The sequence below is a fragment of the Aromatoleum bremense genome (assembly GCF_017894365.1).
Lineage (GTDB): Bacteria > Pseudomonadota > Gammaproteobacteria > Burkholderiales > Rhodocyclaceae > Aromatoleum > Aromatoleum bremense.
The window spans coordinates 2,954,376-3,066,574 of record NZ_CP059467.1; the positions used below are offsets into that span (position 1 = coordinate 2,954,376).

A 112,199-nucleotide genomic window follows, 5' to 3' on the forward strand; every position below is an offset into this window, starting at 1 on the left:
GACGAGGAATACGTGCCCGCGCGAGACCTTGCGATCGACGACCCGGCATACGTAAAGGCCGGCTTCGCCGACGAGATAGCGGCCGAGTTCGATCACCAGCGCGGCGCCGGGCAGACCGGTTGCCGCGGCGGCTGCGATCTCGGCGAGGTTTGCGCCGATCGGCGCGAGATCGAGGCGCGTCTCTCCAGGGAAATACGGAATGCCGAAGCCGCCGCCAAGATTCAGCACGCGGATCGGAGCCGGGGCGGAATCGGCCAGGCGCAGCGCGAGCTCGAAGCTCTTCTGTTGCGCCTCGACGATCGCTTCGGCGCGAAGATTCTGCGAACCGGCGAACAGATGGAAGCCCTCGAACGCGAGGCCCAGGCTGCCGATTTCCGCGAGCAGCGCCGGTACCTCTTCGGCGTCGACACCGAACGGCTTCGGTCCGCCACCCATCTTCATGCCCGAACTCTTCAGTTCGAAATCCGGATTGACACGCACGGCCACCCGCGCCGGCCAGCCGAGTCGCGCCGAGATCCCGGCGAGCGCGCGCGCCTCGCGGAAGGATTCGACGTTCAGCAGCACGCCGGCGGCAACCGCCTGGGTGAGTTCCTCGTCGCGCTTGCCGGGCCCGGCGAAGCTGATCCCGGCGGGCGCACAGCCGGCGTCGAGCGCGGTCCGCAGCTCGCCCGCCGATGCGACGTCGAGTCCGTCGACCAATCCGGCCATGTGCCCGACCAGCGCCGGCATCGGATTGGCCTTCACCGCGTAGTGCAACTGGATCGCCGCCGGCAGCGCCTGCCGCAGTTCGGTGACGCGGGCGGACAGCAGTGCGCGGTCGTAGGCATAGAACGGGGTCTGCCCGACGCGTGCCGCGAGCCGCACGAGCGGTACGCCGCCGACCAGGATCTCCCCATCGGTCGCCGCGAACTGGGACATCGGCGCGTGCACCGGAACTGGTCTGGCAAGGGCGGTCATGCGAGGCTCTCCCGGCTACCCTCAAATTCGGCCGCGAGCAACTTTCGGTCGATCTTGCCGTTCGGGTTGCGTGGCAGCGCGCCGTCGCGCGCTTCGATCCGTGTCGGCACCATGTAGGCCGGCATGCGCCGGCGGCATTCGGCGAGCAGCGCAGCAGTGTCGAGCGTGGTGCCGGGCGCCGGTGTCGTGACGACGCATATCGTCTGGCCGAGCGTCGGGTGGGGCAGGCCGAAGGCGGTGCATTCGCCAACCATCGCCGTCGAATAAAGGATCTCCTCGACTTCGGTCGGGCTGACGCGGTAGCCAGAGGTCTTGATCATTTCGTCGCGCCGGCCGATGAAGTACAGGAAACCTTCTTCGTCACGGCGCACGGTGTCGCCGGAGAACACCGCGATTTCAGGCATCACCAGTCCGGACTCGCGACCGGCGATGCCCGCGGGTAGCGGTTTGTAGCGCTCGGCAGTCCTCTCCGGATCGTTCCAATAGCCTAGCGCGACGAGTGCGCCGCGCTGCACGAGTTCGCCGGGTTCGTTCGGTGCGCATTCGCTGCCGTCTTCCCTCAGCACGAGCACTTCGGCGTTCGGGATCGCCTTGCCGATCGAGTCGGGGCGGCGGTCGACCTCCTCGGGCGTGAGGTAGGTCGCGCGGAACGCCTCGGTCAGGCCGTACATCAGGAAGGGGCGGGCGCGCGGCAGCTTTGCCCGCAGCGTCTTCAGCGCTTCGAGCGGCATGCGCCCACCGGTGTTCGCGATGTAGCGCAGATGCTCGCCGACCGTCTCCGGCCAGTCGAGCGCGGCAAGCTGGATCCACAACGGCGGCACCGCGGTCAGGCCGGTGACGCGTTCGCGCACCACCGCGTTCAGCACGTCGCGCGGCAGCAGGTAGTTGATCAGCACCGCGCGGGCGCCGGCATGAAAGGCGGTCGTGAGCTGCGAAAACCCCGCATCGAACGACAACGGCAACGCCGCGAGCAGGCTGTCGCCGGCGTGGTTGTCGAGGTACCGGGCGACGCTGCGCGCGCCGACGACGAGGTTGCGATGCGAGAGCACCACGCCCTTGGGGCGTCCGGTGCTGCCCGACGTGTAGAGGATCGCGGCGATATCGGTGTCGATGATGCGGTGACCGGCCCGCCTCGCGACGTCGTTCAGATCGCTCCAGCAGTGGGCGCTCGCACCGCTCAACGCGGGCAATTCCACCGGATCGTCGACGAGCACGACCTGGCGCAAGTCGTGGCAGGTGGCCAGCGCAGGCTGCAACAGTGCAAGACGTTCGGCGCTGGTCACCAGTATGCGCACGTTGCAGTCGCGTAGGATGTGGCCGACCTGCTCGGCCTTCAGCAGCGGGTTCAGCGGCACGAAGGCGCCGCCAGCAGCGGCTGTGCCGAAGGCCGCGACAACGAATTCGATGCGTTTGTCCAGATAGATGCCGACCCGTTCGGCGCGCGCAAGACCGAGCTGGACCACGCCAGCGGCGAAGGCCCGGCAGCGCTTGTCCAGGTCCGCATAGGAAAGGCTTTGCTTGCCGCCGGTGAGCGCGATGTCGTCGCCGGAACGCTCGGTCGAGGCGAAAATCAGTTCGTGAAGCAGGTCGGTGGAATTCATGACGCTCGGGGGGCCGATCCGCAGCAGGTCATCCGCGAAGCCGGCCGCGTATCGGCTTCGGCTCATCGCGGACCGCATCGATCGTACAGGGAACCGTGAGGCAGCAAGTATAATGCGCGTTTTCCGGTGGTGACCGATCGGTCGGAGCGCCGGCGGTCATTGGCACGCAAAGGAGTGCTCGCGTTGAAGATCCAGGAAGAAGTGGTGTCGCTGCTTGATGAGGTGTTGAGCCTGAATGGCCGCGGATTGCGGTTTGATGCCGATACGCCACTGCTCGGGAGCGTACCGGAACTCGATTCCATGGCGGTGCTCGCGGTGATCCATGCAATCGAGGAGCGCTTCGGCATCGAGGTGCCGGACGACGAGGTCGATGGAACTTCGTTCGCGACCGTTGGCACCGTGGTCGAATTCGTCACGCGTCTGTCCGGCAAATGGCGCCATCAACCGCTAGAGCCCTAGCCACCGGCCGATGATGTTGCGCTGCATCTCGGACGTGCCCGAATAGATCGTGCTGCCCACTGCGTCACGCAGGGCGCGCTCGACCTCGTACTCGACCATATAGCCATAGCCGCCGTGCACATGGACCGTCTCGAGCGCGGTCTTCAGCAGGGATTCGCTGACCATCAGCTTCGCGATCGCGGCATCCAGCGAAGCGTTCCGGAGGTTTTCGAGACGCCAGGCTGCGCGGTAGGCGAGCAGCCGTGCGGCTTCGAGTTGAACCTTCATGTCGGCAATCTTGTGCGCTATGGCCTGAAACTTTCCGATCGCTTGCCCGAACTGATTGCGCGTGCGCGCGTAAGAAATCGAAGTCTCGAGAAGGCGCTCGATGGTTCCGACATGGCTGGCGACAAGCAGGCAGCGCTCCCAGTCCATCGCCGTGGAAAAAACGGCGGAACCGCCGCCAACCTGACCGAGCACGGCGGAAGGCGGAACGTACATGTCCGTGAACACGAGCTCTCCGACTGGCGAAGTACGCAGCCCCAGCTTCTCGAACTTCTGGCCGGCGGAAAAGCCGGGCGTATCGCTTTCGATGAGGAACGCGGTCACACCGCCGTGAAAGCCCTTGGCCGGCTCGGTGACTGCGAACACCACCGCAACGTCGGCGACAGGGCCGTTCGAAATGAAGGTCTTGCTGCCGTTGATGCGCCAGCCGTCTCGGTCGCGTTCGGCGCGCGTGCGCATCGAAAAGGAATCCGAGCCTGAGTCCGGTTCGGTGATCGCGTGGGCGCCGATCAGCGTTCCGTCGCATAGTCCCGGCAGGTAACGGCGCTTCTGTTCCTCGCTGCCGTGGCGCCACACCGGGACGACACATGCGAGCAGATGAGCGCACAGCGAAAACACCAGTCCGCCATCCCTGCAGCCGTAGCCCAGCGCCTCCAGCACCATCGCGCAGGACAGCGCATCGAGTGCGGTCCCGCCATACGCTTCGGGCACGGGCAGGCCCTGAATGCCGACCTTGGCGCATTCTTGCCACAGATCACGGGAAAAGACCTGCTCGCGATCGCGTTCGACGACGTGCGCATTGAGCGAAGCGCGGGCGAACTTGATGGTGTTCTCGCGCAGGAGCTTCTGCTCGTCCGAATAGGCGAAGTCCATCAGCTCAACCCCTTCAGTTGCTGGTAGTCGGTCTTGTCGGTCGAGGTTTTCGGCAACGCTTCCAGCCACGTGAAACGGTCGGGAATCATGTACAGCGGAATCCGCGCGGCGCAGAAGCGCTTGAGCTCGATCAGCGACGCCTTGTCCGCCCCCTTGCTGCTCAGGAAAGCGGTGATCCGCACGCCCGCCTCGGCGTCGGGCACCGCAACGACGGCGACCTCCTTGACCAGTGGATGCTGATACAGCCCCGCCTCGATTTCGCCGAGTTCGACCCGGTAGCCGCGCCGCTTGACCATCCGGTCACGCCGGCCACGGTAGATATGGTTGCCGTCGGCCGCTTCGACGACGATATCACCGGTTCGGTACCATCGGGTTCCGTCGTCATCGACGAGGAAACCTTCCGCGGTCCGTTCCGGCAACGACCAGTAGCCCTGCATCACGCCGCTGCCGGTAATGCACAGTTCTCCCTCGTCACCCGGCTTCACCGGCGCGTTGTGCTCGTCGACCACCTTGCCGCGCAGGTGCTCGCACACCTTGCCGATGGGATAGGGCGAAGTCCGCTCGTCAGGCACCGGCGGAACAAGCTCGTAGTAGGTGCAGACGTTGGTCTCGGTCGGGCCGTAGAGGTTGAAATAGCGGGGCTTCGGCAGCTGCGAACACAGCGTCCGGAGATGCTTGACCGGAAACACCTCGCCCGCGAACAGGACGAGGCGCAGCGCGGAGCAGTCATGGCGTGCGAGATCGCCGAATTGCGCCATCAGACTCAAGATCGACGGCGCCGAGTACCAGATGCTGATTCTTTCCTCGGCGATCAGCCTGGCCAGGTGCAGCGCATCCTTGCCTCGTTCCTCCGGGATCAGCACGAGCGTCGCGCCGTGCTTGAGCGCGACGTGGATGTCGAGGATCGAGAGGTCGAAGTGCAGCGGCGCGTGAGACGAGAAGCGGTCGTCCGGCTGCGGTTCGAACACCGCCGAACACCAGTCGACGAAACTCACCGCGTTTTCGTGCGAGAGCATCACCCCCTTCGGCTTCCCCGTCGAGCCCGACGTATAGAGGATGTAGGCTAGATCTTCCGGCTGCGACATCACGTTCTTCGCTGCCGCCGCCGGACGCTGCGCCTGCGCTTCATCCAGCAGGCGGGCGAGCGGATCGCCTCCTCCCGTCCCGTCGAGCAGCAGCAAGGGCGGCGGTTCGCCGAGTGCGAAAAATTCGGTGGAGAAGCGATCCTCGAGGCGCTTCTCCATCACGATCGCCCGCACCGCGCAGTTGTGCATGATGTAGGCGTTACGGGCGGGCGGCGCGTCGGGATCGACCGGCACGTAGGCGGCACCTGCCTTGAGGATGCCGTAGATCGCAGCGACGGCGTCGATCGACTTGCGCAGATAGATGCCGACCCGATCGCCGGCTCGCACGCCGACGGCGGCGAGCCGGTCACGCAATCGGTCGGACAAGCCGTCGAGCGCCGCATAGCTGATCGACCCGTGCTCAGGCTCGACGACTGCCGTGCGCGACGGATGGAGGGCGGCCGCGTCGCAGAGGAATTGGTGCAGCGGACGTGGGTTCGGCATGTCGCGCTACCTCACCTTGGATGCGAGCAGACTCGCAATGCTGCGGATCGTGTCGAGGTGCTCCTTGTCCGCCTCGTGCGCCTCGATCACGATGCCGTACTGCTCCTCGAAGTGCAGGACCAGTTTGAGCGTGGCGATCGAATCGAGGATGCCGCCGCTGATCAGCGGCAGGTCCTCTGTCAGCTCGTCCGGATTCTCGCCCGGCAGGAACTCCTCGAGGATGTAGCGTTTGACGGCCTTGCTGAAGTCAACACCTGTTTCCATCGCTGCCCTCGCTATCGAGTCAATCAGTGCCCCTCGGGCCGGAAAATGGCCGCGCGCTTTTCTGCCAAACCATTGAAGAGTCGTTCCGCGATCAGCTGGTGACCGGGCACGTTCGGGTGATCATCCCACTCGGCCAACCTGATCTCGTTGATGTTTCGCCCCTTGTAGACATCCTCGAGGTTGATCACGACGAAGCCCGCCGCTTCGGCGATGGCGACTGCCTCCGGCGTTTCTTCCTCCCATGCGCCTTCGCGCACCTGTGGCACGAAGATCCACACCGGCACGCTGCCGTGTTTTTGCGACTCCTCCGCGATGCGTCCGTAGACGTACGTGAGCACATCGCGGCCGTATGGCGTCAGTCGCTTGCGCGCCTCACTCTCGTCCATGCCGGCTGTAACGCCCGCCTTGGCCGAGATATTTCGCAGACCTTCATAGGGAATGTCGATCGCCTTATGGCTGACTTCCGCGAGGTAGGCGACCGCGCGTGTGATTTCGCGTCCGGTCGCGACAAAAAAGATCGCATGCGGCGCGAAGGCAAAGGCCTTTTCCGTGATCACCAATTGTTGCGGCGGGCAATATCCCGGCACCCCCATATTGAGCAGCTCATACTTGTCGAACGCTTCGTCGGCCCATTCCCGGTTCAACCTGTTCTCCACCAGTGCCTCGAACGTCTGGCCGTCGCCCACCCCCCAGCCCATGACGGAGGAGGCGCCCAACACGGCCGCACGAAAGGTGCGGGGAGCAGGTTGTGCTTCGTAATCCCGATCGCGCATGCCGTATGCGTTGGTGGTGATCGTGCCGTGCTTGGTGGTCCGGACGAAGGACGGAATCAGTTCAGTCTGCGCGAATCCGCCGACGAAGCGCTTGAGGTTGGTGGTCTCGACATCCAGCCAGTTCTTCGGCTTGTTCATGTATACCTCCCACAGCTGGGAGTTGAAGCGGTCGACCGACAGGAGGTTCTCGTAGTAGCCCCGCTCCAGTTTCGCGGTATCGAGTCGGCTGAGCTGTCCGGAGCGCACCGAATGCACGAAGGTGCCGAAATCCATGCCGATCTGCGAGTGCAGCCCTTCCACGCTGACTGCAATGAGCGCGCACAGGGACGCTACGGTAACCAGCCTGCTCCTCATCCAGGAGCGATCATCCTGGGCCGAGGCCCGCACGTTTCGCACCGACTCGCGCGGAATGGAACCGACCACGATGACCGCAAGCACGATGGACGGATACAGCAGCAGTTCGGCGGTATATTCCCCACCGAGCGCCGACCACAGCGAGAACCACGCGTCGAGCGACTCGGTGGTCCAGAATGACCACAGCACGCAGATGAACCAGAACGTCGCATAGGTCCTGAGCACCAGCACCGCGGTCGTGCGCCACGTGCGCACCGGCGTGCCGAGGCTGCGCGGACGGCCGTGCTTCATCTCGTACAGCGAATTCGCGACCACCAGCACGCCGAGGATGCCCCAGAACAGCATGTCCTGCGGGACGAGAAGCAGCGAACCGCGCAGCCAGAACCACTGGTAGGCATGCAGGAACCACGTCATCAGAAAGACGTACAACGTCGCGACGACGAGCGCCTTCTCGGTACCCAGCTTACGCAGCTTGAACACCGCCGGGTAATAGAAGACCTTCTGCATGAACTCCTTCCAGTAGATGTTGATGCGCCGCCAGAAGTCCGTGAAGCTCGAAGCCAACAGGTAGCGGTTGTGCGTCTCGGGCAGGCGGAAGCCGAACAGGTAGAGCATGCCGATGATCAGGTGGAACAGGCCGGATACCCGCAGGTACAGCAGGAAGTTGGCCACCAGGTACTGGATCAGCTCGGCCGGGTTGCCGACCTCATGCGGGGCGAGCGTCAGGTAGTAGTAGACGATGCGGTACAGGATCAGATGGATCACCCCGCGCACCATCCAGTCGATGCCGACCTGGTAGATGCGGTAGGCGTCGTCATCGAAGTAGTTGCGGCGGAAGGTCTTGTAGTCGATCACCGGGAAAAGCGGAAAGCACGCGTTCGGCAGCATGAAGAAGTACGCGAGCGACTGCGCCGGGGTGGTCGGCGTCTTGTCATGGCGCAGATCGTAGAAATAGACGATCAGGCGGAACATGAACATCGCGCCGAGAATCGGCCAGATCGCGTCCGACCACGGGAACGGCAGGTGGCCGGCGCGCTGCAGCGCGAGAACGCCTGCGACGCCGAGCAGCAATGCTCCCCGCGACGCGAATGAGATGGGCAGATGGCAGATGCCGACCAACACGAGCCCGATCGCGACGAGCCACGCCGCATTCACGCCCCCCATGACGACGCCGATGCCTGCCAGGCTGAGCGCCACGAAGAAAGGCAAGCGCATGCGCAAGGGCAGCCAGGCGTGGATCGCGAAACCGGCGAAGGCGAGCATCGCGAGCCGCAGGAACGCGGCCGATTCGATCTGGAACTGGCGCAGCAGCAACAGCAGAAGGGCTAACTGGGCGATGACGCCCAGATAGTTGACCAAACCGATCTGGCCCTTTTGCGCATCACTTTCAAGGGGACCGGACGCCCTGCCAACAACCGCCGTCAAGCTCATCAGCGTCTCCACTTCGAGTCATCGGCTATCCAACGGCGCGACCATCGTGTTCCAGACTACGGCGTGTCGGACAGGCTCATTTTGTTCATGTCATTCTAGGAACAGCCGTTTGAATTACTCAAGGGGCTTTATCGTGAGATGCATTTTCGTTACATTTGAGCGCTCTCCGCGAACGCAGTGAACGTGGGGGTCGTTCCATTTCAGAATGGAAAGAACACCGGCACCAGCAGCAGCACGACGGCCGAATAGGTCAGGCTGACCGGCACGCCGGCCTTGAAGAAGTCAGTGACGCGGTAGCGCCCCGGCGACATCACCATCAGGTGCGTCTGATAGCCGAACGGAACCAGGAAGCCCGCGCTCGCGCCGTAGGCCACTGCCATCACGAAGGGCATCGGATCGACGTCGAACGCGCGTGCGGTCGATAACGCGATCGGAAAGGCGAGGGCGGCGGCGGCGTTGTTCGTGATCACCTCGGTCAGTGCCAGCGTGATCAGATAGACGCCGATGAACGCGCCGGTCACGCCGTAACCGTCGAAGGCGCTGCGCATCGTGTGCGCGACCAGCTGCGCGGCGCCGGAGGATTCCAGCGCGGTGGCGATCGTCAGCGCGGAGCCGATGATCAGCAGCAGCTCGAACGGAAACCGCCGGCGCATCTCGTTGATCGTCAGCATGCGGGTGGCGAGCAGCACTGCGAGCAGCGCGAGCAGGCCATTGAGCAACGGCCAGACGTCGAGTGCCGACAGCGCGATCGCCAGTGCAAAACCCGACAATGCGATCCGGCTCTGGTTGCTGGTGAGCTTTGGCCGCAGCAGACCGCCATTGAGCAGGTGAAAGTTGCGGTCGATATTGCGGTGCTGTGCGAAGTCGGCGCCGACGGCAAGCAGCAGGCAGTCGCCGACGCGTAGCGGGATGCGCCCGAGCTGGCCGGCGAGGCGTTTGTCGCCGCGACGGATGCCGACGACGCCGGCGTCGAACTGCGAACGGAAATCGACGTCGCGCAGCGTGCGGTTCGGCAGCATCGACTCGTTCGAGATCACGACCTCGATGAGGTTCGAGCCGAGCAGCGTATCCGCGCGGGTGCCGAACACGTGCAGACCGGAGAACTGCTGCAGCGCCTGGACTTTCTCGATCTCGCCGGTGAACACGAGGACGTCGCCTTCGCGCAATGTTTCGTCCGGCCCGACCGGCGAAATCAGCCGGCCGTCGCGTTCGATTTCGAGCAGGAACAGCCCGTCGAGGCTGCGCAGGCGATTTTGCTCGATGCTCTTGCCGGCAAGAGGTGAGCCGGCGGTGACCTGTGCTTCGAGAAAATACGCCTGGCGGTTCTCGTTCGATGCTGCCTCATGGGCCGGTAACAGCCGCGATCCGAGCACCATCACCGCGATGCAGGCGAGCGCGACGGGTACGCCGACGGCGGTGAACTGGAACATCCCGAGCGGCGGCAGGCCCGCATCGATGACGAAGGAATTGACGACCAGATTCGTCGAGGTGCCGACCAGCGTCGTGATCCCGCCGAGAATCGCGGCGTACGACAGCGGAATCAGCAGTTTCGACGCGGGAAGATGGCGTTGCCGGGAGATCACGCCGAGCAGTGCGCCGACGACGGCGGTATTGTTCAGGAAAGCCGACACCACTGTGGTGACGACCGACAGCCGCAGGATCGCCAGCGACGGACGCCCCTTGAGGACCACGCCGGCAAAGCGATCGAGTAACGGCGATCGCTCGAGCGCGAGCGATACCAGCAGCAGCACGATCAGCGTCACCAGCGCCGGATTCGAGTAACTCGTCAACCACTTGCGCTCGTCGACGAGGCCCGTCAGATAGTAGCCGGCCGCCCAGATGGTGAACAGCACAGCGGGCGACGTCCGTCCGCGAATCAGCAGGGCGAACAGGGCGACGATCGACAGGAGGACGACGTAGGCGCTCATGCGGTAACGCGCGAAGTGGCAGGGGCTGCGGCAGCGGGTCAGGCCGGGCGGTCGGCGAATCCGGTCGCGACGAAGTGCGGGTTGGCGAAGTCGGGTTTGCCGTAGTGCAGCGGGCGGCCGTCTAACTGGCTGACACGGCCTCCCGCCGCCGCAAGCACGGCGTGACCGGCGGCGATGTCCCACTCCATCGTCCGTCCGAGCCGCGGATAGAGGTCGGCTTCGGCCGCCGCGATGAGGCAGAGCTTCAGCGACGAGCCGGCGCTGATCTGCTTGGCGACCCGGCGTCCGGCAAGGAAAGCGTCGAGCGCGGCAGCATCGCCGTGCGAACGGCTGGCGACGACGGTGAGTCCCTCGTCCGGCGGCAGGCGGCAGCGGATCGGGCGGCGACCGCGGTCGTCCTCGATAAAGGCCCCGGCGCCGGCGCCGCCGGCATAGAGCCGTCCGAGCGCCGGGGCCAGCACGACGCCGAGCACCGGCTGCCTGGCCTCGACCAGCGCGATGTTTACGGTGAATTCGCCGTTGCGACGAATGAACTCCTTCGTCCCGTCGAGCGGATCGACGAGCCAGAAGCGCTCGCCGACTTCCGGAATTCTGCCCGCAGCGACAGCCTCCTCGGCAACCACCGGGATTTCCGGCGTCAGCGCCGCGAGCCCGGCGAGAATGACCGCCTCGGCCCGCTCATCCGCTTCGGTGACGGGCGATGCGTCGCCCTTGCCGCGGACTTCAAAATCGGTCATATAGATGGCCATCACGACGTCGCCCGCCTGACGCGCCAGCGGGATCAGCGTCTCCAGCAGTTCGCGGTGGGAAAGGGAAGTGGACACAACGGCGCTCCTGACGATTGCTAAACTCCGCACTGAAGTCATTGTAGGCACATTTGTATGACGCTGGCGCCGGTACAAGGAATGTAGTTTCCGGTCATTCCGGTCATCAAGAGGATGTCGATGTCACTTACCCATCTGCAGCGGCTCGAAGCCGAAAGCATCCACATCATGCGGGAGGTCGTCGCCGAGGCCGACAACCCGGTGATGCTCTACTCGATCGGCAAGGACAGCGCGGTGATGCTGCACCTGGCGATGAGGGCCTTCTATCCGGCCAAACCGCCGTTTCCGCTGCTGCACGTCGATACACGCTGGAAATTCCGCGACATGTACGCGTTTCGCGACCGCATGGTCAGCACGCTCGGACTCGATCTGATCGTCCATGTCAACCCCGAGGGTATCGAGAAGGACATCAACCCCTTCACGCACGGCTCGGCGATCCACACCGACATCATGAAGACAGAGGGACTCAAGCAGGCGTTGGACAAATACGGTTTCGATGCCGCGTTCGGCGGTGCGCGGCGCGACGAGGAGAAGTCCCGCGCCAAGGAACGCATCTTCTCGTTCCGTACCGCGCAGCATCGCTGGGATCCGAAGAGCCAGCGCCCGGAACTGTGGAAGCTCTACAACGCGCGCAAGCATAAGGGCGAGTCGATGCGGGTGTTCCCACTGTCGAATTGGACCGAACTCGATATCTGGCAATACATTCATCTCGAGAACGTGCCGATCGTGCCGCTGTACTATGCCGCCGAACGCCCGGTAGTGATGCGCGACAGCGCGCTGATCATGGTCGACGACGAGCGCATGCCGCTCAAGCCCGGCGAGGTGCCGATGATGAAGAAGGTGCGCTTTCGCACGCTCGGCTGCTATCCGCTGACCGGTGCCGTCGAGTCGGACGCCGACACTCTGCCGGCGATCATCCAGGAGATGCTGCTGACGAAAACGTCGGAGCGTCAGGGTCGGGTCATCGACCATGATTCGGCTGCGTCGATGGAAAAGAAGAAGCAGGAGGGGTATTTCTGATGTGCCCCCACGCTCACATTCGTTCGCGGGGGGCCGGCTTTGCACAGCCGGCCCGTTCGGCGGGCGCGAAGCGATGCTTCGCGAATTCCCCGCCTAACCCCCCCACGGGGGCTGAGGCCTCCCTTGGGGCGGCCCTGCGGGAGACCTTCTGATGGCCCACATCTCCGATCTCATCGCCACCGATATCGAGCAGTATCTGCAGGCGCACGAGAAGAAACGCCTGCTGCGCTTCATCACCTGCGGCAGCGTCGACGACGGCAAGAGCACCTTGATCGGCCGCCTGCTGTTCGAGTCGAAGATGCTGTTCGAGGATCAGCTCGCCGCGGTCGCAGCGGATTCGAAGAAATACGGCACGCAGGGCGAAGCGCTCGATTTCGCGCTGCTCGTCGACGGCCTCGCCGCCGAGCGCGAGCAGGGCATCACGATCGACGTCGCCTACCGCTTCTTTTCGACCGACAAGCGCAAGTTCATCGTCGCCGACACGCCTGGCCACGAGCAGTACACGCGCAACATGGTGACCGGCGCCTCGACCGCCGACGCCGCCGTGCTGATGGTTGATGCGCGCAAGGGCGTGCTGACGCAGACGCGCCGGCACAGCTACCTCGCGTCGCTGCTCGGCATCCGTCACATCATCGTCGCGATCAATAAGATGGATCTCGTCGATTACTCGGAGAAAACTTTCCGCCGGATCGTCGATGACTATCGCGCGTTCGCGTCGCAGATCGGCCTCGAGGACGTCACTTTCATCCCGATGTCGGCGTTCAGGGGCGATAACATCACCGCGCCGAGCGACAACATGCCGTGGTATCACGGCACGACGCTGATGGACTATCTCGAAACCGTCGAGATCGACGAGGACCGGCTGCAGAAGCAGCCTTTCCGCCTGCCGGTGCAGTGGGTGAACCGTCCGAACCTCGACTTTCGCGGCTTCGCCGGCACGATCGCCGGCGGGGTCATCAAACCCGGTGAGCGCATCCGTGTGCAGCCGTCCGGCCGGGAAAGCACGGTCGCGCGCATCGTCGTCCAGGAGGGCGATCTTGAGCAGGCGGTGGCCGGGCAGTCGATCACGCTGACGCTCGCCGACGAAATCGATATCTCCCGCGGCGATGTGATCTCGGCGGCGTCGTCACCGGCCGGTTCGGCCGATCAGTTTGAAACGACGCTGGTGTGGATGCATGACGAACCGCTGCTGCCCGGTCGCCCCTATCTGCTCAAGATCGGCGCCAAGACCGTGACAGCTACGGTGACCCATATCAAGTACCAGGTGAACGTCAACACCATGGAGCACATTGCCGCGAAGACGCTTGAACTCAACGCGATCGGCGTGTGCAACCTCAACCTCGACCGTCCGATCGCGTTCGACCCGTACGCCGAGAACCGTGACACTGGCGGCTTCATCCTGATCGACCGGCTCGGCAACAACACGGTCGGCGCCGGGCTGATCCACTTCGCGTTGCGCCGTAGCCAGAACATCCACATGCAGCATGTCGATGTCGATAAGGCAGCGCGGGCGGCCCTGAAGCACCAGAAACCCTGTGTTCTGTGGTTTACCGGACTGTCCGGGGCGGGCAAGTCGGCGATCGCGAACCTGGTCGAGAAAAGGCTGCACGCGCTGGGACGCCATACCTACCTGCTCGACGGCGACAACGTACGACATGGTCTGAACAAGGATCTGGGCTTTACCGACGCGGACCGCGTCGAGAACATCCGCCGGGTCGCCGAGGTGGCGAGGCTGATGGTCGATGCCGGCCTGATCGTGATCACCGCCTTCATCTCGCCATTCCGCGCGGAGCGGGAGATGGCGCGCAGTTTGCTCGGGTCGGACGAGTTCATCGAGGTGTTCATCGATACGCCGCTCGAAATCGCCGAGCAGCGGGACGTCAAGGGTCTCTATAAGAAGGCTCGGTGCGGCGAGCTGAAGAACTTCACCGGCATCGATTCGCCGTACGAGGTGCCGGAGAACGCCGAAATCCGCATCGATACGACCTTGCTCGGCGCCAACGAGGCGGCCGACTACCTGGTGCTGGAACTTCAACGCCGGGGCGGTCTGTCCGGGTAGGTTCAGTGGAGCGGGGACGGACTGCCGGGCGACGATCCCGCCCGGCAGTCCGAGGAAACCCCTACTTGCTCTTGATCATCGTCCCGACGCCGTGGTCGGTAAGGATTTCGAGCAGCAGGCAGTGTTCGACGCGACCGTCGATGATATGCACCGATTTCACGCCGTTACGAGCCGCGTCGAGCGCCGAACTGATCTTCGGCAGCATGCCGCCCGACAACGTGCCGTCCGTGACCAGGTCGTCGATCTGGCGCGGTGTCAGGCCGGTCAACAGGTTGCCTGCTTTGTCGAGGACGCCGGGCGTGTTCGTCAGCAGCACGAGCTTCTCGGCCTTCAGGATCTCGGCGAGCTTGCCGGCGACGACGTCGGCGTTGATGTTGTAGGTCTCGCCCGCTTCGCCGACGCCGATCGGGGCGATCACCGGGATGAAGTCGCCCTGGTCGAGGAAGGCGATCAGGCTCGGGTCGATCTTCGTGATCTCGCCGACCTGGCCGACGTCCACGACGTCCCCCGGTGCTGCGTCTTCCTTCTGCATCAGCAGCTTCTTCGCGCGGATGAAGCTTGCGTCTTTGCCGGTCAGGCCGACGGCCTTGCCGCCGTGCTGGTTGATGAGGCTGACGATCTCCTTGTTCACCTGGCCGCCGAGCACCATCTCGACGACTTCCATCGTCTCGGCGTCGGTGACGCGCATGCCCTGGATGAACTCGCCCTTCTTGCCGACGCGCGCGAGCAGGGTTTCGATCTGCGGCCCGCCGCCGTGCACCACGACCGGATTCAGGCCGACGAGCTTGAGCAGCACGACGTCGCGCGCGAAGCAGTCCTTCAGGTGCGGGTCGGTCATCGCGTTGCCGCCGTACTTGATGACGACTGTCTTGTCGAAGAAGCGCTTGATGTACGGTAGCGCCTCGGCGAGGATTTCGGCCTTGCGGGCGGGCGTGACGTCGGTGGGGGCTGGGGGCTGGGGCATTGAGGGTTCCTGGCGGTAGACTCGCGCCATTCTAAAGAGTCGCGCCATAAAGCAGAAGCCGCAGCCCCTCGACGAGGGAGTGCGGCTTCATCGTGCGGGGATGGCCGGGGATCAGTCGATCGTCAGGCGCTTGGCCTGTTCGGGTGCCTTCTTCGGCAGGCTCAGTTCGAGCACGCCGTCATTGAACTTCGCGCTCGACTTGCCTTCGTCGATCTCCTGGCCGAGCTGGAAGCTGCGCGACACCTTGCCGAAATAACGCTCGGTGCGCAGGATGCGCTCGCCTTCCTTGACTTCCTTTTCCTGCTTGCGCTCGGCGCTGATCGACACGACCGGGCCATCGATGTGGACGTGGATGTCCTCCTTCTTGATGCCCGGCAACTCGGCGTGCACCTGGTACGCGCTCTCGTCTTCCTTGACGTCGACACGCATCTGCGGCGCTTCGCCCTGGATGCCGGCGGTCATGTCGACGGGACGAACGAAAAACCCGCGCAGCAGATCGTCGAACGGGTCACGACGGATGAGATTGCTCATGCCTTTCTCCTATGCGTCATCATGGGTTTGAACCGCTTACTTAACCAATATAGGTGCGACAGGCGGCTTTTCAAGCTTCCGCCCCCGCGCGGAACGTAATATCTCGTGTCCTGTCCGGAGCATTTCCACATGAGCGATATCACCGAGAGCACGATCGGGAACGACGTGGCCACCAACAATTGCCCGCGTTGCGGCGCCGCCTTTACCTGCGGCATGGAGGCCGGCTTGCCGGCGTGCTGGTGCGCCTCGCTGCCGCCAATGGATGCGATTCCAGACGCGGGGATCGGCTGCTACTGCCCGAACTGCCTGAAGACGCTGCTGCTCGCGGCGGGTGAGCGGCCCGCAGCCCTTTAGCCTGGAGCGTCCGGTTGCTGCGCAGTAAGGCGCGGCAGCATCAGGATCGCGTCGCGGTTGGTCCACGATGACGCTTTCCCGGCGGCTTCTTCAAACGGTAGCCACAGCTGCATGCAGTGTTCGGCGGGCGCGAGCCTGACCGGTCGCGGCGTGGGGACGCAGAGGCTGAACACGTGTTCGGTGTTGTGCGTGACGCCCGGCGCGTAGCGCGCGCGCCAGTCCTTGAGGATTTCGAAACGGTTCGTGTGGTGCCAGTCATGCAGTTGGCCCGAAGACACCGCGAGGCCGGTTTCCTCGTTCACTTCCCGAATTGCCGCCTGCAGCGGCGATTCGTCCGCTTCGAGGCTGCCGGTCACCGATTGCCAGAAGCCGGCGGGAACCACCCGTTCGAGCAGCAGCACCTGGAGCGTCGTAGTGTGGATGACGACGAGGACCGAGATCGGCCGCTTGTACGGTAGTCCCGCCATCACAGGGTGCGAAGGTGCACGATGCCGTTTGCCGTGAGCCCGACGAAAATCCACACCGGGATGCCGTCCGCAGCCCGTTCGCGCGCAGCGTCGTCGAAGGTTTCCAGTGCGGCGATGAAGTCGGCTTCGGCGGCGACGCGGAAACGATCCGCATGTTCGAGGATGATCACGTAGCCGTCCGCCGGGAGCCATGCCATGTCGGCAAGGCAGTCGGCAAGGGCGTCCCAGTTCTGCCCGAACCAGTCCGGAAACTTAAGACCGGCCGCGACCCGGGCGAGAAAATCTCCTTTGTCCGCGCAGCCGGAGAGATCGACCCGCAATACCGGGAAATCAAGCTCGCGCGCGGCGTGGGTGATCGCTTCGGCGCCGCGCTGCGGCAGGTGGTAGACGCCGGCGCGGTCGGGCTGCTGCAGGACGGATACGAGTTCGTTTTCGGGGATCATGGCTGGGGCTGGATTCTCCGGAAACTGCGGTAATGATCATCCGTATAGTAGAACGCGGCGGGCGGATCCCCGCCGGTGACGAGACGCCGTGCGCCGCGATCCCGGGAGCCCGGTGTCGGCACCGTGTATTCACGATAGTAGCCGCGCGGGCGCTGCGGCAAGAGCCGCTCGCGGTTCTGGAACACGACGCCGTCGCGGCGATAAGGAAACGGCCCGCCGCGCTCGATCAGCTGCAGCGTCGCGATCGCCTCGGGCGGCAAGCCCTGCAGTCCGGTAGCGGGCGGTGCGTCGCGCGTGCAGGCAGGCAGCGCCACCAGCGTGGCCGCGAGGAACAGTACGAATCGGAGTGCAAGTCGGCGCATCGGGTCTCCCGTACGTGGCCTCTTCCGGCCTGGAAATCGATGGAGGGGGCTGGGGCGGGCGTCAGGCTTGCGGGCGGACGCCGTATTTTCTCGTCAGTTGCTGCATGAAACCCGTGATCGCCTCGAGGCGCGGATTGGCCGGATCGAGCCTGCGGGTGCGGGCGATCAGGTTGCGGGCCTGGGCGGCGAGACGCTCGTTCCAGCCACGGTTCTCGATGTGGCGCAGCAACGCGAGCGCCGCATTGAACAACACATGCGGGTTGCCGGGCATTTTTTGCACCGCGCTCAGCATTTCCTGCACGGCGCCATCGTAATCGCCGCTCCTGACCTTGTCCGCGCCGGCCGCGATGAGGCCTTTCACTTCAACATGCACCCGTTGTTCGAGTTCTTCGGACATGTCCTCGCGCCCCTTCGCGCGCAGCATCGCCCGCGTCGTCTCGACTGTCCGCTCATCGGCGGAATTGCGCAGGATGTCCATCACCAGCATGCTGCCTTCGGTTTCGAGATCGTGGTCGAGGCAGGCCTTGGCGAGCTCCTGCTTCATCCCGACGGACAGGCTGGAGACGTCCGTGCCGTCCCGGATCGCGGTCTCGAGCGCGGCCTGGGCGCGCGCGGGCGAGCCCGTCTGGTTATGGTACAGGGCTTTCGACAGCGAACTGCACAGCGCCGTCGCCGGCAGTCCATCCATCGACCGTTCGAGATCCCGGATCGTCGATTCGGCCTCGCTGACCCGGCCCTGGCCGAGTTGCGCCCGGACCAGCCGCACGTGGTCTTCCGGGTCGCGAAAATCCGAATATTTGCCTTTGCGCACCACCTCGGCAAGCGTGCGCTCGGCGCTCTGGTGGTCGCCGACCGCGAGCAGGACGTTGCCCAGGTGGCGCAGGCGCCCGATCCTGTGCGGCGACAACGCGACCGCGCTGGCAAGAACGTCGCGGGCCTCGTCGATGCGGCCGCTTTCCTCGCGGGTCCGGGCGAGCCAGTCGTAGGCGTCGATATAGCGGCGGTTCTCGGTGACGAGCGCCGTCAGGATTTCCTCGGCTTCGCGGTATTCCTTCCTCGCGAAAAGCATTTTCGCGAGGCCGAGGCGTGCCCAGGGTATGACCTTCGCAGCGAGGATTTCCCGGTAGAGCTCTTCGGCGGTGTCGGTGTGGCCGAGCGCGCCATGTAGTTCAGCTTCGAGCCGCATGAAGTCGATGCCGTAGCGGGCGTATTCGCTGCGGCCGCTGATGCACGCCTCGATCGCGTCGTGCGTTTCCCCCGCTTCGATCAGCCGATACACCGGGCGAAAGGCCTCGCGCTTTTCGAACGCGCGCACCAGGCGAGAATGGAGTGTGTCGGGGGTGAGCGGCTTGAGAATGTAATCGTTCGGCGCGAGCTCGGCAGCGCTGATGATCCGCTCGTAGTTGCGCTCGCCGGTGATCATGATGAACAGCGTGTCGAGGGGGATGATGTCCCGGGTTCGCAGGTCTTCGAGCAGGTGCTGCCCGTCCTGGCCGTCACCGAGGTTGTATTCGCACAGGACCAGGTCGTAGCGCCGTTCGCGCAGGCGGCTGATCGCCATCCCGGCAGACGGCGCGAAATTGACCGTGGCGATGCCGATGTTGTTGAGCATCGTGCGCAACTGGCCGCGCATGCCCTGGTTGGCTTCGATGATGAGGACGGTGATGCGGTCAAGGTCTGCCATGAGGGTGCGACGAGCTCGTGGAGGGCGCCGGGGAACGGTTCGTGCCGAAGCTTACGGCATCGGGGGCGCGATTTTTAGGCCCTTTCGCCGGTGTCGTTCGTCACGACAAACAAAAAAAGGGGCAGATGGTGTCCCACCCGCCCCGTGTCGCTTCCGGTGTTCGGCGAGGCTCAGGCCTTCGCGACTTCGACCTGGGTTTCGATCTTCTGCCGCAGGCGGATGTGCAGTTCGCGCAGTTGCTTGTCGTCGACTTCGCCCGGCGCGTCGGTCAGCAGGCACTGGGCGCGCTGCGTCTTCGGGAACGCGATGACGTCGCGGATCGACTCCGCGCCGGTCATCAGCGTCACGACGCGATCGAGGCCGAACGCAAGTCCGCCGTGCGGCGGTGCACCGTACTTGAGCGCGTCGAGCAGGAAGCCGAACTTGAGCTGTGCTTCCTCGTCGCCGATGTTGAGCGCGCGGAACACCTTGCTCTGCATGTCGGCGCGATGGATACGCACCGAGCCGCCACCGATCTCCCAGCCGTTGAGCGCGAGGTCGTAGGCTTTCGCGAGGCATTCGCCGGGAGCCGATTCGAGCAGCTCGACGTGCTCGTCCTTGGGCGCGGTGAACGGGTGGTGGCACGCGACCCAGCGCTTGCTCTCGTCGTCGTACTCGAACATCGGGAAATCGACGACCCACACCGGCGTCCAGGCGGCACCGCTGATGTAGCCTTTCTCATGGCCGAGCTTGGTGCGCAGCGCGCCGAGGGCGTCGTTGACGACCTTGGTCTTGTCCGCGCCGAAGAAGATCAGGTCGCCGCTCTGGGCCCCGGTGCGCTCGAGGATCGTGCGCAGCGCCTGCTCGTGCAGGTTCTTGACGATCGGCGACTGCAGGCCTTCGTCGTTCGGCTTGGTGACGTCATTGACCTTGATGTACGCAAGGCCCCGCGCGCCATAGATGCCGACGAACTTGGTGTATTCGTCGATCTCGCCGCGGGTGAGCGCAGCACCGCCCGGCACGCGTAACGCCGCGACGCGCCCGCCGCTCGTCGCCGGGCCGCTGAACACCTTGAACGCGACATCCTGCACCGCGTCGGTGACGTCGGTCAGCTCGAGCGTGACGCGCAGGTCCGGCTTGTCCGAGCCGTAGCGGCGCATCGCTTCGGCATGGGTCATGCGCGGGAACGGATTCGGCAGCTCGACCGCGAGCGCTTCCCTGAACACGTAGCGGATCATGTCTTCCATGATCGCGGTGATCTCGGTCTCGTTGAGGAACGAGGTCTCGATATCGACCTGCGTGAACTCCGGCTGGCGGTCGGCGCGCAGGTCCTCGTCGCGGAAGCACTTGGTGATCTGATAGTAGCGGTCGAAGCCGGCGACCATCAGGAGTTGCTTGAAGAGCTGCGGCGACTGCGGCAGCGCGAAGAACTGGCCCGGATGCACGCGCGACGGCACGAGGTAGTCGCGTGCGCCTTCCGGCGTGCTCTTGGTCAGCATCGGCGTCTCGACGTCGATGAAGCCCTGCGCGTCGAGGAAGCGGCGGAACGCCGTCGCGACCTTGTAGCGCAGCATCAGGTTCTTCTGCATCTGCGGGCGGCGCAGGTCGATGACGCGGTGCGCGAGGCGCACGTTTTCCGACAGGTTGTCGTCATCGAGCTGGAACGGCGGCGTCACCGAAGCATTGAGCACGGCGATGGTGTGGCACAGCACTTCGATTTCACCGGACACGAGGTTCGCATTTTCGGTGCCGGCCGGACGGCGGCGGACCTTGCCGGTCAGCTCGATGACGAACTCGTTGCGGATCGATTCGGCGGTGTGGAACGTCTCGGCGCGGTCGGGATCGCACACCACCTGTACGAGGCCTTCGCGGTCGCGCAGGTCGATGAAGATGACGCCGCCGTGATCGCGGCGGCGATGCACCCAGCCGCACAGCGTGACGGTCTGGTCAAGGTCGGCGGCGGTGACTTGGCCGCAGTAATGGGTTCGCATGGGTTCGGTTCCGGAAACGAAGCGCGGCCGGTGGGGCCGCGGGGTTACTCACTGAGCAGGGCAGGGCGGGGGGGCGCGCTGCGCGCGGGTGGCGCGACCACCCCCATCGAAATGATGTATTTGAGGGCTTCATCGACGCTCATGTCGAGTTCGATGACGTCTTCCTTCGGCATCATCAGGAAAAAACCGGATGTGGGATTCGGCGTCGTCGGCACATAGACGCTGACGTGGTCGCCCTTCAGGTGATTGGCGGCATCCCCGCCCGGCGCGCCGGTGAGAAAGGCGATCGTCCACGATCCATGGCGGGGGTACTGCACCAGCAGGGCTTTGCGAAAAGCCTGGCCGGTGCTGGAAAAGAGGGTGTCGGAGACCTGCTTGACCCCGTAGTACAGCGACTTCACCACCGGAATGCGGGCGAGCAGCGCTTCCCAGTAGCGCACGAGCTTCTGGCCGATGACGTTGGCGGCGACCAAGCCTGTCGCAAGCACGATCAGCAGCCCGACGACGAGGCCCGCGCCCGGAATGTTGAAGCCGATCGCGTTGCGCGGCTGCAGGCCGTTCGGCAGCCACTCGATGATCTGGTCGAGCGTGCCGACGATCCATGCCAGCACCATGAAGGTGATCGACAGCGGGATCCAGATCAGCAATCCGGTGATGAAGTATTTCTTCACGCGCCGCGGCCGTATTCAGCCGGCGTGACAGGCGCACGCTCCGCCGCAGCCGCCGGCAGGAGCGCTCGCGGTTTCGGCTGGCCGGGGCGCCGGTGTGCCGCCGCCCTTGAAGTCCGTCGCATACCAGCCGGTACCCTTGAGCTGGAAGCCCGCGGCCGAAACCTGCTTGACGTAGGTGCCCTGACTGCAGCTCGGGCAGGAAGTGAGCGGTTCGTCGCTCATTTTCTGGAGATGTTCCTTCTGGAACCCGCAACTGTCGCAACGATATTCGTAAATGGGCATGGCAACCTCCGGAAAACAAGCGTGTAAGTCTAACGCAACGCATCATGGGCGAGAAGTGAGCGACAGCGGGACTCGGCCCGCTGTCGCGCCGTAGATGAGGGCGACGCCGTTCGTTTCAAGCCCGCGGGGGGGCGGTCACAGGCTGCCGAGGTACAACTGCGTGAGCGGCTTGCCCCAGAACAGCGCCAGCACGCCGGCAGCGGCGAGATAGGGGCCGAACGGAATCGGCACGTCCCGGCCGTGCCGGGCGAAAACGATCAGGCCGAGGCCGGTGACCGCGCCGACGAGCGACGAGAACAGGATCGTCAACGGCAGCATCTGCCATCCGAGCCACGCCCCGATCGCGGCGAGCAGCTTGAAATCGCCATAGCCCATGCCTTCCTTGCCCGTGGCGAGTTTGAACAGCCAGTACACCGCCCACAGCGCGAGGTAACCGGCGATCGCGCCGACGACGGCCTCCGGGAGTTCGCTGTACGTGCCGTCGAGATTGAAGAGCAGGCCGAGCCACAGCAGCGGGAGGGTAAGATTGTCGGGCAGCAGCTGGGTGTCGAGATCGATGAAGGCGAGCGCGAGCATCGCCCACAGGAAAAGCATTGCGCCGGCGGCCGCGAGGCCGAAGCCGAAGTGCCACGCGGCGTAGCCGGACAGTATCGCGGTGAGCAGTTCGACGACCGGATAGCGGCGGCCGATGGGAGCGCTGCAGTGGCGGCATCGCCCGCGCAGGACGAGATAGCTGACGACCGGGATGTTCTCGAAGGGGGTGATCAGGTGGCCGCAGTGCGGGCAGCGCGAGCGCGGCACCGCGAGATTGTAGGTTTCCTGTTCGGGGAGCGATTCGCCGCGCAATTCGGCGGCTTGGGCGTGCCATTCGCGCTCCATCATGCGCGGCAACCGGTGGATGACGACGTTCAGGAAGCTGCCGACGAAAAGGCCGACGAGCGTCGCGAGCGCGGTGAACAAGAGGGGGTCGTGAAAGAGATCGGGCATCGGGAGTCTTGATTGAATTCGCCCGGCGGCGGTGCGGAAATGCCGGCCCGGGCGGGAGGGAACACTTCAGACGACCTGGCCAAGCTTGAAGATCGGCAGGTACATCGCGACGACGAGACCACCGATGACCACGCCGAGAAACACCATGATGATCGGCTCGAGCAGCGTGGACAGCCCGGCGACGGCGTCGTCGACCTCCTGTTCGAAGAAGTCCGCGACCTTGCCGAGCATCGAGTCGAGCTGTCCGGATTCCTCGCCGATCGACACCATCTGCACGACCATGCTCGGGAACACGCTCGCGTTCTGCATCGCGACCGTGAGGCTGGTGCCGGTGCTGACCTCGGTCTGGATCTGGCGCGTCGCCGTCAGGTAGACGTGGTTGCCCGACGCGCCGCCGACCGAATCGAGCGCTTCGACGAGCGGCACGCCGGCGGCGAACATCGTCGCCAGGGTGCGCGTCCAGCGCGCGATCGTGGCCTTGCGGATGATGGCGCCGACGACCGGCAGCTGCAGCACCGCGCGGTCGACGGCGATCTGCATCGCGTCCGAGCGTTTGTACATCGCACCGATGCCGATCACCGTCGCCGCGATAATGCCGAAGATGATGTACCAGTACGCGACGAAGGCGTCCGATATGCCGATGACCATCAGCGTCGGTGTGGGAAGATCCGCCCCGAAGCTGGTGAACACCTTCTTGAATTCGGGCACGACGAACAGCATGATCACGGTGACGACGATCGCCGCGACGACGACGACCGCGATCGGGTAGAACATCGCCGACTTGATCTTGCCCTTGATCGCGAGAACCTTTTCCTTGTAGGTCGCGATGCGGTCCAGCAGGCCGTCGAGAATCCCCGCCTGCTCGCCGGCGGCGACGAGATTGCAGAACAGCTTGTCGAAATAGAGCGGATGCTTGCTGAATGCCTGCGACAGGCTCGATCCGGTCTCGACGTCGGTGCGCACCTCGTTCAGCAGTCGCGCGAGGCTCGGATTGCCGGAACCCTTGATGCCGATGTCGAACGCCTGCAGCAGCGGCACGCCGGATTTCATCATCGTCGCGAGTTGCCGGGTGAAGAGCGCGATGTCCTTGTCGGTAATCTTGTGACCGCGTGACATCTTCTGCTTCTTGACCTTGCTCACCAGCACGCCCTGGCGGCGAAGTGTCGCCTGCACGAGCGACGGGCCGCCGGCGCGCATCTCCCCGCGCACGAGCTTGCCGTTCTTGTCCTTGCCTTCCCAGCTGTAGAGCGTTTCCCTGGACCGCGCAGGTGCCGCGCGTCCGGCTCGCGTTGTCGTCGCCATGAGGCTTGTGCGTTCCCTAATCGTTGGTGGAAGCGAGTACTTCTTCGAGCGATGTGACGCCCTGCCTGACCTTCAGCAGTCCGGACCGGCGCAGATCCTTGACGCCTTCGCGCTGGGCCTGCGCCGCGATGTCCATCGAGTTGCCGTTGGTCATGATGATGTGCGCGATCTCGTCGGTGATCGGCATGACCTGGTAGATCCCGAGCCGCCCCTTGTAGCCGCTGCCCTTGCAGCGCTCGCACCCCACCGGGCCGTACGGCTGCCAGCTGCCGTCGAGTTCGTCGGCGGGAAAACCCGCCTGCAGCAGCGCTTCGATCGGGATGTCGACCGGCTGCTTGCACGTGCACAGGCGTCGCGCAAGCCGTTGGGCGGTGATCAGGATCACCGACGAGGCGATGTTGAATGGCGCCACGCCCATGTTTTTCAGGCGCTCGAGCGTCGTTGGCGCGTCATTGGTGTGCAGCGTCGACAGCACCAGGTGGCCGGTCTGTGCGGCCTTGATCGAAATCTCGGCGGTTTCAAGGTCGCGGATTTCGCCGACCATGATGATGTCCGGATCCTGCCGCAGAAAGGCCCGCAGCGATGCGGCGAAAGTCAGCCCGGCCTTGTCGTTGACGTTGACCTGGTTGATCCCGGACAAATTGATTTCAGCCGGGTCTTCGGCCGTGGAGATATTCACGCCGGCCTTGTTGAGCAGGTTCAGGCAGGTATAGAGCGACACCGTCTTGCCGGAACCTGTCGGCCCGGTCACGAGGATCATGCCGTAGGGCCGCTCGATCGCGTCGAGCAGGATTTTCTTCTGTTCCGGTTCGTAGCCCAGCGCATCGACGCCGAGCATCGCCGACGAGGCGTCGAGAATCCGCATCACGATCTTTTCGCCATGCAGCGTCGGCAGCGACGAGACGCGAAAGTCGATCGACTTGTTCTTCGACAGCACGAGCTTCATCCGGCCGTCCTGGGGGACGCGCTTTTCCGAGATGTCGAGGCGCGAGATGACCTTGATCCGGGCGGCGATCTTTTCCTTCAGGATCAGCGGTGGCTGGGCGATTTCGCGCAGCACGCCGTCGGTGCGCACGCGGATGCGGTAATACTTCTCGTAGGGCTCGAAGTGGATGTCGGAAGCGCCTTCGTTGATCGCGTCGATCAGCACTTTCTGAATGAACTTGACGACCGGCGCGTCATCGACTTCCTGCGTGTCCTCGCTCGACGCTTCACCGGGACCTTCCTGCTGCTGCAGGAGATCCATGTCGAACTCTTCGCCGGTGAGCTCCCTCAGCGTCTGTTCGGCCGTTTCGGCGAGGGACTCGGCCAGGCGCGCGAGCCGGTCCGCTTCGACGATGACGAGGTCCACCTGAAGTCCGGTCTGGAAACGGATCTCGTCGAGCGCGCGCATGTTCGACGGGTCGGCGGCGGCGACCGTCAGCCGGTTCTGCCGCTTGCCGAGTGCGACGATCTGGTGCTTGCTCATCAGCTTGCGGTCGATCGCATCGCGGGGAATGCTCGCGCTGTCGACGGCTGCGATGTCGAGCAGCGGATAACCGAATGTTTCGGCGGCGAACCAGGCGACCGCCCGGTTCGTCATCAGTTTGCGCTGGGCAAGCTCGAGGATAAATCCGTTCGGCACGCTGGCAGCGCCTGCCGTGCACGACATGGCGTCGGCTTCGGACAGTCGGCCGTGCTGGATCATCGCTCGTGCGAGGCCGCTGAGCGCGGCGGGGGAGGCTGCTGCTGCCATGTGCCGCTCTTAACTGACGGACGTCCGATGTTGCATGCCGGTCTGCTGCTTGTAAAGATTTGCAACGTCCGGCGGCCGGCGGGAGCGGAGATGCCGGTGGTGCAGTGGCAGCGAGTTCAATTTGCTCGGCCGAGGAGAACCTCGAGAACGAAGCGGCTGCCGACATAGGCCAGCACCAGCATGAAGAAGCCCGCCAGGGTCCAGCGCAGCGCGACGCGGCCGCGCCAGCCGCGCACCCAACGTCCGACGAGCAGCGCGCCGAACAACAGCCACGAGATGATCGCGAAAACCGTCTTGTGGTCGAGCCGGAAAGGCTGGCCGAACAGCGCTTCGGAGAACACGACTCCGGAACTGACCGTCAGCGTCAGCAGGATGAAGGCGATGCCGATCAGGCGGAACAGCAGCGTTTCCATTGTCAAAAGCGGCGGGAGGTTGGAGAGCGTGCGCGTCAGGCGACCACTGTGCAGCTGCCGCTCCGCAATCGCCATCAGCGTCGCGTGCAGCGCCGCGAGCGTGAACAGGCTGTAGGCGAGCATCGCGATGATGAAGTGCGCTCGAAACATGGCCGACCCGGCGTTGGCAAGGATGTGCTCGCCCGGGAAAAGCAGGGCCAGCAAGTTGCCGGCAAGCCCCGCCGGAATGACCATCGCATGGAGTCCGTGGAGGCGGGCATAAAATGTTTCGACCCAGTAGAAGCATACTGCGAGCCACACGACCAGCGATACGGCCAGCCCGAACCCGAAATGCATCGCCTCGCCGGGGAACAGCGCCCCGCGCAGCGCCAGGCCGTGGGCCACCAGCGCGCCCAGCAGGATCACGCGCTCCGCCCTCGACATGCCTTCCCGGGGTTTCGCCGCCGGCATCTGCTGGTGGCGCCACAGCCAGATGCCGAGGATCGCGTACAGCGAGGCGGCCAGTAGATGAAGTAGAATCGTCTGCATAGATTTTTATAGTTTACTCCATGGGCGAGGGCCCCAGCCAACATGCTCGACAATCTCACTCAGCGTCTGTCGAAGGTCGTCAAGACCTTGCGCGGGCAAGCCCGGCTTACCGAGGACAATATCCAGGAAGCGATGCGCGAAGTCCGTCTCGCGCTACTCGAAGCGGACGTCGCGCTGCCGGTGGTCAAGGACTTCGTCGCCCGCGTCCGCGAAAAGGCGGTGGGCCAGGAAGTCATCGGTTCCCTCACGCCGGGCCAGGCGCTGGTCGGTGTCGTCCATGACGAACTCAAGACGCTGATGGGAGGCGCCCATATCGGGTTGAACCTCGCGACGCAGCCCCCGGCAGTGGTCCTGATGGCCGGCCTGCAGGGCGCTGGTAAGACCACGACCACCGGCAAGCTCGGCAAGTTGCTGCACGAGCGGATGAAGAAAAAGGTGCTGGCGGTTTCGGCCGACGTGTACCGCCCGGCGGCGATAGAGCAGTTGAAGGCGGTGTCCGCGCAGGCGGGAATCGACTTCTTCCCGTCGACGCCGGACCAGAAGCCGGTCGATATCGCGCTCGCGGCGATCGATCACGCGCGTCGCCATTATTACGACGTGGTGCTGCTCGATACCGCCGGTCGCCTGGCGATCGACGCGGCGATGATGGACGAGATCAAGGCGCTGCACGCGGCCGCCAGACCGATCGAGACGCTGTTCGTCGTCGATGCGATGCTCGGCCAGGACGCGGTGAATACCGCGCGCGCGTTCAACGAGGCCTTGCCGCTGACCGGCATCGTGTTGACGAAGCTCGACGGCGACGCGCGCGGCGGCGCCGCGCTGTCGGTGCGGCACGTCACGGGGAAACCGCTGAAATTCGCCGGCGTCGGGGAGAAACTCAGCGGGCTCGAAGAGTTCCATCCCGAGCGGATGGCGAGCCGCATCCTCGGCATGGGAGACATCCTCGGCCTCGTCGAGGACGCACGTCGTGGGGTCGATGAGGACCAAGCGCGCGCCTTCGCCCAGAAGCTCAAGACCGGCAAGGGCTTCGATCTCAACGACTTCAAGGAACAGATCGCGCAGATGCGCAAGATGGGCGGTCTGTCGTCGATGATGGAAAAGCTGCCGGCGCAGTTTGCGCAGGCCGCCGGCAAGCTGCAGGGCGGGGGGGAGGAAAAGGCGATCGGCCGTATCGAAGGCATCATCAACTCGATGACCGCGGCCGAACGTGCGAAGCCGGAGATCCTCAAGGCGAGCCGCAAGCGGCGCATCGCCGCGGGCGCCGGGGTCACCGTCCAGGAAGTCAACCGCCTGCTGAACCAGTTCGAGCAGACGCAGAAGATGATGAAGCAATTCTCCAAGGGTGGCATGCAGAAGATGATGCGGGGCATGAAAGGTATGCTGCCCGGCATGATGCGGTGAGCCGGCCGGACGCGCCATGAGAGACATCCTGATTGCCTTCGGCCGCGCGCTGCGCAGCCTTACACGCCGCGGCGTGCTGGTGCATCTGCTGTGGCCGAGCGTCGTCGCGCTGCTCCTGTGGATTCTGGCCGCGGTCTTCCTGTGGACGCCGGTCGTCGAAGGCATCATGGCGTGGATCGACAGCTGGACATTCGCGCGCGACTGGCTGACCGGTTCCGAAATCGGTGCCGCGACGGTGCTGACCCTGGTGAAGATCGCGCTGGTGCTCGCGTTGCTGCCGCTGGTCTATGTGACGGCCGCGCTGCTGGTCGCGGTGTTTGCTTTGCCGATGATCCTCGAGCGCGTGGCGACGCGGGATTACGCCGATATCGAGCGGCGAAAGGGCGGCTCAAATCTGGGCAGCGCATGGAATGCGCTGGTCGCCGGGATGCTGTTCCTGCTCGGCCTGCTTGTTTCGCTGCCGTTCTGGCTGATCCCCGGCGTCGGCATCGTGATTTCGCTGGTGCTGACCGCGTGGCTCAACCAGCGCGCGTTCGGTTACGACGCGCTGATGCTGCACGCCGACCGCGAGGAACTGGCACGACTGCCGCGGGTGCTGCGCCCGCCGATGCTGCTGCTCGGCGGCGGCTGCGCGCTGCTGGCGTATGTGCCGTTGGTCAATCTGCTGGCTCCGGCGTTCTGCGGCTTGGCTTTCGTGCATTTCATGCTCGAATCCTTGCGCCGCGAACGCATCGCGCGCGGTGTCACGGTGCTCGACGCACTGCCCGGTGCTCCGTCCTAGGGACCCTGCAATGGTTTTCGGCGCACTCATCATCGGAGACGAGATCCTGTCGGGCCGACGGGCCGACAAGCATCTGCCCAGGCTCATCGAACTGCTGGGCGTTCGCGGGCTCAAGCTCGGGTGGGCGCGGTATGCCGGCGACGACGCGCCGCGCCTCGTCGAGACACTGCGCCAGACTTTCGCGAGCGGCGACATCGTGTTCAGCTTCGGCGGTATCGGCGCGACGCCGGACGATCGCACGCGGCAATCGGCCGCGGCGGCGCTGGGTGTGGATCTGGCGTTGCATCCGCAAGCCGAGGTGCTGATACGCGAGCGGTTCGGCAACGAGATCAACGCGCACCGGCTGCAGATGGGAATGTTTCCGGTGGGGGCCGAAATCGTGCCGAATTCCTATAACCGCATCCCGGGGTTTTCGATTCGGAACCACTTTTTCGTACCCGGATTTCCCGTCATGGCGTGGCCGATGGTCGAATGGGTGCTCGATACGCGGTTTCACGCGCTGCATCATGCTGACGACTACGTCGAGGAAGCCATCACGGTATGGGATGCGTATGAGGGCCAGCTCGTCGACCTGATGGAAGCCGTTACAGCGCACTATCCGGATGCGACGCTGTTCAGCCTGCCGACGGTTGCCGCCCCGGGCGAGCGGCGTTCGATCGAGCTCGGCATGAAAGGTGCTGCCGCATGCGTTGCCGCCGCGATGGCGCAAATCCGGCTGGAAGTGGCTGCGCGCGGCTACGAGTGGCAGGACAAGCGTTGAAACTGCCATCGTTGCGTCGTCCTGCCGCGACCGAGGAACGGCGCGTGATCCAACTGGCGGGGCAGGACGTGTCCTATGTGCTGCGCCGCTCGGTGCGGCGCACCTTCGCCTTGCAGATCGATCATCGTGGCGTGAAGGTCGCGGTGCCGCGGCCGGCGCGTGAGGCGGATGTCGAACGTTTCATCATTGGGCACCAGGACTGGCTGCTCGGCAAGATCGCGGCCCGTCAGGCACAGTCCGGGCCGCCGCCGTTCGAGCCGGTCGACGGCGCGTGCCTGCCGGTTCTGGGCGAAAGCTGTTGCCTGCGTGTCGGCGAACCCGGGCGCTCGTCGCACTGGCGACGAAGTCCCGATGGCACGGAAGAACTCGTCCTCGGGAAGACGCGTGATCCGCGCGGCGCGATCACTGGCGCGTTGCGCAAGCGTGCGTTGCCGTGGTTTGCCGAACGCGTGGCCGCATACTGCCTCAGGCTTGGGCGCAACACGCCGCCCGTCCGGCTATCGTCGGCGAGAACGCGCTGGGGCAGCTGCAGTTCGGTCAGCGGCATTCGCCTGCACTGGCGGTTGATCCATCTGCCTCCCGAACTCATCGACTACGTCGTCGCCCACGAGGTGGCGCATCTGGTTGAAATGAATCACTCGCCGCGATTCTGGGCCGTGGTCGCGCAGCTTTATCCCGACTGGAAAACGGCTCGCACCCGGCTGCGGGCGGCCGGACAAACGCTGCCCCTCATCGAGCCCGGAAGCCGCGACGAAACCCTGAACGAAGACTGAGGACTGCCGATGCGAATTCTTCACACAATGCTACGAGTTGGCGATCTGGACCGTTCGATCGCTTTCTATACCGAAGTTCTCGGCATGCGCCTGCTGCGGCGCCAGGACTATCCGGAAGGAAAATTCACGCTCGCCTTTGTCGGCTATGGGGATGAGGCCGACAGCGCGGTGATCGAGCTCACGCATAACTGGGAGGTGTCGGCCTATGACCTCGGCAACGGATTCGGCCACATCGCGCTGGCTGTCCCCGATGCCCGGCGGGCCTGCGACGACATTCGTGCGCGCGGTGGCAAGGTCGTGCGCGAGGCCGGCCCGATGAAGCATGGCAACACGGTGATCGCCTTCGTCGAGGATCCGGATGGCTACAAGATCGAACTGATCCAGCGCGGCTGAACCGCCCGCCTCAGCCCCCGCGGCGGGTTGCCGCCATCGTTTCCTCGTCGAGTGCTCCGCCGCAGCTCGACCCCTGTCCGGCCGTGCCTCCGTAGCAGTGGTCGGCCACGCGCATCGGTCGTCCTGCAAGGGCGGCCGCCGTGGCCGAGGTGATGTGCTGCCGATCGTCCGCGCTGTCGGCGATCGGTAGCCCCAGTTGCTTTCACTGCAGCTCCGCGCGCCATGGCATCTCACCTCGATCGACCGGAACGGACTCGGCAGCGATCGGCAGTTGAAGAGGCGGAAGGTTTCGACCATCCTTAAGACGTTGGCGGCAGCCATATGCTTCTCCCGGCGACTGCGTGGGCGGAACTCTTCCACCGTCCGGGGGTGTCCACGCTTGCAGCATGCGTGACAGGTAACGGAGCGCAAGTGACAGGAAGCTTCCCATGTCCGATCCGACATCAAGCGAACGCCGTGAACATAATGCCAGCGAGGAATCCCACCTCCACCAGATGCTGGTGGAACTGCTGGAGAAAGCTGACGTGCACATCGGCGGCAGTCGTCCCTGGGATATCCGCGTATTCGACGGAAAGGTTCCCGAGCGGGTTTTTTCGATGGGCAACGTGGGTCTCGGCGAGGCCTACATGGATGGCCACTGGGAAGCCGACCGGCTCGACGAGTTCTTCAGCCATATCCTGCGCGCCCACCTGGACCGGAAAGTGCAGCCGCTGCGCCTGGCGTTCCATGCGTTGCGCACACGCCTGCTCAACCGGCAAAGTCTGAAGCGGGCCTGGCGAGTGGGCGAGGCGCATTACGATCTCGGCAACGATTTCTACGCGGCGATGCTCGATCCGCGCATGACCTACAGTTGCGCCTACTGGGAGGGTGCGAGCGACCTCGCACAGGCGCAGGAAGCCAAGCTTGACCTCATCTGCCGCAAGCTCGGCCTCGAACCCGGCATGCGGCTGCTCGACATCGGGTGTGGCTGGGGCAGCCTGATGGGGTATGCTGCCGAGCGCTACGGGGTCGATTGTGTGGGGATCACCGTGTCGAAGGAGCAGGCCGCGTGGGCGCAGCAGCGCTACGCCGGCTTGCCGCTGGAGTTTCGCCTGCAGGACTACCGTTCCGTCAACGAGCGCTTCGACCGCATCGCCAGCGTCGGCATGTTCGAGCACGTCGGGCGCAAGAACCACCACACCTTCATGGAAGTCGCGCGACGTTGTCTCGCCGACGACGGATTGTTCCTGCTTCACACAATCGGTAAGAACCAGCGCGACCTGGTCTCCGACGCCTGGATCGACAAATACATTTTCCCCAACGGCGAGCTTCCGTCGGTCGGCCAGATCGGCGACGCAGTCGACGATCTCTTCATCGTAGAGGACCTGCACAACTTCGGCGCCGACTATGACAGGACGCTCATGGCGTGGTATGGCAACTTCGAAGCCGCGTGGCCACGCTTCAGGGACCGACTCGGCGAGCGCTTCCGCCGCATGTGGCGTTACTACCTCCTGTCCTGCGCCGGCGCATTCCGTGCCCGCGACATACAACTATGGCAGTGGGTATTTTCGCCGGAAGGCATCCCCGGAGGGTACCGGCGCCCCGGCAACAATCCGGCGGCAGGGGCGGCGCCTGAAAGCTGAAAAATGCATCGACGCGCGGATCCGCGACGGTAAAAAGCACAACGCCAACCCCGAAGGATTGGCGCAAGTGCTTGATTCTCATGGTGGGCCCAGCAGGACTCGAACCTGCAACCAAAGGATTATGAGTCCTCTGCTCTAACCATTGAGCTATGGGCCCGGAAAGGGGAGCGCCCGCCGCAGAGGCGGGCGCGGCGTGGGGGTCAGGCGTCGCTGTCGAGGAAGCTGCGCAGCCGTTCGGAACGGCTCGGGTGACGCAGCTTGCGCAGCGCCTTGGCTTCGATCTGGCGGATGCGTTCGCGGGTGACGTCGAACTGTTTGCCGACTTCCTCGAGGGTGTGGTCGGTGTTCATTTCGATGCCGAAGCGCATGCGCAGCACTTTCGCTTCGCGCGCGGTCAGCGAGTCGAGCACTTCGCCGGTGGCGTCGCGCAGGCTCGAGTACATCGCGGCGTCGGCCGGCGCGAGGGTGGCTTGATCTTCGATGAAGTCGCCCAGATGCGAATCGTCGTCGTCGCCGATTGGCGTTTCCATCGAGATCGGTTCCTTGGAGATCTTCATGATCTTGCGGATCTTCTCCTCAGGCATCTCCATCTTCTCGGCAAGCGTCGCCGGATCAGGCTCCTGGCCGGTTTCCTGCAGGATCTGGCGGCTGATGCGGTTCATCTTGTTGATCGTCTCGATCATGTGCACCGGGATGCGGATCGTGCGCGCCTGGTCCGCGATCGAGCGGGTGATAGCCTGGCGGATCCACCACGTCGCGTAGGTCGAGAATTTGTAGCCGCGGCGGTATTCGAACTTGTCCACGGCCTTCATCAGGCCGATGTTGCCTTCCTGGATCAGGTCGAGGAATTGCAGGCCGCGATTCGTGTACTTCTTGGCGATGGAGATCACCAGGCGCAGGTTGGCCTCGGTCATTTCACGCTTCGCGCGGCGCATCTTCGCTTCGCCGGTGGACATCTGGCGGTTGATGTCCTTGAGCTCCTTGAGCGGGATGCCGATGCGCGTTTGCAGGTCGATCAGTTTCTGCTGTTCCTCGAGCACGGCAGGGTGCACCCGCATCAGGCCTTCGGCGTAGTTCTTGCCGGCGCCGATTTCGTCCTTCAGCCAGTCAAGATCGATCTCGCGGCCGGGAAACACCTTGATGAAGTGTTGGCGCGGCATGCCGGCGCGGTCGACACACAATTGCAGGATGTGGCGCTCATGGCCGCGGACCTGTTCGACCATGTGGCGCACCGAGTCGCACAGGCGTTCGATCGCTTTCGCGGTGAAGCGGATGTTCAGCAGTTCGCCGGAAATCTGTTGCTGCAGATCGAGGTACGTGCGGTCCTGCGAGCCCGCCGCGGCCAGGGCGGCCATCTTCCGCTCGTGCAACTCGCGGATGATCGCGAAACGCACCAGCGCGTCATTCTTCAACTGCAGCAGCGTCGCAGCGTTCGCCGCGGCTTCTTTGTCTTCGTCGCTTTCGTCGTCGTCGTCGCCGACGTCTTCGCTCTCGACTTCGTCGTCCGCGGCGCTTTCGTCATCGGCTGCCTCGGCCGCAGGCGCCTCGAGCGCCTGGGCTGCGTTCGGATCGATGAGCCCGTCGATCAACTCGTCGATGCGCATCTCGTCGCGGGCGACCTTGTCGGTGATCTCGAGCATTTCGGCGATCGTCGTCGGGCAGGCGGAAATGGCCTGGACCATGTGACGCAGACCGTCCTCGATACGCTTCGCGATCTCGATTTCGCCTTCGCGGGTGAGCAGTTCGACCGTGCCCATTTCGCGCATGTACATGCGTACAGGGTCGGTCGTGCGACCGAACTCGGAGTCGACCGACGACAATGCCTGCTCGGCCTCTTCTTCGGCGACGTCTTCGTCGACACTGCTCGGCACCGCGTCCGACATCAGCAGGTCTTCGGCAGCCGGAGCCTCGTCGAAGACACGGATGCCCATGTTGTTGAAGGTCGCGATGATGCCTTCGATCTGTTCGGCATCGGCGACATCATCCGGGAGATGGTCGCTGATCTCGGCGTAGGTGAGATAGCCGCGCTCCTTGCCGAGCGTGATCAGGGTCTTGAGGCGGGTGCGGCGAACCTCGGCGTCGAGAGGTGCCACTTGGGGACCTTCAGCTACCAGCACCGCTTTGTCTTTGGCTCTGGAAGCTCGTCCCTTCGGGCTGTCCTTGCGCGAATCCTTGGTTTTTTCGCGGGCCATGGTACTCCTTGGTTCGGGCGAGAAATGAATTGGGTAACCTGCAATAATACTAAAAATCTTGGACTTTGCCGAGATTGACGAGGTTCATTTTTTCGATTAAGAGCGCTGCAAGCCGGTGCCGCTCGATCGACGACAGGCCGGATTCGCGCTCCCGGGCGGTCAGTCCGGCGATTTCACGGGCGATCGCGTCGGCGTGCAGTTTGCGCAGCGTGTCCTCGAAAAGTACCTCGACGACCGCATCGTCGAACTCCGCGTCGACAAGTTCGCCCGCGGTTTTCGCCAGCGTTTCCCCGTGCGGGGTTTCCCGGAAGCGTTCGACCAGTGCGCCGAGCCCGACGTTCGCTGCGAGATCGCCGGTGTTTGTCGCGTCGATGATTGCGACCAGCGCTTCGCCCTCCGCGTTCATTGTCGGGACGAGGTCGACCGGCAGTCGCGCGGCCAGGGCGGGGTGCTGGAGCACGAGCCGCAAGAGCGTGCCCACGGCCGAAGGCGGTTTGCGGCGTGAACGCATTCCCTGGCCTGATCGGGGGGGCGGGGCAGCGGCAGGGCGATGGGCCAGACCGGCGGCGGTGCGTTCGCCCGGCCATTCGCGGGCCTCTGCGGACAGCCCATATGCGCGCTCGATTTCGCTCTGGCTGAACTGGCTTGCCTCGGCGATCGACTTCACTATCTGCAGCCGCAGCATTGGCGCCGTGATCCGCGTGACGAGCGGTTTCGCTTCATGAACGAGGCGCGCGCGTCCTTCTGCGGTATCGAGCGCGCAGTCCGTCTGCAGTTCGCGCAGCAGGAAATTTGTCAGCGTCGTCGCGGCGCCAGCGGCCTGGCGGAACGCGTCGGCGCCGTGGGCGCGCACAAACGAGTCGGGGTCGTGTTGCTCGGGCAGGAACAGGAAGGCGAGGGTGACGTCGTCGCGCAGGGCTTCGAGCGAGGATTCGAGCGCACGTCGAGCGGCCTTGCGGCCCGCCGCGTCGCCGTCGAAGCAGAACACGACGCGTTGCGACTGGCGCAGCAACACGCTGATATGGTGCGTCGTCGTCGCGGTGCCAAGTGTCGCGACCGAATTGCCGATGCCATGCTGCGCGAGCGCGACGACATCCATGTAGCCTTCGACGACGATCGCATGGCCGGCGTCGCGGATCGACTTCTGCGCCTGGATCAGCCCGTAGAGTTCGCGACCTTTTTCGAACAGCGGCGTTTCCGGTGAGTTCAGGTACTTCGGTTCGCCGCTGTCGAGGACCCGTCCGCCGAACGCGATGATGCGCCCGCGCCGGTCCTGGATCGGGAACATGATCCGATTGCGGAAGCGGTCGTAGCGTCGTCCGGCTTCATTCTCGATCACGAGTCCGGCCTCGAGCAGCGCCTTGGCGTCGTAGTCCGGAAAGCTGCTGCGCAAGCCCTGCCAGTCGTCGGGGGCATAGCCGATGCCGAAGCGCGCGGCGATTTCACCGCTGACGCCGCGTCTTTTGAGGTAGTCGATCGCCGTGGGCGCCTGCCTGAGCCGGTCGCGGTAGTATTGCGCCGCCACCGTCATCGCCTCGATCAGCGCTGCGTGGGCGGGATTCGTATCGTTGCGCGAACTCGAGCCGGGTTCGTGCGGCACCTGCAAGCCTGCCTGGGCGGCCAATTCCTTGATTGCCTCGACGAACGGCAGCCCGCTGTATTCCATCAGGAACCCGACGGCACTGCCGTGGGCGCCGCAGCCGAAGCAATGATAGAACTGCTTGGTCGGGCTGACCGAAAACGACGGCGACTTCTCGCCGTGGAACGGGCAGCAGGCGAAGTAGTTGGCGCCGCCTTTTTTCAGCGGCAGGTGGCGCTCGATGACGTCGACGATGTCGACCCGGGCGAGCAGGTTCTGAATGAACGACTGCGGAATCATGGCCGGGCGCCTACCCGCCCGCTGGGGCGGCAGGCAGTCAGCTCGACAGCCTCGCGCGCACGCGGCGCGAGGCTTCGGTCATGTCGGCACGACCCGCCAGGCGTGGCTTCAGCAACGCCATGACGCGTCCCATGTCCGCAGGACTCGTGGCGCCGGATTCGCCGACGGCGGCGGTAATCGCCTCGTCGAGTTCGGCGTCGGACAGCGGCTCGGGAAGATAGGCTGACAGCACCTCGATCTCGAAGCGCTCGCCGGCGGCCAGTTCCGGCCGGTTTGCGGCTTCGTACTGGCTGGCTGCGTCGCGCCGTTGCTTGACCAGTTTTTCAACGGTGGCGGTGATCGCGGCATCGTCCAGTTCGACCCGCTCGTCGATCTCGCGCTGCTTGACTGCAGCGAGCAGCAGACGGACTGCGGACAGGCGTGCACTATCCTTCGCGCGCAGCGCCGCCTTCATGTCGTCCTGGATGCGTTCCTTGAGAGACATGATGTACTCCAGCTCGAAAATGCAAAAGCCACGCCGGGCACGAATCCGACGACTCGCGCCCGGCGTGGTGCCGGCCGGCTGAACCGGTGACGGATCAGTACAGCTTCGGCGGCAGGGTCTGGCTACGCAGGCGCTTGTGGTTGCGCTTGACCGCGGCGGCCGACTTGCGCTTGCGTTCCGCGGTAGGCTTTTCGTAGAACTCGCGGGCGCGAAGCTCAGTCAGCAAACCGGTTTTTTCGATGGTGCGCTTGAAGCGGCGAATGGCGACTTCAAACGGCTCGTTTTCCTTGACGCGAATACCCGGCATTGCGAACGTCCTTGTGTGTCTTGTAGGCGGAAAAACGCGGATTATAACGACTGGCAGGCGTCAAGCCAAGCCCTAAACTTTGGCGGAATAGAGTCAGCGCTTCGGCGTGGCCTCCGGTGCGTCCTGGCGCAGGCCTTCGAGGGCTTGGTGTTCGGTCCGGTAGTCGGCGTGCGGGCCGAGCCGCAGCCACAGGCCGGTTTTCTGCATCACGTCGATGACCTGTTTTTTCAAGCCGCAGAAAGCCAGGTTCTTGTTCGTCCCGCGCAGTCGCTCGATCAGCATCGAGAGCGTGTGCAGGCCGGTCGCATCGATCATGTTGATGCCGGCTGCGGAGATCAGCACGGTGTGCACGCCGGAGTGGGCGGCCGCTGCTGCGAGCGCGGCGCGCTCGAAGGCCGCCGCGGTGACGAACGTGAGCGGGCTGTCGAAGCGCAGGATGACGATGGCAGGGTCGGGATGCTCGAGTCCGAAGCGTGCGAGGTCGCGGTAGGTGCCGTCGGGATGCAGGCCCAGCAGGGCAGTGCGCGGGCGCATCTCGCGGTAGAGCATCAACGCCAGCGACAGCAGCAATCCCGCGACGACGCCGTTCTGGATGTTCGGCGCGAACACCAGCGTGCCGATGAAGGTGAGCGTCGAGGCGAGGCCGTCGTCGCGCCCGGCCTGCCACGCGCGGCCGAGCGCGCGGAAATCGATCAGGCCGGTGATGACATGCAGGATGATTGCGGCGAGCACCGGCTTCGGCAGATGCCACAGGAGCGGCGTGAGGTAAAGCAGCGTTACGAGCACGCACGCCGCGGCGATCAGCGACGAGAGGCTGCTCCTCGCGCCAGATACGTAGTTGAGCGCCGAGCGCGAGAAGGAGGCGCTGACCGGCAGCGCGCCGCTGATCGCTGCGGCGATTTTCGCCAGGCCCTGGCCGATCAGTTCCTGGTTCTGGTCCCAGTCCTGACCGCTTTTTCCGCAGATCAGCTTGGCGCTCGAAGTCGCTTCCATGAAACTCACCAGCGCGATGACGAAGGCGGCCGGGATCAGCGCGACCGCCGCATTCCAGTCGAACTCCGGAACGCCGAGGACGGGGAGGCCGGCCGGGATCGCTCCGACGACCGCGCCGCCGCGGGACCCGTAGCCGACTGCCGCCGAGGTCGCTGTCGCGCAGGCGACGACGATCAATACCGCCGGGAATCCTGGCGCGAAACGCTTGAGCAGGAGCAGTGCGAGCAGCGCCCCTGCTCCGAAGGCCGCCGACAGCGGATGCGCGGTGTCGAGGGCTTCCAGCGCCGTCCAGAAGTCGATCAGGAAATGCGTCGACTGCGGCATCACCACGCCGAGCAGCGCCGGCAACTGCGACAGCCCGATGATCAGGGCTGCGGCGTTGATGAAGCCGGTCAGCACCGGACGGGAGAGCAGATTCAGCAGCCACCCGGCGCGCAGCGCACCGAGGGCCAGCTGGATGAGCCCCGACAGCAGTGCGAGCAGGATCGCGAGTGTCAGGAAGGCCGGGGAAGCCGGGTCGGCGAACGGCAGCAGACTCGCACCGCTGAGAATCGACGTCAGCGCGACGGGACCGGTCGACAGCTGGGCGCAGGAGCCGAAGAGCGCAGCGACGATTGCCGGCAGCAGCGCGGCGTAAAGCCCGACATGAGGCGGCAGGGAGGCGAGCTGTGCATAGGCCAGCGACTGCGGGATCATCATCAGCGCAACCGCGACGCCGGCGATCAGGTCGCCCCGCAGCGAGGCTGCCGACCATTGCCGGCGCCATGCGAGGAAGGGGAGCAGGCGGTCGATCAGCGGCGGGGGCGAGGTCATTGAATCCGGAGCCTCGGGGCGGCGGGCGGGAAGCCGATGGTAGCAAATGGCAGATGGGTGCGTGGGCACAATCCGCGGGCGGCGCATCAGGGTAAATCCCGATGCTGACGTCGGGACGTTTGGAGGTTAGTATTCGAAAGTTGTCAGACAACTTTGCGAAGACATGAGCGATGAGCGCCACCCCGATACCCGAACGTCCTCCTCATCTCAGCGCCACGATCGCCCGGCAGCTCGAGCGCTGGATCAGCGAGCAGCGGCTCCCGAGGGGCGCGCAGTTACCGACGGAAAAGCTGCTGTGCGAGAAATTCGGCGTGAGCCGGGCCGTGATCCGGGAGGCGATCTCGCGGCTCAAGGCCGATGGATGCGTGACGACGCGCCAGGGCTCCGGCGCCTATGTCGCCGCACGTCCGGGGCAGGGCAGCTTCCGCCTGCTGCACGGACCGTCGCCGTCCGCAACGATTCCGACGGACGAAATCTCGGACGTTTTCGAGCTCCGTTGTCTCGTCGAAACCGGCGCGGCCGAGCGCGCCGCGCTGCGCCGCACGCCGGCGGACCTGGCGTGCATGCGTGAAGCGCTCGTGCGGATGGACGAGGCGATTGCGTCGGCATCCGACGCGGTGGGTGACGACGACGCGTTCCATGTCGCCATCGCGGCGGCGACGCAGAATCCGCATATCGAGCGCTTCCAGGCTTTCATGGGGCGGCAGTTCTCCGATTCCCGGGTGCCGACGTGGAGCGGCGAGGGCCACCGTAGCGGACGCGCGCGGCAGGCGCAGGCCGAACATGCAAGGATTTTCGAGGCGATCGCCTGTGGCGACGCGGACGCCGCGCGAGCGGCAGCGCAGGCCCACCTGGTATGCGCCGCGCGCCGCCTCGGGCTCGATCCGTTGCGCTGGGGTAATGAACAACTGGAGAGGGCACAATGAACTTCGACGCCGAAGCGCCGGCACCGGGTGAGCGGGACGTGGATTTCTCCGCGGTCGACAAGGTGCAGCTGGTCGAAGCGCTGGCGCGCGTGCTGCCCGCCGGGGCGCTGATGTATGACGCGGAGGATCTGCGGCCGTATGAGTGCGACGGTCTTTCCGCGTACCGGCAGCTGCCGCTCATCGTTGCGCTACCGACGAGCGAAGAACAGGTCGTCGCGATCCTGCGCACGTGCAGCGCGATGCGCGTGCCGGTGGTCGCGCGCGGCGCCGGAACCGGACTGTCGGGCGGCGCGCTGCCGCATGCGCACGGCGTCGTGCTGTCGCTCGCGCGCTTCAACCGGATCCTGCAGCTCGACCCGCATGCACGCACCGCCGTGGTCCAGCCGGGCGTGCGCAACCTCGCGATCTCGGAAGCGGCGGCGCCGCACGGTCTGTATTACGCGCCGGACCCGTCGTCGCAGATCGCCTGCACGATCGGCGGCAACGTCGCGGAGAACTCGGGTGGCGTGCATTGCCTGAAGTACGGCCTGACGGTGCATAACCTGCTGCGCGTGCGCGGCGTGACGATCGAAGGCGAGATCGTCGAGATTGGCAATCACGGACTGGACGCGCCCGGCTACGATCTGCTTGCGCTGGTTACCGGCTCGGAAGGGATGCTGGCCGTCGTTACCGAAGTGACCGTAAAGCTCACGCCCAAACCGCAGCTCGCGCAGTGCGTGCTGGCCGCGTTCGACGACGTCATCAAGGCGGGGGCCGCAGTGGCCGACATCGTTGCCGCAGGCATCATCCCCGCCGGACTCGAGATGATGGACCAGCCGGCCACCGCCGCGGTCGAGCAGTTCGTGCACGCCGGCTACCCGCTCGACGCCAAGGCGATCCTGCTGTGCGAATCGGACGGTACGCCCGAAGAGGTTGCCGAGGAGATCGCGCGCGTCCGCGCGGTCCTCGAAGCGGGGGGCGCGACCGAGATCCGCGTGTCGTGCGACGAGGCCGAGCGGATGCGCTTCTGGGCCGGGCGCAAGGCGGCGTTTCCCGCTGCCGGGCGCATCTCGCCCGATTACTACTGCATGGACGGCACGATCCCGAGGAAGCGCCTCGGCGAGATGCTCGAAGCGATCCAGGCGATGGAACGCAAGCACGGTCTGCGCTGCATCAACGTTTTCCACGCCGGCGACGGCAACCTGCATCCGCTGATCCTGTTCGATGCGAACCAGCCGGGCGAACTCGCGCGGGCGGAAGAATTCGGCGCCGAAATCCTCGAGTTGTCAGTTGCCCTCGGCGGCACGATCACCGGCGAACACGGCGTCGGCATCGAGAAGATCAATCAGATGTGCAGCCAGTTTTCACGGCCCGAGATCACGACGTTCTTCCGCGTGAAGGCGGCTTTCGATCCGGCCGGGCTGCTCAATCCCGGCAAGGCGATCCCGACGCTGAACCGCTGCGCCGAGTACGGCCGCGAGCGGGTCAGCAAGGGGCACGTGCCGTACCCGGATATCCCCCGGTTCTGATGGAGAAGGGGTGGATCCAGTTGCTGCTCGTCGGCGTGCCGGTGCTGTCGCTGGTCGGTTCGTGGCTGGCGCTGCGCGCGGTCGCGCAGCGGCGCACGCGGCAGTCCGGTGAGTTCGGGGCAGAGCGCAAGGCAATCACCAAGGCAGAGGGCGAATGAGCGACTTGATTGATCAGTGGCAGGAACGCGTGCGTGTAGCCGCGGCGGCCGGGACTGCGCTGCAGCTTCGTGGCGGCGGGACAAAGGCGTTTTACGGGCGCGCGCCGGCAGGCGAGCTGTTCGACGTGCGCGGTCATGCCGGCATCGTCAGCTACGAACCGACCGAATTGGTCGTTACGGTGCGTGCCGGCACGCCGCTCGCCGAACTCGAAGCGCTGCTCGACGACAGCCGGCAGATGCTGGCGTTCGAGCCGCCGCATTTCGGCGCTACGGCGACGATCGGCGGCTGTGTCGCAGCCGGGCTTTCCGGTCCGCGCCGCGCTGCCGCCGGGGCGTTGCGCGACTTTGTGCTTGGCGTGAAGATCCTCGACGGCCGCGGCGAAGTGCTCACGTTCGGCGGCCAGGTGATGAAGAACGTCGCCGGCTACGACGTCTCGCGGCTGATCGCGGGCAGCCTCGGAACGCTGGGCGTGATCCTCGATGTGTCGCTGAAGGTGCTGCCGCGGCCGGTCGCTGAGGCGACGTTGAGCCTCGCGATGAGCGAAGCCGAGGCGATCGCGCGGCTCAACGAGTGGGGCGGTCAGCCGCTGCCGCTGTCGGCTTCGGCGTGGAGCGACGGGGTGCTGAACGTGCGCCTGTCTGGCGCGGACGCCGCCGTGCGCGCGGCGCTCGCGCGGCTCGGTGGGGAAGTGGTCGCGAAGGAGGCGGCCGATGTGTTCTGGTGCGGGCTGCGCGAACAGACGGTGGATTTCTTCGAAAACGCCGCCCTCGACGAGCCGGGCACGTCCCTGTGGCGGCTGTCGGTGCCAAGCGCCGCCGCGCCGCTGAAGCTCGACGGACATCAGCTGATCGAGTGGGGCGGCGCGCTGCGCTGGCTGCGGTCGACGGCCCCCGCGGAAGCGATCCGCGAGCGGACTGCCGCGGTTGGGGGACATGCGACGCGGTTCCGCGGCGGACCGCGGGACGGGCAGGTCTTCCACCCGCTGCCGACCCCGCTGATGGCGATCCATCGCCGCCTCAAGCACGCCTTCGATCCCGCTGGCATCTTCAATTCCGGCCGCCTCTACGAGGGAATCTGAACATGCAGACCCAGCTTGCCGATTTCATCAAGGACACGCCCGAAGGCCGCGAGGCCGAAGCGATCCTGCGCAGCTGTGTGCATTGCGGTTTTTGCACCGCGACCTGTCCAACCTACCAGCTTCTGGGCGACGAGCTGGACGGGCCGCGCGGACGGATCTACCTGATCAAGCAGCTGCTCGAGGGGCACGACGTCACCGAAAAGACGCGCCTGCATCTGGACCGCTGCCTGACATGCCGCTCGTGCGAGACCACCTGCCCGTCCGGAGTGCATTACAGCCGCTTGGCCGACATCGGTCGTCAGCTCGTCGAAGAGCGCGTGCCGCGCACCGGCGTGGACCGGGTGAAACGCTGGGCGCTGCGCGAGTTCGTACCGCGCGCCGGGCTGTTCGGTGCCGCAATGAAGGCCGGCCGCGCGGTGCGCACGCTGCTGCCCGCGGCGCTGCAGGAGAAAGTCGCCGAACTCCGGCCCGCCGGCCCGTGGCCCGCGCCGCGTCACGCGCGGCGCATGATTGCGTTGGCCGGTTGCGCACAGCCGGCGATGGCGCCGTCGATCAACGCGGCCACCGCGCGCGTCCTCGACACGCTGGGCGTGTCGCTCGTGGAAATGCCGGGCGCAGGCTGTTGCGGCGCGGTGCGTTATCACCTCAACGACCAGGAAGGTGGGCGGGACGACGCGCGCCGCAACATCGACGCGTGGTGGCCGGCTGTCGAGCGCGGCGAGGTCGAGGCGATCGTCATGACCGCTTCGGGCTGCGGGGTGCAGGTCAGGGATTATGCCCATCTGCTCGCGCAAGACGCGGCCTATGCGGACAAGGCCGCGCGCATCGCATCGATGACCCGCGACGTTGCCGAGGTCCTCGCCGCCGAAAGCGACCGGTTGCGCGGGCTGCTGGAGCGTCGTCGCGGCGAACCGGAGCCGGTCGCGTTTCATTCGCCGTGCACACTGCAGCACGGGCAGCAGATTCGTGGCGTCGTCGAAAACCTGCTCGCCGCGGCGGGATATTCGCCGACACCTGTGCGCGATGCCCATTTGTGCTGCGGTTCGGCCGGCACCTATTCGCTGCTGCAACCAGAATTGTCGCACCGCTTGCGGGACAACAAGCTGGCCGCGCTCGGCGAAGGCAGCGCGCCGCTGATCGCCTCGGCCAACATCGGTTGCATCGGCCATCTTCAGGCCGGCACGACAACGCCGGTGCGGCACTGGATCGAGCTCATCGACAGCCGGCTGAACGGCACGGTGCTCTGAGCGCGACCCCGGCCGTCGCGTTCACCGTCCCGGATTGTCGGCGACCAGCATCTTCGCCTCGGCCTCGGCGACCTTCACGCCGTCCTGATTCGTGCACGCGCCGGACAGGCTGACGATGCCGCCCTGGTGTTTCGGCTTGTCGTCCAGCGCGTCGACTGTCCACACCATCGTCAGCGTGTCGCCTGCGACGACCGGCGTGATGAACCGCGACGTGTGCTCGACGTAGGCGATCGCAGTGCCGTGAAAAACCATGCCGAGATGGGCGGCCATGAACGACGTCGTCACGTAGCCGTGCGCGATCCGGCTGCCGTACCGGCTCTGCCCTGCGACGAGCTGGTTCACGTGCAGCGGATTGAAGTCCCCGAACAGGCCCGCGCTGAGCACGATGTGGGTTTCGGTCAGGGTCATCGAGGTTTCGAACGCGTCGCCGATACGCACCTCGTTGTAACCGCGTCCTGAATGCATGCCTATCTCCTTCGTAATATGAGTGGATATGTCGTGTGATGCATTTCACACGGCACGCGTAGCAGATCGGCATGAACGTACCGCAGCGCGGCGCCGCTGGCTATCATTGCCGGCGGTCAATTCCGGTCGTCACCATGCCACTCATTGTCGAAACCTGCATCGCACGGCATCTCGGGGACCGGGGCCAACAGCAGGATCGCGTCGCGGTGTTCGGGCACCCGTCGCGGCGCGGCACGATGATGGCCGTTCTTGCCGATGGCATGGGCGGACACGCCGGCGGCGAACTTGCGGCTGAACAGGTGGTGCTCCAGGCGAGGCGAAATTTCGAAGTCTACGTTCCCGACGCCGGCTGTCCCGGGCAACTGCTGGAGGAGATCGTCACCGACGCCCACCGGGGCATCCGGCGGGTTCGCGCCAGCACCGGGAAGGATCCGCACAGCACCGCCGTCGCGCTGATGCTGCGGGCCGGGCGGGCGAACTGGATTCACTGCGGTGATTCCCGCGTCTATCATTTTCGTGGAAGCGAGACAGTGTGCCGCAGCCAGGACCATTCGCTGGTCGCCGAACTGCAGCGCCGGGGCAGGCTGGACGAGGCCGCGGCGGCGTTTCACCCGCAGCGCGGCGTCCTGTTGTCGTGCCTCGGCGATCACCGGCCGCCGCAGATCGCGGTCGGTGAGGCTCCCGCACGGGCCGGCGACAATTTCCTGCTGTGTTCCGATGGCCTGTGGGGCCATTTTCACGACGACGAACTGGCCGCGGTGATCGCTGCAAACCCGGCGCGGGTCGCGGCCGAGACGCTTGTCCGAATTGCGCGCCGGCGAGCGGCCGGAAGCGGCGACAACATTTCGCTCGTCATCATGAAGGTGTGCAGCGGTGCGGCGCAGGCAGGCGGACGGCCCGAGGCTATGACCGCAGCCAGTTGCGTCGCCAGAAAATCGCCGCCATGCCCAGTGCCACCGATCCCATCATCCCCATTGCCACATAGAAGCCCCAGTCCTCGTCGAGCAGCGGCATGACCTGGAAGTTCATGCCGAAGATGCCGGTGATCAGCGTCGCCGGCAGGAACAGCGTCGTCAGCACGGTGAGAATCCGCACCTCGACGTTGAGACGGTTGCTGACCGACGACAAATAGATGTCCATCAGGTCGCCGAGCAGTTCGCGCACGGCGTCGAGCGTCTCGACGACGTGGACCAGATGGTCGTAGATATCGCGCAGGTACAGGCGGGTGTCGGCGCTGAAGAATCTGCTCTCGCCCCGGATCAGGCCGTTCAGCACCTCGCGCAGTGGCCAGATCGCCCGTCGCAGCAGGTGCGTGTCGTGCTTGACGAGGTTGATCGTTTTCAGCAGCGCCGGCGTCGGACTTGCGAGCGCATCGTCTTCGAGATCCTCGGCGGTGTCGCCGAGGCGATCGACGATGACGAAATACTGGTCGACGATCGCGTCGAGCAGCGTGTAGGCGAGATAGTCGGTGCCGTGCTGCAGGAACGGCGCCCCGGGGATGCGCATCCGCTCGCGGATCGGTTCGAAAGTGCCGCTGCGCCGTTCCTGGAACGTCAGCACGAAATTTTCGCCGAGAACGATGCTGACCTGATCCGAACTGAGCGTGCGCGTCGCGCCGTCATATTCGAACACCCTCGCCACGCAGTAGAGATACGTCCCGTAGTCTTCGATCTTCGGGCGCTGGTGGGTATTCAGGATGTCTTCGAGCACCAGCGGATGGAGCCGGAAACGGCGTCCGATCTCGCCGAGGATTTCGGCGTCCTGCAGACCATACACGTTAAGCCACAGCCGCTTGTGCTGCGGCAGATATTCGCGCGATTCGGCGATGCTCTCGAAGCGATGCTCCTCGATTCCGTCATCGTCGTAGGCGAGCAGCGAGATCAGCGGGCGGTCCGTCTTGACTGCGCCGACATGCACCAGCGTGCCCGGCGGCAGGCCCGCCTTGAGCGCCGTCAGCGACTTCGATTTGCGACGTTTCGTGTTCGCTCGTGTCGTACTCATCTGTCGCACTGCAAAAAAACGGTATTGCGTTGAAGTAGGGTATCAGTATTATCCCGTATGCGCTGCTCACGCATCGGCCTTGATGCAGAGCAAGAAATTCATAAAAGCAATAGGGTGACGGCGCATTCACCCGCGAATACTCGCGGATCATGGGGAGGGTGGGCGATGGATCCGATCGGGTGGCAGCGATTGCTGCCTCCCGGTTTTTTTGTCTGTCGCCGGCCGTGGTTTGATCTGCGCAAGGTTCATCACACAAACCTCTCAGGGAGAACGGCCTATGGCTCTGTTGATCGGAGTGCCTGCGGAGACCGTGCCGGGCGAGCGACGTTTGTCGGTCGTCCCGGACGTGGTCAAGAAGTACCTGGACCTTGGCGCGCAAGTCATGGTGGAGTCTGGCGCCGGCCAGCCCGCCCACTATCGCGACGAGACCTTTATCGATGTGAGGTTCGCCGCTTCCGCGGACGAGGTGTGTGCGGCCGCCGACGTGGTGTTCTGCGTCCAGCCGCTATCGCCCGAACGGATCGCGGCGTTGCGCGAAGGGGCGGTGCTGATCGGCCTGCTGCAGCCGTGGTCGGATGCCGGACGCGTGAAGCTGCTCGCCGAAAAGCGTATCACCGCCTTTGCGATGGAGCTGCTGCCGCGGATCTCGCGTGCGCAGAGCATGGACGTGCTGTCGAGCCAGGCCGCGGTCGCGGGCTACGAATGCGCGCTGATCGCGGCCGACCACAGCCCGAAGTTCTTCCCGATGCTGACCTACGCGGCCGGCACGATCCGTCCCGCCAAGGTGCTCGTCATCGGCGCCGGGGTCGCAGGCTTGCAGGCGATCGCGACCGCGCGGCGCATCGGCGCGATGGTCGAAGCGTACGACGTGCGCCCCGAGACGCGCGAGCAGATCGAGTCGCTCGGCGCGAAGTTCGTCGACACCGGCGTCGCGGCCGCCGGCACGGGCGGCTATGCGCGCGAACTGACCGACGAGGAGAAGGCGAAGCAGGCCGAGCGCCTCGCGAAGGCGGTCGCGCAGTGCGATGCGCTGATCACGACCGCGGCGATCCCCGGCAAGCGCGCGCCGAAGATCATCACCGCCGACATGGTGCGGCGCATGAAGCCGGGCGCGGTGGTCGTCGACATGGCGGCCGAATCGGGCGGCAACGTCGAGGGCACGGTCGCCGGCGAGAAGACCTGGATCAATGACGTGCTCGTCATCGGCCCGGCCAACATCGCCAGCCGCATGCCGGTCCACGCCTCCGAAATGTATGCCAAGAACCTGTTCAACTTCATCTCCCCGTTCATCAAGGAGGGCACGCTCGCGCTCGACTGGGAAGACGAAGTGTTGGCCGGCACCTGCCTCACCCACGCGGGCGAAATCAGGCATGCAGGCGTCAAACAGGTACTCGGGCTCTAATCGGAGGACGCAATCATGGATGGCATAACTGCTTTGTACGTTTTCATGCTGGCCGCGTTCACCGGTTACGAGGTGATTTCGCGCGTGCCGGTGATCCTGCACACGCCGCTGATGAGCGGCTCGAACTTCGTCCACGGCGTCGTGCTCGTGGGCGCGATGGTCGTGCTCGGCCACGCTGATCCGGAAGACCCGGTGCAGCTGGCGATCGGTTTCGTCGCGGTGTTCCTCGGCGCGGCGAACGCTGCCGGCGGCTACGTCGTCACCGAACGGATGCTCGCGATGTTCAAGTCTGACCGCAAGCCGGGAGGTGCGAAATGAGCGCGCTGATCCAGTTGGCGTATTTCGGGGTGGCGGTCGTCTTCATCCTCGGCCTCAAGGCGATGAGCTCGCCGGTGACCGCCCGCAAGGGCATCGTCTGGGCCGGCTACGCGATGATCGCGGCAACCCTCGTCACCTTCTACACGCCGGGCATGCAGAACTATGGCCTGATGATCACCGCGATCGTGCTCGGCGGCGGCGTCGCGTGGTGGAGCGGCCGGGTGGTCAAAATGACCGACATGCCGCAGATGGTCGCGATCTACAACGGCATGGGCGGCGGCGCGGCGGCGGCGATCGCAGCGCTCGAGTTCGCCCGCGGTGGCGTCCACAGTCCCGGCGTCGCGACCCTCGCGGTGCTCGGCGCGTTGATCGGCTCTGTGGCGTTCTCGGGCTCGTGCATCGCGTTCGCGAAGCTGCAGGGCATCATGACGAAGACTTGGCGCCTGCCGCAGCAGAACATCGTGAACCTCGTGCTCGCGGCGCTCACCGTGCTGCTCGGACTCGCGATCGTCATCAGCGACACGCCGGTGCCCGCACTCATCATCGCGTTCTTCATCGTCGCGCTCGCGCTCGGCGTCGTGCTGACGACCCCGATCGGCGGCGCCGACATGCCGGTTGTCATTTCGCTCTTGAACGCCTTCACCGGGCTTGCGGTCGGCTTCGAAGGCTACGTGCTTGGCAACCCGGCGCTGATCGTCGCGGGCATTGTCGTCGGCGCGTCCGGCACGCTGCTGACACAGCTGATGGCGAAGGCGATGAACCGCCCGATCCGCAACGTCATCTTCACGCCGATCACCGGCGAGGCGGCCGGCGGCGGCGAGGCGATCGAGGGCTCGATGAAGGAGTTCTCGGCGCTCGATGCGGCGTCCGTCATGCGTTACGCTTCCAAGGTCATCATCGTGCCCGGCTACGGCATGGCCGTCGCCGGGGCGCAGCACAAGGTGTGGGAGATGGCGCAACTGCTCGAGGAAGGCGGCGTCGAGGTCGTGTTCGCGATCCATCCGGTGGCGGGTCGCATGCCGGGGCACATGAACGTGCTGCTTGCCGAAGCGGGCGTGCCGTACGACAAGATCTTCGACCTTGAGGAGATCAACGCCGACTTCCCGCAGGCGGACGTCGCGCTGGTGATCGGCGCCAACGACGTCGTCAACCCGGTTGCGCGTACCGACAAGACGAGCCCGATCTACGGCATGCCGATCCTCAACGCCGACATGGCGCAGAACGTCATCGTCGTCAAGCGCGGCAAGGGTGCGGGCTACTCCGGCATCGAGAACGCGCTGTTCTACAAGGACAACTGCCGCATGCTGTACGGCAGCGCGCAAGCCGCGATCGGCGAGGTGATCACGCACATCAAGGCGCTCGAAGTCTGAGCATGTTGTGAAAGCTGCCGGCCGGTCCTTCCTCGGGAGGGCCGGCCGGTGGCGTTCACGCTTTGGTCCTCGCGCCGGAATGGGCCGCCTCGGCGCCCGCGATGTTCACGGCGCCGCTGCGGGATGGCCATGCATCACGACCATCGCGTCCGGATGGCCTGCGGCGTCGACCCGATAGGCGACGATGGTGGCGTCGAATGTCGTGCCGTTTGCGTGGCGGTGGCGCCAGATGCCGGATTCGGCAAGGCCGCGGCCGTTTTCCGCTTCGCAGCGCAGATCGGCGAGGCGCATCCTGCACAGGCGCTCATACGGATAGCCATACGCTTTCACCGCGCTGGCGCTGGCGGCAAAAATACGCAGCTCGGGGCCTTCGCACAGCAGTGTCGGCAGCGGACAGTCGGCGAACATACGCTCCATGGACGCGCCGTTGTCCGGTGCGGCGCCGTGCCGCGGAGCATCACCGCGCCGCGCCGTTGCCGGCTTACTTGCCACCTTCGTGCGGCTTGCCGGCGGGAGTATCAACAGCTGCCACTCGGGCTTCGGCCCGGGCAGGATACGCCCAGACAGTGGTTCGGCGCTGCCGGGCGTCTCGATGCGGACGAGTTGCGGCTCGCCGCGCGCGGGCCATGTCACAGCCAGCCGCGACTCCAGAACGTGTCCGACGAGATCCGCGCGGGCGAATCCGAGCGTGCCGAGTGCCGCCGCATTGGCGGCAGCGACGCGGCCCTGATCGTCGATGACGATGACCGGCTGTTCGAGCGCCGCGGCGAGGCGCGGCCACACGGTGTCGACGGAGGGGGGGGCGAAAGGGGATTCCGCGCCCTGTGCGGGGCTCAGGATCAGCGCGTGGAGGCCCGGCCGCAGGCGCGCGGCAGCGACGAAGCGCAGCTCCCGGTCGCGCTTTTCCGGCAGCGAGACGCGCAGGCTGCCGCGCGTTTCGCCCCGGATGAAAAGCCGCGCGCGCGCGTCGAGGAATTCCCGTTCCGATGGAAACAGATCGGCGAGCGGTCGGCCGGCGACCTGCCGGTAATCGCGTTCGAGCAACCGGCACGCCGCACTGTTGGCTTCGAGCACGACCTCGTCACCGGTGATGACGAGCCCTTCGTCGAAGAGCTCGAACAGGGCCAGATACAGGCCCGTCTCCATGCCCTCGGAAAAATCCGGAATGAAGGGCTCTTCGGGATCATCGTTGCCCTCGGGGCGACGGACGGCGTTCATCTGGGCGGGCATTCCAAGGATTCCGAGGCTTATCGGTGTAAGCCCAGATTACTTGAAGCCCGCCGCTGGAAAGGCCCGGAATAGGCGGGTTTGCCGGGCCTATTTCCGGCCGAGGCCGCCGAGCAGCACCGCGATCGGGCGTTGGTTGCGACGCGGCGAACCGACCTCTCCTGCGGCCTGATCCGCCGGCCGATTCGGATCGGTTGGCGAAGCTGCCGGTTCGTACGGCTTGGTGTAGTCGAACCCGTCCGAGGCGATCGTCGATCGTCCCGGGCGCCGGCGGACTTCGCCGCTCCGTGCGGACGATGCCGGCCGGGCAGCGCGCGGCGCAGGAGCCGTTTTCTGGCCGGTTTCCTTCGCCGGTTCGGGAGCGCTGGCGGCGGCCGTGCGGCGGCCATGCCGGCTGCGGCTGGCGGTTTCGAAAAAATCCGGATCGGGGGCGAAGCCCGGCACGATTTCCTGCGGAATCTGCAGCTTGATGAGCTTCTCGATTTCCGCCAGATGGTGTTTCTCTTCCGCGCACACCAGCGACACCGCGTTGCCCTGGCGTCCGGCGCGTCCGGTGCGGCCGATACGGTGCACGTAGTCTTCGGCGGTATGCGGAAGTTCGAAATTGATCACTGACGGCAGGTCGTCGATGTCGAGCCCGCGCGCCGCGACGTCGGTCGCGACGAGCACCCGCAGCTTGCCGGACTTGAAGGCTTCGAGCGTGTCGGTGCGTTGCGCCTGGCCCTTGTCGCCGTGGATCGCGTCGGCGGCGATGCCGTGGCGCTCGAGGAAGTGCGCGAGACGGGCGCACGCGAGCTTCGTCGCGACGAACACCAGCGCCTGCGTGTCCGGCTCATGGCGCAGCAGATGCGCGAGCAGGTTGCGCTTGAGGCCCGCTGAAACTGGGTGCACGCGGTGGGTGATCGTTTCGGACACCATGTTGCGGCGCGCGACTTCGATCAACTGCGGTTCCTTCAGCATCTGGTCGGCGAGCTTCTTGATCTCGTCCGAGAATGTCGCCGAGAACAACAGGCTCTGGCGCGCGGCGGGCAGCAGGTCGAGGATGCGGCGGATGTCGGGGATGAATCCCATGTCCAGCATGCGGTCAGCTTCGTCGAGCACGAGCATCTCGACCTGGCCGAGCTGGATGGTTTTCTGCTGGACGTGGTCGAGGAGCCGCCCCGGCGTTGCGACGACGATCTCGACGCCGGTGCGCAGGTCCTGGATCTGCGGCTTCATGTCGACGCCGCCATAGATGCACGTGCTGCGCAGCGGGACGTACTTGCTGTAGGTCTTGACGGACTCGAAGACCTGCATCGCGAGTTCGCGCGTCGGCGCGAGGATCAGCGCCCGCACCGGATGGCGCGCCGGACTCGTCGAAGTGCTGGCGTGGCGCGCGAGGCGCTGCAGCAGCGGCAGCGTGAAGCCCGCGGTCTTGCCGGTGCCGGTCTGGGCGCCGCCCATGACGTCGCGGCCGGACAGGACCACCGGGATCGCCTGCTGCTGGATCGGGGTGGGGGTGGTGTAGCCGGATTCGGCTACTGCACGTAGCAACTCGGGGATCAGTCCGAGGTCGGCGAAACTCATAGGCGCCTTTCTTCGATATGGGCCTGCCGCGCGAGATGCGATGCCAGGAGAGGCGATTGCATGAACGGAACGGTTCCGGGAGGGCTCGTGCCATCCGGCAGGCCGGGTGCTTTAAACCGGCCATTATACATACACGTACAACTCGACGGGCCTCTGACGCCGCATGTGATTTCCTGATACCGGGGCTGGGCGGGAGAGGGGCAAGCGGATCAGACCGCCGCAGCGCGCAAGGCGAGGTAGCCGGTGATCTCTTCGCGATCATGGTACAGGTGCTTGAAGCGCAACTCGAACGGACCTGCCTGGGCGAGGCGCTTGGTGATCAGCGCGCGGCACTGTTCGACGGCCTCGATGCGTTTTTTCATCGGCAGCTTGAGGTTGAAGATCGTCCTGCGGCAGCGGCCGGTCGCGATCCAGTCGGCGACGAGCGCGGCGATCCGTGCCGGCTGTTCGACCATGTCGCACACCATCCACTCGACCGGCCGCGGCGGCCGCCACGTGAAGCCGTCGGCGCGTACGTGCTCGACCATCTCGGTCGCCATCACCGACGGCGCCATCGGGCCGTTGTCGACCGCCGTCACTCGCAGGCCGCGATGCGCGAGCTGCCACGTCCAGCCGCCGGGCGCGGCGCCGAGGTCGACGGCGCGCAGCCCGGCCCGCAGGCTCGCGCTGCGCTCGGCTTCGGTCAACAGCGTGAAGATCGCTTCGGCGAGCTTGAGCGTTGAACGGCTGGCGGCCTCGCGCAACATGCGCAGACGCGGAATCCCCATCGGCCACAGGGCAGCCTGCCCGGGGAGTGCGGCGCACAGCCACGCCGTGGAGGTATCGGGGAAGAGGATGTGCAGTTCGGGAAGACCTTTCGCGCCTTCGCGAAACGCGCCGATTCTTTCGAGTTCGTGCTGCAGCGGCACGGCGAAGCGGCGGCAGAAGCCGGATTGCTGCTTGGCCTCGTCGGTGTCGGGGGTTTCCAGCATCAGTTGGGCGAAGCGCTGGCCGGCGTTGCGCGTCGCTGCGGCGATCGGTGTCGCCCGGTCGCGCTCGGGCAGGTCGTCGACGCGGGCGAACCACGGCAGCAGCTGGCGCGCGAAAATCAGCGTGCGCCAGTCGCAGCGTTCGGCAAGGTCTGCAAATGCGACCGGCTCGTGGGTTTCGAAAGTCGCGAACGCGCTGCCGGGGCGGGTGCGGACGAAGCCCATCAGTCCGATGCTGGCGGCGAAGTCGTCCAGTTCGGCGGCGACTTCCTTTTCGAACCCTGCGCGACACAGCGCGAGCAGGCCGGAGGCGGTCAGGCCGAGACGATTCGGTGGAGTGGCAGGCATCAGGTCCGTTTTGCGGCAAGCGTGTTGTTTCGGGTCGCCGCGGATGATAAGGCAAGTCGGCGCCCGGGCGGCGGCAAGTTTTCTTTTCGCCACCGGGCAGTTTCAGGACGTGGTGCGCGAGCGGCGCGGGCGATGTTCCCCGCCCGCCGGGGCCGGCGCAGCGATCTCGTCGATTTCCTTCGCGCCAGCCGCGCCCGGCGAAGGCGCCAACGGGGAGTTGGGTTGCGAAAGCTGCGAGGGTACCGATTGCATGTTGTTCTGCATCATGTAGTCGTTCATTTCCCGCCAGCCGGCGAACACTGCGGCCTTCTGCGCTTTGGCATTGATCAGGTAGCAATCCTCGAGCGAGCGGCCGGAATGGCGACATGCGCCACCGATGGCTTTGCCTTCGGCTTCCGCGACGGCCGCCTCCTTTTTCGGATCGGGCAGTTCGAGCAGCGTGCCGATCTGCTCGCAGCCGCCGAGTGCGACGAGCAGCAGGAGGGGAGTCAGGCGTTGCGCGAGCATGGGCAGGAGGGCACCGGGGTGGGGAGCTGAAGCGGTTAACGTCATCGCTGCGGAAATCTTGATGGATGATGGGCCATATGCAGCGGACTGCGGGCGATGTCGGCGGACTCTATACTGTGAAGGTTCGAGGTGCAGGTGTCACGTGAAGGACTGGAGAATGAGAGTGCTGAGGGGAATCGCAAGGAAATGCGCCGCGCTGCTGCTGTGCGCAGGAGGTTTGCTGGGGATGATGGGCGCGGGTGCCGCATATGCGGCCAAGGCGGTCGTGCGTCCGCCGGCTGCGGTGGCGAGCGAGCCGAAGGAAATCCAGCTCGTCCACCAGCTCGGCCCGCAGCGGGAAGAGGCGTTGAAGCAGCTCGTCGAGCGTTTCAACGAGCGCAGCAAGGACTATCGGCTCAGTGTCAGGACGGGCACCTGGAGCGATGACGGCTCCCCTCACCTGATGATCCTGCCGGACGAGGACATGGAACGCTTTCTCGCCGGTAAGCCGCGCTACAAGGCGCTGTCGGCAGTCATGCGCGAAGGCGGGGTGCCGCTGCCGGCACTCAAGCCGCCGGCGATCATGGCGCGCGCGTTGGTCGATGCGAAGGGCCGGCTGCTGGCGTTGCCGGTCGGCTTGTCGACGCCCGTGCTGTACATCAATCGCGGCGAATTCCGCCGTGTCGGCCTGGATCCCGATGCGCCGCTGAAAACCTGGTTCGAACTGCAACAGGCACTCGGGCGACTGTTCGATTCGGGTTCGACGTGTCCCTACACGGTCTCGCAGCCCGGCCGGGTGATGATCGAGAACACCAGCGCCTGGCACAACGAGCCGGTGTCGGCGCGCCAGGGCAAGAGCGAGCGCCCGTCGTTCAACGGCATGCTCCAGGTCAAGCACGTGGCAATGATGGCGAGCTGGCATCGTGCCCGCTATCTGCGCATCTTCGGTGCCGAGAGTGAGGCCGAGCAACGGTTCGCGAGTGGGGAATGCGCGGTGGTCGCCGCGCCGTCGGCGAGCTGGACCGATTTCCGACGGACAGCGAAGTTCGAAGTCGGCATCGCGCCTTTGCCGTACCACGAGGATTTCCCCGGTGCTCCGCAGAACACCCTCGCCGACGGTGCCGCGATGTGGGTCGCCGCCGGCAAGCAGCCCGCCGAGTACAAGGCAATCGCGCGCTTCATCGGCTTCTGGCTGCAGCCCGAAAACCAGGTCGCGTGGCAGCGTGAATCGGGCTATCTGCCCTTGAACCGCGCCGGTGTGTTCGCAGCCCAGAGCGAGGTGCTGGGGCCGGACCTGGAGAACATCAAGGTCGCTGTATCCCAACTGAACAACAAGCCGGCCACGGTCGAATCGAGTGCGTCGCCGATCGTCGGTCATGCCCGCATGCTCAACATCCTCGACGAAGAACTCAGCGCCGTGTGGGCGGATCGCAAACCGGCGAAGGAAGCGCTCGACAACGCGGTGACGCGGGTTCAGGCGGCAATTGCGCCGGTCCTGCGCTGACGGCGTTTGGCGAGAGCGATGACGCTTCCACGCCCCTGGCCTCTTGCCCCGGTGCTGGCCCATCGCTGCGGTGGCGTGCTTGCACCCGAAAATACGCTGGCAGGCCTCGCGGCGGCGGCGGGGGCCGGATGTGGCGGCGTGGAATTCGACGTGATGCTCAGCGGCAGCAGCTCCCCGGTGCTGATCCACGACGAAACGCTCGAGCGCACGACTGACGGCCACGGGCGCGTCGCCCTGACGCGGGATGAAAACCTCCGCGTGCTCGACGCGGGAACATGGTTCGATGCGCGTTTCACCGGCGAACGGGTGCCGACGCTCGAGGAGGCCGCTGCGCGATGCATTTCGCTCGGGCTGTCCGTAAATCTCGAGATCAAGCCGGCGGCGGGGCAGGACGAAGAGACCGCCCGCGTCGTCGCTTGCCGTGCGGGCCACCTCTGGGCCGGCGCTGCGGTTGCGCCGCTGCTGTCATCGTTTTCCGAGCTCGCGCTGCAAGTTGCCGCGCAGCTTGCCCCGCATCTTCTTCGTGGACTGCTCGTCGACCGGGTGCCGCCGGACTGGCTGCAGCGCTGCCACCGCGCCGGTGCGGCAGCCTTGCATGCGGACGCCCGCTACCTCGATCGGCCAACCGTGATCGAGGCCCGCGAGGCAGGCCTGTGGGTGGCGACCTACACGGTGAACGACCCCTCCCGTGCGCAAACCTTGTTCGACTGGGGCGTCGATTGCGTCATCACCGATCGGCCCGATGTCGTACGCCCAGCTGTGACGCAACACAGGAGCAGCGCCGGATATCCTGCGGGGTCCGGCGCGCGGTCGTGTTGACGCCACGCCGGCCACCCCCATAACATCCGCCTTTTTCCCGCGAGTGCCCCGCCTTGTCGACTCAGCAGCTCTACGCGCCGATTGCCGCCGACATGCAGGCAGTCGACGCGGTCATTCGTGAACGTCTTCACTCGGACGTCGTTCTCATCCGGCAGGTCGCGGAATACATCATCCACAGTGGCGGCAAGCGGCTGCGGCCCGCGCTGGTGCTTTTTTCCGCGGGCGCAATGGGTTACCGGGGTCAGTCGCATCATCAACTCGCGGCAGTCGTCGAGTTCATCCATACCGCCACGCTCCTGCACGACGACGTCGTCGATGAGTCCGAGCTTCGTCGCGGCAACAAGACTGCCAACGCCCTGTTCGGCAACGCCGCGTCGGTGCTGGTGGGCGATTTCCTGTACACGCGCGCGTTCCAGATGATGGTCGGCGTCAACGACATGCGCGTGATGCAGGTGCTCGCCGACGCGACGAACATCATCGCCGAGGGCGAGGTCCTGCAACTGCTCAATTGTCACAACGCGGATGTCGACATCGAGGATTATCTGCGCGTGATCCGCTACAAGACCGCGAAGCTCTTCGAGGCGGCGACACGCCTCGGCGCCATCCTGGGGCGCGCGGACGAAGAACAGGAACGAAGAGTGGCGGCGTTCGGCATGCATCTGGGCACCGCATTCCAGATCATCGACGACGTCCTCGACTATTCGTCCGACGAAGCGGCCACCGGCAAGCATCTCGGCGACGACCTGGCCGAAGGCAAGCCCACGCTGCCGCTGATCCACGCGATGAAGCATGGCACTGCGGAGCAGTCCGCGCGGGTGCGCAACGCCATCGAGAGTGGCGGGCGCGACGACTTCGAGGCAGTCTTGGCCGCGATCCGCGAAACCGGCGCGCTCGAGGAAGCGCGCCGTTGGGCGCGTGCCGAGGCGCAGCTCGCGATCGACGCTCTCGATGCACTTCCCCCTTCCATTTTCAAAGATGCGCTGCTACAATTATCGAACTTTGCAGTTGTCAGGAATTACTGATTGCTGCAAGGCGTCGGGGAATAGCTCAGCCTGGTAGAGCACTGCGTTCGGGACGCAGGGGCCGGAGGTTCGAATCCTCTTTCCCCGACCATAATTTCCGCGAAAAGCCACTCGAAAGAGTGGCTTTTTTGTTGGTGCGCCCAGCATGGGCGCACTCCTGCGGGTGGAAGTCCCGCCGTAAGTTGATCACAGCGAACGAAGTGGCGCGCAACTGCATGAGGGTGACCGAGTGTGGTAAGGAAGCGTGGATCGCCGCTGCGAGCCGATGGACAAGAACCCGGCTCATGCCGCGCGCGGCATGAAGGTGATTGGTGTCGATCGGCACATCCGGATCGGCCAGAAACACTTCGAGCGCGCCGCGTCGCTTGTGCGCATAGGTCAGTGCCTTGGTCAGCGGGCTGCTCGGTAGCAACCCCTGCGCGTCCAGGCGCTCCTTCACCCAGCCGAAGAACGCCGCGACGATTGGACGGGCGTGATCGAGCCGGTACTCGCGCCTGGCCTCGCCCTTGAGCTTGTCGTCGCGGATCTTCGCTTCAACCGCGTAGAGCGCGCCGATGTACTCGAGCGCCTTGGCAGCCAGTTCGGGCTCCGCCGCTTCGGCGTTGATGAACTCGCGTCGGCAGTGGGTCCAGCGTCGAAGAACAACGCCGACTCGTCCTTGTCCTGGGCGAAGTTGGTACGCGGCGCACGGCGGGTGTGGCCGGCCACTTGCCAGGGGCGTCGAAGCTCGACTCGCTGATGGCCGCGCGTGCGCAGAAAGGTTCGACCCCCAGGCCACTTGCAGCAAAGCGCACGAACACCGCGCGTCACGCCTCGCAGCTACGCTGCCGCCATTTCTGATTCGACTCCCCGGTCATGACCGAACACTCCATCTGGTTGAACATGGTGGGCAGTGTTATGCGAGGCGCGGAGCGGGAAAAGAACGCCGCTCAGTGAGCGGTTACCGCTTTGCGTACCTGGTCCACGGGTGCGGGATCATCTGATCCCGGTACAGAATGTCTTCGGAATTTCGGATATGCTCAGTGAACCTCGCTCGACAGCGAACAGGCTATGCCGGTCGCCGTCGTCGTCGTCGGATTTCATATTACTAACGAGCCAAAACGGGATGCAAGATGAGTGAAGCGGTCCGCGACTTTTCGCAGTACTACGGTCATGATTTCGAGGATCTGAAAATAGGTATGTCAGCGGCGATCGGGCGTACCGTGACGGAGGCGGATATCGCTATTTTTGCCGGTATTTCGGGTGATACGAATCCCGTTCACCTCGATGGCGAATTTGCGGCGTCAACGATATTTGGCGAACGAATCGCTCATGGAATGCTGTCGGCGAGCTTCATTTCCGCAGTGTTCGGAACGAAGCTGCCAGGACCGGGATGCATCTATCTCGGGCAGTCGATGAACTTCAAAGCGCCGGTCAAAGTCGGCGACACGGTCGTCGCGCGTGTGACCGTACGCGAACTCGTGAGTCACAAGCGCCGGGCGTTCTTTGATACTGTCTGCACGGTGGCCGGAAAAGTGGTACTCGAAGGCCACGCGGAGATCTACCTCCCCGCCAGGGAATAACGGGTATTCCCTCGCTGGCAGCAGGGAGGGCGGAGCCGATGAGTTGGGTGACGATTACGTCACATCGGGAATGAGTGTCAGCTTCAGTTCGCGCCAAGGCCGGTGCGCTTGTCACATTCGATCAGCGCATACGCCGAGTGATTGTGGATGGATTCGAAGTTTTCGGATTCCACCCGATAGCAGTCGATTCGCGGTTCGGCATTGAGAAGGCCTGCGACGTCCCGGACCATGTCCTCGACGAACTTTGGATTGTCGTACGCGCGCTCGGTCACGTATTTCTCGTCCGGCCGCTTCAGGAGGCCGTAGAGCTGGCAGGAAGCCTGGCTTTCGACGATCTGCACGAGTTCTTCGATCCAGAGGAAACTGTTCGTCTGGGCAGTGACCGTGACGTGCGAACGCTGATTGTGAGCGCCGTATTGGGAGATTTTTTTCGAGCACGGGCACAGACTGGTTACCGGCACAACGGTCTTCATCGTGAAACTGTATGCGCCCCCTTTCCGTATTTCTGCCGTGAACGTGACCTCATAGTCCATGAGGCTCTGTACCCCGGAGATCGGAGCGGATTTGTTGATGAAATAGGGGAAGGTGAGTTCGATCTGACCCGTCTCGGCTTCAAGGCGCTTGACCATTTCACGCAGCATCGGCTCGATGGACTCGACCGAAATCTCCCGCTCGTTCCCATTGATGATCTCAATGAAGCGCGACATGTGGGTCCCCTTGAAGTTATGAGGGAGGCCGACGTACATGTTGAAAACGGCAATCGTGTGCTGCACGCCGCCGTTCTTGTCGCTGACTCGAATCGGATGACGAATGGATTTTATGCCGACCTTGTCGATGGCCAGTTTCCGGCTGTCGTTGAGGTTCTGGACGTCGGGAATGGCATGGGCCTGTTGGGGAGTCATCTGCTGTTCTCTGTTGAAACCAATAACAAATCCTATCATTCCCGACAAAAACACTCAACTATTGTCAGGGTAGGTACGCTTTATCGCGGCCGCAATGCCAGGAGCGTCAAGCCCGACCAATTCTAGGAGCTGGGCCTGGTCTCCGTGGTCGATGAAGGTGTCCGGCAAGCCCAGGCGCAGCAACCGGGGACGGTTTGGCAGGCTTTCGAGCACTCTCGCCACCTCCGATCCGGCGCCTCCGATGACGGCATTTTCCTCGAGGGTGACGAGGAGGTCATGGCGGGCGGCCAGTTCCTCGATAAGCGTAACGTCGAGGGGTTTGACGAAACGCATGTTGGCCACGGTCGCGTCGAGCTGTTCGGCGGCCTGCAGTGCATTGAAGAGCAGGCTGCCAAAGACGAGCAGCGCGATGCGGTGGCCGCTTCGGCGGATCTCGCCCTTGCCGATCGGTAGCGCCGACATCGCGGTTTCCGGCCGCACCTGCATTCCGCCGCCGCGCGGATACCGCACGGCGGCGGGTCCGTTGTGGCGGTAAGCCGTGTAGAGCATTTGCCGACACTCGTTTTCATCGGCGGGTGCCATAACGACGAGGTTGGGAATGCAGGCGAGGTAGGAGAGATCGAAGGCCCCGTGATGCGTGGCGCCGTCGGCCCCGACGAGTCCGGCGCGGTCGATCGCAAACATCACCGGGAGGTTTTGCAGCGCGATGTCGTGGATGAGCTGGTCGTAGGCGCGTTGCAGGAAGGTTGAATAAATCGCCACGACGGGCTTGAAGCCTTCGCATGCAAGGCCCGCGGCGAACGTCAACGCGTGCTGCTCGGCAATTCCTACGTCATAGTAGCGATCCGGGAATTCCTGCGCGAACCGCACCATCCCGGAGCCCTCGCGCATCGCCGGGGTGATGCCGATGACTTTTTCGTCCTGGGCGGCGATGTCGCATAGCCAGTCGCCGAACACCTGCGTGTACGTGAGCTTGGCGGTACCTTTGGCGGTCTGGATGCCCGCTGTATGGTCGAATGTCGATACCCCGTGGTAAAGGACGGGATCTGCTTCGGCGAGCTTGTACCCTTGTCCCTTGCGCGTGATGACGTGCAGGAAGTGCGGACCGTTGAGCTTGCGCAGGTTCTGCAGTGTCGGGATCAGGGCGTCGAGGTCGTGCCCATCGATCGGGCCGTAATAATGAAAGCCAAACTCCTCGAACAGCGTTCCCGGGGTGATCAGGCCCTTCACATGCTCTTCGACCTTGCGGGCGAAGTCGAGCATCGGCGGGGATACGCCGAGCACCTTTTCGCCGGCACGGCGCGCGGCATTATAGGTTCGGCCTGAAAACATGCGGGCGAGGATCTTCGTCAGCGCGCCGACCGGAGGCGATATCGACATTTCATTGTCGTTGAGAATCACCAGAAGGTTGATGTCACGCATGTCTCCGGCATTGTTCAGGGCTTCGAAGGCCATGCCCGCCGACATTGCGCCATCGCCGATCACCGCAATCGAGCGCCGTTGTTCGCCGCGGTCGCGCGCGGCCACCGCCATCCCCAGCGCAGCCGAGATCGAGGTCGACGAGTGCGCGGTGCCGAACGTGTCGTAGCTGCTTTCCGAGCGGCGCGGGAAGCCCGAGATTCCGCCGAACTGGCGCAGCTTGCTCATTGCCTCGCGTCGGCCGGTGAGGATCTTGTGTCCGTAGGTCTGGTGGCCCACATCCCACACGATGCGGTCGTCCGGCGTGTCGAAAATGTAGTGCAGTGCGATCGACAACTCGACGGTGCCGAGGTTGGAAGACAGGTGTCCGCCGGTCTTCGAGACCGACTCGATCAGAAATGCGCGCAACTCCGCGGCCAGTGCCGGGAGTTCGCGACGATCCAGCTTGCGCAGATCGAACGGTGAGTCGATGCGGTGAAGCAGGGGGTACGGGGGCATGTGCAGGTCCGGCGGAATCGGAATTCAGAATCTTCGATGGACGATGAAAGTGGCGAGTTCGTCGAGTCTGGCGGCCTGGGGTCCGAAAGGCGTGAGGGCTTCACGGGCGTCGGCAAGCAGCGATTCGGCGAGCGCACGGGCTTCCGTCATGCCGAGGAGGGTTACGTAAGTCGGTTTGTTGTTGTCGGCATCTTTGCCGGCTGTTTTTCCGAGCGTCGCCGTGTCGGACTGCGTATCGAGGATATCGTCGACGATCTGGAACAGCAGGCCGACAAGCTTGCCGTAGTGATCGAGGCGTTCCAGGCGGCCGGAATCGATTCTTGTGCCGCACGCTGCTCCGAGCAGTACCGAGGCACGAATCAATGCGCCGGTCTTGTGGATATGCATGTATTCGAGTTCTTCACGGCTAAGCTGTTTCCCGACCGCAGCAAGGTCGATCGCCTGCCCGCCGGCCATGCCCCGCGAGCCGGACGCGCGTGCGAGCCGGGCGATCATCGCCAACTGCTCCGACGGGTCATCGTTCAGCGGGTGCTCGGAGAGGGACTGGAAGGCGAGCGCCTGCAGGGAATCCCCCACCAGCAACGCGGTGGCGTCGTCGTATTCAATATGCACGGTCGGTTTGCCGCGCCGCAGCACGTCATTGTCCATGCAGGGCAAGTCGTCGTGGACCAGGGAATAGGCGTGGATCAGCTCGACGGCGCAGGCAACTTTGTCCAGCCGTTCAGGGGCCGCACCGACGAGACCTCCCGCCGCATGGACGAGCAGCGGCCTGATGCGCTTGCCGCCGCCGAGTACGGCGTAGCGCATCGCTTCGTGAAGCCGGGTCGGAGCGATGTCCGCGTTGGGCAGGAGGTTTTCCAGCGCAGTTTCGGCGCGTCGCTGGATGGCTTCCATCCAGGCCAAAAAATTCGTGTGACTCATTCCTGGTCCCTCATGTCTTCAGCCGGATTCAACGGGGCGAGAACGTCATTTTCCAGTTGGCGCACCCGCTGTTCGGCAGCTTGCAGAGTTTCCTGACAGTGTTTCAGCAGGTTCGCGCCGCGTTGATACCGTTCCAGTGCCTGCTCGAGCGAGATCGCTCCGTTTTCCATTTCCTGGACAATCGCTTCGAGTTCGGCAATGGCGGATTCGAAGGATTTTGGCGCAGTTGGGGCCTTGGCCATGACTCGAAGCCGTGAAAATAAAAGGGGGAAAAGTAACCGATCGGGCTACTGGCGGTCAAACAACTTCTCGAATAGAATCATCCGCTCATTTTTTCCGAATTTCTTGGAATTTACATCGGAGGTTCGGGGGATGTCCGAGCTCGCATCCAAGGCCAAAATGGCCCCGGCGGTTTCCCAGTTGCCGGTTTCGATGTACTTCGACGAAAAAATCTTTGAACTCGAGAAGCGCCTGTTGTTCCAGGGCGGGGCGGGATACGTCGGCCACGAGTTGATGGTACCGGAAGTCGGAAACTATCGCTCCCTGGAATGGCTGGACCACTCCAGGCTGCTGTTTCGCACGCAGGACGGCATCCATCGCCTTTCGAACGTCTGTCGCCACCGCCAGGCGATCATGTTGCAGGGCGCGGGTACTGCCGAACGAATCGTCTGCCCGGTCCATCGCTGGACGTACGACCAGCATGGCCGACTGCTGGGCGCGCCGCATTTTTCCGAGAATCCGTGCCTCGACCTCAAGCGCGATGCGCTGGAAAGCTGGCACGGGCTGCTGTTTGCCGGTCCGCGCTCGGCCCGTGCCGACCTGGCGGGGATGGAGCTGGCGCCGGAACTCGATTTTTCGGGCTTCAAGCTCGATCGGGTCGAGATTCACGAATGCAATTACAACTGGAAGACCTTTATCGAGGTGTACCTCGAGGATTACCACGTCGTGCCCTACCATCCCGGATTGGGGCGCTTCGTCACCTGCGACGACCTGACCTGGCAATTTGGCGACTGGTATTCCGTGCAGCGTGTGGGCATTACTTCGCTGGCCAAGCCCGGTTCGGCCGCATACCGGAAGTGGCATGAAGCGATCCTCGCCTATTACGGCGACAGCCGGCCGGCCCAGGGCGCGATCTGGCTGACGTATTACCCGAACGTGATGGTCGAGTGGTATCCCCACGTGCTCGTGGTCAGCACGCTGATCCCGCGCGACGTAAACAGGACAACCAACGTCGTCGAGTTTTACTACCCCGAGGATATCGTCGAGTTCGAACGCGAGTTCGTCGCAGCCGAGCAGGCGGCCTACATGGAGACCGCAATCGAGGACGACGACATCGGCGAGCGCATGGACCGGGGGCGCTGGGCGTTGCTGCAGGAAGGGCGCGACGAGGTCGGGCCGTACCAGTCGCCGTTCGAGGATGGGATGCAGCATTTCCATGAATTCTACCGGCGCATCCTCGGGCCGCACCTCTGATTTCGGGCGGGCGGCAAGGGAGACCGGCACCGCGCGCCGGTGATGCATCTCGCCCGGTGAAGTGCCGGACCGCGTGCCGGCGGGAGTTCAGCCCGGTGTTTGAAGCTCGCGCGGCAGCGGGAAGGTTACCCGTTCGGGCACTCCCTCCAGCGTGCGCACCGAGCTTGCCCCCAGCTCCTTGAGGCGCTCGACGACCGCATCGACGAGCACTTCGGGCGCCGACGCGCCGGCGGTGACGCCGACGCGTTTCTTGTCTTCGAGCCACGCCGGGTCGATCCCTGTGGCGTTATCGACGAGATATGCCGGCACGCCGAGCAGTTCGGCAACCTCGCGCAGGCGGTTCGAATTCGAACTGTTGCGCGAACCGACGACGAACACTATGTCGACCCGCGGCGCCATGAACTTGACCGCGTCCTGGCGGTTCTGCGTCGCGTAGCAGATGTCGTCCTTCTTCGGTCCGACGATCGCCGGGAAACGCGCCCGGAGTGCGGTGACGAGCGTCGCGGCGTCATCAACCGACAAGGTTGTCTGCGTGACGTAGGCGAGCTGCTGCGGGTCGGCGACCTCCAGGTTCGCGACGTCTTCGACGACCTCGACGAGGTGGATGCCGTCACCGACCTGTCCCATCGTCCCTTCGACTTCGGGGTGGCCCTTGTGTCCGATCATCACGATCTCGCGCCCCTGCTCGCGCATGCGTGCGACCTCCAGATGCACCTTGGTCACCAGCGGGCAGGTCGCGTCGAAGACTCGCAGGCCGCGCCTTCCCGCTTCGCTGCGCACCGCCTGTGGCACCCCGTGCGCGCTGAAGATCACGGTCTGGCCGGTCGGCACTTCGTCGAGTTCTTCGACGAAAATCGCGCCCTTCGCGCGAAGTCCGTCGACGACGAATTTGTTATGCACGACTTCATGGCGTACGTAGATCGGCGCGCCGAAACGTGCGAGCGCCTGCTCGACGATCTCGATCGCCCGCTCGACGCCCGCACAGAAGCCGCGCGGATTCGCGAGCAGGATTTCCTTGTCGTTCATGGCTGGTCCCTGTGGAGGCTGGGAGGTCGCGGTCAGCGGACGCTCAAAGAACGCCGATCACTTCCACTTCGAAGCGGATCGTCTTGCCGGCGAGCGGGTGGTTGAAATCGACGACCGCGAACGTTTCGTTGATTTCCCGTACCAGCCCCGAATAGCGGGAACCGTTGGGTGCACCGAACTCCATGATCGTCATCGGTTCGATCTCCTCTTCCGGCATGTGTTCCCGTTTCACACGCTCGACCAGCTCGGGATTGTGGGGGCCGAACGCATCTTCGGGCGCGAGCGTGAACAAGTGATGCTTGCCAACCTCGATGCCGGCGAGCAGGCGCTCGAGGCTGGGAAGCAGCTCTCCGGCGCCCAGCTGCAGCGTCGCGGGCGTGCTTTCGAAGGTGCTGATCAGCGGCTGACCGTTTTCCATGGCGATGCGGTAGTGTAGCGTCACCAGGCTGTCGGGTTGGATGATCTGGGTCACGAGGGGTTCTCCGAAGTGGATGTGTCGCGGGAGGCGTCGCGAGGTGAGCGAAACTGCGCCCACAGCATCAGGGCGACGCCGACAGTGATGGCGGAATCGGCGACGTTGAAGGCCGGCCAGCCGTGGCGGCCAATATGGAAGTAGAGAAAATCGACTACTGCGCCATGCACGATGCGGTCGATGACATTGCCGACCGCTCCGCCGATGATGAGGCTGAACGCCAGCGGCAGTGCACGTTCGCGCTGGTGATGGCGCAGCATCGCGAGCAGCCAGCCACAGACGACGAGCGCGAGCGTGATGAAGAACCAGCGCTGCCAGCCCGAATGGTCGGCAAGAAAGCTGAATGCCGCGCCCGGGTTATAGACCAGGACGAGCTGGAAGAAGCCCGTGACGGGCACCGCCTCGCCGAAGTCGAGCCGCGACAGCACCAGCCATTTCGCGAGCTGGTCCAGCGCCACGACGAGTGCCGCCAGCTCGAGCCAGCCGAAGAAGCGTCGCGTCAGCGCCTGCCTTGCAGCAGGCGCGGGTTCCCGTGTCGCCTCAGGCATGCGTGCGGCTTTCCCCGTCGCCATGGAGGTTCGTGTGGCAGCGTCCGCACAGCTCCGGGTGAGCGGCGTCGACGCCGACGTCCTCGCGGAAATGCCAGCAGCGACCGCACTTCTGGTGACTGGACGGCGCGGCGTCCACGCCTTCATCGGCTTCGGTTTCGACGCGCACCAGTTCCGCGCGGGACGTGATCAGCACGAAATGCAGATCCGCGCCGACGCTCGCGAGCGCGTCGAAACGCGCACCGCTCGCGCGCACGCGCACTTCGGCCTGCAGCGAAGCGCCGATCCTGCCGTCGCTGCGCAGGCTTTCGAGCACTTTCTGCACGTCCGCCCTCGCGCTGCGGATCAGCTCCCAGCGAGCGAGGATTTCATCGCCTGCCGCGAGTTCGGGCAATTCGTGCCAGGTGTGCAGCATCACGCTGTCCTCGGCGTCATTGCCGGTCACCCGCCAGATTTCCTCGGCGGTGAAGCTCAGGATCGGCGCCATCATCCGGGTGATCGCCTGCGTGATGTGCCACAGCGCGGTCTGGGCGGCGCGGCGGGCGCGGGAGTCGGCCTTCGTCGTGTACAGGCGATCCTTGAGGATGTCGACGTAGAACGCGCCCAGATCCTCGGCGGCGAAGTTCTGCAGCGCCTGCACGATCTTGTGGAACTCGAAGCGCGCGTAATCGCCGGTGACCTGCTCCTGCAGGCGGCGAGTCAGCGCGAGCGCGTAGTGGTCGATGTCCAGCCACTCCTCGACCGTCACGCCGTCGCGGGCGATGTCGAAGTCGGCAGTGTTGGCGAGCAGGAAGCGCAGCGTGTTGCGCAAGCGGCGATAGACTTCGACGACGCGATCGAGGATCTCCTTCGAGATCGTGAGCTCGCCCGAATAATCGGTGGCAGCGACCCACAGGCGCAGGATCTCGGCGCCGAGCTTGTCCGAGACTTCCTGCGGCGCGACGACGTTGCCTTTCGACTTCGACATCTTCTTGCCCTGGCCGTCGACAACGAAGCCGTGCGTCAGCAGGGCGTCGTACGGTGCACGCCCGTCGATCGCGCAGCCGGTCAAGAGTGACGAGTGGAACCAGCCGCGGTGCTGGTCCGAGCCTTCGAGATAGAGGTCCGCGGGCCACTGGCTGTTGGCAGCGTGCGAGCCGCGCAGTACCGTCCAGTGTGTCGTGCCCGAGTCGAACCAGACGTCGAGCGTGTCGCGCATCTTGTCGTACTGCGCGGCGTCGCTGCCGAGCAGTTCCGCCGCGTCGAGCTTGAACCAGGCGTCGATGCCGTGCCGTTCGACGCGTTGCGCGACCTGCTCGAGCAGTTCGAGCGAGCGCGGATGCGGTTCGCCGGTTTCCTTGTGCAGAAACAGCGGGATCGGGACGCCCCAGTTGCGCTGGCGCGACACGCACCAGTCGGGCCGGTTCGCGATCATCGAATGCAGCCGCGCCTTGCCCCACGCGGGGTAGAACTGCGTCTCGTCGACCGCCTTCAGTGCCAGTTCGCGCAGCGTCGCGCTGCCGGGGTCGACCGCTTCGCGTCCCGGCAGGCGGTCCATGCCGACGAACCATTGCGTCGTCGCACGATAGATCACCGGTGTCTTGTGGCGCCAGCAGTGCATGTAGCTGTGGGTCAGCGTTCCCGATGCGAACAGGCTGCCGACTTCGGCGAGCTTGTCGACGATTTTCGGATTCGCATCCCACACCGACAGGCCACCGAAGAATGGCAGACTCCCGGCGAAGCTGCCGTCGGCCTGTACCGGGTTCAGGATCTCGTCGTTGCGCATGCCGTAGCGGGTGCAGGTGACGAAGTCGTCGAGGCCGTATGCGGGCGCGCTATGAACGATGCCCGTGCCGGCATCGGCCGCGACATAGTCGCCGAGGAAGACCGGCGAGAGACGATCGTAGAACGGGTGGTGGAAGTTGATGCGATCGAGCGCGACGCCGTGCGCGGCGGCGAGCACGCGGCCTTCGAGGGCATAGCGTTCGAGCGCGGACTGGCGCAGTTCGGCGGCGAGGATCAGCACGCCCTTGGGCGTGTCGACCAGTTCGTACATGAACTCCGGGTTCACGTTCAGGGCCTGGTTCGACGGGATCGTCCACGGCGTCGTCGTCCAGATCACGGCAAAGACCGGCCGCTCCGGCAGCGCTGCCAGACCGAACGCGTAGGCGAGCTTCGCGCGGTCGCTGTCCGCGAGCGGAAAGCCGACATCGATCGCCGGCGATTTCTTGTCCTGGTACTCGACTTCGGCTTCGGCCAGCGCCGAACCGCAGTCGAAGCACCAGTTGACGGGCTTCAGTCCCTTGAACAGGAAACCCTTGCGGAACAGCTCGCCGAGCGCGCGGATCTCATCCGCTTCGTTCGAGAAGTTCATCGTGCGGTACGGATTGTCCCAGTCGCCGAGCACGCCCAGACGGATGAAGTCCTTCTTCTGCCGCTCGATCTGCTCTGCGGCGTACTCGCGGCACAATTCGCGCGCGCGATCGGCGGGCAGGTGCTTGCCGTGCTGCTTCTCGATCTGGTGTTCGATCGGCAGGCCGTGACAGTCCCAGCCCGGCACGTAGGGGGCGTCGAAACCGGCGAGCGTCTTCGAGCGGACGATGATGTCCTTGAGGATCTTGTTCACCGCGTGGCCGATGTGGATGTCGCCATTCGCGTACGGCGGCCCGTCGTGCAGGACGAACTTCGGCCGGCTGGCCGCCGCCTTGCGGATCTTCTGGTACAGCTTCTTCGCTTGCCAGTCGGCGACCCAGCCCGGTTCGCGCTTCGCGAGATCGCCGCGCATCGGGAACGGGGTGTCTGGCATGTTCAGGGTCTTGCGGTAATCAGCCATGATGGTGTTTTCGGCCTCAGGGGCGAATCGGGTGTTGTGCGAACCAGGCGCGGGCATTTTCCGCGTCCCGGGCAATCTGGGCGATGAGGGCGTCGAGCGATTCGAACTTGGTTTCGTCGCGCTGCTTGTTCAGGAAATGGATGCGCAGATGGGCGCCATAACAGTCGCGGTCCCAGTCGAAGAGATGGACTTCAAGCGTCGGACGCCCCGAAGCGGTTATCGTCGGCCGCACGCCGATGCTCGCGACGCCTGCGACGGGTTCCGCGGCGAGTCCTTCGACAGCGACCGCGAACACGCCGGACAGCGCCGGCCGGCGGTGTTTCATCTGGATGTTGACGGTCGGATAGCCAAGCGTGCGGCCGATCTTGTCGCCGTGGACGACACGCCCGGCGATGCTGTAGGGCCGGCCCAGCAGCCGCGCGGCATGCGCGAGATCGCCTTCCGCGAGCGCTTCCCGCACCGCCGAGCTCGAGGCGCGTTCTCCGCCGACATCCAGCGTCGGCATCGCTTCGACCGCGAACCGGTGGCTGGCGCCCCGTGCCTGGAGCAACGCGAAGTCGCCCTGGCGCTTCACGCCGAAACGGAAGTCGTCGCCGATGATCAAGTGGCGCACGCCGAGGCCGCGCACGAGGATGTCGTCGATGAACTGGTCCGCGGTCAGCGCTGCGAAGCGCGCGTCGAAGCGGCAGACGTGGACGCGGTCAACACCGCAGCTGGCGAGCAGCAGCAGCTTTTCGCGCAGCGACGCGAGGCGTGCCGGCGCATCGGCCGGGCAGAAGTATTCACGCGGATGGGGTTCGAACGTGAGCACCACCGCCGGCAGGGCCAGCGAACGGGCCTTGTCGGTGAGCAGCTTGAGCAGCGCCTGGTGGCCGCGGTGCACCCCGTCGAAATTGCCGATGGTGAGAACCGAGGACTGCGCGGCGCGCTCCGGAATCCCGCGAAAAACCTGCATGACCGCCCGAAAAAGCGGTAATTATAACGGCAACGCGAGCGCTCTGGCGGTTCCCGCCGGTCAGTCCAGCTGCGCGACCCGGGTCGGCCCGAGCGGCGGGTTGTCCTTGAAGTAGCGGCGCAGGCCCCGCATGATCGCTTCAGCCATTTTGTCCTGATAGGCGTCGTCGTTCAGGCGTCGCTCTTCCTCCGGGTTGCTGATGAACGCGGTCTCGACAAGGATCGACGGGATGTCCGGCGCTTTCAGCACCGCGAATCCAGCCTGTTCGACGTGCGCCTTGTGCAGCGTGTTGATGTCGCCGAGCTCGTTCAGCACTGCCTTGCCGAGCTTCAGGCTGTCGTTGATCGTCGCCGTCTGCGACAAGTCGAGCAGCGTTCGCGCGAGATGACCTTCCTGTTTCGCGAGATTCACGCCACCGATCAGGTCGGCGTCGTTTTCCTTTTGCGCGAGCCAGCGCGCGGCCGAACTCGAGGCGCCCCTTTCCGACAGCACGAACACCGAGCTGCCGCGTGCTTCGGGGCGGACGAAAGCGTCGGCGTGGATCGACACGAAGAGGTCCGATTGTACCTGTCGTGCCCGCGTCACCCGCTGGCGGAGCGGCACGAAATAGTCGCCGTCGCGCGTCAGCACCGCGCGCATGTTCGTCTCCGCGTCGATCTTCCGCTTCAGCCGCCGGGCGATCGACAGCGTGACGTTTTTTTCGAAGCTGCCGCGGCGCCCGACCGCGCCGGGGTCCTCGCCGCCATGGCCGGGGTCGAGCGTGACCGTGAGCAGCCGGTTCGCGGGCGGACGCTTCTGGCGCTTTGCCCTGTCCTGCACGGCGGCCTGCTGCACCGGAGCGTCGTCGCTTCCCGCAGGTACGCCATCGCCGGCGGCAGCGTCGAGCGGCGAGGATTTTTCGATCAGCGCGAGCAGCGGGTCGACCGGCACGGTGGGATACAAATCGAGCACCAGGCGGTGGCGATAATCGCCGACCGGCTGGAGCGTGAATATCTGCGGAGTGATCTCGTTCTTCAGTTCGACGACCAGCCGCACCACGCCGGGACGATTCTGCCCGGCGCGAATCAGCCGGATATACGGATCGGACTCGAGTACCTTGGATGGCAGGGTCTGCAGCACGCTGTCGAGTTCGACATCTTCGAGATCGACCACGAGGCGGTCGGGATCCTTGACGAGAAGGTGGCTGAACTTCAGTTCGCGGCTGCCTTCGAGCGTGATGCGCGTGTAATCGTCGGCCGGCCAGACGCGCACCGCGACGAGGCTCGCGGCGGCGGCGACCGGGCTCACCAGCAGCACAAGCGCGCCGCCGGCGAACTTCAGAAGGTCGCGCCGGCCGAATTTCGGCGTGGCGGGCGTCACGGAGCGGGCCGGTTCAGTCCCGAATTCAGTTTTCTTGTACATGTCCGTCCTGCCTCCGTCAGCGCAGAGACCTCGAGGCGCCGACCCGTGCCGGCGACGACGAGGCGCACTTCCACGTCCGGTGGTGCGAGATATGGGCTGGCCTTGTCGGGCCATTCCACGAGGCACACGCCGGTGCCGCCGAAGTACTCGTCAAGCCCTGCTTCCAGATATTCTTCCGGCACTGCGAAGCGATAAAAATCAAAGTGATATAAGTTTAATCTAGAAAGAACATAAGGTTCAATCAAGGTGTAGGTCGGGCTTTTTACTTTTCCGCCGTGACCGAGGGCGCGCAGCACGCCGCGGACCAGCGTCGTCTTCCCGGCGCCGAGGTCACCACGCAGGTAAATCACCAACCCGGCGTGCAGGGCCGGCGCGAGCGCTGCGCCGGCAGCTTCGGTGTCGGTTTCGTCATCGAGCTGCGCGATGAATCCGCAGCCGCTATCATCTGTCGGGTGAAGAATCCGAATCATCAGGGTGCCTCCGGGCACGCCGCGCCGCGCAAATCGCTGACGACCGTCGCGGAGCAGCTGAATATATGGGCCAGGGAACTGGGTTTCGCCGCCGTCGGCGTGGCGGACATCGATCTTGCCGGCGCCGAGCCGGGCTTGGCGGCATGGCTCGCCAGCGGTTTTCACGGCGAGATGGATTATATGGCGCGCCACGGCATGAAGCGGGCGCGCCCCGCCGAACTGGTTCCGGACACGCTGCGCGTCATCAGCGTACGGATGAATTACTGGCCGCAGGCCGCCGCTGCGCAAGCCGCGCTCGACGAGCCCGCGCGGGCCTACGTGTCCCGCTACGCGCTCGGCCGCGACTACCACAAGCTGATGCGCACACGCCTGCAGAAGCTTGCCGAACGCATCGCCGCCGAGGCGCCGCACGGCTACCGGGTCTTCGTCGATTCCGCGCCGGTGCTGGAGGTCGAATTCGCGACGCGCGCCGGGCTGGGCTGGCGCGGCAAGCACACGCTCACGCTCAACCGCTCGGCCGGTTCGTTCTTTTTCCTCGGCGAGATCTTCACCGACCTGCCGTTGCCGGTCGATGCGCCGGACGAGCCCCATTGCGGCTCCTGCCGTGCCTGCCTCGACGCGTGTCCGACCGGGGCGATCGTGGGTCCGTACCGGGTCGACGCCCGGCGCTGCATCTCGTATCTGACGATCGAGTTGAAAGGGGCGATCCCGGAGGATCTGAGACCGCTGATCGGCAACCGCATCTACGGCTGCGACGACTGCCAGCTGGTGTGTCCGTGGAACCGCTTCGCGCAGCTCACCGCGGAGCCCGACTTCGCGCCACGTCACGGACTCGACCGCGCGAGCCTGGTGGAACTCTTCAGCTGGACCGAGGCTGATTTCTCCGCGCGCATGGCGGGCAGCGCAATCTACCGCATTGGCTTCGAGCGCTGGTCGCGCAATCTCGCGGTGGCGCTCGGCAATGCACCCACCTCGCCCGGAATCGTCGCCGCGTTGCGGGCGCGGACCGACGACCCGTCGGAGCTGGTACGCGAGCACATCGCCTGGGCCCTGAAGCGGCACTGCGCTGCCTGAAGCGGATTCCGCCAAAGGCCGGCCATGCAGGCCACGGTCTGTCCCCCTCCGATTGCGGCTAGAATCCCGCGCTTCCAACCGCCCCGGGCTTCCTCGTGAATTCTTCGCGACCAATAGGCGTCTTCGATTCCGGCATCGGCGGGCTCACGGTCGTGCGCGCGCTGATGGAACGGCTGCCGCTCGAACGCATCGTCTACTTCGGCGACACCGCGCGCGTTCCGTACGGCGTCAAGTCGGTCGCGACGATCCGGCACTTTACCGAGCAGATCACCGACTTCCTGCTGCAACAGGACGTCAAGATGCTGATCGTCGCGTGCAACACGATGGCTGCGGTCGCGGCCGAAACCGTGCGCCAGCGTGCGGGCAGCATCCCGGTGCTGGATGTCATCGAAGCCGGGGCGCAGGCCGCGGTCGCCCAGTCGCGCAGTCGCGGCATCGGCGTCATCGGCACGCCGACGACGGTCAATAGCAACGCTTACGCGCGTCGCATCCACGCGCTCGACTCCAGCGTGCGCGTCTATTCGCAGGCCTGTCCGCTGTTCGTGCCGCTCGTCGAGGAGGGCTGGCTCGATCATCCGGTCACGCGGCTGACGGCGCAGGAATATCTCAAGCCGGTGCTCGCCGAGGAGGTCGACAGCCTCGTGCTGGGCTGCACGCATTACCCGTTGCTGAAGCCGCTGCTGCGCGACGTCATCGGTCCCGGTGTGCGGCTCGTGGACTCCGCGCTGACGACCGCAGAACTCGCCGCGGCGAAACTGCACGCACTGGGCCTCGCGAACACGCATCCGGGCGAAGCGACGTACCGGTTCGTCGTCACCGACGTGCCGCTGCGCTTCCAGACGATCGGCGAACGTTTCCTCGGACGTTCGCTCGGCCAGGTCGAGAAGCTCGACTGGTAGCGGCCGCTGGCAGAGCCTTCCGGCCGCTGCGCTGCGCTGCGCTGCGGAGCCTTTTTTCGTGAACTAAGCTTCAGGCAGACGCGGTGCGCCGGACGAGCGCCGCGATGCGGAGGAGGCGGACATGGAGCAGCAGCGGAAACTTGCGGTGATCGTGGGTGCCGGGCCGGGACTGGGCTGCGCGCTCGGGCGGCGTTTCAGCAAGGCGGAGATGAACGTCGCGATGGCGGCCCGCGACGTCGCGCGGCTGGAGTCGCTGACGATGGAGTGCGCGGCGATCGGGCATGGCGCGAAAGCGTATTCGTGCGACGCCGGTAACGAGAAATCCGTCGAGGACCTCTTCAGCCAGGTGCGCGCCGAGTTCGGCGAGCCGGACGTCGTGATCTACAACGCCGGCGCCTTCGTGCCGCGCGGCCTGCTCGAAACCACGGCGGAAGAGTTCGAGCGCTGCTGGCGCGTCGGCTGCATGGGCGGTTTTCTCGTCGGTCGCGCAGCGGCCCGCTCGATGCTGGAACGGATCGGGCGCGGCGGCCGCGGCGGCACGATCCTGTTCACGGGCGCGACGGCGAGCTTGCGAGGCAGCGCGGGTTTCCACAACCTCGCGGTCGGGAAGTTCGGCTTGCGGGCGCTCGCCCAGAGCATGGCGCGCGAGCTGCAGCCGAAAGGCATCCACGTCGCGCATGTGATCATCGACGGGCGCATTCGCCCACCGTCCAGCATCGAGCACAGCGCAGAGGCAAGCGACGACATGCTCGACCCGTCGGCGATCGCGGAAGCCTATTTCCAGCTGCATTGCCAGCCGCGCAGCGCGTGGACGCAGGAGATGGACCTGCGCCCGTGGGTCGAGAAATTCTGAAGCCTGTTGCCGTTGCGGGAGCTATGGGAGTGTGCGCGGCGGGCTGGAGCCGATTACGCTTGTCCCGGTGCCGCGCGTCCTATTCCTCCGGGCCGGTCGCGATCGGTCGGCGTGGGTCGGCGCACCACTCGCTCCACGACCCGGCGTAGAGCCGCGACCCGGACAGGCCGGCCGACTCCATCGCCAGCAGATTGTGGCAGGCGGTGACGCCCGATCCGCACTGGTGGACGACGCGGTGCGCGTCGCGCCCCTTCAGCAGCGCGCCGAATTCCTCGCGCAGCACCGAGGCCTGCTTGAAACAGCCGCCCCCGACGAGGTTGTCGCGGAAAAACCGGTTTTTCGCCCCTGGAATGTGGCCGCCGACCGGATCCAGCGTTTCGTTCTCGCCCCGAAAGCGGTCCGGGCTGCGGGCGTCGATGAGCATGATGTCGCCGGTGTAGAGGTGGTCGAGCACGAAGGCGGCATCGACGACGGCGGGTTGCAGCGAAAGCGAGTAGGTCGTGGGCTGGACAGATGGAGTTTTGGTCGTCAGTGCCTGCCCTGCCACGAGGCCGCCGTCGAGCACCGCGACGCGGCGGTGGCCGAGCCAGCGCATCATCCACCACAGCCGGGCGGCGAACATCCCCCCCCGCGTCGTCGTAGGCGATCACCTGGGTGTCGTTGCCGATGCCGATGCGCCCGAGCCGGGCGGCGAAGTCGGCCGGGTCGGGGAGGGGGTGCCGCCCGTTGGTACCGGTCATGCGGCCCGACAGGTCTTCGTCGAGATGCAGGAAATGTGCGCCCGGCAGGTGGCCGCGCTCGTATGCCGCCCGCCCGAAGCCGGTGTCGGCCAGGTCATGCCGGCAATCGACGATGCGCCAGTCGGGGTCGTCGAGGTGATCCGCGAGCTCGCGGGCGCCAATCAGTGTGCTGTACGAAGCGTTCACTGCGCGGGCTCCGCGGCCGCCTCCAACCAGCTGCGCGCCTCGGTTTCGTCGGCAAAGACAAGCACGTCGGCATCGACGAAGAGCTGCGAGATCCATGCGCTCCACGTCAGCCACTGGTCTTCGGTCAGCACGGCGATGCGGCGAAAATCCCGGGCGTGGCGACGCGAGAACTTGATTTCTTCCCACGCGACATCCAGCGTGAAGCCGGCCATCTGGCGCAGGTCGAAGAGCAGGTTGACCGGGCCTTCGAACTGCACCTTGTAATTGACGATCTCTTCGAACTCCTTGTAGTCCGCGAGGGTGAATTCGCCGAATACGGCGACGGAGACGAGGTTGGGTTGGTGGTCGGTGGTGATCATGGCTGCCTCCGCAGGGCCATTGAATTATGCGGACTACTATAGTCCCGGCCGATGGGCGCTTCAATCACGATGTCCGCAGCGGGCAGACCGTGGTCCGGGATGGTCACGCGGACGGGCGCGCGGTAGTCTTGCGTCATTGCGAGCACAGCCGGAGGTGTCATGAGTTATCTGCTGGCCCTGGACCAGGGGACGACGAGCTCGCGGGCACTCGTGCTGGACCGCGATGGGCAGGTGGAGGGTGCTGCCCAGCAGACGTTCGAGCAGCACTACCCGCAGCCCGGCTGGGTCGAGCACGATCCGGCGCAGATTCTCGCGACACAGTTCGATTGCGCCCGGACGGCGCTTGCTCGGGCCGGCATTGCCGCTTCTGCGCTGGCTGCGGTCGGCATCACGAATCAGCGTGAAACTACCCTGCTGTGGGAACGTTCGACCGGCCAGGCGCTTGCGCCAGCGATCGTCTGGCAGGATCGGCGCACCGCGGCGGCATGCGACCGGCTGCGCGAGGCCGGGCATGCCGACATGATCCGCGCCAGTACCGGGCTCGAGCTCGACCCCTATTTCTCGGCGACGAAGCTCGCCTGGCTGCTGGACCACGTCCCCGGCGCGCGCGCTCGGGCACGGGCGGGCGAACTGGCGTTCGGCACCGTCGACAGCTGGCTTGTCTGGCACCTTAGCGGCGGTGCACTGCACGTGACCGACGCCGGCAATGCGTCGCGAACGATGCTGTTCAACATTCACCGCTGCGAGTGGGACGAAACGCTGCTCGCGCTGCTCGACATTCCGTCCGCGCTGTTGCCGCGCGTCGTCGATAGCAGCGGAGTGTGCGGCACCACCCGCGCCGACGTGCTCGGCGCGGCAGTACCGATCGCCGGCATCGGCGGAGACCAGCAGGCAGCCACGTTCGGCCAGGCGTGCTTTGCCCCGGGGATGGCGAAAAACACCTACGGCACCGGCTGCTTCCTGCTGATGAACACCGGCCCGGCGCCGGTGACGTCGACGAACCGCCTGCTGACGACGATCGGGTGGCGTTCGCGGGGCGAGATCTGCTACGCGCTCGAAGGCAGCATTTTCATCGGTGGCGCGCTCGTGCAGTGGCTGCGCGACGGGCTGGGGCTGATCAGGCGCGCCGAGGACGTCGAGGCGCTCGCCGCGAGCGTCCCGGACAGCGAGGGCGTCGTGCTGGTGCCGGCGTTTACCGGGCTCGGCGCACCGTACTGGGACGCGTACGCGCGCGGCACGCTCCTTGGGCTGACCCGCGGCACTGGCGCTGCGCACATCGCGCGGGCGGCCCTCGAGGCGATCGCGCTGCAGACGGTGGATCTCGTCGCCGCGATGGACCGCGACGGCGCCGGGCCGCTCGCCGAACTGCGTGTCGATGGCGGTGCCGCGGCAAACGATCTGCTGATGCAGATCCAGGCGGATCTGCTCGGGGTTCCGGTGGTCCGTCCGCGGATGCTCGAGACCACCGCGCTGGGAGCGGCGTATCTCGCCGGGCTGGGGGTGGGGATGTGGTCCGGCATCGAGGAGCTTGCGTCGCACTGGCGTGCCGCACGCCGCTTCGAGCCGGTGATGGCGGAGGATCGGCGCGAGGCGGCAATCGCGCGCTGGCGGCGCGCGGTGGAACGGGCGCGGGGCTGGGCCGCGGCATGAGCGCAGGCGGTGAGGAGGAAGGCGTCCGTGCGGCGCCGGACAGTTTTCATGCGCACGGCCAATCCGCTGCGGCGGAGCGCCGACTTGCCCGCGCCGTGCTGCTCGATCGTTTGCGCCGGTCGCAGCGCTGGGACGTGGTCGTCATCGGCGGCGGTGCGACCGGGCTCGGATGCGCCGTCGATGCCGCCGCGCGCGGCTATTCGACGCTGCTCGTCGAAGCATGCGACTTCGCGAAAGGAACCAGTTCGCGCGCGACGAAGCTGATCCACGGCGGCGTGCGCTATCTTGCCCGGGGCGACCTCGCGCTGGTGCGCGAAGCGCTGGCCGAGCGTTCGCGGCTACTTGCGAACGCGCCTCACCTCGTTCATCCGCTGCGTTTCGTCGTGCCGGCCTACCACTGGCACGACCGGGCGCGGTTCGGGCTGGGACTCGGTTTTTACGATCTGCTTGCCGGCATTCACGGTATCGAACGCAGCCGGATGCTCGACGCGGCCGCCACTGCCGCGGCGCTGCCGGGTCTGAATCCCGTCGGGCTGAGAGGCGGGATCGCCTACTGGGACGCCCAGTTCGACGACGCGCGCCTGGCGATCGCGCTGATGCGGACGGTGTTCGACTTGGGCGGCCTGGCGCTCAACTACCTGCCGGTCGACGGTCTGATCATCGAAGCGGGCAGCGTTCGCGGGGTCATCGCGCGTGATGCGGAGAGCGGTGAGGTTTTCCGCATCGCTGCCCGCGTCGTCATCAACGCGAGCGGGGTATGGGCCGACGCGGTGCGGCGTTTCGAGCGTCCCGCGGCCCGCGCCCTGGTGCGCCCGAGCCAGGGTGTGCACGTCGTCGTCGACCGGAGTTTCCTCTCTGGCGATACCGCGCTGCTGGTGCCGGAGACCCCGGATGGACGCGTGCTGTTCGTCATTCCGTGGCAGGGCAAGGTCCTGATCGGGACCACCGATACAGCTCGCCCCGACCTTCCGCTGGAGCCCGACGCGCTGCCCGGTGAAGTGGATTTCATCCTCGCGACCGCGGCCCGCTATCTGGTGCCGGCGCCGACACGAGCCGATGTGCGCAGCATCTTCGTCGGCCTCCGGCCGCTCGTCGGTGCGGACGAGAAGACGGCGACGCACCGGCTGTCGCGCGAACACTGCATCGAGGTGTCGCCCGGCGGGCTGGTGACGATCACCGGCGGCAAATGGACGACGTACCGGCGGATGGCCGAGGAAACCGTCGACCAGGCCTGCGCCGTCGGTATGCTGCCGCGACGCCCCGCAGCGACCGCCGCGCTGCGCCTGCATGGTGCGACCACCGGCTTTTCCGGCGACTGCTACGGCAGCGAGCGGGCCGCCGTCGACCTGCTGCCCGGCGCCACGCGGCGCATACAGGACGGCCTGACGTTGACGGAGGCCGAGGTGCGCCATGCCGCGCGTTTTGAGCTCGCCCGCGGCGTCGAGGACGTGCTGGCGCGCCGGCATCGCGCGCTGTTTCTCGACGCCGCCCGCGCTGCCGCGGCGGCGCCGGCGGTCGCAACGCTGCTTGCCGAGGAACTCGGACACGATGCGCAGTGGTGCGCGGACGAAGTCGCACGCTTTCGCGCGTTGGCGATCCGCTATGGTGCGCCGGCTGGAGACTGCTCATGACGAAAGTCCGCGCGGTAGCGCTGACAGCGGTCGCGATGCTCGCGTTCGCTGCGAACTCGGTGTTGTGCCGGCTCGCGCTGCAGCAGGAGGCGATCGACGCGGCGAGCTTCACCGTGATCCGTCTGCTGTCGGGCGCGCTGGCACTGGCGTTGCTGCTCGGCGCGCGCGGCATCCCGCCTGCGCGGGGCGGGAACTGGCGCTCCGCGTTCGCGTTGTTCGCGTATGCCGCCGGATTTTCGTTCGCGTACGTGTCCTTGCCGACCGGTATCGGCGCGCTGCTGCTGTTCGCGGCAGTGCAGGCGATGATGATCCTTACCGGGCTCGTGCGTGGTGAGCGGCTCACGATGTCGCAACTGGTCGGGCTGCTGTTCGCGTTCGGCGGGTTCGTCCATCTGCTGTCGCCGGGCCTGTCCGCTCCGCCGCTCGGCGGCGCGCTGCTGATGGTCGGCGCCGGTATCGCGTGGGGCGTCTATTCACTGCGCGGGCGCGGCATCCGAGACCCGCTCGCGGCGACCGCCGGAAACTTCCTGCGCACCGTGCCGATGGCGATTGGGCTGGCGATGCTCGGTGTCGGCAGCGTGAACATCCAGTCGTCCGGCGTGCTGTACGCGGTGCTGTCGGGTGCGTTGGCGTCCGGTTCGGGCTATGTCGTCTGGTACGCCGCGCTGCGCGGCCTCAGCGCGACCGGTGCGGCGACCGTGCAGCTCAGCGTGCCGGTGATCGCTGCGCTCGGCGGTGTGCTGCTGCTCGGGGAGGCCGTCACGATGCGGCTCGTGCTGGCCGCGGTGGCGATTCTCGGAGGCGTCGCGATCGTGCTGCGGGGGCGTTGAGGGGGCGGCTGTCGCGGCGATGCGGCTCGGATTCGTTCAGGTTCATTCAGCGTGCGGCGCTGCTGCGCGTGCTCGTGTGCGGCAGCGTCACGAGCGCTTCGAGTCCGCCGTCGCGCCGGTTCGCCAGCGAAACGTCACCACCCTGCGCGCGCAACAGATTGCGCGCGATGGCAAGGCCGAGGCCGGTGCCGCCAGTGTTTCGGCTGCGTGACGCTTCGGCACGATAGAAAGGTTCGAACACTTTTTCGAGTTCTGCTTCCGGCAGGCCTGGGCCGTGGTCGCGCACGCGGATCTCGAAATATTCCGGCGTTTCGGCGATCGTGACGTCGACGTGGCCGCCGAACTTCACGCCGTTTTCGATCAGGTTCCACAGCGCGCGGCGTAGCGCATCGAGGCGCGCGTGGCACGGCGTCCCGGCCCGCCCTGCAAGCGTCACCTGCCAGCCCATGTCGCCCGCGTCCTCGCACAGCGCCGCGACCAGCGCGTTGAGGTCGATCGCCTTGGCGGCGGCGGTCACATCCAGGCTGCGCGCGTAGTCGAGGCCTTCCTTCGCGAGCGCCTGCATGGCGTCGAGATCGGACTGGATCTTCGCTCGTACCGCCTCGTCCTCGATGAGCTCGGCGCGCAGCCGCAGGCGTGTGATCGGCGTCTGCAGGTCATGCGAGATCGCAGCCAGGATCCGGGTGCGCTCGCCGACATGCTGCTGCAGGCGTTGCTGCATCTGGTTGAACGCGTGCGCTGCACGGGCGACCTCGACCGGACCGCCGGTGTCGATGGGCGGGCTGTTCGGATCTGCGCCGAGCGCATCGGCTGCGGCAGCGAGCCGCGACAGCGGCCGCGTCGCGATGCGCACCGCGAGCCACGACAGCAGCGTGACGCCGGCGATCAGCGCCAGCAGCGCGGCAACGAGACTGCCGGGAGGCAGGGGCGGAGGGGTCCCGAACAGGGCTCCCGGCAGGCGGACCGTCAGCGGTGCGCCGTCAGCGAGGCGTACGCTGGCGAGCGGTTGTGGACGGTGCGGGTGGCCGTCGTTGTGCGCACGAGGCCGCTCGAGGACCGCCACCTCGCGCTCGGGCAGTGCCTGATTCAGTGCTTTTCGTAGTGGAGAGCCCTCCGGCTGCGGCTGCGCGTCGGGCGGCGGAACGTCGAGCGTGAGCCGCAGGCGCCGTCGGCCAAGAGTCCCGATCCAGTCCTCGCGCTGCTCGGGTGCGAGGCTGTCGAGCACGTCGACGATCGCGGCGATCTCCCGCGCGACGCCTTCGAACAGCACGTCGCGTCCATGCCGGTCCCGTTCGCTGACGAACAGCGCAAGGCTCACCGCCAGCACCAGCGCGATGCCAACCAGCCAGATCAGCATCAGGCGCGCGAACAGCGTGCGTGGCCAGGGATATCTCATGAGTGGGCAGGTGGCTCGGCGACGGAGACCGTGCTCGCGAGCACGTAACCTTCGTTGCGCACCGTCTTGATGATTGCGGGCTCGCGCGCGTTGTCGCGCAGCCGCTGGCGCAGCCGGCTGACGAGCAGGTCGATCGAGCGATCGAACGCGTCAGCTTCGCGACCCTGCGTCAATTCCATCAGCTGATCCCGGCTGAGCACGCGCTGCGGGTGGGTGAGGAACACCATCAGCATGCGATGCTCGGCCCCCGACAGCGGGACGATGGTGCCGTCCTGGTCGATCAGGTGCCGGCCCGCGGTATCGAGCCGCCATCCGGCAAAGTGCAGCTGTGCCGCATGATCGGCGGGCGAGCCTTCGAGGTTCGGCGGCAGCGCGCGGGCGCGGCGGAGGATCGCCCGGATGCGGGCGTAGAGCTCGCGCGGCACGAACGGTTTGGCCAGGTAGTCGTCGGCGCCCATCTCCAGCCCGACGATACGGTCCATGTCTTCGCCGCGCGCGGTGAGTATCAGCACCGGCAGGTTTGCGTGGACGCCGCCGGCACGCAGGTTGCGGCACAGCGTCAGGCCGTCCTCGCCCGGCATCATGATGTCGAGCACGATCAGGTCGACGCGGTGGCGCTCGAGGGCGGCCTTCATCTCGCGTCCGTCGGCAGCGGTGGTGCAGCGCAGCCCCTGCTTTTCGAGGTAGTCGGCGAGCAGGCCGCGGATCTCTTTGTCATCGTCGACGATGAGGATGTGGTCGTGGGAGGTGGTCATGTCATGGACTGGCGGCGGTCGAAGCAGGGCGGGGCGGATGAACCCCCGATGTGAATCATAAGGGGAGAGCCGGGGTATCTTGTATCCCAGAGTATCTCCGGCCCGCGCCGAGACATGCTCATGCAAACGGGCGTGCTGCGGACAAATGCGGCTTACATCCCGGTGTTCAAATGGTTTCGCCGCCCGGAGTCGAAGGGCGTTCCAGATCAACACGGAGAACCATCATGAAAACCTGGATCAAGACCGCAGTTGCCGCCGCTGTCGCAGCGACCGTGGGTTTCGCCGCCCCCGTCGCCCTTGCCGGAGGCGGCGGTGGCTGGCATGGAATGCACGGAGGCATGCACGGCATGAAGCATCGCATGGATCCCGAAGCGATGAGTGCACGCGCGGACCAGCGTCTGGCCAAACTGCAGGAAGCCCTCGCGCTCCGGCCGGAGCAGCGCCCGGCGTGGGAGGCGTTCAGCGCCGCGATGCGCAGCAGGGCGGAGAAGGCCGCCGAGCAGATGCAGTCGATGCGAGCCGGAGAACTGCCCAAGACCGCGCTCGAACGGATGGAGCGCATGGAGACGTTCGCCGAAAGACGGCTCGAATCGATGCGCGAAATGCACGCCGCCGCCGTGAAGCTTTATGACGTGCTCGACGCGCCGCAGAAGAAGACCTTCGACGAGCAGTTTCATGTCGGCGGGCCTCGCCAGCGGCGCGACGGGCAACAACGGCAGGGGCGCATGGAGCGTTCCCCGGCGCCGACCCCCGCGTCGTGAGCTTGTCCTGACGGCCTCGGCCGCCAGGAACAGGCGAAAGCGAATTGCGACGGACCGCGCTTTCACAGGCGGCCCGTGCGAAGCGGAGGGCGGGACGGATTCCGCTCCCCAAACAAAAAGCCGCGTCTTGTGAACGCGGCTTGCTGCGATGGGCAGGCCTGATGGCGGCCTGCCCGAATCGAAACGATCAGTGGAACTGTTCTTCTTCGGTCGAACCGGTCAGCGCGGTAACGCTCGAGGTGCCGCCCTGGATCACCGTCGTCACTTCGTCGAAGTAACCCGTGCCGACTTCCTGCTGGTGTGACACGAAGGTGTAGCCACGGTCGCGCGCGGCGAACTCGGGTTCCTGGACTTTCTCGACGTAAGCCGACATGCCGCGCTCCGCATAGTCCTGGGCGAGGTCGAACATGTTGTACCACATCGAATGGATACCGGCCAACGTGATGAACTGGTACTTGTAGCCCATCGCGCCGAGTTCGCGCTGGAACTTGGCGATCGTTGCATCGTCGAGGTTCTTCTTCCAGTTGAACGACGGCGAGCAGTTGTAGGCCAGCATCTTGCCCGGGTGCTTGGCATGCACGGCTTCGGCGAATTTGCGCGCGAACTCCAGATCCGGCGTGCCGGTTTCGCACCACACCAGATCGGCATACTCAGCATAGGCGACCGCGCGGGAGATCGCCTGGTCGAGCCCCTTGTTGGTCTTGTAGAAGCCTTCAGCCGTGCGCTCGCCGGTCAGGAAGGGCTTGTCATTCGCGTCGTAGTCGCTGGTCAGCAGGTCGGCTGCTTCGGCGTCGGTACGGGCGATCACCAGCGTCGGCACGCCCATGACGTCCGCGGCGAGGCGGGCGGCGAGCAGCTTCTGCACGGCTTCGGCGGTCGGCACCAGCACCTTGCCGCCCATGTGGCCGCACTTCTTCACCGAGGCGAGCTGGTCTTCCCAGTGCACGCCCGCGGCGCCGGCACGGATCATCGCCTTCATCAGTTCGAAAGCGTTCAGCACGCCGCCGAAACCGGCTTCGGCATCGGCAACGATCGGCGCGAAGTAGTCGACGTAGCCCTTGTCGCCCTTGTTGATGTTCTTCGACCACTGGATCTGGTCGGCACGCTGGAAGGCGTTGTTGATGCGCTCGACCACCGTCGGCACCGAGTTGACGGGGTACAGCGACTGGTCCGGGTACATCGCGGCGTACGAGTTGTTGTCGGCCGCGACCTGCCAGCCCGACAGGTAGATCGCCTTGATGCCGGCCTTGACCTGCTGCATCGCCTGGCCACCGGTCAGCGCGCCGAGGCAATTGACGTACGGTTCGTTGTTCACAAGGTTCCACAGCTTTTCTGCACCGACGCTCGCCAAGGTGCTTTCGGGCTGGATGGAACCGCGCAGGCGGACGACATCGGCGGCAGTGTAGTTGCGCTTGATGCCTTTCCAGCGGGGGTTTTCGGCCCAGTCTTTCTCGATGGCGGCGATTTGCTGTTCGCGGGTCAGGGTCATGGCAGGTTCCTTGTTGGCTAACGATTTATGAGCGTGGAAACGTTCCTTGCGCGCGTCTATGGATACGCCCGCGGATCGTTTCCTTTCGACGGCCGTCGTGCTGCGGAGGCGACGTCGAGTGAGAAGGAGTATAGGAAGGTTTTCGCTCTGCAGCAACAGGTCTTATATAAGATATAAGAAATTATTTAAGCGTTGCATTTCATATGCTTGGGCTCGATATTTTGTATCGTGGAACGACTGCCGGCGTTGTGAAATGAAACGCTGCTGCATTGCCGCAGAAAATGCGTGTTGTACAGGCCGCCCTGGATATCTGGTGAGAGCCGGCGATGAACGAAGCCGGCGCAACGCTGTACGCCGGTTTGCGGGGAATGAATCAGAGCAGCGACGATTCCGAAACGACAATGCCATCCTCGTCGGCGTACACAAAATGTCCCGGTGTGAAGGTCACGCTGCCGAACGTCACGGCGATGTCAGGGTCTCCGACGCCTTTCTTGATGCTCTTGAGCGGATGGGTGCCGAGTGCGAACAACCCCAGTTCCATCGTGCCGATCGCCTTCGAGTCGCGGATGCAGCCATACACGATGACCCCGGCCCATTGATTCTTCACGCCGAGCAGCGCCAGCTGGTCGCCGACGAGCGCGCATCGCATCGAGCCGCCGCCATCGACGACGAGCACTTTGCCCTGGCCCGGCCCTTCGAGTGCGGTGCGCACCAGGGAGTTGTCCTCGAACACCTTGAGCGTCGTGATCTGACCGCAAAAAGCACCGCGTCCGCCGTAGCTCCGGAACATCGGGCTGACGACTTTCACGCGGCTTTCGTGGGCATCACACAGATCGGCGGTCTGGAATTCCATGCTTCTTCCTTCGTCTTGAGGTGGGAGAAAGTGTACTGTGGCGACGCCATTCACGAGCGACACCGGGTGCTGCGGGCGCAAAAAAAAAAGCGGCCCGCAGGCCGCCCTTCCGGAGCGCGACGAATCAAGTCAGGCCGTAGCCGCCTCCATCTGGTCGAAAACCAGCTTGACCTTCCCGTCCGCATCCAGATCGATGGTCACCTTGCCGCCGTTCGCCAGCCGGCCGAACAGCAACTCGTCGGCCAGTGCAGACCGGATCGTGTCCTGGATCAAGCGGGCCATCGGGCGCGCACCCATCATCGGATCGAAGCCTTCGCCGGCCAGCCATGCCTTCAACTCGTCGGTGAAATGGGCCTCGACCTTCTTCTCGTGCAACTGCGCCTCGAGCTGCATCAGGAACTTGTCGACAACGCGCAGGATGACTTCGTTGTCGAGCGCCTTGAACGAGATCGTCGCATCGAGCCGGTTGCGGAATTCCGGCGAGAACATGCGCTTGATGTCCGCCATCTCGTCGCCCGCTTCGCGCTTGGCCGAAAAACCGATCACCGCTTTCTGCATCGACTCCGCTCCCGCATTCGTCGTCATGATCAGGATGACGTTGCGGAAGTCCGCCTGGCGGCCGTTGTTGTCCGTCAGTGTGCCGTGATCCATCACCTGCAGGAGAATGTTGTAGATGTCCGGATGCGCCTTCTCGATTTCATCGAGCAGCAGCACGCAGTGCGGCTTCTTCGTGATCGCCTCGGTGAGCAGCCCGCCCTGGTCGAACCCGACATACCCCGGCGGCGCGCCGATCAGGCGGCTGACCGCGTGGCGTTCCATGTATTCGGACATGTCGAAGCGCACCAGTTCGATGCCCATCGTGAACGCCAGTTGTCGCGCGACTTCCGTCTTGCCGACGCCGGTCGGACCGGAGAACAGGAAGCTGCCGATCGGTTTCGCCGGATTGCCCAGGCCGGAGCGCGACATCTTGATCGCCTTGGCCAGCGCGTTGATGGCCGCTTCCTGGCCGAACACGACGTTCTTCAGGTCGCGCTCGAGGTTCATCAGCGCAGTCTTGTCGTCGTTCGACACGCTGCGCGGCGGTATCCGTGCGATCTTCGCGACGATATCCTCGATTTCGCCCTTGCCGATCAGCTTGCGCTGCTTCGATTTCGGCAGGATCCGCTGGGCCGCGCCCGCTTCATCGATGACGTCGATCGCTTTGTCCGGCAGGTGACGATCGTTGATGTAGCGCGCCGAAAGTTCTGCCGCAGAGGACAGCGCCGCCGCCGAATACTTGACGTTGTGATGTTCCTCGAAACGGCTCTTGAGGCCCTTCAGGATCTCGACCGTTTCCGCTACCGATGGCTCTGAAACATCGACTTTCTGGAAGCGCCGTGACAGCGCGTGGTCTTTCTCGAAGATCTGGCGGAACTCCGAATAGGTCGTCGCGCCGATGCACTTCAACTGCCCGGACGACAGCGCCGGCTTGAGCAGGTTCGACGCGTCGAGCGTGCCGCCCGATGCCGCCCCTGCACCGATGAGCGTATGAATCTCGTCGATGAAGAGAATCGCGTTCTGGGTTTCGCGCAGCTGCTTGAGCACGGCTTTCAGCCGCTGCTCGAAGTCGCCCCGATACTTCGTGCCCGCCAGCAACGCACCCATGTCGAGCGCATACACCTGAGCCCCCTCGAGGATCTCGGGAATCCGCCCTTCGATGATCCGCCGCGCCAGGCCTTCCGCAATCGCAGTCTTGCCGACACCCGCTTCGCCGACCAGCAAGGGGTTGTTCTTGCGCCGGCGGCATAGCGTCTGGATGACGCGCTCGAGCTCCCGGTCGCGTCCGATCAGGGGGTCGATCTTGCCGACCAGTGCCTGCTGGTTGAGATTTTGCGTGTAATTCTCGAGTGCGCCGCCCGGTTGTGCCGTTTCCGTCTCCTGCTCGCCTTGTTCGGACTCGTTGCGTCCCGGTGCATTCGCACCTTGCTGGGGCGCCTTCGCAATGCCGTGCGAAATGAAGTTGACGACGTCCAGTCGCGAAATATTCTGCCGCTGGAGGAAGTACACAGCGTGCGAATCCTTCTCGCCGAAAATGGCGACCAGGACGTTCGCGCCGGTGACTTCCTTTTTGCCCGACGACTGGACGTGCAGTATCGCGCGCTGGATGACGCGCTGGAATCCGAGCGTCGGCTGCGTATCGATCTCGTCCGCGCCTTCGACCCTCGGAGTGTGTTCGTTGATGAAAGTCGTCAATTCCCGCCGTAGTTCATCGACGTTTGCGGCGCACGCGCGCAAGACTTCGGCGGCCGACGGATTGTCGAGCAGCGCCAGCAGCAGATGTTCAACAGTGATGAACTCGTGCCGCTTCTGTCGCGCCTCGACAAAGGCCATGTGCAGACTGACTTCAAGTTCCTGCGCGATCATTCTCAATTTTCCTCCATCACGCACGCCAGCGGATGCTGGTGCTGCCGGGCAAAGGCGACGACCTGTTCGACCTTGGTCGCGGCGACGTCCTTCGGAAAAACGCCGCACACCCCCATGCCTTCTCTGTGGACTTGGAGCATGACCCGTGTCGCCCGTTCGCGGTCCATGCCAAAAAATTTCTGCAGCACGACTATGACGAAATCCATCGGCGTGAAATCGTCGTTGAGCAGTAGCACCTTGTAAAGTGGCGGCGGTTTGGTGCGAGTTTGCTCCGCCTCGAGTAAAAACTCGTCCTGCTTTTGAGTAGCCATGCGGTTCATTCTAATGAAGTCGAGGCAGAGTGCAACATGCCACCGGGAGAGTAAAAACGGCCTGTACGACGGCGAAAAAGCGATGCGAGCGCTGTTGCGTTGCAAGAACGGCTCCCGGGAGCTCCGGTCAGCTTCATTTCACGGGGGGCGTCGTTGTGCGGTGAGAGGGGAGTGCGGGAATTGATGCGATGCAAAAAACCGCTCCCCTACGAAACTCTTGACGCTGTTCGCGCAAATGCGTAAAAGCAGGATCGTGCGAAATGCAAAGCTAAACGCGATGGTTCTGCACGTTTTGGCTGTTTGCGCAGTCCGATTTGGCTTTACCGGCTCCGTTTTGTCACGCATTCATGCACTAAAGGGGTGGTTTCCTGCATCGTTTTAAGCAATTTTGAAGGATTACGGCAACATGGCAACTGGTACCGTCAAGTGGTTCAATGACTCGAAGGGCTTCGGCTTCATTACTCCGGACGATGGCAGCGAGGATCTCTTCGCGCACTTTTCCGCGATCAATATGAACGGGTTCAAGACGTTGAAGGAAGGGGAGAAGGTTTCCTTCGAAGTTACCCAGGGTCCGAAGGGCAAACAGGCCTCTAACATCCAGAAGGCCTGATAGTCCTGGCAATCCGGCACGCTGAATCACTGTCGCGGGACGGGTTCCAGAAAGCAAGAGGCCGCCGGAGCGATCCGGCGGCCTCTTGCTGCTTGTGGGAGCGAAACGCCCTGTGCGGGCATCGCTCGCCGAGCATATCACTTTAGCTTGATTTCCTTGTACAGCACGTGCTTGCGTACGACCGGATCGTACTTGTTGAACTCAAGCTTGTTCGGGGTGGTGCGCTTGTTCTTGGATGTCGTATAGAAGTGACCGGTACCTGCGGTCGACTCCAGCTTGATTTTTTCGCGGGCGCCTTTGGCCATGTGAGTCTCCGTACGTTTGCTTCAGTTGCGTGGCGAGACGTCAGACCTTCTCGCCGCGGGCGCGAAGTTCGGAGACGACCACGTCGATGCCTTTCTTGTCGATCGTGCGCAAGGCGGCATTGGAAACGCGCAGGCGGATCCAGCGGTTTTCGGATTCGCTCCAGAATCTGCGGTTTTGCAGGTTCGGCAGGAAGCGGCGCTTGGTTTTGTTATTAGCGTGGGAAACGTTGTTTCCCACCATCGGTGCTTTACCGGTCACTTGACAGACGCGAGCCATACGATGCTCCAGGGAGTTCGGATTTCGGAAAACCTCGGATGGTATCGCAGAAGCCCGGGAGGGCGCAAGAAATCAAAATAGAGTGCATGCCGGACGGGCCGTTAGAATAGGCGCCTGTGCGAACGTGCCGTCCAAATGGTGGGGTGATGAAAGTACTGGGAATCGAGACTTCTTGCGACGAAACGGGCGTGGCGATCTTCGACACTGCGGCCGGTTTGCTGGGGCATTGCGTCCACACGCAGATCGCGCTGCATGCCGCATACGGCGGCGTGGTCCCGGAGCTGGCGTCGCGCGATCACATCCGCCGCCTGCCGCTGCTGGTGAGGCAGACGCTGGATGCGGCCGGCTGCGAGCTGTCGCAACTCGATGCGATTGCCTACACGGCGGGACCGGGGCTTGCCGGTGCGCTGCTCGTCGGCGCGAGCTTCGCCGAGTCGCTGGGACTGGCGCTCGGTGCACCGGTTTTGCCCATTCACCATCTCGAGGGCCACCTGCTGTCCCCATTGCTCGCCGCCGATCCGCCGGCGTTTCCGTTTGTCGCGTTGCTCGTGTCAGGTGGCCATACTCAGTTGATGGGGGTGACGGGGGTGGGGGAATATGCCCTGCTCGGAGAGTCGGTGGACGATGCGGCCGGAGAGGCGTTCGACAAGACGGCCAAGCTCCTCGGCCTCGGCTACCCCGGCGGGCCGCAACTGGCCGCCTTGGCAGAGTGTGGGCAAACGGGCCGTTTTCGCCTGCCGCGTCCGATGCTGCGTTCGGGCGATCTCGACTTCAGCTTCAGCGGGCTCAAGACCGCGGTCCTCAACGTCGTGTCGGCGCCCACCTGGCGGGCCGAGGATGTGGCTGACCTGGCGGCGGATTTCCAGGCAGCGGTGGTCGAGGTGCTGTGCGCGAAGGCGCTGCGTGCGCTCGAGCAGACCGGGTTGTCCCGCCTCGTTGTGGCCGGCGGGGTGGGGGCCAATCGCCACCTGCGTGAGCGACTCGACGCGTCGACGCGGCGCAAGGGCTGGCGCGTGTATTACCCGGAACCCGAACTGTGCACCGATAACGGCGCGATGATCGCGTTCGCCGGCGCGCTGCGCGCCGCTGCCGGGCAGTGCGGGGGCGAAACTCCGGCGGTGCGGGTGTTTCCTCGCTGGCCTCTGGCCGAACTGCACTCACCCGTCCGGGCGTGAGCGAGCGGCGGCCGGCGATTGCGCCAGCGCAGGATGTGCATTGCTGCGCCTCGGGGTCAGCTCTTGCTTGCGCCGATCTTGCTTTCGGATCCGTTCATCAGTTTTCGTATGTTCGGCGCGTGGCGCCAGACCAGAATGCCGGCGATCAGCGCGAGCACGGCGACCGTCGGGGTGGCGCCCAGCAGGACGGCGCCGGAAATGGGCGTGATCACCGCAGCGGACAGCGCCGCCGCCGAAGAGTAGCGGGTGAGGATCGCCACCGCGAGCCATACGAGGAGCGCGCTGAGTGCGACCCAGGCATTGATTCCGGCAAGTACGCCCAGCGCGGTCGCAACGCCCTTGCCGCCTCGGAAGCGCAGGAACACGCTGAACACATGGCCCAGAAACGCGGCCAACCCAGCCAGTGCTGCTTCGACCGGTGAAAAACCCAGCTTCGCAGCGCCCCACACCGCGAGCCATCCCTTGGCGCAGTCGCCGACCAGGGTCAGCAGCGCCGCGGCCTTGTTGCCGCTGCGCAGGACATTGGTCGCCCCGGGGTTGCCCGAACCGTAGCGGCGGGGGTCCGCAAGTCCGAACAGGCGGCTCGACACGATGGCGAACGGTGTCGAGCCGAGTACGTACGCTGCGAGCAATAACAGGAGGAAATTCATTTTTTCACCTAGAATTGCCGGAATTCTAATCGGGAAACAGCATGGATTTCATCTTTATCGAGGAGTTGCGGGTGCAGGCCTGGGTGGGCATCTATCCCCGTGAAAAGGCGGCGCCCCAGCCGGTCGAACTGAATCTGACTTTCGGCGTGCCGGATTCCGCTGCCGAAAATGACGACATTGCGGGGACCATCAACTACGCGGATGTGATCGAACGAATCCGGAAGGAATTGGCCGAACGCCATTTCAATCTGATCGAGACGCTCGGAGAATTCGTCGTGAAGCTGCTATTCGACGAATTCGGCGCACCGTGGGTCAAGATCCGCATCGCGAAGATCGGCGTGAAGAAAGGCGTGCGTCGCGTCGGCGTGTATATCCAGCGTGGACGCGAAGGGATCCCGCTCCCGGCCACTGCAATCTGAACAGTGGCTGTGACGCGCTCGTTCAAGAGGCGCCACGACGGGTTATTTTTCGGCAGCGATCTCGAGCTCCACGAGGGGCTTGTCCTGGGCAAGCCAGTCCACCACCCAGTGCGGCTTCCTGCCGCGCCCGCTCCAGCTGATCGCAGGATTTTCCGGGTGACGGTACTTTGCCGGAATGGGGTTGGTTTTCTTGGCCGCGGGTTTCGTTTTCCGCTTGCCGGGGCTGCGCTTGTCTTCGCTCGCCGGGGCGCTTCCGATAAGGTCACTGAGCGACAGACCTTCGTCCGCTGCCATCTTCTGCATTTTCTTGATCAGTTCGCGGCGCGTGTTATCGCTACGCCGACGGATTTCCGTTTCTACCTTTGATTGCAAGCGCCGCAATTCGGTCAGCGACAAAGTGGCCAGGTCCATGGTTTCTCCAGATATCGGGGGTTCGTTCGTTATGACGACAATGGATCGGGGATAAAACGCAAAAATGCATACCCATGATCATTGCTAATTATTTTGCCAGTAAATCCGGAGAATTAAAACGTTGCGGACGAATGCGGCCTAGATTCCGGCGCTGACGAGCTGGGGTTGCAATACTCGCAGAATTTCCTGTGGAGATATCCCGAGCAGGAATCCTCGCCGACCGCCGTTGATATAGACGAGTGGAAGATCGACGATCGAGTTTTCCAGGAATACCGGCAGGCGTTTTCGCATGCCGAAAGGAGAAGTGCCGCCGACGAGATAACCCGAATGACGATTTGCGACTTCCGGAGTGCATGGCTCGATGCGTTTCCGGCCCGCTTGCCGGGCGAGTTCCTTCGTGGATACTTTTCGGTCGCCGTGCATCAACACGATCAACGGCGCGCCGCTCTCATCTTCCATCACGAGCGTCTTGACGATCGCGTGTTCGTCGACGTCCAGTTCCCGTGCGGAGACTTTTGTTCCGCCGTGAGGTTCATAACTATAAAGATGGGTCGTATATGTCACGCGATGCTGCTTCAGGAAACGGGTGGCCGGCGTTTCCGGCGCGTGATGTTCGGTTCTGCTCACCGGTTTGCCTCGAAAGCGAGAAGCCAGTGCTTTGCGTCGATCAGGTAGCCTCCGGATGCGCCGGCAAATCCGCCGATGCCTGTCGCGGACACGACGCGATGGCAGGGAATCACGAGGGGAAACGGGTTTGCCCGGCAAGCCTGGCCGACCGCTCGGGCGGCGCTGCCGAGCGCATCCGAGAGATGGGCGTACTGCCGCGTCTCGCCGCGCGGGATCGCCGCGATCGCGTCCCATACCCGCCGCTGAAACAATGTGCCACGCGTCGCCAGTGGCAGGTCGAAGGGACGGTCCGGGTCTTCCAGCCACGCGTAGATCTGGGTGGCGGCGCGCTCGGCGAGCGCGCAGTCAGGCGGTATTGCGCGCGTGCCCGGGGGGAGGAAGACGAGTTCGTGGATGGCATTTCCTGCCACGCGGATGCCGAACGCGCCGAACGGCACGGAGAGTGTCGCGGCGAAAGTGGCGCCGGATGAATCAGTCTGGTGGGAGCCCATGTTCAGCGATGCAGTGTCGAGGAAGATTCAGGACCCGCGAGTCCGCCGCAGGCCTCCGGTTGTCGGGATCCCCGCCTCCCTGACGATGGAGGGTATGTCCCCGAGCGGTCGCGCACAACGCCCTTCCGGGCGCTGGCGCTGAATGCGGAAGCGCGGGCAGTTTTTCAGCGGCGGACTTCCCCGTTGCCGAAGACGATCCATTTCTGGCTGGTCAGCCCCTCGAGTCCCACCGGGCCGCGGGCGTGGATCTTGTCCGTCGAGATTCCGATTTCCGCCCCGAGACCGTATTCGAAGCCGTCGGCGAAGCGCGTCGAAGCATTGACCATCACCGAGGACGAGTCCACCTCGCGCAGGAAGCGCATCGCGCTGGTGTAGTTTTCGGTGACGATCGCTTCAGTATGGCCCGAGCTGTAGGTGTTGATGTGCGCGATGGCGTCGTCGAGGCCGGCAACCACTTTCACCGCGATGATGGGGGCGAGGTATTCCTCGGACCAGTCCTGCTCGCTCGCGGCCCGCAGCTTGTCCGCGGCAATGCCGGCCGCGCGCAGGATTGCCAGTGATTGCTCGCAACCGCGCATCTCGACGCCCTTTTTCGCGAGCATCCGGCCGATTTCCGGCAGCAGGCGCGGCGCGACCTCGCGGGCGACGAGCAATGATTCCGCCGTGTTGCAGGTGCCGTAGCGCTGCGTTTTGGAATTTTCGACGATCGGCACGACTTTCGCCACATCGGCATCGCGATCGATATAGACGTGGCAGTTGCCGTCGAGGTGCTTGATGACCGGCACCCGCGCTTCCTTCGAAATGCGTTCGATCAGACCTTTGCCGCCGCGGGGAACGATGACGTCGACGAACTCGGGCATCGTGATGAGGTGGCCGACCGCGGCGCGGTCGGTGGTCTCGACGACCTGTACCGACGTTTCCGGCAACCCGGCAGCGGCGAGTCCTGCCCGGACGCACTGCGCGATCGCCTGGTTGCAGTGCAGCGCCTCCCTGCCGCCACGCAGGATTGCGGCGTTGCCGGACTTGAGGCACAGCGCCGCGGCGTCGGCGGTCACGTTGGGGCGCGCCTCGTAGATGATGCCGATGACACCGAGCGGCACGCGCATCTTGCCGACCTGGATGCCGGACGGGCGACGCTTGACATCGGTGATCTCGCCAACCGGGTCGGGCAGTCCTGCGACCTGTTCGAGCCCTTCGGCCATCGCCTCGACGCCCTTGGCAGTCAGGGTGAGGCGATCGATCAGCGCCGCTTCGAGTCCCGCGGCGCGCGCCTCGTCGAGGTCGCGTGCGTTCGCCGCGAGCAGTTCCCCGGCCTGTTCCCGAATGGCTGCGGCCATCGCGACGAGCGCGGCGTTCTTGTCTGCCGTCGAAGCGGCCGCAAGCACGCGCGAGGCGGCGCGTGCCTGGCGACCCAGAGTCTGCATGTAGTCGTGAATGTCCATCGGATTCTCGATGTTGCCGTGCAAAAGAGGATTAAAGCATCGATCGGCTCGCCCCCGCCAGTCTGCACGCCCGCGATGAGGCGACCGGACCAATCAGCGTCGTGCGAGTCGCATCGCCAGCTGCAGGAATTCGTCCCACACATCGCCGGGAGCGAGCCCCTTGATGATGCGGTCGATCTTCGCCGCGTGCAGCAACGCGGCGCGAAGCGTGCCGATTCGAAACCGCACCAGCGCAGTGCTTAGCGCGTGCTTGCGCCGTTCGTCGAAGATTCGTTCGGCCTTGAATAGCGTTGCAAGCGGCTGGCCGGCGGCTTTTCCCGCGCACAGCGTGGCCAGCATCCTGATTTCGTTCGCGAGTGCCCACAGCACCAGCGGCGGCGCCGCGCCTTCGCCCTGCAGGCCTTCCAGAAGTCGTGTGCACCGGACCGGGTCGCCTTCGACGAGCGCGTCGCGCAGCTTGGCAATGTCGTAGCGGGCGACGTTCAGCACCGCATCCTGAGCGTCCTCCATGCTGAGGTTTCCTTCTGCATGGAGCAGGCCGAGCTTGAGGATTTCCTGGTGTGCGGCGAGCAGATTGCCTTCGACGTGGTCGGCGATGAAAGCGAGCGCTTCCGGGCTTGCCGTCTGCTTTTGCCGCGCCAGCCGTGCCGCGATCCATTCTCCAAGGCGCTCGCGTTCCGGGGCGTTGAGCTCCACCGTCACGCCGGCTTGCGTCAAGGCGGTGAACCACGCTGTCTTGCGCGCCGCCCAGTCGATCTCGGGCAGCGTGACCAGCGTCACGATACCGCTGGCGAGGCTGCGCGCATAACGCTGAAGGGCGTCGCCGCCGTCGCGTCCCGGCTTTCCGCCTGGAATGCGCAGGTCAATCAGCTTCGAGTCACCGAACAACGACAGATTTCCTGCTGCGGCGGTCAAGCTTTCCCACCGGAAACCCTGCCCGACGACCAGCGTTTCACGCTCGTCGAAGCCCTGACGGCGCGCCGCCGCGCGCACCAGGTCGGCAGCTTCGAGCACCAGCAGCGGCTCGTTGCCGTGCAGCAGGTAGAGTGGGGCGAGCGGCTTTGCGAGATGTGCGGAAAGCTGCTCGGGGCGCAGATTCACGGCTTCGCGGCTGCCAGGCGGCGCATCAGTTGATCGACGAGGTCGATCAGCATGTCGCGGAACAGCAGGGCTTCTTCCTGTTCCTTGGCGAGGACCTGCGCGTCATCGAAGTTGTATTCGCGCCGCGCGGAAATCGTCGTCAGGGGAATCCATTCGTTGCCGTTGCGGCCGACGAGCCGGAAACTCAGGAGGCGCTGGAGCTGGTACTCGCGCACCTTGCCCCCCCCGGTGAGCGTGAGGATTTCGCGCTCGGCCTGATCGCGCAGGATTTCGAGCCTGACGTCGGCTTTCGCCGGGTCGTCCGTGACCGTAGTGTTGCCGTTCGCGACGATGCGGCGATGCAGCGCCGCGCCGAGGTCGGACTGCATGCTGACGCCGAGGTAAATGCTGGGAAACGCGAGCGGCTGCGGGCCGCGCAACTTGAATCCGCAGCCGCCGAGCAGCGCAGCGGCCGCCAGCGTGCCGAACGCCAGGATCAGGCGGCGGCGGGTAGGGGAGGACTTCATCGACATCGCTCAGACGACGATGTTGACGAGGCGGCCGGGCACGACGACGACTTTGCGCGGCGGCTTGCCTTCCATGAATTTCTGCGCCGCCTCCGAACCGAGCGCGAGCGCTTCGATGGCGGAATGGCTTGCCCCCGCGGCGACGCGCAGGCTGCCGCGCAACTTGCCATTGACCTGCAGCACGAGGTCGATCTCGTCCTGCCTGAGCGCGTCTTCGGAAGGCTCGGGCCAGGGAGCGTGCAGCACGTCGCCGGCGAAGCCGCAGTCCTGCCACAGCGCGTGCGCGAGGTGCGGCGTGATCGGCGCGAGCAGGCGCAGCAGGATGTCGAGTCCTTCCTCTGCGACCTGTGCGTGGGGGACCTCGACATCACGCGGCGCTTTTTCGAGGGCGTTGAGGATTTTCATCGCGGCCGACACGACGGTGTTGAACTGGTGCTTGCCGAAATCGTAGTTGGCCTGCCTGAGGCAGGCGTGGATCTCGCGACGCACTGCGGCGAGCGCTTCCGGCAGCCGGGCAGCGCCGAGCTGGCGCTCCGCCGGCAATCGGGGACGGAACTCGCTGACGAAAGCGTGCCCGAAGCTCCACACGCGGCGCAGGAAGCGGTACGCGCCTTCGACGCCGGAGTCCGACCATTCGAGCTGCTGGTCCGGCGGCGCGGCGAAGATGATGAACAGGCGCGCCGTGTCAGCACCGTATTGATCGACAAGCGCCTGCGGGTCGACGCCGTTGTTCTTCGACTTCGCCATCTTCTCGATGCCGCCGATGACGACCGGCGCGCCGTCGGCGGTGAGTTTTGCGGCGACGATGCGGCCTTTCTCGTCACGTTCGACTTCGACGTCGGCCGGATTGATCCACTGCTTCTTGCCGCCGTCGGCGTCGCGGTAATAGGTTTCGGCGACGACCATGCCCTGGGTCAGCAGGTTCGTGAAAGGTTCGGACACATTCACGAGCCCTTCGTCGCGCATCGCGCGCGTGAAGAAGCGCGAATACAACAGATGCAGGATCGCGTGCTCGATGCCGCCGATGTACTGGTCGACCGGCGCCCAGTAATTGACCCGCTCGTCGACCATCGCCTGCCCGTTGTCCGCCGAGGCGTAGCGCAGGAAGTACCACGACGACTCGACGAACGTGTCCATCGTGTCGGTTTCGCGTTTTGCCGGCTTGCCGCACTTCGGACAATCGCATTCGTAGAACTCGGGCATTTTCGCGAGCGGCGAACCGCGACCGGTGACGGCGACGTCTTCGGGCAGCACGACCGGTAGTTGCTCGTTCGGCACCGGCACGTCGCCGCAATCGGCGCAGTGGATCATCGGTATCGGGCAGCCCCAGTAGCGCTGGCGCGAGATGCCCCAGTCGCGCAGGCGGTACTGCGTGCGCTTTGCGCCGAGGCCTTTCGCTGCGAGGTCGGCGGCGATCGCATCGACGGCATCCTGGAAATGCAGACCGTCGTATTTGCCCGAATTGACCAGCCGGCCCTGCTCGGCGTAGGCGTCCTGCCACGGCGCGAGCGTATCGGTGTAGGCATCGCGCGTCGACCTCACGACCATCCGGATTGGCAGCCGGTATTTCGTCGCGAACGCGAAATCGCGCTCGTCGTGCGCTGGCACTGCCATCACCGCGCCTTCGCCATAGCCCATCAGCACGTAGTTCGCGATCCACACCGGCAGATGCTCGCCGGTGAGCGGGTGCACGACGCGCAGGCCCGTCGGCATGCCCTTCTTTTCCATCGTCGCCAGATCGGCCTCGGCGACGCCGCCGTGCCGGCATTCGTCGATGAAGGCCGCGAGTTCCGCGTCGTTCGCCGCGGCCTGGAGTGCCAGCGGGTGTTCGGCGGCGACGGCGACGTAGGTCGCGCCCATCAGCGTGTCGGCGCGGGTCGTGAACACCTTGAGCGCCCCGGAAGAGCCGATCGTCGACACCTCGTACGGGAAATGCACCTCGACGCCTGCGGAGCGGCCGATCCAGTTCTTCTGCATCAGCTTGACCTGCTCCGGCCAGCCCGGCAGGGCGTCGAGCGCTTCGAGAAGCTCATCCGCGTAGGCGGTGATCTTCATGTAGTACATCGGGATTTCGCGCTTCTCGATGAGCGCGCCGCTGCGCCAGCCGCGGCCGTCGATGACCTGCTCGTTCGCGAGCACCGTCTCGTCGACGGGGTCCCAGTTCACCGTGCCGAGCTTCTTGTAGATCAGCCCCTTCTGGTACAGGCGGGTGAACAGCCACTGTTCCCAGCGGTAGTAATCCGGCTTGCAGGTGGCGAGCTCGCGCGACCAGTCGATGGCAAAACCGAGACGCTTGAGCTGCGTCTTCATGTAGTCGATGTTGGCGTAGGTCCACTTCGCGGGCGGCACGTTGTTCTGGATCGCGGCATTTTCGGCCGGCATACCGAACGCGTCCCAGCCCATCGGCTGCAGCACGTTGAAGCCGCGCATGCGGTGGTAGCGCGCGAGCACGTCGCCGATCGTGTAGTTGCGCACATGACCCATGTGCAGCTTCCCCGACGGGTACGGGAACATGCTCAGACAGTAATACTTGGGCTTGCCGGCGTCCTCGGCGACTTTGAATGCCTGGGTGCTTTCCCAGTGCTGCTGGGCGGCGGCTTCGACTGCGGCGGGAGTGTATTTGTCCTGCATCGGGGGCTGGCGTAGGGGCGTGGAAAACGCGCAAGTATATCGCGAAGCCAGCACTGCCCGGGTTGCCTGCCGGATTGCGGGAAATCCTGCAGGAAAAGCTTTCGGAACGCGGGTGCCCCGAGCCTTTCGACGGGGCGGGCGGGACGCGTCGTGGTGTTGTGCCGCCGTCCGGACCGGATCGGGGCGCTTATGCAGCCTTGCGCGCGAGGGCCGAATAACGTTGCCAGCTGGCCGAGACAGCCGACACGACGTCTTCCATCGCGGTGAGCGGCAGACGCCAGAGACGATTCTGGCTGCGGACGAACGGGGTGACGCACGGCGCGCAGAAGTGCTCCTTTTCTTCTTCGAGCAGGCGGAGGAAGGCATTGATCGCCTCGCCCCAATACTCGGCATTGCCGACCCACCCAGTCGCCGCGGTGGCCTCGCGCACCGCTTCATGCCACAGGGTGGTGGCCCGTTCGATCGGGATGCCGGCTTTGCGCGCATACCAGGGCAATAGCTTGGGTGTCTTCATGATTCGTTCTCCAGTGACCTTGTCGGCCTTGTGCGCCGGGGTAGACCTCGTAAGTCCACCGTTCGAGGCGCTGTTAATGCGCTGCAGCATATGAAATTTTCACGAATTCTGCGCCGCTCAAGCGGGGGATTCCTTGATAAAGCGCAAACAGATGCTGCGTTGCACAATTTCAAATTAAAGGATCGCCCGGGGTAAATCAACATCTTTGTTGTGCCGATGCAACAGTGCCTCTTTTTACGTTGTCGCGATTCCGATCGCGAGCGATGCCGGAGTTTCCCCGCGTCCCGGTTAAAATTGGCTGTGCCCCAAGAGAAAACCGAATGTCCGACCTGCTCGCCAACCTCAATCCCGAACAACTCCAGGCCGTTACCTTGCCGCCGCAACACGCGCTGATCCTGGCCGGCGCCGGTTCCGGCAAGACCCGCGTCCTGACGACGCGCATCGCGTGGCTCGTGCAGACCGGGCAGGTCGATCCGCAAGGTGTGCTGGCCGTCACCTTTACGAACAAGGCGGCAAAGGAACTGCTCGCACGCCTGTCCGCGATGCTGCCGCTGAGCTTCAACCGGTCGGCGCGCGGCATGTGGATCGGTACGTTCCACGGACTCTGCAACCGCCTGTTGCGCGCGCATCACCGCGACGCCGGCCTGCCACAGCTGTTCCAGATCCTCGATTCGGGCGACCAGCTTGCCGCGATCAAGCGGCTCCTGAAGGCGCTGAACGTCGACGACGAGAAATTCCCGCCGCGCGAACTGCAGCATTTCATCAATGGCCAGAAGGAAGCCGGGCTGCGTCCGCACGCCGTCGAAGCCTGGGACGATTACACCCGCCGCCGGGTCGAGCTTTACATCGAGTACGAGTCGCAGTGCCAGCGCGAGTCGGTCGTGGATTTTGCCGAGCTGCTGCTGCGCACTTACGAACTGCTGGAGCGCAATGAACCGATCCGCAAGCATTACCAGCACCGTTTCCGCCACATCCTGGTCGACGAATTCCAGGACACGAACCAGCTCCAGTACCGCTGGCTGAAGCTGCTTGCCGACCACGGTCGCGACGGAGCGGCGAAGCTGTTCTGCGTCGGCGACGATGACCAGTCGATCTACCGTTTTCGTGGCGCCGACGTCGGCAACATGCGCGATTTCGAGCGCGAGTTCCACGTCGCCAGCGTCATTCGCCTCGAGCAGAATTACCGTTCGCACGGCAACATCCTGGATGCCGCGAACGCGATCATCCGCCATAACGCCGGCCGTCTCGGCAAGAATCTGTGGACCGAACGCGGCGCCGGCGAGCCGATCCGCGTGTTCGAGGCCTGCGCCGATCTGGACGAGGCGCGCTGGATCGTCGACGAAATCCAGTCGCTGGTGCGCGACGGCATGAGCCGTTCCGGCATCGCGCTGCTGTATCGCTCGAACGCGCAGTCGCGCGTCCTGGAGCACCAGCTCTTTTCCAGCGGCATCTCGTATCGTGTCTATGGCGGCCTGCGTTTCTTCGAGCGGCAGGAAATCAAGCATGCGCTCGCCTACCTGCGCCTGATCGCGAACCCGGACGACGACACCGCGTTCAGCCGCGTCGTCAATTTTCCGACGCGCGGCATCGGCGCCCGTTCGGTCGAGGCACTGCAGGACGCGGCGCGCACCTGGAACAGCAGCCTGTACGCGGCGGTGCCGCATCTGGCGGGGAAGCCGGGCACGGTGCTGGCCCAGTTCGTGCGACTGGTCGAAGACCTGCGGCGCGACACCGCGAAGCTGCCGCTGCCGGAGCTCGTCGACCACGTGCTCGACGCGTCGGGCTTGCGCAACCATTTCCGCAACGAGAAAGAAGGCCAGGAGCGGCTCGAAAACCTCGACGAACTGATCAATGCGGCGGCGAACTTCGTGGCCGAAGCAAGCGTGCAGGCCGATGCGCAGGACATGGCGCACACGCTGCTCGCCGATTTTCTCGCGCACGCGTCGCTCGAGGCCGGCGAGCACCAGGCCGAGGCCGGCAGCGACGCGGTGCAGTTGATGACGGTGCATTCGTCGAAAGGGCTGGAGTTCGACGCGGTTTTCCTTTCGGGCCTCGAGGAAGGGCTGTTTCCGCACGAGAACAGCATTCTGGAGACGGAAGGACTGGAGGAGGAGCGCCGGTTGATGTACGTCGCGGTGACGCGGGCGCGCCAGCGGCTTTACCTGTCGTTCGCGCAGAGCCGTATGCTGCACGGGCAGACGCGCTACAACCTGCGTTCGCGCTTTCTCGAGGAAATTCCCGAGGGACTCACAAAGTGGCTGTCACCGCCGAATCCGCGTACGAGCGCGGTGCGCAGCGGGTTCGGCGGCTACTATCAGCCGTCGCGCGGCGGCGTGGTGGCGAAGGCGTCGGAACAACCGGTTTCGCGCAGCCGCGATCTGGGCGGCTTGCGTGTCGGTCAGCTGGTCACCCATGCCAAGTTCGGCCAGGGCGTGATCATCTCCGCTGAGGGCAGCGGCTCGGATGCCCGGGTCCAGATCAACTTCGGCGCCGCCGGCATCAAGTGGCTGATGCTCGCGGTTGCGAAGCTCGATCCCGCCTGACTTCGGCCGCGCGCGCTACCGGCTGGCCGACGCCCGTCGTCAGGCGCCGTATTTCCGCGCCAGCGAGTCGTGCAGCGCGACGTACTCTTGCGCGAGCTTGTGCTTCGCGTCGAGATGGATCATCGGCCGCGATTGCTCATGGGATTCCTTGATCTTTACCGAGGCGGACAAATAGGGCGTCAGCACCGGCAGGCCTTCGTCGATCAGTTCCTGCACGACTTTCTGCGGCAGTGCGGCGCGTGCCTGGAACTGGTTGACGACGATCCCTTCGACCTGCAGGTCGCGATTGTGGTCGCTGCGGATTTCCTGCACGTTTTCCAGCAGCGAGTACAGCGCGCGGCGGGAAAACTCGTCGCAGTCGAACGGGATCAGGCAGCCGTGCGCGGCGATCAGCGCCGAGCGGGTATAGAAATTGAGCGCCGGCGGCGTGTCGATGTAGATGCAGTCGTAGCGGCCGGCCAGCTCCTCGAGCGCATCGCGCAGCTTGTAGATCTTGTAGCGCGACTCGAGCTTGCTCTGCAGGTCTTCGAGTCCCGGGTGCGAGGGCATCACGTCGAGCCCCTCGAAGGGGCTCGCGACGACGAACTCGGCCGTCTTCTTCGGGTTCAGCTTGAAGTTGAGCGTCTGGTCGAAGAAATTCGCCAGCGTCGTGTCGAACTCCCCGCCCGACCGGCCGAGCAGATATTGGGTCGAGTTGCCCTGCGGGTCGAGGTCGACGACCAGCGTTCGCCTGCCCCGGTGGGCGCTGATCGCCGCGAGGTTGCAGGTAATGGTCGACTTGCCGACTCCGCCTTTCTGATTGAACACTACGCGTCGCATCTTGGCTTTCCTGGTTGGGCTGCCACGCGATTGTGCCAAAAAATGTCCACGGGCAGTGCCGATGTGCGCCGACGCCGCGCAGGGACAGAAGATGGCGCGCGCCGCCATGCCGGCTTACCCTGACATCCCTCTGCCCAAGGCTGGGCGGCTGCGCTAAACTTTCACCTCGTCAAAGGTGGCGTCAGCGGCTGTCGCATGAAGCCGCCGTCATGCGGGCCGCCGAGCCCGATCCGCTGCGATGCCCGGTTCAATGCCGGCCATTCGATCAGAACAAGCCACATCGCTGCGGACATTCCTCATTGGTTGGCGAGGCGCCGGTGCGAGCGCAGAGTTTTTTCCCGCACATTCATGAACAAAGACAACCCACTTAGCACGAGAGGGAGCGCAATGGATCAGGATTTCATCACCGCGGCACTGGATTATCATCGTTCGCCGACCCACGGGAAAATTTCGGTTGTTCCCACCAAGAGTCTGACGAACCAGCGCGACCTCGCGCTCGCCTACTCGCCGGGCGTGGCCGCGGCGTGCGACGCGATCGTCGCGGACCCGGGACAGGCGCGCGAACTGACGTCGCGCGGCAATCTCGTCGCCGTCGTCACGAACGGCACCGCGGTGCTCGGCCTGGGCAACATCGGCCCGCTCGCCTCGAAACCGGTCATGGAAGGCAAGGGCTGCCTGTTCAAGAAATTCGCGAACATCGACGTGTTCGACATCGAACTCGCCGAGCGGGACCCGGACAAGCTGATCGAGATCATCGCCTCCCTCGAGCCGACACTCGGCGGCGTCAACCTCGAGGACATCAAGGCGCCCGAGTGTTTCTACATCGAGCAGAAACTGCGCGAGCGGATGAACATTCCGGTCTTTCATGACGACCAGCACGGCACCGCGATCATTTCGTCGGCAGGGCTGATCAACGGTCTCAAGATCGTCGGCAAGGACATCGGCGAAGTGAAGCTGGTGTGCTCGGGCGCGGGCGCCGCGGCGATCGCGTGCCTCGACCTGATGGTCGGGCTCGGGGTGAAGCGCGAGAACGTGTTCGTCTGCGACTCCAAAGGCGTGATCCGCGTCGGCCGTGACGAGAACATGGAACCGAACAAGGCCCGCTACGCGCAGAGTACCGACGCGACGACGCTTGGCGAGGTCATCGACGGCGCCGACGTGTTCCTCGGCCTGTCGACCGCGGGCGTGCTGAAGCCCGAGATGGTCAAACGGATGGCGGACAAGCCGCTGATCTTCGCGCTCGCGAACCCGAATCCGGAAATCCTGCCCGAAGTGGCGAAGGAAGCGCGTCCGGACTGCATCATCGCCACCGGCCGGTCCGATTATCCGAACCAGGTCAACAACGTGCTGTGCTTTCCGTTCATCTTCCGCGGCGCGCTCGACGCCGGCGCGACGAAGATCACCGAGGCAATGAAGCTCGCGTGCGTGAAGGCGATCGCGGAACTCGCCCGCGCCGAGCAAAGTGACATCGTCGCCGCGGCCTACGGCAACGCCGACCTGCATTTCGGCCCGGATTACATCATTCCCAGTCCGTTCGACCCGCGCCTGATCGTCAAGATCGCCCCCGCGGTCGCAAAGGCGGCGATGGAGTCGGGCGTCGCGACGAGGCCGATCGAGGATCTCGCAGCCTATGCGGCGAGCCTGTCGGATTTCGTCTATCAGTCGGGCATCGTCATGAAACCGGTGTTCTCCGCGGCGAAGCGGATCCCGGCCGAATTCAAGCGCGTGCTGTACGCCGAAGGCGAGGACGAACGCGTGCTGCATGCCGCCCGCGTCGTCATCGACGAGGAACTCGCGCGGCCGATCCTGATCGGCAGGCCGAGCGTGATCGAGATGCGCATCCAGAAGATCGGCCTGAACCTCGTGCCCGGGCGCGACTTCGACATCATCAATCCCGAGTCCGACCCGCGTTATCGCGAGCTGTGGCAGGAATACCACCGCATGATGTGCCGCGACGGCGTGACCCCCGAGCTGGCGAAGGCGAAGATGCGCCGCGACACGACGCTGATCGGCTGCATGGTGCTGCGGCGCGGCGACGCCGACGCGCTGGTGTGCGGTACCTTCGGCTCTTACGACTACCACTTCAAGACCGTCGAGGACGTCATCGGGTTGAAGAAGGGCTCGAAACTGTTCGCGGCGATGAGCCTGCTGCTGCTGCCCAAGCGCATGCTCGCGATCACCGATCCGTACGTGAACGAGAATCCGAGCGCCGAGGAAGTCGCTGAAATCGCCCGGATGGCCGCCGAAGAGCTGCGCCGTTTCGGCGTCGAGCCGCGCGTCGCGCTGCTGTCGCATTCGAACTTCGGCAGCTCGCGTTCGACCTCCGCGCGCAAGATGCGCGAGGCGTCCGAGATCCTCCGCCGCATCGCTCCGGGTCTCGAATGCGACGGCGAGATGCACGGCGATTCGGCGCTGTCGCCGGATATCCGCAAGAAGTCGAACCCGGACTCCATGCTCACCGGCGAAGCCAACCTCGTCGTGATGCCGAACCTCGACGCGGCGAACATCTCGTTCAACCTGATGAAGATCGCGAACGGCGACGGTGTTTCGGTCGGTCCGATGCTGCTTGGCGCGGCGTTGCCGGTGCATATCCTGACGCCGTCGGCGACCGTGCGCCGGCTCGTGAACATCACCGCCGTGTCGGTGGTCGACGCTTTCGAGCAGCGCATGCAGGCGGGCACCGCAGTCTGACGCCCCCGGGACGCGCCGGCGCACCCGTGTCTGCGGGTTCGCCGGCGCGCGGGCGGTCTCGCTGAATTCGACGAGGCTGACCGTGCAGCGCCTACTGATCATCTTCGGCGTCGTTCTGATCGGGGCCGGTCTTGTATGGCCGTGGCTCGCGAAGCTGCCGCTCGGGCGTCTGCCCGGCGACATCCATATCCAGCGCGACGGCTTCGATTTCTATTTCCCGATCACCTCCGGCCTGCTGGTCTCGGCCGTCGTCAGCCTGCTGATCTGGCTCTTCCGGCGCTGACAGCGATTACAATCCCGCTGGCAAACATCGGAACGAGGAGAGACAGATGCCGCAGGCGATTCGCTTTCACCAGGTCGGCGGCCCCGAGGTCCTGCAATGGGAGGCCATCGATGTTCCGTCGCCCGCGCAGGGCGAGGCGCGCGTGCGGCAGCATGCCGTCGGGCTCAACTACATCGACACGTACCATCGCACCGGGCTGTATCCGGCGCCGTTGCCGTCCGGCATCGGTCTCGAGGCTGCCGGGGTCGTGGAGGCGGTCGGCGAGGGGGTGGACGATCTCGCACCGGGCGACCGTGTCGCCTATGCCGGAGGCCCGCTCGGCGCCTATGCGGAACTGCGCAACATGCCCGCCGACCGGCTCGTGAAGCTTCCCGACCCGGTCTCGTTCGAGCAGGGCGCGGCGATGCTGCTGCAGGGGCTGACTGCGCAGTATCTGCTGCGTCGCACCTATCACGTGCAGCCTGGCGACACGATCCTCATCCACGCCGCCGCGGGCGGGGTCGGGCTGATCGTGTGCCAGTGGGCGAAGGCGCTCGGCGCGACCGTCATCGGAACCGTGGGTTCGGACGAGAAGGCTGAACTCGCCCGTGCCCACGGTTGCGACCATCCGATCGTCTATACGCGCGAGAATTTCGCCGAGCGGGTCAGGGAGATCACCGGCGGAGAGGGCTTGCCAGTCGTCTATGACTCGATCGGCAAGGATACTTTCATGGAGTCGCTGGACTGCCTGCGGCCGCTCGGCATGATGGTGCTGTTCGGTGCCGCTTCGGGGCCGGTGCCGCCGTTCGATCTCGGCCTGCTCGCGAAGATGGGGTCGCTGTTCATCACGCGCCCGACTCTGTTTACCTATTCGGCCAAGCGGCCGGATCTGCTCGCGATGGCGGCCGATCTCTTCGATGTCGTCACCTCGGGCAAGGTGCGGATCGAGGTCAACCAGCGTTTTGCGCTGAAGGACGCTTCGCAGGCGCACCGTGAGCTCGAGGCCCGCCGCACTACCGGTTCGTCGATCCTGCTGCCGTGAGTGCGCGCCGCGAAGGTGCATCGCCGGGAAGCCTGCTGGCGCTGTTCCTGATACTGGTCTTTCCGGCCGCGCCGCTCGTGCCGCAGGCGCTGGCGCAACCGGCGGGCCAGAGCGCGATGAGCCCGGCCGCGACGGCGTTCCTCGCGGCGACCAGCCGGCGCATCGAGGACCACTTCGTCAGCGAAGTCGTGCGAATCACCGGCGCCACCCCGGCACAGGTGCGCAGGGCGATGCCCGACGAACGCCGCATCACGTCGACGGCCTCGCGACTCATCTCCGCGCTCGAAGCGGAACTCGGCGCTCCGTTGCCACCCGGGCAGCAGCAGGCGATTCTCGAGGCCGACCACGCGCGCAAGCAGTCGCTGGCACAGGCCCGCGAAGCCGCACGGCAGCGTTGAGCGATCACGTGAGGTGGCGGGGCATCGGGTAAAATTCCGCCCATGACTGCCCCACACGAACCCCGTTTCATCCATCTGCGGCTGCACTCCGAATATTCGATCTCCGACGGCATCGTCCAGATCGACCAGGCGATCGCCCGCGCCGCCGCCGATGCCATGCCGGCCCTCGGCATTTCCGACCTGGCCAACCTCTTCGGCATGGTCAAGTTCTACAAGGGCGCCCGCGGCAAGGGCATGAAGCCGGTCGTCGGCGTCGACACCTGGATCACCAACGACGCGGACCGCGACAAACCCTTCCGCGCCCTGCTGATCTGCAGGAACCGCAAGGGTTACGGGCAGTTGTGCGAGTTGCTGACGCGTGCCTATCTCGACAACAAGTACCGCAGCCGCGCCGAGATGCGCCGGCAGTGGTTCGCCGACGGCGCCGCGTCGGATCTGCTCTGCCTGTCGGGCGCGATGGGCGGGGACATCGGCCAGGCGCTGGTGAATGGCAATCCGGACGTCGCGGAGCGACTCGCAGCCGAGTGGATGCAGCTGTTTCCCGACGCGTTCTACATCGAGCTGCAGCGCGCCGGCCATCCCGGCACCGAAGCTTATATCCGCCAGGCCGTGCAGCTGGCGGGCAAGCTGGGGCTGCCGGTCGTCGCGACACACCCCGTGCAGTTCCTCAAGCCCGAGGACTTCAAGGCGCACGAGGCGCGCGTGTGCATCGCGCAGGGCTACGTGCTTGCCGACAAGCGCCGGCCGCGCGACTTCACCGAGGAGCAGTACTTCAAGAGCCAGGACGAGATGTGCGGGTTGTTCGCCGACATCCCGGAGGCGCTCGAAAATTCCGTCGAAATCGCCCGGCGATGTTCGCTGACGGTGCAGCTCGGCAAGAACTTCCTGCCGCAGTTCCCGACGCCGGAAGGCATGACGCTCGACGACTTCCTCGTGGCCGAAGCGAAGGCCGGGCTCGAAGTGCGGCTCGCGGAGCTCTACCCGGATGAGGCGGAGCGCGAGCGCCAGCGCCCGACCTATGAGGACCGGCTCAAGTTCGAGACCGACACGATCGTCCAGATGGGCTTTCCCGGCTACTTCCTGATCGTCGCCGACTTCATCAACTGGGCGAAGGAAAACGGCGTGCCGGTCGGGCCGGGGCGCGGTTCCGGCGCCGGTTCGCTCGTCGCATACAGCCTGCGCATCACCGACCTCGACCCGCTCGCGTACGCGCTGCTGTTCGAGCGCTTCCTGAACCCGGAACGGGTGTCGATGCCCGACTTCGACATCGACTTCTGCCAGGACAACCGCTACCGCGTCATCGAGTACGTGCGCAGCCGCTACGGCAAGGAGGCGGTCAGCCAGATCGCGACCTTCGGCACGATGGCGTCGAAAGCGGTCGTGCGCGACGTCGGTCGCGTGCTCGACCTGCCGTACGGGCTGTGCGATCGCCTGTCGAAGCTGATTCCGATCGAAGGCGCGAAGCCCGTCTCGCTCGCCAAGGCCTACGAGATGGAGTCGCAGATCGGCGAGATGATGAAGGACGGCAACGACGGCGAGTCGGTACAGGAGCTGTGGAGCCTCGCCGAACCGCTCGAAGGTTTGAGCCGCAACGTCGGCATGCACGCCGGCGGCGTGCTGATCGCGCCGGGCAAACTCACCGACTTCTGCCCGCTCTACATCGCCGACGGCGACGACGCGACGCCAGTGTCGCAGTTCGACAAGGACGACGTCGAGGCGGTGGGCCTCGTGAAGTTCGATTTCCTCGGCCTGCGCAACCTCACGATCATCGAGCTCGCCGTCGAGTACGTCGAACGCCTCACCGGCGAAAAACCCGATCTCGCCGCGCTGCCGTTCACCGACCCGGCCGCCTACCAGATCCTCAAGGACGCGAACACCACCGCGATCTTCCAGGTGGAATCGGAGGGCATGAAGAAGCTGCTGAAAAAGCTCGCCCCTGACCGCTTCGAGGACATCATCGCGGTGCTCGCGCTGTACCGCCCGGGGCCGCTGGGCTCGGGGATGGTCGATGACTTCATCCTGCGCAAGAAAGGCCAGCAGGAGATCGACTACTTCCATCCGGATCTGAAGCCCTGCCTCGAGCCGACGTATGGCGTGATCGTGTATCAGGAACAGGTGATGCAGATCTCGCAGATCATCGGCGGCTACACGCTCGGCGGCGCCGACATGCTGCGCCGCGCGATGGGCAAGAAGAAGGCCGAGGAAATGGCGCTGCACCGCGAGACGATCGCCGCCGGTGCGAAGCAGAAGGGCTACGACCCGGCGCTTGCCGAGCAGCTCTTCGACCTGATGACGAAGTTCGCGGAGTACGGCTTCAATAAGTCGCACACCGCGGCCTACGCGGTCGTCACATATCACACCGCGTGGCTGAAGGCGCACCATTGCGCGGCCTTCATGGCGGCCACGATGTCGGCTGATCTCGACAACACCGACACGATCAGGATCTTCTTCGAGGATGCCGTCGCGAACGGCGTGACGATCCTGCCGCCGGACGTCAACGCCTCCGACTTCCGCTTCGTGCCGACCGACCGCAAGACGATCCGCTACGGCCTCGGCGCCGTGAAAGGGGCGGGGGAGCCTGCGGTTCGCGCGATCCTCGCGGCACGGGAGGCCGGCGGACCGTTCCGCGACCTGTTCGATTTCTGCGCGCGGGTCGATCGGCGCGCGGTCAACCGTCGCGTCATCGAGGCGCTGATCCGTGCCGGCGCGTTCGACCTCATCGAGCCGAGCGGCAGCGCCGACCGCGCGCGCCTGCTCGCGACCGTGAGCCTGGCGATGGAGGCGGCCGAGCAGGCGGCGGCGAATGCGCTGCAAGGGGGGCTTTTCGACCTGATCCCGGAAGCGGCCGGGGCACCGCCGGAGTACGTCCGCGCGCGCCCGTGGACGGAACGCGAGCGGCTCAAGGAAGAGAAGCTCGCGATCGGCTTCTTCCTCTCCGGCCATCCGTTCAACAGTTTCCGCAAGGAGGTGCGCCGCTTTGTCCGTCGGCCGCTCGCCGAGCTCGAACCTTCGCGGGATCTGCTGATGCTCGCCGGCGTCGTCATGGACGTGCGCACGAAGATGACCGGCCGCGGCAAGATGGCTTTCGTCGTGCTCGACGACGGCAGCCAGGTGCGCGAAGTGTCGGTGTTCTCGGAACTGTTCGACTCGCAGCGCAGCAAGATCGTCACGGACGAAGTGCTGGTGGTCGAAGGCAAGGTGAGCAACGACGACTTTACCGGCGGGCTGCGCATCGTCGCCGACAAGCTGATGACGCTCGGCGAAGCGCGCTCCCGGTTTGCCCGCGCGCTGCAGCTGACGGTCAACGGTGAAGTGAAGGCTGCGGGCGGTGCGAGCGCCGCGGCCGAGCGTCTGCAAAGCCTGCTGGCGCCGTTCCGCGAAGGAGGCTGCCCGGTCCGGCTGCGTTACCGCAACGAGGTGGCCGAAGCGGACCTGCCTTTCGGCGAGGGCTGGCGCGTGCGTCTTGACGACGCGCTGCTCGACGGCCTGCGCCAGTGGCTGCCGGCGGACGCGGTCGAAGTGATCTATCCGAACTGAGCTTCGTCACCCCCGGAAGCAAAAACGGCCGCGGCCCTTTCCGGGACGCGGCCGTTTTTATCCTGCAAGCCGGATCAGAGCGCTTCGGCGTGCTGCGCGAGGTAGTCCGCAACGCCGCTGGGGTCGGCCTTCATGCCGGCCTTGCCCTTGTTCCAGCCAGCCGGGCAGACCTCGCCGTGCTCTTCAGTAAATTGCAGCGCGTCGACCATGCGCAGCATCTCGTCGATGTTGCGGCCCAGCGGCAGGTCATTGACGACCTGGTGACGCACGACGCCGGCCTTGTCGATCAGGAAGGAGCCGCGGAACGCGACGCCGCCTTCGGATTCGACGTCGTACGCGCGGCAGATCTCGTGCTTGATGTCGGCCACCATCGGATATTGCACCTGTCCGATACCGCCGCTGTTCACCGGTGTGTTCTTCCAGGCGAGGTGCGTGAACTGGCTGTCGATCGACACGCCCAGCACTTCGACGCCGCGCTTCTTGAATTCATCCAGGCGGTGATTGAACGCAATCAGCTCGGACGGGCAGACGAAAGTGAAATCGAGCGGGTAGAAGAACAGGACCGCGTACTTGCCCTTCGTGAATTGCGAGAAGGTGATGTCCTTGATTTCATTGTTGCCGAGCACCGCCGTCGCGGTGAAATCGGGGGCTTGCTTGCCTACGAGGACTGCCATGGTTGATCTCTCCTCTTTGGTTTGAACGGGGTGTATGCATCTTGGGCCACGCTATCCGGGGCGTCAAATTGCAATTGCAATGGTGGGTTGATAGCGCCTCTCTATCGAGAGGCTTCGTTCTGCATCGGTCGTGGGAATCCGGTCGCGCCACTATGCCGTGGGACGGACCGAAAACGCCCCGGGTTCCGGCCACTCCGCCGCGGCAACGACGACATCCTGCACGTGGGCGGCGGGTGGGCCCCGCCGTGCCCATGCGATGAAATGTTCGACTGCGGTCTCGGGACCAGCGACCAGCGCCTCGACCGAGCCATCCGGCCGGTTGCGCACCCACCCCCGCAGCCCGAGGCGCGACCCTTCGGCCTGTGCGCTCGCGCGGTAGCACACGCCCTGCACGCGACCGCGGATCATCAGATGACGTGAAACGGGCGCGTCAGGCATACGACAGCTCCGGGTCATGCCCGCGCAACCGCTGGGCACGGATCAACGCTTCAGTCATGTTGGCTGCGATGTTGTCGTCGCCGAGGCTCGCCTGGAATCCCGAACGG

At 65.1% G+C, this 112,199-nt stretch carries 106 protein-coding genes, 2 tRNA genes and 2 pseudogenes (2 of these 110 cut by a window edge); 41 read left to right on the forward strand and 69 right to left on the reverse strand.

The annotated features are described in order from the left end of the window. Positions 1-957: the 5' portion of a pyridoxal-dependent decarboxylase, exosortase A system-associated gene (locus tag pbN1_RS13825; RefSeq protein WP_210147506.1), read on the reverse strand. It extends 288 nt beyond the left edge of the window; the window shows 957 of its 1,245 coding nt (coding positions 1-957); its start codon is at positions 955-957; its stop codon lies beyond the left edge, outside the window. Further along, positions 954-2,558 carry an acyl-CoA ligase (AMP-forming), exosortase A system-associated gene (locus tag pbN1_RS13830; protein WP_169203132.1) on the reverse strand — a complete coding sequence of 535 codons (1,605 nt, stop codon included), beginning with the start codon at positions 2,556-2,558 and terminating at the stop codon, positions 954-956. The genes pbN1_RS13825 and pbN1_RS13830 overlap by 4 nt, the downstream gene beginning before the upstream one ends. 183 nt (positions 2,559-2,741) lie before the next feature. Between pbN1_RS13830 and pbN1_RS13835 the strand changes: the two genes are divergently transcribed. Next, the gene (locus pbN1_RS13835; RefSeq protein WP_210147507.1) at positions 2,742-3,017 is read left to right on the forward strand and encodes an acyl carrier protein; all 276 of its coding nucleotides are present in this window, start codon (positions 2,742-2,744) and stop codon (positions 3,015-3,017) included. Here pbN1_RS13835 and pbN1_RS13840 read toward each other — a convergent pair. The 6 genes from pbN1_RS13840 to cysQ form a co-directional block, all read right to left on the reverse strand. Beyond that, the gene (locus tag pbN1_RS13840) at positions 3,006-4,154 is read right to left on the reverse strand and encodes an acyl-CoA dehydrogenase family protein (RefSeq protein ID WP_169203121.1); all 1,149 of its coding nucleotides are present in this window, start codon (positions 4,152-4,154) and stop codon (positions 3,006-3,008) included. The genes pbN1_RS13835 and pbN1_RS13840 overlap by 12 nt on opposite strands. Beyond that, positions 4,154-5,722, reverse strand: coding sequence for an amino acid adenylation domain-containing protein (locus tag pbN1_RS13845; RefSeq protein ID WP_169203122.1), 1,569 nt, complete (start codon positions 5,720-5,722; stop codon positions 4,154-4,156). Before pbN1_RS13845 ends, pbN1_RS13840 begins: the two co-directional genes overlap by 1 nt. A 6-nt stretch (positions 5,723-5,728) precedes the next feature. Further along, a complete protein-coding gene (locus tag pbN1_RS13850) occupies positions 5,729-5,986 on the reverse strand; it encodes an acyl carrier protein (RefSeq protein WP_169203123.1) in 258 nt (85 codons plus the stop codon). Between the two features lie 23 nt (positions 5,987-6,009). Continuing rightward, on the reverse strand, positions 6,010-8,544 hold the full coding sequence (locus pbN1_RS13855) for an MBOAT family O-acyltransferase (protein WP_169203124.1): 2,535 nt from the start codon (positions 8,542-8,544) through the stop codon (positions 6,010-6,012). A gap of 200 nt (positions 8,545-8,744) precedes the next feature. Further along, on the reverse strand, positions 8,745-10,472 hold the full coding sequence (locus pbN1_RS13860; protein ID WP_169203125.1) for an SLC13 family permease: 1,728 nt from the start codon (positions 10,470-10,472) through the stop codon (positions 8,745-8,747). A gap of 38 nt (positions 10,473-10,510) precedes the next feature. Beyond that, on the reverse strand, positions 10,511-11,296 hold the full coding sequence (cysQ, locus tag pbN1_RS13865) for a 3'(2'),5'-bisphosphate nucleotidase CysQ (RefSeq protein ID WP_244856964.1): 786 nt from the start codon (positions 11,294-11,296) through the stop codon (positions 10,511-10,513). A 120-nt stretch (positions 11,297-11,416) separates the two neighbouring features. Between cysQ and cysD the strand changes: the two genes are divergently transcribed. Next, positions 11,417-12,316, forward strand: coding sequence for a sulfate adenylyltransferase subunit CysD (gene cysD / locus pbN1_RS13870; RefSeq protein WP_169203127.1), 900 nt, complete (start codon positions 11,417-11,419; stop codon positions 12,314-12,316). A gap of 151 nt (positions 12,317-12,467) precedes the next feature. After that, positions 12,468-14,375 carry a sulfate adenylyltransferase subunit CysN gene (cysN, locus tag pbN1_RS13875; protein ID WP_169203128.1) on the forward strand — a complete coding sequence of 636 codons (1,908 nt, stop codon included), beginning with the start codon at positions 12,468-12,470 and terminating at the stop codon, positions 14,373-14,375. A 61-nt stretch (positions 14,376-14,436) separates the two neighbouring features. On the opposite strand, the gene argB is transcribed toward cysN, so the two are convergent. Next, positions 14,437-15,339: an acetylglutamate kinase gene (argB, locus tag pbN1_RS13880; RefSeq protein WP_210147509.1), complete on the reverse strand. Its 903-nt coding sequence runs from the start codon at positions 15,337-15,339 to the stop codon at positions 14,437-14,439. 111 nt (positions 15,340-15,450) lie between these two features. Continuing rightward, positions 15,451-15,870, reverse strand: a complete 420-nt coding sequence (locus pbN1_RS13885; RefSeq protein ID WP_169204222.1) for an Hsp20/alpha crystallin family protein — start codon at positions 15,868-15,870, stop codon at positions 15,451-15,453. A gap of 129 nt (positions 15,871-15,999) precedes the next feature. Between pbN1_RS13885 and pbN1_RS13890 the strand changes: the two genes are divergently transcribed. After that, a complete protein-coding gene (locus pbN1_RS13890; RefSeq protein ID WP_169204223.1) occupies positions 16,000-16,224 on the forward strand; it encodes a cysteine-rich CWC family protein in 225 nt (74 codons plus the stop codon). On the opposite strand, the gene nudB is transcribed toward pbN1_RS13890, so the two are convergent. From nudB to pbN1_RS13945, 11 genes are all read right to left on the reverse strand, one after another. After that, positions 16,221-16,691 carry a dihydroneopterin triphosphate diphosphatase gene (gene nudB / locus pbN1_RS13895; RefSeq protein WP_169204224.1) on the reverse strand — a complete coding sequence of 157 codons (471 nt, stop codon included), beginning with the start codon at positions 16,689-16,691 and terminating at the stop codon, positions 16,221-16,223. The genes pbN1_RS13890 and nudB overlap by 4 nt on opposite strands. Next, positions 16,691-17,134 (reverse strand): barstar family protein, encoded by a 444-nt coding sequence (locus tag pbN1_RS13900; RefSeq protein ID WP_169204225.1) that lies wholly within the window; start codon positions 17,132-17,134, stop codon positions 16,691-16,693. The genes nudB and pbN1_RS13900 overlap by 1 nt, the downstream gene beginning before the upstream one ends. Beyond that, positions 17,131-17,496 carry a guanyl-specific ribonuclease gene (locus tag pbN1_RS13905; protein ID WP_169204226.1) on the reverse strand — a complete coding sequence of 122 codons (366 nt, stop codon included), beginning with the start codon at positions 17,494-17,496 and terminating at the stop codon, positions 17,131-17,133. The genes pbN1_RS13900 and pbN1_RS13905 overlap by 4 nt, the downstream gene beginning before the upstream one ends. A 61-nt stretch (positions 17,497-17,557) precedes the next feature. Beyond that, positions 17,558-19,180 carry a tetratricopeptide repeat-containing response regulator gene (locus pbN1_RS13910; protein WP_169204227.1) on the reverse strand — a complete coding sequence of 541 codons (1,623 nt, stop codon included), beginning with the start codon at positions 19,178-19,180 and terminating at the stop codon, positions 17,558-17,560. A gap of 170 nt (positions 19,181-19,350) precedes the next feature. Further along, the gene (gene aspS / locus pbN1_RS13915) at positions 19,351-21,150 is read right to left on the reverse strand and encodes an aspartate--tRNA ligase (RefSeq protein WP_169204228.1); all 1,800 of its coding nucleotides are present in this window, start codon (positions 21,148-21,150) and stop codon (positions 19,351-19,353) included. A 44-nt stretch (positions 21,151-21,194) separates the two neighbouring features. Continuing rightward, entirely contained in the window at positions 21,195-21,821 is a 627-nt protein-coding gene (locus pbN1_RS13920) for a DUF502 domain-containing protein (protein ID WP_210147510.1), read from the reverse strand. A gap of 15 nt (positions 21,822-21,836) precedes the next feature. Next, the gene (locus pbN1_RS13925) at positions 21,837-22,103 is read right to left on the reverse strand and encodes an FmdB family zinc ribbon protein (protein ID WP_169203342.1); all 267 of its coding nucleotides are present in this window, start codon (positions 22,101-22,103) and stop codon (positions 21,837-21,839) included. Between the two features lie 135 nt (positions 22,104-22,238). Next, a complete protein-coding gene (locus tag pbN1_RS13930) occupies positions 22,239-23,090 on the reverse strand; it encodes a prepilin peptidase (RefSeq protein ID WP_169203341.1) in 852 nt (283 codons plus the stop codon). 66 nt (positions 23,091-23,156) lie between these two features. Beyond that, positions 23,157-24,392 (reverse strand): type II secretion system F family protein, encoded by a 1,236-nt coding sequence (locus pbN1_RS13935; RefSeq protein WP_169203340.1) that lies wholly within the window; start codon positions 24,390-24,392, stop codon positions 23,157-23,159. 16 nt (positions 24,393-24,408) lie between these two features. Beyond that, positions 24,409-26,127: a type IV-A pilus assembly ATPase PilB gene (gene pilB / locus pbN1_RS13940; protein ID WP_169203339.1), complete on the reverse strand. Its 1,719-nt coding sequence runs from the start codon at positions 26,125-26,127 to the stop codon at positions 24,409-24,411. Positions 26,128-26,243: 116 nt separating this feature from the next. Continuing rightward, complete coding sequence (locus pbN1_RS13945; RefSeq protein WP_169203338.1) at positions 26,244-27,068, reverse strand: cytochrome C assembly family protein; 825 nt, start codon at positions 27,066-27,068, stop codon at positions 26,244-26,246. Positions 27,069-27,110: 42 nt separating this feature from the next. Between pbN1_RS13945 and ffh the strand changes: the two genes are divergently transcribed. From ffh to gloA, 5 genes are read left to right on the forward strand one after another with little or no spacing between them, the layout of a single operon-like run. Further along, positions 27,111-28,469: a signal recognition particle protein gene (gene ffh, locus pbN1_RS13950; protein WP_169203337.1), complete on the forward strand. Its 1,359-nt coding sequence runs from the start codon at positions 27,111-27,113 to the stop codon at positions 28,467-28,469. A gap of 16 nt (positions 28,470-28,485) precedes the next feature. Then, a complete protein-coding gene (locus pbN1_RS13955; RefSeq protein ID WP_169203336.1) occupies positions 28,486-29,250 on the forward strand; it encodes an EI24 domain-containing protein in 765 nt (254 codons plus the stop codon). 10 nt (positions 29,251-29,260) lie between these two features. Next, positions 29,261-30,010 (forward strand): competence/damage-inducible protein A, encoded by a 750-nt coding sequence (locus tag pbN1_RS13960; protein WP_169203335.1) that lies wholly within the window; start codon positions 29,261-29,263, stop codon positions 30,008-30,010. A gap of 47 nt (positions 30,011-30,057) precedes the next feature. Beyond that, a complete protein-coding gene (locus pbN1_RS13965) occupies positions 30,058-30,783 on the forward strand; it encodes a M48 family metallopeptidase (protein ID WP_244857262.1) in 726 nt (241 codons plus the stop codon). A 9-nt stretch (positions 30,784-30,792) separates the two neighbouring features. After that, positions 30,793-31,176, forward strand: coding sequence for a lactoylglutathione lyase (gene gloA, locus pbN1_RS13970; protein WP_169119492.1), 384 nt, complete (start codon positions 30,793-30,795; stop codon positions 31,174-31,176). Positions 31,177-31,186: 10 nt separating this feature from the next. Here gloA and pbN1_RS20965 read toward each other — a convergent pair whose 3' ends face one another. Beyond that, a complete protein-coding gene (locus tag pbN1_RS20965) occupies positions 31,187-31,372 on the reverse strand; it encodes a DUF3641 domain-containing protein (protein ID WP_248279804.1) in 186 nt (61 codons plus the stop codon). A gap of 232 nt (positions 31,373-31,604) precedes the next feature. On the opposite strand from pbN1_RS20965, the gene cfa reads away from it, so the two are divergent. After that, entirely contained in the window at positions 31,605-32,798 is a 1,194-nt protein-coding gene (gene cfa / locus pbN1_RS13980) for a cyclopropane fatty acyl phospholipid synthase (protein WP_169203334.1), read from the forward strand. A gap of 81 nt (positions 32,799-32,879) precedes the next feature. Here cfa and pbN1_RS13985 read toward each other — a convergent pair. The 6 genes from pbN1_RS13985 to pbN1_RS14010 all read right to left on the reverse strand — a co-directional run bounded on the left by pbN1_RS13985 (position 32,880) and on the right by pbN1_RS14010 (position 39,466). Then, a tRNA-Ile gene (locus pbN1_RS13985) sits at positions 32,880-32,955 on the reverse strand. 43 nt (positions 32,956-32,998) lie between these two features. Further along, on the reverse strand, positions 32,999-34,990 hold the full coding sequence (gene rpoD / locus pbN1_RS13990) for an RNA polymerase sigma factor RpoD (RefSeq protein ID WP_169203333.1): 1,992 nt from the start codon (positions 34,988-34,990) through the stop codon (positions 32,999-33,001). Positions 34,991-35,039: 49 nt separating this feature from the next. Then, complete coding sequence (gene dnaG, locus pbN1_RS13995; protein ID WP_169203332.1) at positions 35,040-36,869, reverse strand: DNA primase; 1,830 nt, start codon at positions 36,867-36,869, stop codon at positions 35,040-35,042. A gap of 37 nt (positions 36,870-36,906) precedes the next feature. After that, on the reverse strand, positions 36,907-37,353 hold the full coding sequence (locus pbN1_RS14000; protein WP_169203331.1) for a GatB/YqeY domain-containing protein: 447 nt from the start codon (positions 37,351-37,353) through the stop codon (positions 36,907-36,909). A gap of 94 nt (positions 37,354-37,447) precedes the next feature. After that, complete coding sequence (gene rpsU / locus pbN1_RS14005) at positions 37,448-37,660, reverse strand: 30S ribosomal protein S21 (RefSeq protein WP_011238288.1); 213 nt, start codon at positions 37,658-37,660, stop codon at positions 37,448-37,450. Between the two features lie 93 nt (positions 37,661-37,753). Then, positions 37,754-39,466, reverse strand: coding sequence for a SulP family inorganic anion transporter (locus pbN1_RS14010; RefSeq protein ID WP_169203330.1), 1,713 nt, complete (start codon positions 39,464-39,466; stop codon positions 37,754-37,756). Positions 39,467-39,636: 170 nt separating this feature from the next. Between pbN1_RS14010 and pbN1_RS14015 the strand changes: the two genes are divergently transcribed. Genes pbN1_RS14015 through glcF form a run of 5 tightly spaced genes read left to right on the forward strand, consistent with a single transcriptional unit; the run spans position 39,637 to position 44,384 of the window. Then, positions 39,637-40,392 (forward strand): FadR/GntR family transcriptional regulator, encoded by a 756-nt coding sequence (locus tag pbN1_RS14015; RefSeq protein ID WP_169203329.1) that lies wholly within the window; start codon positions 39,637-39,639, stop codon positions 40,390-40,392. Next, a complete protein-coding gene (locus pbN1_RS14020) occupies positions 40,389-41,900 on the forward strand; it encodes an FAD-linked oxidase C-terminal domain-containing protein (RefSeq protein ID WP_169203328.1) in 1,512 nt (503 codons plus the stop codon). The genes pbN1_RS14015 and pbN1_RS14020 overlap by 4 nt, the downstream gene beginning before the upstream one ends. Continuing rightward, entirely contained in the window at positions 41,900-42,058 is a 159-nt protein-coding gene (locus pbN1_RS14025; protein ID WP_169203319.1) for a hypothetical protein, read from the forward strand. The genes pbN1_RS14020 and pbN1_RS14025 overlap by 1 nt, the downstream gene beginning before the upstream one ends. After that, a complete protein-coding gene (gene glcE, locus pbN1_RS14030; protein ID WP_169203327.1) occupies positions 42,055-43,137 on the forward strand; it encodes a glycolate oxidase subunit GlcE in 1,083 nt (360 codons plus the stop codon). The genes pbN1_RS14025 and glcE overlap by 4 nt, the downstream gene beginning before the upstream one ends. Before the next feature lie 2 nt (positions 43,138-43,139). Then, positions 43,140-44,384 carry a glycolate oxidase subunit GlcF gene (glcF, locus tag pbN1_RS14035; RefSeq protein WP_169203326.1) on the forward strand — a complete coding sequence of 415 codons (1,245 nt, stop codon included), beginning with the start codon at positions 43,140-43,142 and terminating at the stop codon, positions 44,382-44,384. 21 nt (positions 44,385-44,405) lie between these two features. Here the strand turns inward: glcF and pbN1_RS14040 are convergent, their stop codons facing one another. Next, positions 44,406-44,849 (reverse strand): MaoC family dehydratase, encoded by a 444-nt coding sequence (locus pbN1_RS14040; protein ID WP_169203325.1) that lies wholly within the window; start codon positions 44,847-44,849, stop codon positions 44,406-44,408. Positions 44,850-44,920: 71 nt separating this feature from the next. Here pbN1_RS14040 and pbN1_RS14045 point away from each other — a divergent pair, with 71 nt between their 5' ends. Further along, positions 44,921-45,865 carry a PP2C family protein-serine/threonine phosphatase gene (locus pbN1_RS14045; RefSeq protein ID WP_342343970.1) on the forward strand — a complete coding sequence of 315 codons (945 nt, stop codon included), beginning with the start codon at positions 44,921-44,923 and terminating at the stop codon, positions 45,863-45,865. On the opposite strand, the gene corA is transcribed toward pbN1_RS14045, so the two are convergent. Continuing rightward, positions 45,753-46,850, reverse strand: coding sequence for a magnesium/cobalt transporter CorA (corA, locus tag pbN1_RS14050; RefSeq protein ID WP_211161498.1), 1,098 nt, complete (start codon positions 46,848-46,850; stop codon positions 45,753-45,755). The genes pbN1_RS14045 and corA overlap by 113 nt on opposite strands. A gap of 277 nt (positions 46,851-47,127) precedes the next feature. Here corA and pbN1_RS14055 point away from each other — a divergent pair, with 277 nt between their 5' ends. The 3 genes from pbN1_RS14055 to pbN1_RS14065 are packed head-to-tail and all read left to right on the forward strand — an operon-like array spanning position 47,128 to position 49,940. After that, positions 47,128-48,252, forward strand: coding sequence for an NAD(P) transhydrogenase subunit alpha (locus tag pbN1_RS14055; protein WP_169203324.1), 1,125 nt, complete (start codon positions 47,128-47,130; stop codon positions 48,250-48,252). Positions 48,253-48,267: 15 nt separating this feature from the next. Next, positions 48,268-48,570 (forward strand): NAD(P) transhydrogenase subunit alpha part 2, encoded by a 303-nt coding sequence (locus tag pbN1_RS14060; RefSeq protein WP_169203323.1) that lies wholly within the window; start codon positions 48,268-48,270, stop codon positions 48,568-48,570. After that, on the forward strand, positions 48,567-49,940 hold the full coding sequence (locus pbN1_RS14065; RefSeq protein ID WP_169203322.1) for an NAD(P)(+) transhydrogenase (Re/Si-specific) subunit beta: 1,374 nt from the start codon (positions 48,567-48,569) through the stop codon (positions 49,938-49,940). Before pbN1_RS14060 ends, pbN1_RS14065 begins: the two co-directional genes overlap by 4 nt. A gap of 105 nt (positions 49,941-50,045) precedes the next feature. Here pbN1_RS14065 and pbN1_RS14070 read toward each other — a convergent pair whose 3' ends face one another. The 4 genes from pbN1_RS14070 to pbN1_RS14085 all read right to left on the reverse strand — a co-directional run bounded on the left by pbN1_RS14070 (position 50,046) and on the right by pbN1_RS14085 (position 54,556). Next, entirely contained in the window at positions 50,046-51,170 is a 1,125-nt protein-coding gene (locus pbN1_RS14070) for a PAS domain-containing protein (protein ID WP_169203321.1), read from the reverse strand. A gap of 87 nt (positions 51,171-51,257) precedes the next feature. Next, positions 51,258-52,733: a DEAD/DEAH box helicase gene (locus tag pbN1_RS14075; RefSeq protein WP_169203320.1), complete on the reverse strand. Its 1,476-nt coding sequence runs from the start codon at positions 52,731-52,733 to the stop codon at positions 51,258-51,260. A gap of 209 nt (positions 52,734-52,942) precedes the next feature. Continuing rightward, complete coding sequence (gene rlmM / locus pbN1_RS14080) at positions 52,943-54,049, reverse strand: 23S rRNA (cytidine(2498)-2'-O)-methyltransferase RlmM (RefSeq protein ID WP_169202266.1); 1,107 nt, start codon at positions 54,047-54,049, stop codon at positions 52,943-52,945. A gap of 102 nt (positions 54,050-54,151) precedes the next feature. Then, on the reverse strand, positions 54,152-54,556 hold the full coding sequence (locus tag pbN1_RS14085; protein ID WP_244856966.1) for a hypothetical protein: 405 nt from the start codon (positions 54,554-54,556) through the stop codon (positions 54,152-54,154). Between the two features lie 226 nt (positions 54,557-54,782). Between pbN1_RS14085 and pbN1_RS14090 the strand changes: the two genes are divergently transcribed. The 4 genes from pbN1_RS14090 (at position 54,783) to pbN1_RS14105 (ending at position 57,971) form a co-directional block, all read left to right on the forward strand. Beyond that, positions 54,783-56,039: an extracellular solute-binding protein gene (locus pbN1_RS14090; protein WP_244857263.1), complete on the forward strand. Its 1,257-nt coding sequence runs from the start codon at positions 54,783-54,785 to the stop codon at positions 56,037-56,039. 18 nt (positions 56,040-56,057) lie between these two features. Further along, entirely contained in the window at positions 56,058-56,858 is an 801-nt protein-coding gene (gene ugpQ / locus pbN1_RS14095; RefSeq protein WP_169202265.1) for a glycerophosphodiester phosphodiesterase, read from the forward strand. Positions 56,859-56,911: 53 nt separating this feature from the next. Then, positions 56,912-57,880 (forward strand): octaprenyl diphosphate synthase, encoded by a 969-nt coding sequence (gene ispB, locus pbN1_RS14100; protein ID WP_169202264.1) that lies wholly within the window; start codon positions 56,912-56,914, stop codon positions 57,878-57,880. A 14-nt stretch (positions 57,881-57,894) separates the two neighbouring features. Further along, positions 57,895-57,971, forward strand: a tRNA-Pro gene (locus tag pbN1_RS14105). Positions 57,972-58,172: 201 nt separating this feature from the next. On the opposite strand, the pseudogene pbN1_RS20820 reads toward pbN1_RS14105, so the two are convergent. After that, a pseudogene (locus pbN1_RS20820) lies at positions 58,173-58,511 on the reverse strand (IS66 family transposase); the annotation flags it as partial. Between the two features lie 481 nt (positions 58,512-58,992). On the opposite strand from pbN1_RS20820, the gene pbN1_RS14115 reads away from it, so the two are divergent. Then, the gene (locus pbN1_RS14115; RefSeq protein ID WP_169202263.1) at positions 58,993-59,442 is read left to right on the forward strand and encodes a MaoC family dehydratase; all 450 of its coding nucleotides are present in this window, start codon (positions 58,993-58,995) and stop codon (positions 59,440-59,442) included. A gap of 83 nt (positions 59,443-59,525) precedes the next feature. On the opposite strand, the gene folE2 is transcribed toward pbN1_RS14115, so the two are convergent. From folE2 to pbN1_RS14135, 4 genes are read right to left on the reverse strand one after another with little or no spacing between them, the layout of a single operon-like run. After that, positions 59,526-60,344 carry a GTP cyclohydrolase FolE2 gene (folE2, locus tag pbN1_RS14120; RefSeq protein WP_169202262.1) on the reverse strand — a complete coding sequence of 273 codons (819 nt, stop codon included), beginning with the start codon at positions 60,342-60,344 and terminating at the stop codon, positions 59,526-59,528. 54 nt (positions 60,345-60,398) lie between these two features. Continuing rightward, on the reverse strand, positions 60,399-62,261 hold the full coding sequence (gene dxs, locus pbN1_RS14125; protein ID WP_169202261.1) for a 1-deoxy-D-xylulose-5-phosphate synthase: 1,863 nt from the start codon (positions 62,259-62,261) through the stop codon (positions 60,399-60,401). Positions 62,262-62,285: 24 nt separating this feature from the next. After that, the gene (locus pbN1_RS14130) at positions 62,286-63,182 is read right to left on the reverse strand and encodes a polyprenyl synthetase family protein (protein WP_169202260.1); all 897 of its coding nucleotides are present in this window, start codon (positions 63,180-63,182) and stop codon (positions 62,286-62,288) included. Beyond that, positions 63,179-63,424 (reverse strand): exodeoxyribonuclease VII small subunit, encoded by a 246-nt coding sequence (locus pbN1_RS14135; RefSeq protein WP_169202259.1) that lies wholly within the window; start codon positions 63,422-63,424, stop codon positions 63,179-63,181. The genes pbN1_RS14130 and pbN1_RS14135 overlap by 4 nt, the downstream gene beginning before the upstream one ends. A gap of 130 nt (positions 63,425-63,554) precedes the next feature. Between pbN1_RS14135 and pbN1_RS14140 the strand changes: the two genes are divergently transcribed. Continuing rightward, positions 63,555-64,655, forward strand: coding sequence for an aromatic ring-hydroxylating oxygenase subunit alpha (locus pbN1_RS14140; protein ID WP_169202258.1), 1,101 nt, complete (start codon positions 63,555-63,557; stop codon positions 64,653-64,655). An 87-nt stretch (positions 64,656-64,742) separates the two neighbouring features. Here pbN1_RS14140 and ispH read toward each other — a convergent pair whose 3' ends face one another. Genes ispH through tsaE form a run of 7 tightly spaced genes read right to left on the reverse strand, consistent with a single transcriptional unit; the run spans position 64,743 to position 72,339 of the window. Next, positions 64,743-65,681 (reverse strand): 4-hydroxy-3-methylbut-2-enyl diphosphate reductase, encoded by a 939-nt coding sequence (gene ispH / locus pbN1_RS14145; RefSeq protein WP_169202257.1) that lies wholly within the window; start codon positions 65,679-65,681, stop codon positions 64,743-64,745. 43 nt (positions 65,682-65,724) lie between these two features. Continuing rightward, the gene (locus pbN1_RS14150; RefSeq protein WP_169202256.1) at positions 65,725-66,153 is read right to left on the reverse strand and encodes an FKBP-type peptidyl-prolyl cis-trans isomerase; all 429 of its coding nucleotides are present in this window, start codon (positions 66,151-66,153) and stop codon (positions 65,725-65,727) included. Further along, positions 66,150-66,701: a signal peptidase II gene (gene lspA / locus pbN1_RS14155; RefSeq protein ID WP_244856967.1), complete on the reverse strand. Its 552-nt coding sequence runs from the start codon at positions 66,699-66,701 to the stop codon at positions 66,150-66,152. The genes pbN1_RS14150 and lspA overlap by 4 nt, the downstream gene beginning before the upstream one ends. Continuing rightward, on the reverse strand, positions 66,694-69,513 hold the full coding sequence (ileS, locus tag pbN1_RS14160; protein WP_169202255.1) for an isoleucine--tRNA ligase: 2,820 nt from the start codon (positions 69,511-69,513) through the stop codon (positions 66,694-66,696). Before ileS ends, lspA begins: the two co-directional genes overlap by 8 nt. Before the next feature lie 16 nt (positions 69,514-69,529). Continuing rightward, positions 69,530-70,468, reverse strand: coding sequence for a bifunctional riboflavin kinase/FAD synthetase (locus pbN1_RS14165; RefSeq protein WP_169202254.1), 939 nt, complete (start codon positions 70,466-70,468; stop codon positions 69,530-69,532). A 60-nt stretch (positions 70,469-70,528) separates the two neighbouring features. After that, positions 70,529-71,869, reverse strand: coding sequence for an N-acetylmuramoyl-L-alanine amidase (locus tag pbN1_RS14170; protein ID WP_244856969.1), 1,341 nt, complete (start codon positions 71,867-71,869; stop codon positions 70,529-70,531). Then, on the reverse strand, positions 71,824-72,339 hold the full coding sequence (gene tsaE, locus pbN1_RS14175) for a tRNA (adenosine(37)-N6)-threonylcarbamoyltransferase complex ATPase subunit type 1 TsaE (protein ID WP_169202253.1): 516 nt from the start codon (positions 72,337-72,339) through the stop codon (positions 71,824-71,826). The genes pbN1_RS14170 and tsaE overlap by 46 nt, the downstream gene beginning before the upstream one ends. A gap of 36 nt (positions 72,340-72,375) precedes the next feature. On the opposite strand from tsaE, the gene queG reads away from it, so the two are divergent. The 3 genes from queG (at position 72,376) to pbN1_RS14190 (ending at position 75,165) form a co-directional block, all read left to right on the forward strand. Beyond that, entirely contained in the window at positions 72,376-73,413 is a 1,038-nt protein-coding gene (gene queG, locus pbN1_RS14180) for a tRNA epoxyqueuosine(34) reductase QueG (RefSeq protein WP_211161423.1), read from the forward strand. Between the two features lie 95 nt (positions 73,414-73,508). Beyond that, positions 73,509-74,312: a glutamate racemase gene (murI, locus tag pbN1_RS14185; protein WP_169202251.1), complete on the forward strand. Its 804-nt coding sequence runs from the start codon at positions 73,509-73,511 to the stop codon at positions 74,310-74,312. A 121-nt stretch (positions 74,313-74,433) separates the two neighbouring features. Further along, the gene (locus tag pbN1_RS14190) at positions 74,434-75,165 is read left to right on the forward strand and encodes an SDR family NAD(P)-dependent oxidoreductase (RefSeq protein ID WP_169202250.1); all 732 of its coding nucleotides are present in this window, start codon (positions 74,434-74,436) and stop codon (positions 75,163-75,165) included. Between the two features lie 79 nt (positions 75,166-75,244). Here the strand turns inward: pbN1_RS14190 and pbN1_RS14195 are convergent. Then, positions 75,245-76,091: pseudogene (locus pbN1_RS14195) on the reverse strand (sulfurtransferase). Further along, positions 76,088-76,450 carry a SpoIIAA family protein gene (locus pbN1_RS14200; protein WP_169202249.1) on the reverse strand — a complete coding sequence of 121 codons (363 nt, stop codon included), beginning with the start codon at positions 76,448-76,450 and terminating at the stop codon, positions 76,088-76,090. The pseudogene pbN1_RS14195 and the gene pbN1_RS14200 overlap by 4 nt, the downstream one beginning before the upstream one ends. A 159-nt stretch (positions 76,451-76,609) precedes the next feature. Here pbN1_RS14200 and glpK point away from each other — a divergent pair, with 159 nt between their 5' ends. Genes glpK through pbN1_RS14215 form a run of 3 tightly spaced genes read left to right on the forward strand, consistent with a single transcriptional unit; the run spans position 76,610 to position 80,561 of the window. Continuing rightward, the gene (gene glpK / locus pbN1_RS14205; RefSeq protein ID WP_169202248.1) at positions 76,610-78,100 is read left to right on the forward strand and encodes a glycerol kinase GlpK; all 1,491 of its coding nucleotides are present in this window, start codon (positions 76,610-76,612) and stop codon (positions 78,098-78,100) included. Next, positions 78,097-79,731 (forward strand): glycerol-3-phosphate dehydrogenase/oxidase, encoded by a 1,635-nt coding sequence (locus tag pbN1_RS14210; RefSeq protein ID WP_169202247.1) that lies wholly within the window; start codon positions 78,097-78,099, stop codon positions 79,729-79,731. The genes glpK and pbN1_RS14210 overlap by 4 nt, the downstream gene beginning before the upstream one ends. Next, positions 79,728-80,561, forward strand: a complete 834-nt coding sequence (locus pbN1_RS14215; RefSeq protein ID WP_169202246.1) for a DMT family transporter — start codon at positions 79,728-79,730, stop codon at positions 80,559-80,561. The genes pbN1_RS14210 and pbN1_RS14215 overlap by 4 nt, the downstream gene beginning before the upstream one ends. 46 nt (positions 80,562-80,607) lie before the next feature. Here pbN1_RS14215 and pbN1_RS14220 read toward each other — a convergent pair whose 3' ends face one another. Together pbN1_RS14220 and pbN1_RS14225 are read right to left on the reverse strand one after the other, a co-directional pair. Continuing rightward, positions 80,608-81,957, reverse strand: a complete 1,350-nt coding sequence (locus pbN1_RS14220; protein WP_169202245.1) for a sensor histidine kinase — start codon at positions 81,955-81,957, stop codon at positions 80,608-80,610. Beyond that, entirely contained in the window at positions 81,954-82,712 is a 759-nt protein-coding gene (locus tag pbN1_RS14225) for a response regulator (protein WP_169202244.1), read from the reverse strand. The genes pbN1_RS14220 and pbN1_RS14225 overlap by 4 nt, the downstream gene beginning before the upstream one ends. A gap of 224 nt (positions 82,713-82,936) precedes the next feature. Between pbN1_RS14225 and pbN1_RS14230 the strand changes: the two genes are divergently transcribed. Beyond that, positions 82,937-83,473 (forward strand): Spy/CpxP family protein refolding chaperone, encoded by a 537-nt coding sequence (locus pbN1_RS14230; RefSeq protein ID WP_169202243.1) that lies wholly within the window; start codon positions 82,937-82,939, stop codon positions 83,471-83,473. Positions 83,474-83,660: 187 nt separating this feature from the next. On the opposite strand, the gene aceA is transcribed toward pbN1_RS14230, so the two are convergent. The 4 genes from aceA to clpS form a co-directional block, all read right to left on the reverse strand. After that, entirely contained in the window at positions 83,661-84,962 is a 1,302-nt protein-coding gene (gene aceA / locus pbN1_RS14235) for an isocitrate lyase (protein WP_169202242.1), read from the reverse strand. Between the two features lie 373 nt (positions 84,963-85,335). After that, positions 85,336-85,815, reverse strand: a complete 480-nt coding sequence (gene rraA, locus pbN1_RS14240) for a ribonuclease E activity regulator RraA (protein ID WP_169202241.1) — start codon at positions 85,813-85,815, stop codon at positions 85,336-85,338. 129 nt (positions 85,816-85,944) lie between these two features. Next, positions 85,945-88,218, reverse strand: a complete 2,274-nt coding sequence (gene clpA, locus pbN1_RS14245) for an ATP-dependent Clp protease ATP-binding subunit ClpA (RefSeq protein ID WP_169202240.1) — start codon at positions 88,216-88,218, stop codon at positions 85,945-85,947. Positions 88,219-88,220: 2 nt separating this feature from the next. Further along, complete coding sequence (clpS, locus tag pbN1_RS14250) at positions 88,221-88,529, reverse strand: ATP-dependent Clp protease adapter ClpS (RefSeq protein ID WP_053422617.1); 309 nt, start codon at positions 88,527-88,529, stop codon at positions 88,221-88,223. 406 nt (positions 88,530-88,935) lie between these two features. Here clpS and pbN1_RS14255 point away from each other — a divergent pair, with 406 nt between their 5' ends. Then, positions 88,936-89,139 (forward strand): cold-shock protein, encoded by a 204-nt coding sequence (locus pbN1_RS14255; RefSeq protein ID WP_011238349.1) that lies wholly within the window; start codon positions 88,936-88,938, stop codon positions 89,137-89,139. A gap of 137 nt (positions 89,140-89,276) precedes the next feature. Here the strand turns inward: pbN1_RS14255 and rpmG are convergent, their stop codons facing one another. Both rpmG and rpmB read right to left on the reverse strand, forming a co-directional pair. Next, the gene (gene rpmG, locus pbN1_RS14260) at positions 89,277-89,444 is read right to left on the reverse strand and encodes a 50S ribosomal protein L33 (protein ID WP_011238350.1); all 168 of its coding nucleotides are present in this window, start codon (positions 89,442-89,444) and stop codon (positions 89,277-89,279) included. A 40-nt stretch (positions 89,445-89,484) separates the two neighbouring features. Continuing rightward, positions 89,485-89,721, reverse strand: coding sequence for a 50S ribosomal protein L28 (rpmB, locus tag pbN1_RS14265; RefSeq protein WP_011238351.1), 237 nt, complete (start codon positions 89,719-89,721; stop codon positions 89,485-89,487). A gap of 146 nt (positions 89,722-89,867) precedes the next feature. On the opposite strand from rpmB, the gene tsaD reads away from it, so the two are divergent. Beyond that, entirely contained in the window at positions 89,868-90,896 is a 1,029-nt protein-coding gene (gene tsaD / locus pbN1_RS14270) for a tRNA (adenosine(37)-N6)-threonylcarbamoyltransferase complex transferase subunit TsaD (RefSeq protein WP_169202239.1), read from the forward strand. Positions 90,897-90,952: 56 nt separating this feature from the next. Here the strand turns inward: tsaD and plsY are convergent, their stop codons facing one another. Continuing rightward, on the reverse strand, positions 90,953-91,546 hold the full coding sequence (plsY, locus tag pbN1_RS14275; protein WP_169202238.1) for a glycerol-3-phosphate 1-O-acyltransferase PlsY: 594 nt from the start codon (positions 91,544-91,546) through the stop codon (positions 90,953-90,955). A 41-nt stretch (positions 91,547-91,587) separates the two neighbouring features. Between plsY and pbN1_RS14280 the strand changes: the two genes are divergently transcribed. After that, a complete protein-coding gene (locus pbN1_RS14280) occupies positions 91,588-91,965 on the forward strand; it encodes a dihydroneopterin aldolase (RefSeq protein ID WP_011238291.1) in 378 nt (125 codons plus the stop codon). 42 nt (positions 91,966-92,007) lie between these two features. On the opposite strand, the gene pbN1_RS14285 is transcribed toward pbN1_RS14280, so the two are convergent. The 8 genes from pbN1_RS14285 to pbN1_RS14320 form a co-directional block, all read right to left on the reverse strand. After that, positions 92,008-92,376, reverse strand: a complete 369-nt coding sequence (locus pbN1_RS14285) for an H-NS histone family protein (RefSeq protein ID WP_169202237.1) — start codon at positions 92,374-92,376, stop codon at positions 92,008-92,010. Between the two features lie 138 nt (positions 92,377-92,514). Further along, positions 92,515-93,003: a Cys-tRNA(Pro) deacylase gene (ybaK, locus tag pbN1_RS14290; RefSeq protein WP_169202236.1), complete on the reverse strand. Its 489-nt coding sequence runs from the start codon at positions 93,001-93,003 to the stop codon at positions 92,515-92,517. Further along, positions 93,000-93,494 (reverse strand): methylated-DNA--[protein]-cysteine S-methyltransferase, encoded by a 495-nt coding sequence (locus pbN1_RS14295; protein WP_169202235.1) that lies wholly within the window; start codon positions 93,492-93,494, stop codon positions 93,000-93,002. The genes ybaK and pbN1_RS14295 overlap by 4 nt, the downstream gene beginning before the upstream one ends. 164 nt (positions 93,495-93,658) lie before the next feature. Continuing rightward, positions 93,659-94,936: a glutamate-5-semialdehyde dehydrogenase gene (locus tag pbN1_RS14300; protein WP_169202234.1), complete on the reverse strand. Its 1,278-nt coding sequence runs from the start codon at positions 94,934-94,936 to the stop codon at positions 93,659-93,661. Positions 94,937-95,029: 93 nt separating this feature from the next. Next, positions 95,030-96,037, reverse strand: a complete 1,008-nt coding sequence (gene holA / locus pbN1_RS14305) for a DNA polymerase III subunit delta (protein WP_169202233.1) — start codon at positions 96,035-96,037, stop codon at positions 95,030-95,032. After that, a complete protein-coding gene (locus tag pbN1_RS14310; RefSeq protein WP_169202232.1) occupies positions 96,034-96,543 on the reverse strand; it encodes an LPS-assembly lipoprotein LptE in 510 nt (169 codons plus the stop codon). The genes holA and pbN1_RS14310 overlap by 4 nt, the downstream gene beginning before the upstream one ends. A 9-nt stretch (positions 96,544-96,552) precedes the next feature. Further along, positions 96,553-99,174: a leucine--tRNA ligase gene (gene leuS, locus pbN1_RS14315; RefSeq protein WP_169202231.1), complete on the reverse strand. Its 2,622-nt coding sequence runs from the start codon at positions 99,172-99,174 to the stop codon at positions 96,553-96,555. A 187-nt stretch (positions 99,175-99,361) separates the two neighbouring features. Continuing rightward, a complete protein-coding gene (locus tag pbN1_RS14320; RefSeq protein ID WP_169202230.1) occupies positions 99,362-99,688 on the reverse strand; it encodes a hypothetical protein in 327 nt (108 codons plus the stop codon). Positions 99,689-100,008: 320 nt separating this feature from the next. Between pbN1_RS14320 and pbN1_RS14325 the strand changes: the two genes are divergently transcribed. Next, complete coding sequence (locus tag pbN1_RS14325) at positions 100,009-102,231, forward strand: UvrD-helicase domain-containing protein (protein ID WP_169202229.1); 2,223 nt, start codon at positions 100,009-100,011, stop codon at positions 102,229-102,231. A 39-nt stretch (positions 102,232-102,270) separates the two neighbouring features. Here pbN1_RS14325 and pbN1_RS14330 read toward each other — a convergent pair whose 3' ends face one another. Then, the gene (locus pbN1_RS14330) at positions 102,271-103,050 is read right to left on the reverse strand and encodes a ParA family protein (RefSeq protein WP_169202228.1); all 780 of its coding nucleotides are present in this window, start codon (positions 103,048-103,050) and stop codon (positions 102,271-102,273) included. A gap of 387 nt (positions 103,051-103,437) precedes the next feature. Here pbN1_RS14330 and pbN1_RS14335 point away from each other — a divergent pair, with 387 nt between their 5' ends. From pbN1_RS14335 to dnaE, 5 genes are all read left to right on the forward strand, one after another. After that, on the forward strand, positions 103,438-105,741 hold the full coding sequence (locus tag pbN1_RS14335; protein ID WP_169202227.1) for an NADP-dependent malic enzyme: 2,304 nt from the start codon (positions 103,438-103,440) through the stop codon (positions 105,739-105,741). A gap of 82 nt (positions 105,742-105,823) precedes the next feature. After that, positions 105,824-106,024: a DUF2905 domain-containing protein gene (locus pbN1_RS14340; protein WP_169202226.1), complete on the forward strand. Its 201-nt coding sequence runs from the start codon at positions 105,824-105,826 to the stop codon at positions 106,022-106,024. Between the two features lie 46 nt (positions 106,025-106,070). After that, entirely contained in the window at positions 106,071-107,045 is a 975-nt protein-coding gene (locus pbN1_RS14345; protein ID WP_169202225.1) for a quinone oxidoreductase family protein, read from the forward strand. After that, positions 107,042-107,443, forward strand: a complete 402-nt coding sequence (locus tag pbN1_RS14350) for a hypothetical protein (RefSeq protein WP_169202224.1) — start codon at positions 107,042-107,044, stop codon at positions 107,441-107,443. Before pbN1_RS14345 ends, pbN1_RS14350 begins: the two co-directional genes overlap by 4 nt. Before the next feature lie 42 nt (positions 107,444-107,485). After that, positions 107,486-110,980, forward strand: coding sequence for a DNA polymerase III subunit alpha (gene dnaE / locus pbN1_RS14355; protein ID WP_169202223.1), 3,495 nt, complete (start codon positions 107,486-107,488; stop codon positions 110,978-110,980). Positions 110,981-111,054: 74 nt separating this feature from the next. Here dnaE and pbN1_RS14360 read toward each other — a convergent pair whose 3' ends face one another. The 3 genes from pbN1_RS14360 to pbN1_RS14370 form a co-directional block, all read right to left on the reverse strand. Continuing rightward, positions 111,055-111,654, reverse strand: coding sequence for a peroxiredoxin (locus tag pbN1_RS14360; protein WP_169202222.1), 600 nt, complete (start codon positions 111,652-111,654; stop codon positions 111,055-111,057). A gap of 150 nt (positions 111,655-111,804) precedes the next feature. Next, a complete protein-coding gene (locus pbN1_RS14365) occupies positions 111,805-112,092 on the reverse strand; it encodes an acylphosphatase (protein WP_169202221.1) in 288 nt (95 codons plus the stop codon). Next, positions 112,085-112,199: the 3' end of a SulP family inorganic anion transporter gene (locus tag pbN1_RS14370; protein WP_169202220.1), read on the reverse strand. Its footprint extends 1,574 nt past the window's final position; only the last 115 of its 1,689 coding nucleotides appear in the window; its start codon lies beyond the right edge, outside the window; the stop codon is at positions 112,085-112,087. Before pbN1_RS14370 ends, pbN1_RS14365 begins: the two co-directional genes overlap by 8 nt.

Excerpts from the sequence above, each read along its gene's own strand:
- pbN1_RS13830 (WP_169203132.1), bottom strand. The coding sequence starts at position 2,558 with ATGAATTCCACCGACCTGCTTCACGAACTGATTTTCGCCTCGACCGAG.
- pbN1_RS13840 (WP_169203121.1), bottom strand. The coding sequence starts at position 4,154 with ATGGACTTCGCCTATTCGGACGAGCAGAAGCTCCTGCGCGAGAACACC.
- pbN1_RS13845 (WP_169203122.1), bottom strand. The coding sequence starts at position 5,722 with ATGCCGAACCCACGTCCGCTGCACCAATTCCTCTGCGACGCGGCCGCC.
- pbN1_RS13850 (WP_169203123.1), bottom strand. The coding sequence starts at position 5,986 with ATGGAAACAGGTGTTGACTTCAGCAAGGCCGTCAAACGCTACATCCTC.
- pbN1_RS13855 (WP_169203124.1), bottom strand. The coding sequence starts at position 8,544 with ATGAGCTTGACGGCGGTTGTTGGCAGGGCGTCCGGTCCCCTTGAAAGT.
- pbN1_RS13860 (WP_169203125.1), bottom strand. The coding sequence starts at position 10,472 with ATGAGCGCCTACGTCGTCCTCCTGTCGATCGTCGCCCTGTTCGCCCTG.
- cysD (WP_169203127.1), top strand. The coding sequence starts at position 11,417 with ATGTCACTTACCCATCTGCAGCGGCTCGAAGCCGAAAGCATCCACATC.
- cysN (WP_169203128.1), top strand. The coding sequence starts at position 12,468 with ATGGCCCACATCTCCGATCTCATCGCCACCGATATCGAGCAGTATCTG.
- argB (WP_210147509.1), bottom strand. The coding sequence starts at position 15,339 with ATGCCCCAGCCCCCAGCCCCCACCGACGTCACGCCCGCCCGCAAGGCC.
- pbN1_RS13885 (WP_169204222.1), bottom strand. The coding sequence starts at position 15,870 with ATGAGCAATCTCATCCGTCGTGACCCGTTCGACGATCTGCTGCGCGGG.
- pbN1_RS13890 (WP_169204223.1), top strand. The coding sequence starts at position 16,000 with ATGAGCGATATCACCGAGAGCACGATCGGGAACGACGTGGCCACCAAC.
- nudB (WP_169204224.1), bottom strand. The coding sequence starts at position 16,691 with ATGGCGGGACTACCGTACAAGCGGCCGATCTCGGTCCTCGTCGTCATC.
- pbN1_RS13900 (WP_169204225.1), bottom strand. The coding sequence starts at position 17,134 with ATGATCCCCGAAAACGAACTCGTATCCGTCCTGCAGCAGCCCGACCGC.
- pbN1_RS13905 (WP_169204226.1), bottom strand. The coding sequence starts at position 17,496 with ATGCGCCGACTTGCACTCCGATTCGTACTGTTCCTCGCGGCCACGCTG.
- pbN1_RS13910 (WP_169204227.1), bottom strand. The coding sequence starts at position 19,180 with ATGGCAGACCTTGACCGCATCACCGTCCTCATCATCGAAGCCAACCAG.
- aspS (WP_169204228.1), bottom strand. The coding sequence starts at position 21,150 with ATGCGAACCCATTACTGCGGCCAAGTCACCGCCGCCGACCTTGACCAG.
- pbN1_RS13925 (WP_169203342.1), bottom strand. The coding sequence starts at position 22,103 with ATGCCCATTTACGAATATCGTTGCGACAGTTGCGGGTTCCAGAAGGAA.
- pbN1_RS13930 (WP_169203341.1), bottom strand. The coding sequence starts at position 23,090 with ATGCCCGATCTCTTTCACGACCCCCTCTTGTTCACCGCGCTCGCGACG.
- pbN1_RS13935 (WP_169203340.1), bottom strand. The coding sequence starts at position 24,392 with ATGGCGACGACAACGCGAGCCGGACGCGCGGCACCTGCGCGGTCCAGG.
- pilB (WP_169203339.1), bottom strand. The coding sequence starts at position 26,127 with ATGGCAGCAGCAGCCTCCCCCGCCGCGCTCAGCGGCCTCGCACGAGCG.
- pbN1_RS13945 (WP_169203338.1), bottom strand. The coding sequence starts at position 27,068 with ATGCAGACGATTCTACTTCATCTACTGGCCGCCTCGCTGTACGCGATC.
- ffh (WP_169203337.1), top strand. The coding sequence starts at position 27,111 with ATGCTCGACAATCTCACTCAGCGTCTGTCGAAGGTCGTCAAGACCTTG.
- pbN1_RS13955 (WP_169203336.1), top strand. The coding sequence starts at position 28,486 with ATGAGAGACATCCTGATTGCCTTCGGCCGCGCGCTGCGCAGCCTTACA.
- pbN1_RS13960 (WP_169203335.1), top strand. The coding sequence starts at position 29,261 with ATGGTTTTCGGCGCACTCATCATCGGAGACGAGATCCTGTCGGGCCGA.
- gloA (WP_169119492.1), top strand. The coding sequence starts at position 30,793 with ATGCGAATTCTTCACACAATGCTACGAGTTGGCGATCTGGACCGTTCG.
- cfa (WP_169203334.1), top strand. The coding sequence starts at position 31,605 with ATGTCCGATCCGACATCAAGCGAACGCCGTGAACATAATGCCAGCGAG.
- rpoD (WP_169203333.1), bottom strand. The coding sequence starts at position 34,990 with ATGGCCCGCGAAAAAACCAAGGATTCGCGCAAGGACAGCCCGAAGGGA.
- dnaG (WP_169203332.1), bottom strand. The coding sequence starts at position 36,869 with ATGATTCCGCAGTCGTTCATTCAGAACCTGCTCGCCCGGGTCGACATC.
- pbN1_RS14000 (WP_169203331.1), bottom strand. The coding sequence starts at position 37,353 with ATGTCTCTCAAGGAACGCATCCAGGACGACATGAAGGCGGCGCTGCGC.
- rpsU (WP_011238288.1), bottom strand. The coding sequence starts at position 37,660 with ATGCCGGGTATTCGCGTCAAGGAAAACGAGCCGTTTGAAGTCGCCATT.
- pbN1_RS14010 (WP_169203330.1), bottom strand. The coding sequence starts at position 39,466 with ATGACCTCGCCCCCGCCGCTGATCGACCGCCTGCTCCCCTTCCTCGCA.
- pbN1_RS14015 (WP_169203329.1), top strand. The coding sequence starts at position 39,637 with ATGAGCGCCACCCCGATACCCGAACGTCCTCCTCATCTCAGCGCCACG.
- pbN1_RS14020 (WP_169203328.1), top strand. The coding sequence starts at position 40,389 with ATGAACTTCGACGCCGAAGCGCCGGCACCGGGTGAGCGGGACGTGGAT.
- pbN1_RS14025 (WP_169203319.1), top strand. The coding sequence starts at position 41,900 with ATGGAGAAGGGGTGGATCCAGTTGCTGCTCGTCGGCGTGCCGGTGCTG.
- glcE (WP_169203327.1), top strand. The coding sequence starts at position 42,055 with ATGAGCGACTTGATTGATCAGTGGCAGGAACGCGTGCGTGTAGCCGCG.
- glcF (WP_169203326.1), top strand. The coding sequence starts at position 43,140 with ATGCAGACCCAGCTTGCCGATTTCATCAAGGACACGCCCGAAGGCCGC.
- pbN1_RS14040 (WP_169203325.1), bottom strand. The coding sequence starts at position 44,849 with ATGCATTCAGGACGCGGTTACAACGAGGTGCGTATCGGCGACGCGTTC.
- pbN1_RS14045 (WP_342343970.1), top strand. The coding sequence starts at position 44,921 with ATGAACGTACCGCAGCGCGGCGCCGCTGGCTATCATTGCCGGCGGTCA.
- corA (WP_211161498.1), bottom strand. The coding sequence starts at position 46,850 with ATGAGTACGACACGAGCGAACACGAAACGTCGCAAATCGAAGTCGCTG.
- pbN1_RS14055 (WP_169203324.1), top strand. The coding sequence starts at position 47,128 with ATGGCTCTGTTGATCGGAGTGCCTGCGGAGACCGTGCCGGGCGAGCGA.
- pbN1_RS14060 (WP_169203323.1), top strand. The coding sequence starts at position 48,268 with ATGGATGGCATAACTGCTTTGTACGTTTTCATGCTGGCCGCGTTCACC.
- pbN1_RS14065 (WP_169203322.1), top strand. The coding sequence starts at position 48,567 with ATGAGCGCGCTGATCCAGTTGGCGTATTTCGGGGTGGCGGTCGTCTTC.
- pbN1_RS14070 (WP_169203321.1), bottom strand. The coding sequence starts at position 51,170 with ATGCCCGCCCAGATGAACGCCGTCCGTCGCCCCGAGGGCAACGATGAT.
- pbN1_RS14075 (WP_169203320.1), bottom strand. The coding sequence starts at position 52,733 with ATGAGTTTCGCCGACCTCGGACTGATCCCCGAGTTGCTACGTGCAGTA.
- rlmM (WP_169202266.1), bottom strand. The coding sequence starts at position 54,049 with ATGCCTGCCACTCCACCGAATCGTCTCGGCCTGACCGCCTCCGGCCTG.
- pbN1_RS14085 (WP_244856966.1), bottom strand. The coding sequence starts at position 54,556 with ATGCTCGCGCAACGCCTGACTCCCCTCCTGCTGCTCGTCGCACTCGGC.
- pbN1_RS14090 (WP_244857263.1), top strand. The coding sequence starts at position 54,783 with ATGATGGGCGCGGGTGCCGCATATGCGGCCAAGGCGGTCGTGCGTCCG.
- ugpQ (WP_169202265.1), top strand. The coding sequence starts at position 56,058 with ATGACGCTTCCACGCCCCTGGCCTCTTGCCCCGGTGCTGGCCCATCGC.
- pbN1_RS14115 (WP_169202263.1), top strand. The coding sequence starts at position 58,993 with ATGAGTGAAGCGGTCCGCGACTTTTCGCAGTACTACGGTCATGATTTC.
- folE2 (WP_169202262.1), bottom strand. The coding sequence starts at position 60,344 with ATGACTCCCCAACAGGCCCATGCCATTCCCGACGTCCAGAACCTCAAC.
- dxs (WP_169202261.1), bottom strand. The coding sequence starts at position 62,261 with ATGCCCCCGTACCCCCTGCTTCACCGCATCGACTCACCGTTCGATCTG.
- pbN1_RS14130 (WP_169202260.1), bottom strand. The coding sequence starts at position 63,182 with ATGAGTCACACGAATTTTTTGGCCTGGATGGAAGCCATCCAGCGACGC.
- pbN1_RS14135 (WP_169202259.1), bottom strand. The coding sequence starts at position 63,424 with ATGGCCAAGGCCCCAACTGCGCCAAAATCCTTCGAATCCGCCATTGCC.
- pbN1_RS14140 (WP_169202258.1), top strand. The coding sequence starts at position 63,555 with ATGTCCGAGCTCGCATCCAAGGCCAAAATGGCCCCGGCGGTTTCCCAG.
- ispH (WP_169202257.1), bottom strand. The coding sequence starts at position 65,681 with ATGAACGACAAGGAAATCCTGCTCGCGAATCCGCGCGGCTTCTGTGCG.
- lspA (WP_244856967.1), bottom strand. The coding sequence starts at position 66,701 with ATGCCTGAGGCGACACGGGAACCCGCGCCTGCTGCAAGGCAGGCGCTG.
- ileS (WP_169202255.1), bottom strand. The coding sequence starts at position 69,513 with ATGGCTGATTACCGCAAGACCCTGAACATGCCAGACACCCCGTTCCCG.
- pbN1_RS14165 (WP_169202254.1), bottom strand. The coding sequence starts at position 70,468 with ATGCAGGTTTTTCGCGGGATTCCGGAGCGCGCCGCGCAGTCCTCGGTT.
- pbN1_RS14170 (WP_244856969.1), bottom strand. The coding sequence starts at position 71,869 with ATGTACAAGAAAACTGAATTCGGGACTGAACCGGCCCGCTCCGTGACG.
- tsaE (WP_169202253.1), bottom strand. The coding sequence starts at position 72,339 with ATGATTCGGATTCTTCACCCGACAGATGATAGCGGCTGCGGATTCATC.
- pbN1_RS14190 (WP_169202250.1), top strand. The coding sequence starts at position 74,434 with ATGGAGCAGCAGCGGAAACTTGCGGTGATCGTGGGTGCCGGGCCGGGA.
- pbN1_RS14200 (WP_169202249.1), bottom strand. The coding sequence starts at position 76,450 with ATGATCACCACCGACCACCAACCCAACCTCGTCTCCGTCGCCGTATTC.
- glpK (WP_169202248.1), top strand. The coding sequence starts at position 76,610 with ATGAGTTATCTGCTGGCCCTGGACCAGGGGACGACGAGCTCGCGGGCA.
- pbN1_RS14210 (WP_169202247.1), top strand. The coding sequence starts at position 78,097 with ATGAGCGCAGGCGGTGAGGAGGAAGGCGTCCGTGCGGCGCCGGACAGT.
- pbN1_RS14215 (WP_169202246.1), top strand. The coding sequence starts at position 79,728 with ATGACGAAAGTCCGCGCGGTAGCGCTGACAGCGGTCGCGATGCTCGCG.
- pbN1_RS14220 (WP_169202245.1), bottom strand. The coding sequence starts at position 81,957 with ATGAGATATCCCTGGCCACGCACGCTGTTCGCGCGCCTGATGCTGATC.
- pbN1_RS14225 (WP_169202244.1), bottom strand. The coding sequence starts at position 82,712 with ATGACCACCTCCCACGACCACATCCTCATCGTCGACGATGACAAAGAG.
- pbN1_RS14230 (WP_169202243.1), top strand. The coding sequence starts at position 82,937 with ATGAAAACCTGGATCAAGACCGCAGTTGCCGCCGCTGTCGCAGCGACC.
- aceA (WP_169202242.1), bottom strand. The coding sequence starts at position 84,962 with ATGACCCTGACCCGCGAACAGCAAATCGCCGCCATCGAGAAAGACTGG.
- rraA (WP_169202241.1), bottom strand. The coding sequence starts at position 85,815 with ATGGAATTCCAGACCGCCGATCTGTGTGATGCCCACGAAAGCCGCGTG.
- clpA (WP_169202240.1), bottom strand. The coding sequence starts at position 88,218 with ATGATCGCGCAGGAACTTGAAGTCAGTCTGCACATGGCCTTTGTCGAG.
- clpS (WP_053422617.1), bottom strand. The coding sequence starts at position 88,529 with ATGGCTACTCAAAAGCAGGACGAGTTTTTACTCGAGGCGGAGCAAACT.
- pbN1_RS14255 (WP_011238349.1), top strand. The coding sequence starts at position 88,936 with ATGGCAACTGGTACCGTCAAGTGGTTCAATGACTCGAAGGGCTTCGGC.
- rpmG (WP_011238350.1), bottom strand. The coding sequence starts at position 89,444 with ATGGCCAAAGGCGCCCGCGAAAAAATCAAGCTGGAGTCGACCGCAGGT.
- rpmB (WP_011238351.1), bottom strand. The coding sequence starts at position 89,721 with ATGGCTCGCGTCTGTCAAGTGACCGGTAAAGCACCGATGGTGGGAAAC.
- tsaD (WP_169202239.1), top strand. The coding sequence starts at position 89,868 with ATGAAAGTACTGGGAATCGAGACTTCTTGCGACGAAACGGGCGTGGCG.
- plsY (WP_169202238.1), bottom strand. The coding sequence starts at position 91,546 with ATGAATTTCCTCCTGTTATTGCTCGCAGCGTACGTACTCGGCTCGACA.
- pbN1_RS14280 (WP_011238291.1), top strand. The coding sequence starts at position 91,588 with ATGGATTTCATCTTTATCGAGGAGTTGCGGGTGCAGGCCTGGGTGGGC.
- pbN1_RS14285 (WP_169202237.1), bottom strand. The coding sequence starts at position 92,376 with ATGGACCTGGCCACTTTGTCGCTGACCGAATTGCGGCGCTTGCAATCA.
- pbN1_RS14295 (WP_169202235.1), bottom strand. The coding sequence starts at position 93,494 with ATGGGCTCCCACCAGACTGATTCATCCGGCGCCACTTTCGCCGCGACA.
- pbN1_RS14300 (WP_169202234.1), bottom strand. The coding sequence starts at position 94,936 with ATGGACATTCACGACTACATGCAGACTCTGGGTCGCCAGGCACGCGCC.
- pbN1_RS14310 (WP_169202232.1), bottom strand. The coding sequence starts at position 96,543 with ATGAAGTCCTCCCCTACCCGCCGCCGCCTGATCCTGGCGTTCGGCACG.
- leuS (WP_169202231.1), bottom strand. The coding sequence starts at position 99,174 with ATGCAGGACAAATACACTCCCGCCGCAGTCGAAGCCGCCGCCCAGCAG.
- pbN1_RS14320 (WP_169202230.1), bottom strand. The coding sequence starts at position 99,688 with ATGAAGACACCCAAGCTATTGCCCTGGTATGCGCGCAAAGCCGGCATC.
- pbN1_RS14325 (WP_169202229.1), top strand. The coding sequence starts at position 100,009 with ATGTCCGACCTGCTCGCCAACCTCAATCCCGAACAACTCCAGGCCGTT.
- pbN1_RS14330 (WP_169202228.1), bottom strand. The coding sequence starts at position 103,050 with ATGCGACGCGTAGTGTTCAATCAGAAAGGCGGAGTCGGCAAGTCGACC.
- pbN1_RS14335 (WP_169202227.1), top strand. The coding sequence starts at position 103,438 with ATGGATCAGGATTTCATCACCGCGGCACTGGATTATCATCGTTCGCCG.
- pbN1_RS14345 (WP_169202225.1), top strand. The coding sequence starts at position 106,071 with ATGCCGCAGGCGATTCGCTTTCACCAGGTCGGCGGCCCCGAGGTCCTG.
- dnaE (WP_169202223.1), top strand. The coding sequence starts at position 107,486 with ATGACTGCCCCACACGAACCCCGTTTCATCCATCTGCGGCTGCACTCC.
- pbN1_RS14360 (WP_169202222.1), bottom strand. The coding sequence starts at position 111,654 with ATGGCAGTCCTCGTAGGCAAGCAAGCCCCCGATTTCACCGCGACGGCG.
- pbN1_RS14365 (WP_169202221.1), bottom strand. The coding sequence starts at position 112,092 with ATGCCTGACGCGCCCGTTTCACGTCATCTGATGATCCGCGGTCGCGTG.